The sequence below is a fragment of the Flavobacterium sp. HBTb2-11-1 genome (assembly GCF_009826975.1).
GTDB lineage: Bacteria > Bacteroidota > Bacteroidia > Flavobacteriales > Flavobacteriaceae > Flavobacterium.
In genome coordinates this window covers 403,700-519,042 of record NZ_WUMO01000001.1, presented here as the reverse complement: position 1 = coordinate 519,042, position 115,343 = coordinate 403,700, and the positions used below count along the sequence as shown (strand labels likewise).

At 33.4% G+C, this 115,343-nt stretch carries 92 protein-coding genes and 1 tRNA gene (1 of these 93 cut by a window edge); 54 read left to right on the top strand and 39 right to left on the bottom strand.

Features of this window, described 5'->3' with window-relative positions:
- The 3 genes from GR162_RS02355 to GR162_RS02345 all read right to left on the bottom strand — a co-directional run.
- Nucleotides 1–173 carry the start of an O-acetylhomoserine aminocarboxypropyltransferase/cysteine synthase family protein gene (locus GR162_RS02355; RefSeq protein ID WP_160780840.1) on the bottom strand. Its footprint begins 1,132 nt before the window's first position, so only the first 173 of its 1,305 coding nucleotides appear in the window; the start codon lies at nt 171–173; its stop codon lies beyond the left edge, outside the window.
- 68 nt (nt 174–241) lie between these two features.
- Nucleotides 242–418: a hypothetical protein gene (locus tag GR162_RS02350; RefSeq protein ID WP_157957739.1), complete on the bottom strand. Its 177-nt coding sequence runs from the start codon at nt 416–418 to the stop codon at nt 242–244.
- 333 nt (nt 419–751) lie between these two features.
- Complete coding sequence (locus tag GR162_RS02345) at nt 752–3,598, bottom strand: TonB-dependent siderophore receptor (protein ID WP_160780839.1); 2,847 nt, start codon at nt 3,596–3,598, stop codon at nt 752–754.
- A 550-nt stretch (nt 3,599–4,148) separates the two neighbouring features.
- Here GR162_RS02345 and metK point away from each other — a divergent pair.
- The gene (gene metK / locus GR162_RS02340) at nt 4,149–5,399 is read left to right on the top strand and encodes a methionine adenosyltransferase (RefSeq protein WP_008466577.1); all 1,251 of its coding nucleotides are present in this window, start codon (nt 4,149–4,151) and stop codon (nt 5,397–5,399) included.
- A gap of 109 nt (nt 5,400–5,508) precedes the next feature.
- Here the strand turns inward: metK and GR162_RS02335 are convergent, their stop codons facing one another.
- The 3 genes from GR162_RS02335 to GR162_RS02325 all read right to left on the bottom strand — a co-directional run bounded on the left by GR162_RS02335 (nt 5,509) and on the right by GR162_RS02325 (nt 11,542).
- Nucleotides 5,509–7,782 (bottom strand): hypothetical protein, encoded by a 2,274-nt coding sequence (locus tag GR162_RS02335; RefSeq protein ID WP_160780838.1) that lies wholly within the window; start codon nt 7,780–7,782, stop codon nt 5,509–5,511.
- A 93-nt stretch (nt 7,783–7,875) separates the two neighbouring features.
- Entirely contained in the window at nt 7,876–10,563 is a 2,688-nt protein-coding gene (locus GR162_RS02330) for a carboxypeptidase-like regulatory domain-containing protein (protein ID WP_160780837.1), read from the bottom strand.
- Nucleotides 10,564–10,654: 91 nt separating this feature from the next.
- Nucleotides 10,655–11,542: a GLPGLI family protein gene (locus tag GR162_RS02325; RefSeq protein ID WP_160780836.1), complete on the bottom strand. Its 888-nt coding sequence runs from the start codon at nt 11,540–11,542 to the stop codon at nt 10,655–10,657.
- Between the two features lie 212 nt (nt 11,543–11,754).
- On the opposite strand from GR162_RS02325, the gene GR162_RS02320 reads away from it, so the two are divergent.
- The 4 genes from GR162_RS02320 to GR162_RS02305 all read left to right on the top strand — a co-directional run bounded on the left by GR162_RS02320 (nt 11,755) and on the right by GR162_RS02305 (nt 13,993).
- The gene (locus GR162_RS02320) at nt 11,755–12,570 is read left to right on the top strand and encodes a hypothetical protein (RefSeq protein WP_160780835.1); all 816 of its coding nucleotides are present in this window, start codon (nt 11,755–11,757) and stop codon (nt 12,568–12,570) included.
- Nucleotides 12,570–13,184, top strand: a complete 615-nt coding sequence (locus GR162_RS02315) for a deoxynucleoside kinase (RefSeq protein WP_008466572.1) — start codon at nt 12,570–12,572, stop codon at nt 13,182–13,184. The genes GR162_RS02320 and GR162_RS02315 overlap by 1 nt, the downstream gene beginning before the upstream one ends.
- A 140-nt stretch (nt 13,185–13,324) precedes the next feature.
- The gene (locus GR162_RS02310) at nt 13,325–13,621 is read left to right on the top strand and encodes a type II toxin-antitoxin system HigB family toxin (protein ID WP_160780834.1); all 297 of its coding nucleotides are present in this window, start codon (nt 13,325–13,327) and stop codon (nt 13,619–13,621) included.
- Between the two features lie 3 nt (nt 13,622–13,624).
- A complete protein-coding gene (locus GR162_RS02305; RefSeq protein ID WP_160780833.1) occupies nt 13,625–13,993 on the top strand; it encodes a type II toxin-antitoxin system HigA family antitoxin in 369 nt (122 codons plus the stop codon).
- Between the two features lie 56 nt (nt 13,994–14,049).
- Here the strand turns inward: GR162_RS02305 and GR162_RS02300 are convergent, their stop codons facing one another.
- The 5 genes from GR162_RS02300 to GR162_RS02280 form a co-directional block, all read right to left on the bottom strand.
- Nucleotides 14,050–16,593 (bottom strand): sodium-translocating pyrophosphatase, encoded by a 2,544-nt coding sequence (locus GR162_RS02300; RefSeq protein ID WP_160780832.1) that lies wholly within the window; start codon nt 16,591–16,593, stop codon nt 14,050–14,052.
- A 112-nt stretch (nt 16,594–16,705) separates the two neighbouring features.
- Nucleotides 16,706–17,236 carry an inorganic diphosphatase gene (locus tag GR162_RS02295; RefSeq protein WP_008466564.1) on the bottom strand — a complete coding sequence of 177 codons (531 nt, stop codon included), beginning with the start codon at nt 17,234–17,236 and terminating at the stop codon, nt 16,706–16,708.
- A gap of 111 nt (nt 17,237–17,347) precedes the next feature.
- The gene (locus tag GR162_RS02290) at nt 17,348–17,947 is read right to left on the bottom strand and encodes a DNA-3-methyladenine glycosylase (protein WP_160780831.1); all 600 of its coding nucleotides are present in this window, start codon (nt 17,945–17,947) and stop codon (nt 17,348–17,350) included.
- 222 nt (nt 17,948–18,169) lie between these two features.
- The gene (locus GR162_RS02285; RefSeq protein WP_008466561.1) at nt 18,170–20,671 is read right to left on the bottom strand and encodes a DUF5686 and carboxypeptidase-like regulatory domain-containing protein; all 2,502 of its coding nucleotides are present in this window, start codon (nt 20,669–20,671) and stop codon (nt 18,170–18,172) included.
- Nucleotides 20,672–20,740: 69 nt separating this feature from the next.
- Nucleotides 20,741–21,718, bottom strand: a complete 978-nt coding sequence (locus tag GR162_RS02280; RefSeq protein ID WP_109191633.1) for a pyruvate dehydrogenase complex E1 component subunit beta — start codon at nt 21,716–21,718, stop codon at nt 20,741–20,743.
- Nucleotides 21,719–22,219: 501 nt separating this feature from the next.
- Here GR162_RS02280 and GR162_RS02275 point away from each other — a divergent pair.
- From GR162_RS02275 to GR162_RS02260, 4 genes are all read left to right on the top strand, one after another.
- A complete protein-coding gene (locus GR162_RS02275) occupies nt 22,220–22,966 on the top strand; it encodes an electron transfer flavoprotein subunit beta/FixA family protein (protein ID WP_008466558.1) in 747 nt (248 codons plus the stop codon).
- Between the two features lie 75 nt (nt 22,967–23,041).
- Entirely contained in the window at nt 23,042–24,010 is a 969-nt protein-coding gene (locus GR162_RS02270; protein ID WP_160780830.1) for an electron transfer flavoprotein subunit alpha/FixB family protein, read from the top strand.
- Between the two features lie 165 nt (nt 24,011–24,175).
- A complete protein-coding gene (locus tag GR162_RS02265) occupies nt 24,176–24,799 on the top strand; it encodes a bifunctional nuclease family protein (RefSeq protein ID WP_008466556.1) in 624 nt (207 codons plus the stop codon).
- 75 nt (nt 24,800–24,874) lie between these two features.
- A complete protein-coding gene (locus tag GR162_RS02260) occupies nt 24,875–25,726 on the top strand; it encodes a thymidylate synthase (RefSeq protein ID WP_129746153.1) in 852 nt (283 codons plus the stop codon).
- A 39-nt stretch (nt 25,727–25,765) separates the two neighbouring features.
- Here GR162_RS02260 and GR162_RS02255 read toward each other — a convergent pair whose 3' ends face one another.
- A complete protein-coding gene (locus tag GR162_RS02255) occupies nt 25,766–26,062 on the bottom strand; it encodes an isoamylase early set domain-containing protein (protein WP_160780829.1) in 297 nt (98 codons plus the stop codon).
- A 239-nt stretch (nt 26,063–26,301) separates the two neighbouring features.
- Between GR162_RS02255 and GR162_RS02250 the strand changes: the two genes are divergently transcribed.
- The 4 genes from GR162_RS02250 (at nt 26,302) to GR162_RS02235 (ending at nt 29,163) form a co-directional block, all read left to right on the top strand.
- Nucleotides 26,302–26,646, top strand: coding sequence for a 2TM domain-containing protein (locus GR162_RS02250; protein ID WP_119789200.1), 345 nt, complete (start codon nt 26,302–26,304; stop codon nt 26,644–26,646).
- Between the two features lie 11 nt (nt 26,647–26,657).
- Nucleotides 26,658–27,140, top strand: coding sequence for a dihydrofolate reductase (locus GR162_RS02245; RefSeq protein WP_160780828.1), 483 nt, complete (start codon nt 26,658–26,660; stop codon nt 27,138–27,140).
- A gap of 579 nt (nt 27,141–27,719) precedes the next feature.
- Nucleotides 27,720–28,451 (top strand): bifunctional demethylmenaquinone methyltransferase/2-methoxy-6-polyprenyl-1,4-benzoquinol methylase UbiE, encoded by a 732-nt coding sequence (gene ubiE, locus GR162_RS02240; protein WP_160780827.1) that lies wholly within the window; start codon nt 27,720–27,722, stop codon nt 28,449–28,451.
- 1 nt (nt 28,452) lies between these two features.
- Nucleotides 28,453–29,163: a porin family protein gene (locus GR162_RS02235; protein ID WP_008466547.1), complete on the top strand. Its 711-nt coding sequence runs from the start codon at nt 28,453–28,455 to the stop codon at nt 29,161–29,163.
- A gap of 9 nt (nt 29,164–29,172) precedes the next feature.
- On the opposite strand, the gene GR162_RS02230 is transcribed toward GR162_RS02235, so the two are convergent.
- Nucleotides 29,173–29,901, bottom strand: coding sequence for an RNA methyltransferase (locus GR162_RS02230; protein ID WP_160780826.1), 729 nt, complete (start codon nt 29,899–29,901; stop codon nt 29,173–29,175).
- A 37-nt stretch (nt 29,902–29,938) separates the two neighbouring features.
- Here GR162_RS02230 and GR162_RS02225 point away from each other — a divergent pair, with 37 nt between their 5' ends.
- The 3 genes from GR162_RS02225 to accD all read left to right on the top strand — a co-directional run bounded on the left by GR162_RS02225 (nt 29,939) and on the right by accD (nt 34,609).
- Nucleotides 29,939–32,512: a BamA/TamA family outer membrane protein gene (locus GR162_RS02225; RefSeq protein WP_160780825.1), complete on the top strand. Its 2,574-nt coding sequence runs from the start codon at nt 29,939–29,941 to the stop codon at nt 32,510–32,512.
- 60 nt (nt 32,513–32,572) lie between these two features.
- The gene (fbaA, locus tag GR162_RS02220; protein WP_008466540.1) at nt 32,573–33,640 is read left to right on the top strand and encodes a class II fructose-bisphosphate aldolase; all 1,068 of its coding nucleotides are present in this window, start codon (nt 32,573–32,575) and stop codon (nt 33,638–33,640) included.
- A 111-nt stretch (nt 33,641–33,751) separates the two neighbouring features.
- Nucleotides 33,752–34,609: an acetyl-CoA carboxylase, carboxyltransferase subunit beta gene (gene accD, locus GR162_RS02215; protein ID WP_008466538.1), complete on the top strand. Its 858-nt coding sequence runs from the start codon at nt 33,752–33,754 to the stop codon at nt 34,607–34,609.
- 163 nt (nt 34,610–34,772) lie between these two features.
- Here the strand turns inward: accD and GR162_RS02210 are convergent, their stop codons facing one another.
- Nucleotides 34,773–35,660, bottom strand: coding sequence for a cupin-like domain-containing protein (locus GR162_RS02210; RefSeq protein ID WP_160780824.1), 888 nt, complete (start codon nt 35,658–35,660; stop codon nt 34,773–34,775).
- An 89-nt stretch (nt 35,661–35,749) separates the two neighbouring features.
- The gene (locus GR162_RS02205) at nt 35,750–36,997 is read right to left on the bottom strand and encodes an ABC transporter permease (protein WP_160780823.1); all 1,248 of its coding nucleotides are present in this window, start codon (nt 36,995–36,997) and stop codon (nt 35,750–35,752) included.
- Nucleotides 36,998–37,162: 165 nt separating this feature from the next.
- Here GR162_RS02205 and purH point away from each other — a divergent pair, with 165 nt between their 5' ends.
- The 6 genes from purH (at nt 37,163) to rodA (ending at nt 44,430) form a co-directional block, all read left to right on the top strand.
- On the top strand, nt 37,163–38,689 hold the full coding sequence (purH, locus tag GR162_RS02200) for a bifunctional phosphoribosylaminoimidazolecarboxamide formyltransferase/IMP cyclohydrolase (RefSeq protein WP_160780822.1): 1,527 nt from the start codon (nt 37,163–37,165) through the stop codon (nt 38,687–38,689).
- Nucleotides 38,690–38,745: 56 nt separating this feature from the next.
- Nucleotides 38,746–39,774 (top strand): rod shape-determining protein, encoded by a 1,029-nt coding sequence (locus tag GR162_RS02195; RefSeq protein ID WP_008466528.1) that lies wholly within the window; start codon nt 38,746–38,748, stop codon nt 39,772–39,774.
- Nucleotides 39,775–39,885: 111 nt separating this feature from the next.
- A complete protein-coding gene (gene mreC / locus GR162_RS02190) occupies nt 39,886–40,710 on the top strand; it encodes a rod shape-determining protein MreC (protein WP_008466526.1) in 825 nt (274 codons plus the stop codon).
- Nucleotides 40,703–41,209, top strand: coding sequence for a hypothetical protein (locus tag GR162_RS02185; protein ID WP_008466524.1), 507 nt, complete (start codon nt 40,703–40,705; stop codon nt 41,207–41,209). Before mreC ends, GR162_RS02185 begins: the two co-directional genes overlap by 8 nt.
- A complete protein-coding gene (gene mrdA / locus GR162_RS02180; protein WP_160780821.1) occupies nt 41,206–43,179 on the top strand; it encodes a penicillin-binding protein 2 in 1,974 nt (657 codons plus the stop codon). Before GR162_RS02185 ends, mrdA begins: the two co-directional genes overlap by 4 nt.
- A 15-nt stretch (nt 43,180–43,194) precedes the next feature.
- A complete protein-coding gene (gene rodA, locus GR162_RS02175) occupies nt 43,195–44,430 on the top strand; it encodes a rod shape-determining protein RodA (RefSeq protein WP_160780820.1) in 1,236 nt (411 codons plus the stop codon).
- Nucleotides 44,431–44,687: 257 nt separating this feature from the next.
- Here rodA and GR162_RS02170 read toward each other — a convergent pair whose 3' ends face one another.
- From GR162_RS02170 to xrtF, 6 genes are all read right to left on the bottom strand, one after another.
- Entirely contained in the window at nt 44,688–45,368 is a 681-nt protein-coding gene (locus GR162_RS02170) for a DedA family protein (RefSeq protein ID WP_160780819.1), read from the bottom strand.
- Between the two features lie 133 nt (nt 45,369–45,501).
- Nucleotides 45,502–45,843, bottom strand: a complete 342-nt coding sequence (locus GR162_RS02165) for a heavy-metal-associated domain-containing protein (protein WP_008466516.1) — start codon at nt 45,841–45,843, stop codon at nt 45,502–45,504.
- Between the two features lie 29 nt (nt 45,844–45,872).
- Nucleotides 45,873–47,879 carry a TonB-dependent siderophore receptor gene (locus GR162_RS02160; protein ID WP_160780818.1) on the bottom strand — a complete coding sequence of 669 codons (2,007 nt, stop codon included), beginning with the start codon at nt 47,877–47,879 and terminating at the stop codon, nt 45,873–45,875.
- Between the two features lie 120 nt (nt 47,880–47,999).
- Nucleotides 48,000–48,398 (bottom strand): hypothetical protein, encoded by a 399-nt coding sequence (locus GR162_RS02155; RefSeq protein WP_160780817.1) that lies wholly within the window; start codon nt 48,396–48,398, stop codon nt 48,000–48,002.
- 45 nt (nt 48,399–48,443) lie between these two features.
- Nucleotides 48,444–48,890 carry an exosortase F system-associated protein gene (locus GR162_RS02150; protein WP_160780816.1) on the bottom strand — a complete coding sequence of 149 codons (447 nt, stop codon included), beginning with the start codon at nt 48,888–48,890 and terminating at the stop codon, nt 48,444–48,446.
- Entirely contained in the window at nt 48,880–49,416 is a 537-nt protein-coding gene (gene xrtF / locus GR162_RS02145; protein WP_160780815.1) for an exosortase family protein XrtF, read from the bottom strand. The genes GR162_RS02150 and xrtF overlap by 11 nt, the downstream gene beginning before the upstream one ends.
- 70 nt (nt 49,417–49,486) lie before the next feature.
- On the opposite strand from xrtF, the gene GR162_RS02140 reads away from it, so the two are divergent.
- The 14 genes from GR162_RS02140 (at nt 49,487) to rpe (ending at nt 66,800) form a co-directional block, all read left to right on the top strand.
- Nucleotides 49,487–49,942, top strand: a complete 456-nt coding sequence (locus GR162_RS02140; RefSeq protein ID WP_160780814.1) for a GAF domain-containing protein — start codon at nt 49,487–49,489, stop codon at nt 49,940–49,942.
- A 31-nt stretch (nt 49,943–49,973) separates the two neighbouring features.
- Nucleotides 49,974–50,669 carry a hypothetical protein gene (locus GR162_RS02135; protein ID WP_160780813.1) on the top strand — a complete coding sequence of 232 codons (696 nt, stop codon included), beginning with the start codon at nt 49,974–49,976 and terminating at the stop codon, nt 50,667–50,669.
- Between the two features lie 24 nt (nt 50,670–50,693).
- Nucleotides 50,694–51,632 (top strand): energy transducer TonB, encoded by a 939-nt coding sequence (locus GR162_RS02130; protein WP_160780812.1) that lies wholly within the window; start codon nt 50,694–50,696, stop codon nt 51,630–51,632.
- 161 nt (nt 51,633–51,793) lie between these two features.
- A complete protein-coding gene (gene rpsO, locus GR162_RS02125) occupies nt 51,794–52,060 on the top strand; it encodes a 30S ribosomal protein S15 (RefSeq protein ID WP_008466503.1) in 267 nt (88 codons plus the stop codon).
- Nucleotides 52,061–52,239: 179 nt separating this feature from the next.
- Nucleotides 52,240–54,384, top strand: a complete 2,145-nt coding sequence (locus tag GR162_RS02120) for a polyribonucleotide nucleotidyltransferase (protein ID WP_160780811.1) — start codon at nt 52,240–52,242, stop codon at nt 54,382–54,384.
- Between the two features lie 264 nt (nt 54,385–54,648).
- Entirely contained in the window at nt 54,649–55,392 is a 744-nt protein-coding gene (locus tag GR162_RS02115; RefSeq protein ID WP_160780810.1) for a hypothetical protein, read from the top strand.
- On the top strand, nt 55,393–58,176 hold the full coding sequence (locus GR162_RS02110; RefSeq protein WP_160780809.1) for a TonB-dependent receptor domain-containing protein: 2,784 nt from the start codon (nt 55,393–55,395) through the stop codon (nt 58,174–58,176).
- A 4-nt stretch (nt 58,177–58,180) separates the two neighbouring features.
- Nucleotides 58,181–59,407 (top strand): DUF4249 domain-containing protein, encoded by a 1,227-nt coding sequence (locus GR162_RS02105; protein ID WP_160780808.1) that lies wholly within the window; start codon nt 58,181–58,183, stop codon nt 59,405–59,407.
- A 14-nt stretch (nt 59,408–59,421) separates the two neighbouring features.
- Nucleotides 59,422–61,215 (top strand): hypothetical protein, encoded by a 1,794-nt coding sequence (locus GR162_RS02100; RefSeq protein WP_160780807.1) that lies wholly within the window; start codon nt 59,422–59,424, stop codon nt 61,213–61,215.
- A 138-nt stretch (nt 61,216–61,353) separates the two neighbouring features.
- On the top strand, nt 61,354–62,670 hold the full coding sequence (locus tag GR162_RS02095; protein WP_160780806.1) for a DUF1566 domain-containing protein: 1,317 nt from the start codon (nt 61,354–61,356) through the stop codon (nt 62,668–62,670).
- A gap of 56 nt (nt 62,671–62,726) precedes the next feature.
- On the top strand, nt 62,727–63,278 hold the full coding sequence (locus GR162_RS02090; RefSeq protein ID WP_160780805.1) for an RNA polymerase sigma factor: 552 nt from the start codon (nt 62,727–62,729) through the stop codon (nt 63,276–63,278).
- On the top strand, nt 63,268–64,836 hold the full coding sequence (locus tag GR162_RS02085) for a hypothetical protein (protein ID WP_160780804.1): 1,569 nt from the start codon (nt 63,268–63,270) through the stop codon (nt 64,834–64,836). Before GR162_RS02090 ends, GR162_RS02085 begins: the two co-directional genes overlap by 11 nt.
- Before the next feature lie 82 nt (nt 64,837–64,918).
- A complete protein-coding gene (locus GR162_RS02080; protein ID WP_007804760.1) occupies nt 64,919–65,782 on the top strand; it encodes an RNA polymerase sigma factor RpoD/SigA in 864 nt (287 codons plus the stop codon).
- Between the two features lie 355 nt (nt 65,783–66,137).
- Nucleotides 66,138–66,800, top strand: a complete 663-nt coding sequence (gene rpe, locus GR162_RS02075) for a ribulose-phosphate 3-epimerase (protein ID WP_160780803.1) — start codon at nt 66,138–66,140, stop codon at nt 66,798–66,800.
- On the opposite strand, the gene GR162_RS02070 is transcribed toward rpe, so the two are convergent.
- On the bottom strand, nt 66,777–67,466 hold the full coding sequence (locus tag GR162_RS02070) for a DNA/RNA non-specific endonuclease (protein ID WP_370516227.1): 690 nt from the start codon (nt 67,464–67,466) through the stop codon (nt 66,777–66,779). The genes rpe and GR162_RS02070 overlap by 24 nt on opposite strands.
- Nucleotides 67,467–67,654: 188 nt before the next feature.
- The gene (locus GR162_RS02065; protein ID WP_160780801.1) at nt 67,655–69,838 is read right to left on the bottom strand and encodes a carboxy terminal-processing peptidase; all 2,184 of its coding nucleotides are present in this window, start codon (nt 69,836–69,838) and stop codon (nt 67,655–67,657) included.
- Between the two features lie 213 nt (nt 69,839–70,051).
- Here GR162_RS02065 and surE point away from each other — a divergent pair, with 213 nt between their 5' ends.
- The 5 genes from surE (at nt 70,052) to GR162_RS02040 (ending at nt 74,856) form a co-directional block, all read left to right on the top strand.
- A complete protein-coding gene (gene surE, locus GR162_RS02060) occupies nt 70,052–70,831 on the top strand; it encodes a 5'/3'-nucleotidase SurE (protein WP_008466485.1) in 780 nt (259 codons plus the stop codon).
- Entirely contained in the window at nt 70,824–71,093 is a 270-nt protein-coding gene (locus tag GR162_RS02055; protein WP_008466484.1) for a hypothetical protein, read from the top strand. The genes surE and GR162_RS02055 overlap by 8 nt, the downstream gene beginning before the upstream one ends.
- A gap of 66 nt (nt 71,094–71,159) precedes the next feature.
- Nucleotides 71,160–72,281 (top strand): lipid-A-disaccharide synthase, encoded by a 1,122-nt coding sequence (lpxB, locus tag GR162_RS02050; protein ID WP_008466483.1) that lies wholly within the window; start codon nt 71,160–71,162, stop codon nt 72,279–72,281.
- Between the two features lie 6 nt (nt 72,282–72,287).
- Nucleotides 72,288–72,773, top strand: coding sequence for a C40 family peptidase (locus tag GR162_RS02045; RefSeq protein ID WP_066032933.1), 486 nt, complete (start codon nt 72,288–72,290; stop codon nt 72,771–72,773).
- A 52-nt stretch (nt 72,774–72,825) separates the two neighbouring features.
- Nucleotides 72,826–74,856 (top strand): ComEC/Rec2 family competence protein, encoded by a 2,031-nt coding sequence (locus GR162_RS02040; protein ID WP_160780800.1) that lies wholly within the window; start codon nt 72,826–72,828, stop codon nt 74,854–74,856.
- Nucleotides 74,857–74,858: 2 nt separating this feature from the next.
- Here the strand turns inward: GR162_RS02040 and GR162_RS02035 are convergent, their stop codons facing one another.
- From GR162_RS02035 to GR162_RS02010, 6 genes are all read right to left on the bottom strand, one after another.
- Nucleotides 74,859–75,257: a thioredoxin family protein gene (locus GR162_RS02035; RefSeq protein WP_091128397.1), complete on the bottom strand. Its 399-nt coding sequence runs from the start codon at nt 75,255–75,257 to the stop codon at nt 74,859–74,861.
- Nucleotides 75,258–75,565: 308 nt separating this feature from the next.
- Nucleotides 75,566–76,018: a hypothetical protein gene (locus tag GR162_RS02030; protein ID WP_008466479.1), complete on the bottom strand. Its 453-nt coding sequence runs from the start codon at nt 76,016–76,018 to the stop codon at nt 75,566–75,568.
- A 215-nt stretch (nt 76,019–76,233) separates the two neighbouring features.
- A complete protein-coding gene (locus tag GR162_RS02025) occupies nt 76,234–76,701 on the bottom strand; it encodes a thioredoxin family protein (protein WP_008466477.1) in 468 nt (155 codons plus the stop codon).
- A gap of 47 nt (nt 76,702–76,748) precedes the next feature.
- Nucleotides 76,749–78,233: a peptide MFS transporter gene (locus tag GR162_RS02020; RefSeq protein WP_066032935.1), complete on the bottom strand. Its 1,485-nt coding sequence runs from the start codon at nt 78,231–78,233 to the stop codon at nt 76,749–76,751.
- Nucleotides 78,234–78,238: 5 nt separating this feature from the next.
- Nucleotides 78,239–79,915 (bottom strand): peptide MFS transporter, encoded by a 1,677-nt coding sequence (locus tag GR162_RS02015; RefSeq protein ID WP_008466475.1) that lies wholly within the window; start codon nt 79,913–79,915, stop codon nt 78,239–78,241.
- 34 nt (nt 79,916–79,949) lie between these two features.
- Nucleotides 79,950–82,121 (bottom strand): S9 family peptidase, encoded by a 2,172-nt coding sequence (locus tag GR162_RS02010; RefSeq protein ID WP_160780799.1) that lies wholly within the window; start codon nt 82,119–82,121, stop codon nt 79,950–79,952.
- Between the two features lie 180 nt (nt 82,122–82,301).
- Here GR162_RS02010 and GR162_RS02005 point away from each other — a divergent pair, with 180 nt between their 5' ends.
- Nucleotides 82,302–83,624: a hydroxymethylglutaryl-CoA reductase, degradative gene (locus tag GR162_RS02005; protein ID WP_160780798.1), complete on the top strand. Its 1,323-nt coding sequence runs from the start codon at nt 82,302–82,304 to the stop codon at nt 83,622–83,624.
- A 79-nt stretch (nt 83,625–83,703) separates the two neighbouring features.
- Nucleotides 83,704–84,612 (top strand): GYDIA family GHMP kinase, encoded by a 909-nt coding sequence (locus tag GR162_RS02000; RefSeq protein WP_160780797.1) that lies wholly within the window; start codon nt 83,704–83,706, stop codon nt 84,610–84,612.
- An 11-nt stretch (nt 84,613–84,623) separates the two neighbouring features.
- Here GR162_RS02000 and GR162_RS01995 read toward each other — a convergent pair whose 3' ends face one another.
- The 6 genes from GR162_RS01995 to GR162_RS01970 form a co-directional block, all read right to left on the bottom strand.
- Entirely contained in the window at nt 84,624–85,067 is a 444-nt protein-coding gene (locus GR162_RS01995) for a hypothetical protein (protein WP_160780796.1), read from the bottom strand.
- 269 nt (nt 85,068–85,336) lie between these two features.
- The gene (locus GR162_RS01990) at nt 85,337–87,436 is read right to left on the bottom strand and encodes a peptidylprolyl isomerase (protein WP_160780795.1); all 2,100 of its coding nucleotides are present in this window, start codon (nt 87,434–87,436) and stop codon (nt 85,337–85,339) included.
- A gap of 107 nt (nt 87,437–87,543) precedes the next feature.
- A complete protein-coding gene (locus GR162_RS01985; RefSeq protein WP_066032940.1) occupies nt 87,544–88,800 on the bottom strand; it encodes a hemolysin family protein in 1,257 nt (418 codons plus the stop codon).
- A 202-nt stretch (nt 88,801–89,002) separates the two neighbouring features.
- Nucleotides 89,003–89,560 carry an LPS export ABC transporter periplasmic protein LptC gene (lptC, locus tag GR162_RS01980; protein ID WP_008466465.1) on the bottom strand — a complete coding sequence of 186 codons (558 nt, stop codon included), beginning with the start codon at nt 89,558–89,560 and terminating at the stop codon, nt 89,003–89,005.
- 51 nt (nt 89,561–89,611) lie between these two features.
- Nucleotides 89,612–90,841: a hypothetical protein gene (locus GR162_RS01975; protein ID WP_160780794.1), complete on the bottom strand. Its 1,230-nt coding sequence runs from the start codon at nt 90,839–90,841 to the stop codon at nt 89,612–89,614.
- The gene (locus tag GR162_RS01970) at nt 90,834–91,568 is read right to left on the bottom strand and encodes a type III pantothenate kinase (RefSeq protein WP_160780793.1); all 735 of its coding nucleotides are present in this window, start codon (nt 91,566–91,568) and stop codon (nt 90,834–90,836) included. Before GR162_RS01970 ends, GR162_RS01975 begins: the two co-directional genes overlap by 8 nt.
- A gap of 99 nt (nt 91,569–91,667) precedes the next feature.
- Between GR162_RS01970 and GR162_RS01965 the strand changes: the two genes are divergently transcribed.
- The 3 genes from GR162_RS01965 (at nt 91,668) to GR162_RS01955 (ending at nt 93,861) form a co-directional block, all read left to right on the top strand.
- Nucleotides 91,668–91,740: transfer RNA gene (locus tag GR162_RS01965), tRNA-Phe, on the top strand.
- 380 nt (nt 91,741–92,120) lie between these two features.
- Nucleotides 92,121–93,614 (top strand): MFS transporter, encoded by a 1,494-nt coding sequence (locus GR162_RS01960; protein WP_160780792.1) that lies wholly within the window; start codon nt 92,121–92,123, stop codon nt 93,612–93,614.
- Nucleotides 93,615–93,627: 13 nt separating this feature from the next.
- A complete protein-coding gene (locus tag GR162_RS01955; RefSeq protein WP_008466457.1) occupies nt 93,628–93,861 on the top strand; it encodes a DUF6814 family protein in 234 nt (77 codons plus the stop codon).
- Between the two features lie 140 nt (nt 93,862–94,001).
- Here GR162_RS01955 and GR162_RS01950 read toward each other — a convergent pair whose 3' ends face one another.
- From GR162_RS01950 to GR162_RS01935, 4 genes are all read right to left on the bottom strand, one after another.
- Nucleotides 94,002–96,875, bottom strand: coding sequence for an alpha-amylase family glycosyl hydrolase (locus GR162_RS01950; protein ID WP_160780791.1), 2,874 nt, complete (start codon nt 96,873–96,875; stop codon nt 94,002–94,004).
- 79 nt (nt 96,876–96,954) lie between these two features.
- Nucleotides 96,955–97,770 (bottom strand): SusE domain-containing protein, encoded by an 816-nt coding sequence (locus GR162_RS01945; RefSeq protein ID WP_066032944.1) that lies wholly within the window; start codon nt 97,768–97,770, stop codon nt 96,955–96,957.
- A 24-nt stretch (nt 97,771–97,794) separates the two neighbouring features.
- Nucleotides 97,795–99,402, bottom strand: coding sequence for a RagB/SusD family nutrient uptake outer membrane protein (locus tag GR162_RS01940; RefSeq protein ID WP_160780790.1), 1,608 nt, complete (start codon nt 99,400–99,402; stop codon nt 97,795–97,797).
- A gap of 35 nt (nt 99,403–99,437) precedes the next feature.
- Nucleotides 99,438–102,413: a TonB-dependent receptor gene (locus GR162_RS01935; RefSeq protein WP_160780789.1), complete on the bottom strand. Its 2,976-nt coding sequence runs from the start codon at nt 102,411–102,413 to the stop codon at nt 99,438–99,440.
- 236 nt (nt 102,414–102,649) lie between these two features.
- Between GR162_RS01935 and GR162_RS01930 the strand changes: the two genes are divergently transcribed.
- From GR162_RS01930 to GR162_RS01895, 8 genes are all read left to right on the top strand, one after another.
- On the top strand, nt 102,650–103,681 hold the full coding sequence (locus GR162_RS01930; RefSeq protein ID WP_008466448.1) for a LacI family DNA-binding transcriptional regulator: 1,032 nt from the start codon (nt 102,650–102,652) through the stop codon (nt 103,679–103,681).
- A gap of 175 nt (nt 103,682–103,856) precedes the next feature.
- Entirely contained in the window at nt 103,857–105,212 is a 1,356-nt protein-coding gene (locus GR162_RS01925; RefSeq protein WP_066032947.1) for an MFS transporter, read from the top strand.
- A gap of 18 nt (nt 105,213–105,230) precedes the next feature.
- Nucleotides 105,231–105,884 carry a beta-phosphoglucomutase gene (gene pgmB / locus GR162_RS01920; protein WP_160780788.1) on the top strand — a complete coding sequence of 218 codons (654 nt, stop codon included), beginning with the start codon at nt 105,231–105,233 and terminating at the stop codon, nt 105,882–105,884.
- A 139-nt stretch (nt 105,885–106,023) separates the two neighbouring features.
- Complete coding sequence (locus tag GR162_RS01915; RefSeq protein WP_160780787.1) at nt 106,024–108,327, top strand: glycoside hydrolase family 65 protein; 2,304 nt, start codon at nt 106,024–106,026, stop codon at nt 108,325–108,327.
- Between the two features lie 29 nt (nt 108,328–108,356).
- Nucleotides 108,357–110,471 carry a glycoside hydrolase family 97 protein gene (locus tag GR162_RS01910; protein ID WP_160780786.1) on the top strand — a complete coding sequence of 705 codons (2,115 nt, stop codon included), beginning with the start codon at nt 108,357–108,359 and terminating at the stop codon, nt 110,469–110,471.
- Between the two features lie 103 nt (nt 110,472–110,574).
- Complete coding sequence (locus GR162_RS01905) at nt 110,575–112,437, top strand: glycoside hydrolase family 13 protein (RefSeq protein WP_160780785.1); 1,863 nt, start codon at nt 110,575–110,577, stop codon at nt 112,435–112,437.
- Between the two features lie 271 nt (nt 112,438–112,708).
- The gene (locus tag GR162_RS01900) at nt 112,709–114,376 is read left to right on the top strand and encodes an alpha-amylase family glycosyl hydrolase (RefSeq protein ID WP_160780784.1); all 1,668 of its coding nucleotides are present in this window, start codon (nt 112,709–112,711) and stop codon (nt 114,374–114,376) included.
- Nucleotides 114,377–114,540: 164 nt separating this feature from the next.
- A complete protein-coding gene (locus GR162_RS01895; protein ID WP_160780783.1) occupies nt 114,541–115,224 on the top strand; it encodes a glycerophosphodiester phosphodiesterase family protein in 684 nt (227 codons plus the stop codon).
- The last annotated feature ends 119 nt before the right edge of the window (nt 115,225–115,343 follow it).

Here is a 115,343-nt window from a genome sequence, read left to right as displayed (position 1 = left end):
AATCTTGTGTAAATAAACCCAGCTTCGGCAAGACCAAATAAATTGGCAGCATGATCTGCATTATTAAATACGTATGAAGATGTCTGATAAATTGGCACGGCTCTAGTTCCTGCGTTTTTAGTTACGTCGTGTCCTGCGTGTAATGCGTTTGTTGCAAATTTTTGTGTACTCATGATTTCTTAGTTTTTTAGGTATTATTAATACGTTTATATTGTTATTGATTTTAATTTTCGAAATTGATTTAAGCTAAAATATCTTCAGCTTCTTCTTCAAGATCATATAGATGAAACAGCAATGATTTCTGCGTTTTTATCTGCTGTGCAGGATCATATTTTAGAGTTTCAGTTGATGATTCTTCCGAATTATTATTTCTTAATAAGTATTGAAATGCGATTGTATTTATATCTAGTGTATTCATGATTTAAAATTTAAAATGTTGGAAATAAAAAAAGCCCTTTCGGATGGCGACCAAAAGGGCTATAGTTTAACTATAACAAAGATTCTACTCTTTCACTTTTGGCAATAGCAATGTGGGATGCACATTTGCATCATCTTACAACATATCATATTTCTTTTTGCTATTGCTTTCATTTTTCTATTAATTAATCTTATTTTTTAAATTCGACTATTTCTATAGAGTAAAAGTAGTAAATATTTTTAAACCACCAAATTAAAATTAAATTTTTGTGTTTTCTTTTTTCGAAATCTCTTTCAAGCCTTTTAAATAAAGGCCTAAAAGAAAATATTTTACTTAAAATTTAAAGCTTAAACGGGCAAAACCAAATCTTCCGTTTAATCCAAATTGAGAAACGGCTCTTGAATACGCAAACTGATTCGCATTTGTCAAATCTGTACTTGGCGCTGGTGACAAAGTTGGAGTTGTATTTGTAAAGGCTGGAGTTGCAGGATTATTTCTGTCCGGATAAACATCTCCTATATTATTAACTCCAATTGTAGCCCTCAAATGCTCGTTAATCTGATATCCTAAAGACAAATCGGTAACCAATTTTGCACTGTATTCTGGATGTTCGTATACAGAAGAAAATCCGTCCAGATTAACATCTGTTGCTCCTGGATCGGTAACTTTTCCGAAATAGCTGTTTCTTAAATAAATATCCAGTTTTTTAATATTGAAAGTTGTCATCAAATTGGCTTTCAATTTGGGAATGGCTTCTTCTAAATACACTCGGCTTGATTCTGGAAAGAACGAATAAATATAAGGTTCTCCTCCTGCATTCACTATAGATTGCGGAATATGCAAATCACCAACTCTTTTGGTTTCATTAAAACTTAAGGCAAAATCGTTTCTAATGGTGAAATCCTGAATTACATCGTATTTCTGAGAAATTACTAAATCAATTCCTTTTGTTTCAGAATCGATTCCGTTTGTCCAGAATGAAGCTCTTTCTACACCTTTCAAATCAAATGCCTGTTGAAATAAAGTCAATGCCTCAGCTTGTTCTGGAGAAGTTGCCGCCGCTATCTGTGCATCTGTTGGTCTTGAATATTGTCCAGACAGTACAATTCTGTCATTGATTCTTGTAAAATAAGCATCAGTTGCAATGGTTATGTTAGCTTCAGGAATCTTGAATGTAAATCCTGTACTGATGCTTTTTGATTTTTCTGGTTTTAAACTTTCAATTCCAATGCTTTTTGCCGCTTGCGAATCGTTTGTAAAATAACCAACTTGATATGGAGCACCGTTGATAAACTGGGTAGAACTTGACTCAAAATATCTCTGCTGTAAAGAAGGTGCTCTAAAACCTGTTTGTCCAGAAATTCTCCAATTGATATTATCATTTAATTTTAAAAGAGAAGCCAGTTTAAACGTAACCGTATTTCCAAAATCTGAATAGTTTTCATAACGTGCAGCTCCATTTATAAGCCATTTTTCAGTGGCATTCAATTCTAAATCAACATAAGCAGCACCACTTTGTCTGTCTTTTTCTTTAGCATCTGAAGGCTGGAATCCTGAAAATCCTTGTGCTCCTGCTCCACGTTTGTTTCCAAAGAAGTCAGTTACAATTAATGGCGAATTGCTTGGCAAAATTCCAGACACTAAATTTCCGTTTACATCATATAATCCGTAAGAAGCTTCTTCACCAGCTTTAATTTGGTAATTTTCGTATCTGAACTCACCTCCAAAAGCAACGTTCAGCCCAGAAAGAACATCTAGTTTTTTGCTAAAATCCAAATTGGTTGTGCTTTGTAAAAACGAAACTTTTCCGGCATCAAAACTAAATGGAGAATTTGTTCCCAAAGTTGCATTGATCGTATTATTCACATCATAATTAAAAGAGTTTGTTCCTAAATTGGTGCTTAAATCGGTATCAAACCCAAATAATTGCGTAGTTACACCAACTGCTCCAGAAGCATCTAGAATTTTTGATTCAATTTCTGGCAAGAATCCATTTTCATACACTTGCGTGAAAGTTCCAGAACCGTTTGGCAGTCTATTAAATGCATATGATTTACCGCCTCTATATGAAACACCTCCAAAAGAATATAACGAAGTTGTTTCGCTCAAAGGATATTTAGCGTTAAAATACAATTGTCCTGCAGCCAGTTCTGACTGACCAACACTCATATTATAATCACTTCTCTGCTGACCTCTATAAGCTAGCTCATTATTAGTAACATCAAAATTTAAAGCCGTCTGCATCTGTGCAATTGTCGATGCTGATGCAATAGCGTTTTGCTGTGCCGTTGTAAAATAACTTACTTGCGGCGCATACTGTTTTAATGATGACAAAATCTGAGCTGAATTTGTAGTCGTATTAATGTTGCTAAATAGCGAGTTAATCTCTACTCCATCTTGTGCCGCTCTATTTTCGACAGCATTGTAAGCATTAAAAATAGCATTGCTTCTAATTCCTGCTCGGCTGGTTGCTTGTCTTGTTACGGCAGTTCCTGTAACATTCAAGAAACTTCCTGGCTTGCCCAATGAAGTTCCGTAGTTTAAATCGATTTGGGCTGTTTGTCCGTCTGCGCCTCCTTCAAAATTATTTGATCCAGAAGATAGGTTTGCTCCATACTGAATTCCCCCTGTTAGATAATTAGCATTCTTTTTCAGAACAATATTAATAACTCCTGCAATTGCATCAGAACCATATTGCGCTGCAGCTCCGTCTCTTAAAACTTCGATTCTTTCGATAGCAAAAGACGGGATGGCATTTAAATCTGTTCCAACAGATCCTCTACCTGGCGATCCGTTTATGTTTACTAAAGCACTGGTGTGTCTTCGTTTTCCGTTTACAAGAATTAAAACCTGATCTGGCCCTAACCCTCTTAATTGTGCTGGATCTACGTGGTCTGTTGCATCTGCTGTAGATGTTGGGTTACTCGTAAATGACGGAGCAACATAATTTAAAATCTGAGTTACGCTCGTTTGCGGTGCTCCTTTTGTTATTTCGGATACGTTAAAAACATCAACCGGAACTGGCACATCTGTTTTAACTCTGTTTTTACTTCTTGATCCAATAATAGTAACTTCAGACAGTTCGTTGTTTTTTAAACTATCCTGCTCTTTTTTATTGTCCTGAGCATAAAGTCCTGAAAATGTCACAAGACCTAAAACGATTAGTACATTTTTCTTCATTTCTTCTTTACTGATTAATTAGTGTTTTTGGCTTAAAAAAAATCTTACAGCTTTTATTTTTTGAATAAAAAAACCTCTGCGGTTCGGCAGAGGTTCTATTTATATATTTTGAAAAATATTTTACAATAGTGTCTCTGCGGAGAACTCCGGCATCTTACAAGACATCATATTGCAAACTGTAAATTTCATTTGTTTCTTTTGTTTTAACGGGGCAAAGTTGCAAACTATTTTTTAATCGACCAAACAAAAAACCAAATATTTTCTATTACCCTATCGAAATAGTATGTTATTGTTAAATTTCTGCTAGAAAAAATAAAAAAAGTTGAACTTTAATTTGCAAATCAAAATGGTTTCATACCTTTGCACCCGAAACAGAGGAAAAATTTGAACTGATTGCAACCTCTTCATAATGAAATGGTTTCGTTATGAATGCTGAAAGATTCATTTCAGTAGTAAAAAATGCTAAAGCAGAAACTCTCCTTTAGCCCTTTTTAGCAATTACTTTCTCTGCTTAATTTTTAAAAAACTAATATATTATTATTACATTATTATGGCTTATTTATTTACGTCAGAATCTGTTAGTGAAGGGCATCCAGACAAAGTTGCAGATCAAATTTCGGATGCATTAATTGACAACTTTTTGGCATTTGACGCTGACTCAAAAGTAGCTTGTGAAACATTAGTTACAACAGGTCAGGTGATTTTAGCAGGTGAAGTAAAATCGAATACTTATCTTGATGTTCAGCAAATCGCTCGCGATGTAATCAAAAGAATTGGATACACTAAAAGTGAATATATGTTTGAAGCGAATTCTTGTGGAATTCTTTCAGCTATTCACGAGCAGTCTGCAGATATTAACCAAGGTGTTGACAGAGCTAAGCCAGAAGAACAAGGTGCAGGAGATCAAGGAATGATGTTTGGTTACGCTACAAACGAAACTGAAAACTTCATGCCATTGGCATTAGATTTATCTCATAAATTATTACAAGAATTAGCTATTTTAAGACGTGAAAACAAAGAAATCACGTATTTGCGTCCAGATGCTAAATCTCAAGTTACTTTAGAATATAGCGACGATAATAAACCAACTCGTATTGATGCGATTGTAATTTCAACTCAACACGATGATTTTGATACAGAAGCTGAAATGTTGGCTAAAATCAAAAAAGATATTATCGAAATCTTGATTCCTAGAATTATCGCTAAAAACCCAGAGCACGCTCATTTATTCAACGATAAAATCAACTACCACATCAATCCAACAGGAAAATTCGTTATTGGAGGACCTCACGGAGATACTGGTTTGACAGGAAGAAAAATCATCGTTGATACTTACGGCGGAAAAGGTGCTCACGGTGGTGGTGCATTCTCTGGAAAAGATCCAAGTAAAGTGGATAGAAGTGCTGCTTATGCAACTCGTCATATCGCTAAAAACTTAGTTGCTGCCGGTGTTGCTGACGAAATCTTAGTTCAGGTTTCTTACGCAATTGGTGTTGCTGAGCCAATGGGAATTTTCATTGAAACTTACGGAACTTCTAAAGTAAACTTAACTAACGGTGAAATCGCTAAAAAAGTAGAAGCTATCTTCGATATGCGTCCTTACTTTATCGAACAACGTTTGAAATTAAGAAACCCAATCTATAGCGAAACTGCTGCTTACGGACACATGGGACGTAAACCAGAAACTGTTACTAAAACTTTCTCTGCTCCAGGCGGAAACGAAAAAACAGTTACTGTTGAGTTGTTTACATGGGAAAAACTTGATTTTGTTGACCAAGTAAAAGCTGCATTTGGATTGTAATTCAGATCTATAGACTAACTTAGATTATCAGACATCTTAGATTAGCCGAACATAAAAAAGCCGATTTCTAAAAAATAGAAATCGGCTTTTATTTTATATGCTAGTTTTATTAATATGTTCCGTTACTCATTTTAGTTAAAACTTCCTTCATTTGATTTGCAGTTTCTTCATCAACGTCACTAGTAATAAACTTTACTGCTAAAACCTGTGTTTCGATAGCTTTTTGTGTCTGTCCATCTTTATAATACAATTGCGCTAAAGTGTCTAAGTAGTACGGATTGTTTTTAGATATCACCAAACTATATTCAGACCATTTAATTGCCTCTTTAATAAAATTTGAGTTCTGTGGTTTTAATACAACTGTCCATGCCGCGTTATTGCAAATATCTGAATGGTAAAGTTTAAACGAACTCCATCCATCATAAGAATAACTTGAGCTAGAATCTAAACCTCCAAAAATAGCATCTAATTTTTCTATTGGGCTTGGTCCAGCTAATGTGTTATCAAAATAAGAACTGAACTCTTTCAAGTAAGTCGTATTAGACCCATCTTGATCTTCAAGCTGGCTTAAATAATAAAAATAATTTCTGTAGGCATCAAAATTTCCTTTTCCAGATGCTATGATCTTTTTGTAAACAGAATTGATTTTCTCCTTATTCATTTCACCTGTAAGTCCATCCTGAGAAGCGTACAGATTTTGCTGTAATGCATTAGAAATTTCAGAAACAGCACTTCCTATATTATGAACTTCTGGCGCATTATTATTGAAAGCAACTTTATTATTTTCAATATCATCAGAATGTTTTAACAAATAATCTATCGCTAGAAAATCGGTATCATTAAGAATTCTTTCCTGATTAAAAAGCTGTTTTGTAAATCCTTGATTTTTGATTTCTTTTATAATAGTCTCAGCCAAATACATATTTACAGCTTTATCTTTTTGGTGTGATTCAATCAATTTTTTCCATGTTTGAGCTACTTCTTTTTGGTCTAAAGCCGTTTTTGTAATTACAAAATCAGTAGAATTAGGATCGCTTACTGAATAATCTGAATCATAATCATAAGACGTTTCTAATAAAGCCGCTTTATTAAAAGCATTAATTAAGTCTGCATCTGAGGCTTTTTTGTTCTTTAAAACTTTATCTATAGAAAGGAAAGCATTTGCTTTTTGAAGTTTTCTATAAAAATCGCCATAATAGCTAAACTGATATTGCTGTGTTGTTAAATCTGATTTTGCAACAGCAAGTACATCGCCATTTCCGTTTAAAACCAATACGCTTGGATCATTAGTTATTTTATTGTTTTTCAGCCATTTTTTATCATCGGCTCCAGCCAAATAATAATTGTATGTATCATAAAGTGCATTATACGAATCATACATATTATAGCCTGTCTGCGTTTCCTGCTCTTTTATAAAAGCATCAAAAGTTTCTTTTGCCGTTTTATTCTTGCTGTCCACCACAACTACCAAAAATTTGTTGCTGGCTGTTTTGGTAGATTCTATTGCCTTTTTGAGATTGCCTTCTATTTTTAGCTTAAAATCATATTTGGTATAAGAAGCTGGGGGATCAAGAGGATATGCTGCTGCTGGTACCGCAGTTGTATCAACTGGCAGACTATTATATATACTATCTACTACTGCGCTTCCATAAGAACCGTAATCAGGATCTTTCCCTGGATAAGTCCAGTTTGTAACAGACTGTGTTTCTATCGGAACTACTGTTGGAGCTTTAGCCGGCTTCTCATCTTTTTCGTTCACAAACACTAAAGGATCTTTTCCTGCTTGATCAGAAATTTTTAACTCTTTTGTATTCTTATCAAAAGATCCTGCAAGATTTAGATCATTCAAAACAGCAAGATCATAATTGATTGTTATCTCTGAAACATCTTTTGGCAATGCATATTTATTGACATCACTTTTTCCGTTATAATCTTCGTAAACCAAATAAAGGAAATCCGTTTTTTCTATTTCAAAATCTAAATCTGTTTTGATATATTCAGGATCTACCTTCGTTTTTATATCTGAAAGTCTCTGGTATTGAACTGCTTCTGTTCCTTTTTGAGTTCCTATGTAAAAGGAATAATAAGACGGATTCAAAAACTTAATCTTAATTTTTTTTGCTTTTTTATCTTTAGCAAAAGAAAGATCAAATCTATTATCTACGGTATTTTTACTTTTTAAGAAAACCAAAGAATCGCCTTTAATTTCATATCCTCCCGAATAAAAAACCAATTCATACTTATTATCATCCAGTAAATTTAATTTGATTTTTCCTCCTTTATTTGTAGATAAATAAGTTCCTTTTTCTATTCCATTAGTTTGGGCGAAAGAGATAGAAATTCCGGCAAACAGGAGTGACAAACTCCAAATAAAATTGCGCATAACTACATATTTTGTTGTTAATAATATAGCGCAAAGATATCTGATTCTTCTTTAAACAAATCACAAAAAGTCACAATATTTGCAATTAAAATACTACAAATTGTATTTCATTGAAAATATGATATAACGCGGCTGCACAGTGTATTGCGAAACTCTTGTAGAGAATTGCGAGAAGCTGTCATCATTAAGATATTTTGTGTTCAACAAATTGGTTGCCGAAACTTTATATTCCCACTTGCTATTCTTTTTTTGATAAATTAAACTGGCGCTTAAAAAATCATATTCATTATCAACAGTTTTATCGCCATTATAATAATGGTAGAATTCGTATTCTGAAACAAAAGAAAAACTATCCAAGAAGTAATAATCTAATCTTGCAAATGGTTTATCAGTGTAAAAGGTTGAACCACTATATTTATTTATCAAAAGATTGTAGCCAAATTCAATATTGGGAAGATTTTTATAATTTGTTGAAGCTCGAACGGTATAGCTCTGGCTGAAACTTTCTGTTGTTGACAATTGATTGTTCTGAATATTATTGAATTTCGACCAATTAAAACTAGCATTTGCAGAAGCTTTATAATTCTTTAAAAACGAACGCCCGTAATTTCCCATTCCCGTAAAAGTCTCATCAGCTAAATTGGAGTTGTAAGGAACTGATGATTGGTTAATTCCGTCAAAATCTGCTTTTGTTTTAATCGCATCAACTTTTCTGGTGTAAGTTGCGTTGGCAAAAATGTTCTCAAAATTGAACATATTATACTTGAAATAACGAAGCGAATGTACTTGTGAAGTCGCATTTTCTAAGAAACGATTTCCGCGAAACAAACTGCTATAATTAGACAAAACATAACCCGAAGCCAACTGATTGATATCTGTAAAATCGTTTGTTAGAGAGAAATTATACGTCAGCGTTTCTGATTTTTTGATTTGATATAAAGCAAAGAAATCTGGTAGCACTTTCGTGAAATTCTGGGAATAATCGGTTCCCAATTGTCCGTTTGTCATTTGATACGTATGAAAGCTTACTCCGGGTGTGAACGTAAATTTTCCTGTGAGGATTTTATAATGAAAACCTAAAAAAGCATCATTAAAACGATAATCTACATCATTATTATTTTGGGCATTATTCAAATCGTTTCTAGTTCCATCATCTAACATTTGAAAAATGTGAGAATTAAAGTTCTGATACGAATACGTATTTCCTAAAGTAATATTGAAATTACTTTTTGGTGTAACCATATAATAATAATCCAGTTTTGCATCCAATTTATTGGTTTTCACAAATCGGTCTTGATTATAATCATTTCTGTTTTGTCCCGAAATATATCCCGATAAATCAAAAGGAAGTGTTTGCAAATTAGCATTATAAAAAGGATTTTCGTCCTGATATAAATGCTGCATTTCAAAAGCAAAGATATTTTTAGTGCTTTGCGTATAATACAAACTCAAATTCTGATTAATCGAAGTAGGATCTTGTTTTTTTGTTGTAAAAATATCTTCTGAAGTCGCAACGTTTTGAACAATCTGTTCTCTAAACAAATCTGAGTATTCTTCTTGTTTAGTAAGCTTGGTTAAAATATCATAATCAAACTGAAATTTGTCGCTTGGCTTATAAGTTGAGCTTAATTTAAAAAGTCCCAAATTATTTTTCTGATTGGTATTTTCGTTACTTTTCTGCTGATCTCCAGATTCTAAAATTGTTGTTTGCGATTTAGTTTCTAAGTCGGTTTTTGAAGTTGAAAGAATTCCAAAACCGCTTATATTCCACGATTTTGTAGCTGAATAAGCAAAGTTTGTTGCGCCAAATTTGGTTTCAATTTCTTTTGCACGATTATTACGCAATAACGAAATTCCTAAATCATTTGAAGAAACATTAAAACTGCTTCCGCCTTTTTTCATCATATTTTTAAATCCTCCTGTAAACTTAAAATAATCTTGAGCCGTAAGAGGCAATTCACCAATATTATTAAAATTGGTAATTAAATTGATACTGTATTTTGGGCTGTAGTAGAACAGTTTTGGATTAATAATATATCGGCTGTCCAATTCTGCAACTCCAATTCCTGCGGTCACATCTCCAAACCAAAAGTTCTTTTTTCCTTCTTTCAGTTTAATGTTCATCGCCACATTTTCCTGATCATTTTCTAGACCTTTTAATTGGCTTATTTCGTTATAATTTCTTAAAACCTGAACTTTATCAATTGCATCGGCTGGAATATTTTTGACGCCCAATTTGGTATCTCCGTCAAAAAAATCTTTTCCCTCAACCATCAATTTGCTGACTTTTTTCCCTTCAACTTCAATTTCTCCATCGGCATTTACCTCAACTCCTGGAAGTTTCTTTAAGACATCTTCAAGCTTTTTTTCTGTTCCAGATTTAAAAGAATCAGCATTATAAACAATTGTGTCGCCTTTTATAGAAACTGGCATTTCGCGAACAATTTCTACGCCTTCCAATTCTATTCCAGCGCCATCCAAAACAATATTCTGAGTCATGTTTTCAGACTTAGTCGATACTGCAATTTCTTTAGACTTCATTCCCAAATAACTTATTTTAATGGTATAAGCTGTATTTGGTTTCAAAGTCAATTGAAACTTTCCTTTATCATTGGTTATTCCATAGGAATCCATTGCTTTTGTACCATTATTGATAGCCATAATATTGGCCATTTCCAACGGATTTTTCTGCTCATCCTGAATCAAACCGTCAAAACGGACGCTTTGAGAAAAGCATATCGAAGTAAAAAGTAAGGCAAATACAAAGAGTGTCTTATTCATTATAAGAATATTGAAAGTTTGGACCCGAGCGATAGTGAACAGGCGAAGCAATTTGGATTTTGGATTTTGAAAAATTGGAATTTTAAAGATATTATCTTCCCATAGGAGGAGGTCCGCCAGCACGGCCGCGGTTCATCTCTCTAAATTCTTCCATTTTTTTAATTACCGTTTCGTCATATTCCTTCTGAGAAACTACTTTTCCTTTTTTAGAAGGTTTTATTTCCACTTTATCTTTAGCATTCAAAACAATTTTTGAACATAAAATAGTTGTTGTCCCATCATTGATTTCTAAGATTAATCCTGGAAGTCCCCAATAATTTTCCGGCCCTTGATTGATGGGAATTTCTGGCGTATACCAAGCCGTCACGACAATTTCTTTTGGCATTTCGAAATTATCTGCAAAATTCGTTTTGGTATCTCCAGAAGTCTTTTTTACTTCATCCTTTACATCATCATTTTTTTTAGGTCTGAAGTTTCTAAAATCGGTTTTACTAGCTTGTTTTACAGCTATTGCCTTGAAGCAATTGTAACCACCAATTTGTTTGGTTTCTTGTTCCAATTTCCAGTTTAATTTTGGCAGCGAATCGACAACGAGAAACTCTTTCCCCATAAATTCTTTATCAACTGTATAGGTTTTTGCTTTCACATCCTTATAGAAAGTACCTCCTCCGCCAGTAAGCGAACCAAACATAACTCGGAAACCTCCTTGCTGTTGGCCAGGCGCTTCTAGTTTTTCTTCTTCTTTATAAATTGAGGCTGCTTTATCAAAATTTAAAATGAATGTTTTTTCGAGCATTTTTTTCATACGCTCTTCCATATTTTTCTGCATTTCTGGCGTAATATCTCTATTACCGCGCATCCCTTCAAACTTCGGCGCTTGGGTTTTAGACTCGTAAACAGCCATTCCTTGAAAATCTTTTTGTGCTTGAATTTGTATAGAAACAAGCATCAAAGTCATATAAAAAAATATTTTTTTCATTTTATTTTCTTTAAGTGAGTAAATCCGACAAAACTTACATTCAAATGTATTATTTATTTTAAAATTCAAAAAACTAAATATATTAACGGCATTAAGACATAGATAGAACCGCTTATTTTTTAGACTATTAGATTTCAAAAAGGTTTAAGGCTTAAAATTAAAATTTATAAGAAGAGTTTTTGTAATTTGGTACTCTTGTAAAATAATTTCTCATGCTTAAAACAGTGCAAAAAATTTTATTTTCCGTATTTCTTTTCTGCACTTTTCAGGCGCTTTCAGCTCAGGATTTGAGCATAAATCCAACTTTGATTTCGCAGTATAAAAATACCTCTGATACATTTTTAGGATATGATGCTTTCGGATATTCTTATCAGATAACGAATAATGTTTTTAGCAAGATTAAAGGAAAAGAAATCTTTGAATACAAGAATGTTTCCTTGGGAAAAATCACAAAAGTCGATCTTCAGAATCCGCTAAAGATTGTTTTGTTTTATGAAGATTTCAATAGCGTTGTTTTATTGGACAATCAATTAAATAAAATGACCGAAATTAATTTTTCACAGAATGCCACTCCAATTGTGGTGAGTGCCATTGGAATGTCCACACAAAATCAGTTATGGATTTATAACGCTTTAAACCAGCAAATTGGACTTTTTGATTATTTAAAAAACGAGTACAAAACCGTTTCAATTCCACTGACCGAACCAATCCAATATTACCAAACTGATTTTAATGCTTTCTATTGGATTGACAGAAAAAACAATTGGTACTCTTGTGACATTTTTGGGAAAATTACTTCGCTAGGAAAAATAGCCGATTTTGATAAAATTGCCATTGTTAATTCTTCTCAATATCTTTTCAGTAAGAATAATTTATTGTATTTTAAAGGTTTCAATAAATCAAATCCAGAAGTAATTTCTGAGATTAAAATTTCAGAAAAAACCTTTGACAATTTTTATTACAAAGACCAAATTTTATCTATTTTTACAGCTACAGATATATCAAATTATAAAATCGTAACACCGTAATGCACATAGCAATAGCAGGAAACATAGGCGCAGGAAAAACAACTTTGACCAAATTATTGGCGAAACATTTCAAATGGGAACCTCATTATGAAGATGTAGTTGATAATCCGTATTTGGATGATTTCTACCATCAGATGGAGCGCTGGTCATTTAATCTTCAGATTTATTTCCTAAACAGCCGTTTTCGTCAAGTGCAGCAAATTCGCGAAAGCGGAAAAAAAATCATTCAAGACAGAACGATTTACGAAGATGCTCATATTTTCGCACCCAACTTATATGCAATGGGCTTAATGACAAGTCGTGATTTTGAGAATTACACGTCTTTGTTCGAATTAATGGAATCGTTAGTTAAAGCTCCAGATTTATTGATTTATTTGAGAAGTTCGATTCCGAATCTTGTTGGTCAAATCCACAAGCGCGGGCGCGAATATGAAAACTCGATTTCTATCGATTATTTAAGCCGTTTGAATGAAAGATATGAAGCTTGGATTCAGACTTATACTAAAGGAAAACTCTTGATTATTGATGTGGACAATATCAATTTTGTTGACAATCCCGAAGATTTAGGAGATATCATTAGTAGAATTGATGCTGAATTGAATGGATTGTTTTAAAATAAAAGTTCCTAATTTGCACAAAATATAAACGCCTCTAAAATTAGAGGCTTTTTTTATTTAAATATTTTCTTACATTTGTTTTGCTTTAACAAGATTTCCCTATTTGGGAAAAAATAAATATATTTGCAATGTAAGTTATGAGAATAATAGCGAAAAGAACCCTGCAAAATTTTTGGGAAAGATTTCCAAATTCAAAACAGCAATTATTATCCTGGTATCAAGTTTTTGATAAAAATAGTTTTTCTAATTCTAACGCTATAAAATCTTTTTTTGGGACTGCAGATTTTGTTGGTAATAATAAAGTAATCTTCAATATTTGTGGAAATCATTATCGTTTGATTGTAAAAATCAATTATGAAACTCAAATCGTTTATATTCTTTTTGTTGGAACACATAATGAATATGATGATTTAGAAGATATTAAAAATTTGTAAACTATGAATATAAAACCAATAAAAACAGAACATGACTATAGTTTAGCATTAGAAAGAGTTAATCTTCTTTTTGATGCCAAACCAGATACTGCTGAAGGAGATGAGTTGGATATTCTGGTAACACTAATAGAAAAATACGAACAAATTCATTACCCTATTCCAGAACCCGATCCTATTGAGGCCATTAAGTTTATGATGGAACAAAATGGATTAAGTGATGCCGACTTAGGAATTATTTTGAATAGCCGCTCAAGAGTATCTGAATTGTTTAATCGCAAAAGAGCATTAACAATAAAACAAATAAGAGTTTTAAACAAAGCTCTTCATATTCCAGCTTCAACGTTGATTAAAGAATATGCTTTAAATCAATAAAAAATGCCTCTAAATTTAGAGGCATTTTCTATTTTTAAAAAAATTTGACAAAGTTTTTATTTCGCAGCTTCAACTTTTGCTAAAACTTCTTCTTCAGTTCCTTCAAAAACTTCTGTTGTAGTTTTTCCATTTTCAGTTTTAGTAACAGTTCCTGTTGTTTTTCCGTTGATATTTTTAACCTCAACACGAACTGATTTTTTATCATATTTGCTTGTATCAAAGCAGTCAGTTTTTTGATATTTTCCAGCTGCATCAAAATGAGCCAGACATTTAGCAGTTTCTTCTTCAGAACAGCCTTTTTCTTTACACATTTTAATACATTCTTCTTTTGTCATTCCAGACATATCACCGCATTTTGACATTCCCGCATGCATCTCTGTTTTAGCGCAACAAGAAGCTTTTCCAGCAATATCTGACGGAGCATGGCCTTCACCCAAAATTGGAGCAATTACCAATCCAATCAAGCAAGTTAATTTGATTAAAATGTTCATTGAAGGCCCGGAAGTATCTTTAAACGGATCTCCAACAGTATCTCCAGTTACAGCAGCTTTGTGCGCATCAGAACCTTTGTATGTCATTTCTCCATTAATCATAACTCCTGCCTCAAAAGATTTTTTAGCATTATCCCAAGCGCCACCGGCATTGTTTTGGAAAACAGCCCAAAGTACTCCAGAAACGGTAACTCCAGCCATATATCCTCCTAACATTTCAGCAATTAATTGATTGTTATCTGAATAAACTAATTTTCCAATTAGAACAATTGCAATCGGAAAACCAATCGTTAAAACTCCAGGAAGCATCATCTCACGTAAAGCGGCTTTTGTAGAAATTTCAACACATTTTCCGTATTCTGGCTTTCCTGTCCCTTCCATAATTCCAGCAATTTCTTTAAACTGGCGACGAACTTCGTACACCATATCCATTGCTGCTTTTCCAACAGAATTCATTGCTAAAGCTGAGAAAACTACCGGAATCATTCCACCGACAAATAACATCGCTAAAACTGGTGCTTTAAAGATATTAATTCCGTCGATTCCTGTAAAGGTTACATAAGCTGCAAATAAGGCCAATGAAGTTAAGGCCGCAGAAGCAATAGCAAATCCTTTTCCTGTTGCTGCTGTTGTATTTCCAACTGAATCTAAAATATCGGTTCTAGTACGAACTTCTTTTGGCAATTCGCTCATTTCAGCGATTCCACCAGCGTTGTCAGAAATTGGTCCGAAAGCATCGATTGCCAATTGCATAGCAGTTGTAGCCATCATTGCTGAAGCAGCTAAGGCAACTCCATAAAATCCAGCTAGAACATACGAAATCCAAATTGCGATTGCAAACAATAATACGGTTGGAAAAGTAGAAATCATTCCCGTTGCCAAACCTGCAATTACGTTTGTCCCTGCACCTGTAGATGATTTTTGAACTATAGCCAATACTGGTTTTGTTCCTAATCCTGTATAATATTCTGTTACTGATGAAATAGCTCCGCCAACTACTAATCCAACTAAAGTGGCGTAGAAAACACGCATTGACGAAATAGCTTTAGAACCTTCTCCAAAGAAGGTCATTTGCATAGTTTCTGGCAACATGTGCTGTACCAAAAAGAAGCAAGCTAAAGCTGTTAAAACGATAGAAACCCAGTTTCCTATATTTAATGCTTTCTGCACTTGTGCTTCTTTAGCATTATCATCTGATATTTTTACTAATGTTGTTCCGATAATTGAAAATAAAATTCCGAAACCGGCAATTGCCATTGGAAGCAAAATTGGTCCAATTCCGCCGAAAGCATCATTAATGCTTCCGCCCATATCTTTTATCACATAGTTTCCTAGAACCATTGCCGCTAGAACAGTGGCAACATAAGATCCAAATAAATCGGCTCCCATACCTGCAACGTCACCTACGTTATCTCCCACATTATCTGCAATTGTTGCTGGGTTACGAGGATCATCTTCCGGAATTCCCGCTTCAACTTTACCCACTAAATCGGCTCCAACATCGGCCGCTTTTGTGTAGATTCCCCCACCAACTCTGGCAAATAAAGCAATAGATTCTGCTCCAAGTGAAAATCCTGCAAGAGTTTCTAGAACAACCGTCATAGTATCGGTGTCTTTCCAAACTCCTCCAGAAAACAAATGAAAGAAAATGATAAAAAAGGATGTTAAACCTAAAACAGCTAAACCCGCTACACCTAACCCCATTACAGTTCCTCCGCCAAAAGAAACTTTTAATGCTTGCGGAAGACTCGTACGAGCTGCCTGAGTAGTTCTAACGTTTGTTTTGGTTGCTATTTTCATTCCCATATTTCCTGCTAAAGCAGAGAAAAATGCACCAAAAATAAATGCTATTACGATTAACAAATGTGTTTTTACTCCCGGAATAAAAGTAATTCCTGCCAAAGCTAAACTGGCAATGATTACAAAGATGCTTAATAGTTTGTATTCGGCTTTTAAGAAGGCTAAGGCTCCTTCGTAGATGTAATCTGAAATCTCTTTCATCTTACCGTCTCCAGCGTCTTGTTTTAAAACCCAAGTCCTTTTTATTCCCATGAAAAGTAATCCTAAAACTGCCATTATAATTGGCAGGTAAATCATAAATGCATTCATAATATTTTATTGGTTTTGGTTAATAGTCAACAATCTAACTGAACGAATTTAAACAAAAAAGCAATACTCCTGACGGCAGTATTGCTTTTTTTATAATAGAATAAGGTTAAAATTATTTAATGCTAAATAATCCAGCCGGTTTATTTTCAATGTCATCAAAACGTTTTGTGCACTCTGCGATGATGTCGTAAGCTTCTTTTACGTCTCCCCATCCTTCAACATCTACTTTTTTGTTTTCAAGATCTTTGTAAACTTGGAAAAAGTGCTCGATTTCTTTTAATAAGTGTGGATTAATATCAGAAAGATCGTTTAATGAATTCCAGATTGGATCTGAAACTGGTACACAAATAATTTTTTCGTCTGGTCCTTTGTCATCTGCCATGTGGAAAACACCAATTGGTTTAACCTCCATTACACATCCAGGGAAAGTTGGTTCGTTTACCAAAACTAATACATCAAGAGGATCACCATCTAAAGCTAAAGTTTCTGGAATAAATCCGTAATCTGCTGGGTACATCATAGAAGAGAATAACATTCTGTCGAAACGCATTCTTTTAATTTCAAAATCGTACTCATATTTATTTCTGCTTCCTCTTGGTATTTCGATCAATACATCGAAAGTCGTTAATTTGTCTGCGGTCATTTTTGTTTTTTATTGTTTCTATAATTTCGGTTGCAAAAATAACTAAAGAATCTAGTTTTACAATAAAAAACAAGGTTAAATTATCTTCATTAGAGTTTAAAAAACAAGCATTTAATAGCTAATTGTTCTATTTCTTTTTTTTAAGTAATAATGCCAGAGCAGATAAGTTGCGTAAGATCGATACGGACTCCATTGTTCTGCATGAATTTCCATTTCTTGTTTGTCATGAATATTCAGCAATTCTTTGATTGTATTTATGACAGCTATATCGCCTAATGGAATTAAATCGGGTTCTTCAAGACAGAACATTAAATAAATATCTATTGTCCAATTCCCAATTCCTTTTAATTTAATAAGCTCTTCGCGAACTTGTTTGGCAGATTTTGAAGCTAAACTTTCAATATCCAATTCTTTGTTTAAAACCGCTTCCGCTAAAATCTTAATGTATTTTGTTTTCTGACGGCTTACTCCAAGACTTCTAAATTCTTCATCAGAAAGAATAGCCATGTTTTCAGGATTACAAGTTTTATAAGCTTTAATTTTTAAAAATGTGGCTTTCGCCGAATCTATAGAAACCTGCTGCTCGAGTATTAATAAAACCAAAGTTTCAAACCCAGGCGGACGTCTTGGAATTGGAGGCAATCCGTATTTCTCAATGATTTCTAGAAATATTGGATTTTTGTTGGTTAGAAAATCGATGGCTTCTTGCATGGTTATAGTTTTCGAAAGTAAATCAAATTTAAGAAAAATGGAGTTAGTTCTCGCAAAGTCGCCAAGTCGCTAAGTTTTTTTATCTCTCGCAGATTTTGCAGATTAAGCAGATAAAAATCTGATCTGGAATCTCAATGATTATCAAAAGCTAGAAACAAAAAAAATCGCAAAGATTTAAAACCTTTGCGACTTTGTAACTTTGAGCCTTTGCAACTTTTAAAACTAGAAATAGAATCCAAATGATCCTTTTATTGCAAATTTATGTGCATCTGGCATATCTAGGTAATTTCCTCTCCAAGAGAAATCAAGACGGAAAACTTTAAAGATATTTCCAATTCCTGCATTATACTCCCAGTATACTTTTTCAGGAGCATTATATGGCAATCCCGAAGCATTAATAGCGCGGTTGGCATCAGAAATAGTTCCATGAACCGCTCTAATTCCTATAAATTCTCTCCAGTTCAGCTTTCTCATGAATGGAATTCTAGCAAATAATCTACCTCCAAAATCATGATTCCACTGTAGGGTTGTATATTGATCTGTAACGAACTCGTAGAAATTTAAGTTACTAAATGTATTCTCAATCGTAAAATAAGTCTGGTTACCCGGAATTACACTCATTAAACCTAACGGAATTGTTCCGAATGTTTTTCCTGTTTCAACTGTAATATTTGTTCTTCCTAAAGGTCCAATAATAATGGGCTGTCTGTAGAAAACCTGAATTTTTTCGTAAGCAAAATCACTGTCAAAAACACCTTTCAATCCATAACTGAAATTGACAAAGAAATGACTGTACGGACTATCCACTAAATCTCTTTCTACCCCATAACCAATCGTTTTTCTGTTTGGCATAAACTCAAACTGAATATTGGCTTCTGATTGTTTCACCATACTCTCGACAACACCCGCAGGATTTTCAGGAGTTGGCAAAGTAGTATAATAATCTAAACTAAATGTTTTGGAAGCTGATTCTAATGTTCGATACGAGAGTCCCGCCGAGACAATAAAATTCTTTTTAGGCTCCATTTCAATAGAAATGTTGCTTAGATTAATATTGGTCAGTTTCCCATTGCTCCCCGTGGTAAACAAAGCTGAAGACGCAAAACTTCGTCCTAGAACGTCGTTTGTAGTAGTTAAACTAGCACCAATCTGCTCAATGTCACGCCTATTTCCTCCAGAGATAATTAATCGGTTTTTCTTATCAAGCATCCATTTTCCAGAAACGCCGTATTTGAATTTATTATCATCAAATCCGTAAGCCGTGTAAGCTTGAATACGCCAAGGATCGTTTGGACCGAAATAGGTTCTTCCACCCACTCTCAATCTTATACCTTCGACTTCATTATATCCGAAGGTTGAAAATATAGGTCCGTAATCAAAATTCTTAAATTCGATGTAACCGCTTCCTAAAATGGAGACAAGATTATACAGCTGCTTAAATCGCTTGACGGTTTGCAGTGTGTCAAGCATTTTATAAATTCCCTGTTCGTCTTTATTTAATTTTTCAAAACGATTTTCCTCCCAGAATTCGGGCGGCCGTTCGTAAACGGCATTGTCTATAAAATTAACTTCTTCTTTATAAAATTTCTCAGGTTTTTGAATGTTGAATTTATGATTTCGGTATAAAGTTGTTCTTTTACCATAAACTCCTTTTGATTTTTCTTTTTTGTTTAAAGCAAAATCAGACATCATATAATCACGTGTCAAAAGGAAAACGGAATCATTTTCTACTTCAAATTCCTGCTCTATGTAAATATCTTTTACCCAGTTAATATTGGCACTTTTAGTTACACCCATATTAATTTTTTTGATGGCAAAAGTGGTATCATTTACCCAAAAATCTCCTTTAAACGTCAATTCATTTTTACGTCTTGGGTAAAAAACAATATTATAACACCATTTTTTATCGATATAAGCACTGTCTTTTAAAACGTAATTATAAACATCGATTCCTGTTCTTGATAGCGGACTTGTAAAACTTTTATCAAAAAACTTTAAGTGGTTGTCGTAAATATTGTAATCAGAATAAAGGTCTTTTACAAAAGATAAAATCTGCTGATTTCCGTTAAAACCAGACATTTTATTTCCCGTAAGATTTTCTTTTACTTTCTTTAATTTATTATCTCCATAAACATCATAAACCGATTCGTTGATGAAGATCGGCAAATAGGTTTTCCCTGTAACGTCAGAAGTATCAACGTGATTAAAGATAAACTCCATTCCTTTAAAAAGCTTATTTTTCATGAATGCACTATCAATAGTATTCATGTCAAATTCGACTTTTTCATACTTCTGCATTTGATATTGATTAAATAGGTATAATCCGTTTTTACGTTTTCTTTCCCATATTTTTCTCAAAATATCCAATGCCGGATTATTTTTTTTGGAAGTTTTCCCAGTATAAATTACAACTTCATTCAATGCTTCGGCTTCGCCCAAAACAATTTTAAAATTGTAATTGACTGCTTTTTCTAAAGGAACTTCTTTATCCGAAAATCCTGCGGAAGTAACTATAAGTGCGGTATAAGTATTTGGCGATTCTAAATAAAAACGGCCGTCTTCATTAGAAACGATTCCAATATTAGAACCTTTAAAAACTACATTAGCAAAAGGTATTGGCTGGTTGGATTTGTCCAAAACAACTCCACTCACCTTAGTTTGTGCAGTAACAACATTCGCAAATGCAAATACAATATATAAGAGAAGTAGAGTTAATTTGTTCATTATAAAGTAAAAAAAAACTTCACCAATCCATTCTGTCTGATGAAGTTTTATGAGTATTTTGTATTTGTATTATTTGTATAATACTTTTTTAACTGCTTTTACTACATCACCTGCATTTGGCAACCAGTCTTTAAGCAATACTGGAGAATAAGGTGCAGGAGTATCTGCAGTTGTAATACGTTGAATTGGCGCATCAAGGAAGTCGAATGCTTGTTCTTGAACGATATAAGAGATTTCAGAAGAAAGGCTGGCAACTGGCCAAGCTTCTTCAAGAATTACTAAACGGTTTGTTTTCTTAACCGATTTTAAGATCGCATCTTTATCCATTGGACGAACTGTTCTTAAATCGATAATCTCACAAGAGATTCCTTCTTTTGCTAATTCATCAGCAGCGATAAAAGCTTCTTTGATGATTTTTCCGAAAGAAACAATAGTTACATCTGTTCCTTCACGTTTAACATCAGCAACACCAATTGGAATTGTATATTCTCCGTCTGGCACTTCACCTTTGTCACCGTACATTTGCTCAGATTCCATGAAAATAACTGGATCGTTATCACGGATAGCAGATTTTAAAAGTCCTTTTGCATCGTAAGGAGTTGAAGGAACAATAACTTTAAGACCTGGAGTATTAGCAAACCAGTTTTCTAAAGCTTGTGAGTGAGTAGCTCCTAATTGACCAGCAGAAGCTGTTGGTCCGCGGAAAACGATAGGCACATTAAATTGTCCTCCTGTCATTTGACGCATTTTAGCAGCGTTATTTATAATTTGATCAATACCAACTAAACAGAAGTTGAATGTCATATATTCTACAATAGGGCGGTTTCCGTTCATTGCAGAACCTACTGCAATTCCTGAAAATCCAAGCTCAGCAATTGGAGTATCAATTACTCTTTTTTCACCAAACTCAGCAAGCATTCCTTTTGAAGCTTTGTATGCTCCATTGTATTCTGCAACCTCTTCTCCCATTAAATATATGGATTCATCGCGACGCATTTCTTCGCTCATCGCTTCACAAATGGCCTCTCTAAATTGTATTGTTCTCATATTTTATATTGTATGTTGAATTTTCTGAAGAGCAAAAATAAATATTTTAAATAACTTAAATGCAAAAATTGAATTTAAAATCGCATGAACTTCTATCTGTTCTCAGGTTTTAACTTTTTAAACTTTATTGTGATAATTACGAAATCGATATAATAACGTATTATCAACACTTAATTCTTTCTAAAATATTTTTCAGACAAACTTCTATCTATTTGTTTAATTCTTGTTTCTTCAAAATTCATTCATCTTAACGTAAAAAACCAAAAATTAGTATTTCTCAGACAAATTTAATTTGCTTTCCAGCTATCGGTTATTGCAAAATTCCTAACAATCAGACAAAATGAATATTATTTTATTTTTAGATTCCGATGAAAATCATCCAAAACTGAACAATCTGCGAAATCGTAATAGTTTTAAAAAATATTATGCGTGCATAGTATAATTATTCCAAATTAAATTCTAAATTTGTAAAAGCATATTATAAATTCAAAATATATACTTATGAAAATACTAGTTTGCATCAGCCATGTGCCTGATACTACTTCAAAAATTAACTTTACCAACGGTGACTCAGAATTTGACACTAATGGTGTACAATATGTCATTAATCCTAACGACGAATTTGGTCTTACACGCGCTATATGGTTTCAAGAACAACAAGGTGCTAATGTAACGGTTGTAAATGTCGGAGGTCCTGATACTGAACCAACTTTACGTAAAGCATTGGCTATTGGAGCAAACGAAGCTATTCGCGTTAACGCAAATCCTACAGATGGTTTCTTCGTAGCAAAACAATTGGCAGAAGTAATTAAAAACGGTGGTTACGATCTTGTAATTGCTGGTAAAGAATCTTTAGATTATAACGGTGGAATGGTCCCTGGAATGATTGCTGGAATCTTAGGATACAACTTCCTAAACTCTTGTACAGCTTTAACTGTTGACGGAAACAATGTAAAAGCGGTTCGTGAAATCGACGGCGGAAAAGAAACCGTGAGCACTACTCTTCCTTTAATTATTGGAGGTCAAAAAGGTCTTGTTGAAGAGAAAGATTTACGTATCCCGAACATGAGAGGAATTATGACTGCAAGAACAAAAGCACTTACTATTCTTGAGCCAGTTGATGCAGCTGTAAATACAAAAGCGGTGAAATTTGAAAAACCAGCTCCAAAATCAGCAGTGAAATTAGTTTCTGCAGATAATTTAGATGAGTTAATCAATTTATTACACAACGAAGCGAAAGTAATCTAATAATTAGTTTTCAGTCGCAGTTTTCAGTTTGCAAAACTTGAAACCTTCAACTTTAAACCTCAAAACAAAAAAATCATGTCAATATTAATATATGCAGAATCTGCAGAAGGAAAATTTAAAAAAGTGGCTTTCGAATTAGCTTCTTATGCTAAGAAAGTAGCCGAATCATTAGGAACAACTGTTACTGCTTTAACAGTAAACATCAGCGATGTAAGCGAGTTAGGCAAATACGGAGTTGATAAAGTTTTAAAAGTAAGCAATGACAAATTAGCTGGTTTTAATGCAAAAGCTTACGCTGATGTAATTAAACAAGCTGCTGAAAAAGAAGGAACAAAAGTAGTTTTGCTTTCTTCTACAACAGATAGCATTTATCTTTCACCGCTAGTTGCTGTGGCTTTAAATGCTGGTTTTGCTTCAAATGTAGTTGGATTGCCAGTTAGCACTTCTCCATTTCAAGTAAAAAGAAACGCTTTTTCAAACAAAGCTTTCAACATTACACAAATCGATACAGATGTAAAAGTTCTTGGTTTAGCTAAAAACTCTTACGGACTTTTTGAAAGTGCAGGAGCTGCCGCAGCAGAAGATTTCACCCCAACTGTTGGAGATAATGATTTTGGTGTAAAAGTAGAATCTGTAGAAAAAGTATCTGGAAAAGTTTCTATCGCTGATGCAGATATCGTAGTTTCTGGCGGACGCGGATTAAAAGGCCCAGAAAATTGGGGATTAGTAGAAGATCTTGCTGCTGTTCTTGGCGCTGCAACGGCTTGCTCTAAACCAGTTTCAGATTTAGGATGGAGACCTCACAGCGAGCACGTTGGACAAACAGGAAAACCAGTTGCAACAAACTTATATATCGCTATTGGTATTTCTGGAGCTATTCAGCACATTGCTGGTATTAACTCTTCTAAAGTAAAAGTAGTAATCAACAACGACCCTGAAGCTCCTTTCTTTAAAGTTGCTGACTATGGTGTTGTTGGAGATGCTTTTGAAATTGTACCACAATTAACAGAGAAATTAAAAGCTTTTAAAGCTCAGCATTCTTAATACAAAGAATTCTCTTTAAAAATATTGCTGCCTAAAAACAAGATGTTGTATCTTTGTTTATAGGCAGCTTTTTTGTTCCATATTTTTTGATTAAAATTGCAGCTTTATTTTCCAACCCAAAATAGTATTAAAATAAGGTGCTAAGTGCCTTTTTTACAAATATATATGAGTCTAGTAAAATTATCCATAAAAGGAATTTCATACAGTCAAACTCAAAATGGCGCTTATGCCTTAATTTTGAATGAAGTCGACGGCGAAAGAAAATTACCTATTGTTATTGGCGCTTTTGAAGCCCAGTCAATCGCTATTGCTTTAGAGAAAGAAATAAAACCGCCACGCCCGTTAACACACGATTTATTTAAAAATTTTGCCGAAAGATTTGATATCGTGGTAAAACAAGTTATCATTCATAAATTAGTCGACGGTGTTTTTTATTCAAGTTTGATCTGCGAAAGAGATAAAATCGAAGAAATTATCGATGCACGAACTTCTGACGCTATCGCTTTGGCGCTTCGTTTCAACGCTCCTATTTTTACTTATAAAAACATTTTAGATAAAGCTGGAATTTATTTAAAATCGAATACTGCCGAAACAGATTCTGGCGCTCAAGAAATTGATGATGTTCTTTCAAACCCAGAAACTTTCGGGCATGAAGAAGAAAGCAACCAATCTGGAGACGTTTACGCAAAACATTCTTTACAAGAATTAAACGAGCTTTTAGACCAAGCCGTTTCTCAGGAAGATTACGAAAAAGCAGCAAAAATTAGAGACGAAATCTCTAGAAGATAAAAAATATGTTTAATCGTTGATTTGTTTATTCGTTAAATCGATTAAACAGTTAAACGAATAACCGAATAAACAATCATGAAACAATACTTAGATTTAGTAAAACACGTTTTAGAAAACGGCAATCAAAAAGGAGACCGTACCGGAACAGGAACTAAAAGCGTTTTTGGCTACCAAATGCGTTTTGATTTAAGTGAAGGTTTCCCAATGGTTACAACCAAAAAATTACATTTAAAATCCATCATTTACGAATTGCTTTGGTTTTTAAAAGGCGATACAAATATCAAATACCTTCAGGAAAACGGAGTGAAAATTTGGGATGAATGGGCAGATTCTAATGGTGATTTGGGTCCTGTATACGGACACCAGTGGCGCAATTGGAACAGCGAAGAAATCGATCAGATTTCTGAATTGATTACTGAATTAAAGACAAATCCAAATAGCCGAAGAATGTTGGTTTCTGCATGGAATCCTTCAGTTCTGCCAGACACTAAAAAATCTTTTGAAGAAAATGTAGCCAATAATAAAGCAGCATTGCCTCCTTGCCACGCATTTTTTCAATTTTACGTAGCAAGTCCAGATCCTGAAAAAGGAGAAACAAAAGGAAAACTTTCTTGCCAATTGTATCAGCGAAGTGCCGATATTTTTTTAGGAGTTCCTTTTAATATTGCTTCTTACGCATTGCTGACCATGATGATTGCTCAAGTATGCGATTTAGAACCAGGTGAATTCATTCACACTTTTGGTGACGCTCATATTTACAACAATCATTTTGAGCAATTGGAACTGCAATTAACACGTGAACCAAAACCATTGCCAAAAATGATTTTAAATCCAGAGATTAAAAATATTTTTGATTTTGATTACAATGATTTCACACTTGTAGATTACGATCCGCATCCTGCCATTAAAGGAAGTGTTGCTGTATAAAAATAAAAAAATCCGCTTAAAAATTTAAGCGGATTTTTTTTATACAACTAAAACTCCATTTTCACTTCCGGCATAGTCATTCCATTTGTAAAAATCAGCTTCAGGATCATTAACATAAATTCCGTCGATTACATACTTAAATTCGTAAATCGCATCTTTCACCAAATCGTAAGTTGCTTTAAACGTACCATTTTTTAACTTGCTTAAAGCTCCTTCTGAGGCATTCCAGTTATTAAAATCCCCAACCACCGCTGCCGAATTAGCATCTTTGGCATCTATTGAAAATGTAACTTTAACAACCGGCTTCGTTTTGATAAATTGTTTTTTCAAAGACATAACTATTTCGTTTTTAGATTTATACATCTAAAATTAATTAAATTCAGCGAAACACTAACTACCGCCAGAACCGATTTATGATAATACCAAAAACAGTATATTTTTTTCGCTTTATTGGCAATTTAAAGCAGTTAAAATTTTGTTTTTCAAATTATTGGACTATTAAAAAGCAAATATTCTATACCCAAAATATTGTCTTTCGAAAATAAATTTTAACTTTATAATCTCATTTTTATCTTATGGAAAAAGAAGTGCACGAACAATACGAATACGCTAGACGCCGATTAAGACAAAAAAAAGTCTTATATTTTCATTTTGTACTTTTCCTGCTTGGAAGTTTATTTTTATTTATCGCCAATAGATTTTTTGGTTTCGGACAAGGCACAAACCAAAATTGGTGTATCTGGGGCATTACCATCTGGCTTTTCCTATTTATTCTTCATTTTATAAAAGTGTATATAACCGACCGTTTTATGAATAAGAAATGGGAAAGAGAACAAATTGACAGACTAGTTGCTTTACAGCAAAAAAGAATCAGTCAGCTAGAGTCTTCTATTAACGAAGAGAATGAAAATAAAATTTAGTTAAGCATACCATGATTATAATGATAGCGGCTGCGGCCGAAAATAATGCGCTTGGAAAAAACAACGAATTAGTCTGGCATTTGCCAAATGATTTTAAAAGATTTAAATCGCTTACTACTGGTCATCATATCATTATGGGAAGAAAAACCTTTGAAAGTTTTCCCAAACCGCTACCAGACCGTGTTCATATTGTAATTTCTCGTCAAGAAAATTATAAACCAGAAGGATGCATCGTAGTAGATAGCATTGAAAAAGCAATCGCCCTGTGTCCTGAAAACGACGACAGTTATATTATAGGTGGTGGTGAAATTTACAATCTTGCCCTTCCGTTTACTGATATTATTGAATTGACCAAAGTCCATCATTCTTTTGATGCAGATGCTTTTTTTCCTAAAATCAATAAAAGCGAATGGATTTTGGTAGAATCTGAAGAAAATTATAAAGATGAAAAACACCTTTATGATTATACCTATGAGACTTACATTAGAAAATAAATAAAAAACATCCTCTTTTTAGGGAGGATGTTTTTAAATAATTGATTTTTGAAGCCTGACTCGCTCAAGAAAAAATTTTTGTTTAAAAAAATCACAAATGTCGAGAAACATTTGCAAAACTGAATAACATTTAATGTTATTTGAGACCTAAGCCTCAAACGCCTCTAATAACAAATACCACTAAGATATTAAAGGCAGAAAATTAAAATTTCCAAAAACAAATTTAATCCTAAGAACGTACTTTGCGCTTAAATATAGTATTTCCCCCCAAGAACAATACTTACAAAACTCTTTCATGAACAAATGAATTACCAGCACAAAAAAAGTAATCATTTGTTTAAGTCATAGCGACTGTATCAATCATTAAAACTTTAATCATTTTTACTTGAACAAAGTTGCTCATAATAGAGCTATTAGACAATACCAAGATTTAGGGATTTTGGCAAAATACCTAGATTTAGGGATGGCAAAAAACCTTTATAATCAGTTTTAAAATAAATCTTCCAAAACATTTATTTTACAATTAAAAAACTCAATTACAGTTAAACTAGATTGTTTATATTTGCCTAAATAAAAAAAATGTCTGAAAAAATAACTCCGTATAAAGACTCTTCTTTAGGTAAAAAAGAGCAAGTAACTCAAATGTTTGATACCATTTCTGGGAATTACGATAATTTGAATCGCGTAATTTCTTTTGGAATTGATGTTAAATGGCGTAAAAAAGTATTAAAAATAGTATCAGACAAAAAACCAAAAGTTATTCTTGATATCGCAACTGGAACTGGCGACTTGGCCATTTTGCTTGCACAAACTAATGCCGAAAAAATTATTGGTTTGGATATTTCTGCAGGAATGCTGGAAGTAGGAAAAAAGAAAGTTGAAGACAAGAAACTTTCAAATGTTATCGAACTAGTTTTAGGCGATTCTGAAAACATGCCGTTTGAAGACAACTATTTTGATGCAATCACAGTTGGTTTTGGCGTAAGAAATTTTGAAAACCTAGAAAAAGGTTTTGCAGAAATCTTAAGAGTCCTAAAACCAAATGGCGTATTTGTTATATTAGAAACTTCTGTTCCAGATAAATTTCCTTATAAACAAGGCTACAATTTCTACAGTAAAAACATACTTCCATTAATCGGAAAATTGTTTTCTAAAGATAATGATGCTTATGGCTATTTGTCTGAATCAGCTGCTGCTTTTCCTTATGGAGAGGCCTTAAACAATATTTTAAGAAAAACTGGGTTTATAGATGTTGTGGCAATGCCTCAAACTTTTGGTGTCGCAACAATTTATTCTGCATCTAAAAAATAGTATGAAAAAAGTTGTAATCTTATTTTTATTGGTCTTAACGACAAAAGGACATTCCCAATTTGCTAAAAACATGTTTAGCAAAGATCCTATTATTAATCTTGAAAACTGGCAAAAGCAACGTATCTACTTTGGCTATTATTTAGGCTTTAATAGTTTTGACTTTAAATTTGATTACAAAACTCCTGTGCAGGAAGATATTCAAGTTAAAAAAACAACTGGTTTTAACGTAGGGGTTGTGGCTGATTTAAGGCTTCAGGAATATATTAATCTGCGTTTTGAACCAGGTTTGTATTATACGAAACGTGATCTTTATTTCCCAGGCATAAGCAACAAAGAAAGTGATTATTTAAGAGAAGTAAACAGCACTTATATTCACTTTCCCCTATTATTGAAATTTTCTGCTAAACGTACAGGAAACATACGCCCTTATTTAGTTGGCGGAATGTCTACAACTTTAAATTTATCGAGTAACTCCAAATCTAAAGACGACAATTTCGAACAAAAATTTAGAGTAAAACAATGGACTGCCGCTTACGAATTAGGTTTAGGAATTGATATTTTTACCGAATACTTTATTTTCTCTCCTTCTGTTAGAGGAATGTTCGGCATAACAGATGAGCTTATTAGAGATAATACTCCAGACAGCCCATGGACAGGAAACATTGATTCGATGAAATCTAGAGCGCTTTTAATAAATTTCACTTTCCATTAAAACAAAATATTAACTATTTCGTTTAAATTCACTAAGAATAATTGCTGTTGCAGTAGCTACATTTAAACTTTCGGTTTTTTGTAGCTCTCCAAATCTAGGAATTGTGATACGGCTGGTTACGATTTTTTCAATCTCTTCTGAAATTCCGTTGGCTTCATTACCCATAACAATGATTCCCTCCTGAGGCAGTTTTGATTGGTAAATATTTTCTCCGTCCATAAAAGTTCCAAAAACTGGCAGTTTAGTTTGAGCAAGAAAAAGTTTTAAATCGACATAGCTTACATTTACTCTGGTAATAGACCCCATTGTAGCTTGTACCACTTTCGGATTATAAATATCCACTGTTTCTTTAGAACAGATAATCTGCTTAATGCCAAACCAATCACATAGACGTAAAATAGTGCCTAGATTTCCTGGGTCTCTAATGTCGTCTAAAGCTAAAATCAAGCCTGAATCGATTATTTCTTTTTCGGCTGGAATTTTAAAAACTGCCAAACAAGAATTTGGAGTGGACAAAGCACTTATTTTTTTCAGTTCTTGTTCATTAATAAGAGTGCGTTTGGACGCATGAACCGTTTGAAAATCATTCAATGTGGTGTATAAATGTTCTAATTCAAAATTGGATTGCAGCAATTCTTGAATTACTTTTACTCCTTCAGCAAAAAATAATTGATTAGCAGAACGCTGCTTTTTTTGATGCAAGCCTGATATTAGTTTTATTTGGTTTTTACTAACCATAAAATAATGTACTTTTGAATTAAATATTAAAAAACACTTGAAAAATAATTCCACAAAAATAATAGCATTTCTTCTAATTGCAATATTAATTTGCGCTTGTAATGCCGTAAAAAGAGTTCCCGATGGAAAAAACCTTCTTGTAAAAAATAATATCCTAGTTAACGGAAAATCGACAAACGATGAGACGGCTTCAAATCAGATGTACCAAAAACCAAATGGTAAATTATTAGGATATAAACTTCGATTAAATTTATACAATTTAGCCAATTTAAATCCAGATTCCACTTATCAGGCAAAATTTAAAAACAATCCAGGAAAATATGAGCGTATGTCCAAAATATTCTCTGCAAAACAAGTGGACCGTCTTGGACAATCTTTCTATTATAAAGGAATTCATGAGTTTCTAAAAAACACTGGAGAACCCCCAGTAATCATTGATACTTCTAAAACTAAAAAATCATTACTTCGTTTAAAATACTATTATTTCAATAATGGTTTTTTTAATGTTCAAACCGATTATACTATTGATACTATCGGAAAAAAGAGAGCTGCAATTAATTATAACATCACTACAGGACCAGCTTACATATTAGACACTATTAGAACTAAAATAATGACTCCTGCCTTAGACTCGTTATACAGAACTAATAATGAACCTTCTTTATTAAAATCTGGAAATCAATACAAAACCACAGATTTTGAAGAAGAAAAAAACCGTATTACAACCTATTTTAGAAATCACGGCGCTTATTACTTTCAGCCAACTTATGTAACTTTTGACATTGACACCATTGGAAAAAAAGCAAAAGCTGATGTAACTTTAATCATAAACAACAACACCATTCAAGAAAGAGATTCTAGCCGCACAGAGCCTTTTAAATTGTATAAAATTAGTGATGTAAATATTTACACAGATTATTCTGCTGCTAATGCAAAGAAAAAGCCAACAGACAGTGTAACCTACAACAATTTTAATCTATACAGCTACAAGACATTAAAATACAAACCACGTGCTATCACCGATGCTATATTTATTACAAAAGGAAGCACTTTTGCTGATTTTAGAACTACGCTTTCGTCTCGATATTTAAATAATTTAAGGATTTTTAACTATCCATCAATCCAATACGAAGTGGACAAAAGAGATTCTACAGCCCAATCTCTTATTGCCAATGTTTATTTGACTCCGAGAAAGAAATACAGTTTTGGAGCTACTCTTGACTTAACGCATTCTAACATTCAAGATTTCGGAATCGGAGCCAGTGTTTCTGAAACGATTCGAAATGTATTTAACCGCGCAGAAACCCTTGAAATTTCTGCTCGTTTAAATGTGGGATCATCTAGAGATATGGCCAATCCGAACAATAATTTCTTTAATGTTTCTGAATATGGTTTGGATATGAAATTAAACTTTCCGAGAATTCTACTCCCGTTTGGAACAGAAAAAATTATTCCCAAAAGTATGATCCCCTATACCTCTATTACTTCTGGTTTTTCTAAGCAGCGAAATATTGGTTTGGACAAAGAAAACTTTACGGGAGGTATCTCGTACAACTGGACACCAAAACGTCATAACACAGCAAAATTCGAATTGTTGAATGCGCAGTTTGTTCGTAATTTAAATCCAGATAATTACTTTAATGTATACACTTCTTCTTATGATGATTTAAATTATATCGGGAAAGATTACAATACCAATGTCAACAACTGGGGAGATACGCCTGAGGAACAAGCTCGAAAAAATCTTACCATACCTAATGGAACCACAGGATTTACAAACGATGTATTGACTGGAAAAACAGCCTTGACTCCAAGCAATTCGCAATATCAGGAAGTTGAAAGCATTGAAGAAAGAAGAGTTCGTTTGACCGAAAATGATTTTATTCTCGCAACCAGTTTTTCTTTTACCAAAACAACCAAAAAAGATCTCGCAGACAACAATTTCTATCAGTTTAGAACTAAAATCGAATCAGCAGGAACTTTATTGTCAGCTATTTCAGCAATTGGAAATCTTCAAAAAAACTCAAGAGGCAATTACGAGATTTTCAATCTAGAATATTCAGAATATATTAAAACCGAATTCGACTACATTAAACACTGGGATTTTGGAAAAGAGAAAGTTCTGGCAGTGAGAAGTTTTTTTGGAATTGCAATTCCGTTTGGAAATTCAAACTACATTCCGTTTTCTCGAAGTTATTATGGCGGAGGTTCCAATGACAACCGTGCTTGGCAACCTTACGCTTTAGGACCTGGAAGCACCAATGCCGTAAACGATTTTAACGAGGCTAATATGAAAATTGCCGCTAGTGCAGAATTTCGTTTCAAAATTTTAGGAGATGTTAAAGGAGCGCTCTTCGCAGACGCCGGAAATATCTGGAATGTACTCGATAATGTGATAGATCCGAAAGCAAGATTTGACAACTTAAACGATTTAGGAGAAATTGCTTTGGGAACAGGATTTGGTTTGAGATACGATTTGAGCTTTTTTGTGATTCGTTTAGATTTAGGCTTTAAGACTTATAATCCGGCACATGAGAAAGGAGATCGATGGTTTAAAGAATACAATTTTGGGCACTCGGTTTTAAATTTTGGTATAAATTATCCGTTCTAATGCTAATTAATTCTTATTTTTGCAACCTAAAAACTAAAAACAACTATAAAAAAAATTAAAATGGCACACAACATTAAACCAGGAGTAGCTACAGGAGATCAAGTACAAGAGATCTTTAATTATGCGAAAGAGAAGGGTTTTGCTCTTCCAGCAGTAAACGTTACTGGATCAAGCACAATTAATGGAGTTCTTGAAACTGCAGCAAAACTTAACGCGCCAGTTATCATTCAATTTTCTAACGGTGGAGCACAATTCAACGCTGGAAAAGGATTATCAAATGCAGGTGAAAAAGCAGCAATCGCGGGAGGAATCGCAGGAGCAAAACATATTCATACTTTGGCAGAAGCTTACGGTGCAACTGTAATCTTACACACCGACCACTGTGCAAAAAAACTTTTACCTTGGATTGATGGTTTATTAGATGCTTCTGAAAAACATTTCGCAGAAACAGGAAAACCATTATTCAGTTCTCACATGATCGATTTGTCTGAGGAGCCAATCGAAGAGAACATCGAAATCTGCAAAGAATATTTAGCTAGAATGAGCAAAATGGGAATGACATTGGAAATCGAACTTGGTATTACAGGTGGTGAAGAAGATGGCGTTGACAACTCAGACGTAGACAGCTCAAAATTATATACTCAACCAGAAGAAGTAGCTTATGCTTACGAAGAATTATCTAAAGTGAGCCCTAAATTTACAATTGCTGCCGCTTTCGGAAACGTTCACGGTGTTTACAAACCAGGAAACGTAAAATTAACTCCAAAAATCTTAAAAAATTCTCAAGATTTCGTACAAAGCAAATTCAACACTGGACACAACCCAGTTGATTTCGTTTTCCACGGAGGTTCAGGTTCTACACTTGAAGAAATTAGAGAAGCTATCGGTTACGGAGTTATCAAAATGAACATTGATACGGATTTACAATTTGCATACACTGAAGGAATCCGTGACTATATGGTAAACAACATTGAGTACCTAAAAACTCAAATTGGTAACCCAGAAGGTCCAGATGCTCCAAACAAAAAATACTACGATCCAAGAAAATGGGTTCGTGAAAGCGAAGTGACATTCAACGCGAGACTTGAACAAGCTTTTGCTGATTTAAATAACGTAAACACACTTTAAATTTTAGATTTTTGAATTTAGATTTCAGATTTCTAATGGAGCCTGAAATTTAAATTTTGAATTCAGATTGAAAAATCTAAAATTTAAAATCTACATTCTAAAATTAAAAAAATGGCTTGGTTTAAAAGACAAGAAAAAGGGATTACGACCGCGACAGAAGACAAGATGGACGTTCCGAAAGGATTGTGGTACAAATCTCCTACTGGAAAAATTATTGATGCTGACGAATTGGCGAGAAATTTATTCGTTAGCCCTGAAGATGATTTTCACGTTCGAATTGGAAGCGCAACCTATTTTGAAATTTTATTCGACAACAACGAATTTGTTGAGTTAGATAAAAACATGACTTCTAAAGATCCTTTGCACTTTGTTGACACAAAGAAATATGCAGACCGATTGAAAGATGTAATGGAAAAAACTCATCTTAAAGACGCTGTTCGTACGGGAGTAGGAAAATCTAAAGGAAGAGAACTTGTAATCTGCTGTATGGATTTTGCATTCATTGGTGGATCTATGGGAGCAGTTGTAGGTGAGAAAATTGCAAGAGGTATTGATCACGCCATTAAAAACAAACTTCCTTTTGTAATGATTTCTAAATCTGGTGGAGCTCGTATGATGGAAGCTGCTTATTCTTTAATGCAATTAGCAAAAACTTCTGTAAAACTAGCTCAATTAGCAGAAGCTAAACTACCTTATATCTCTCTTTGTACAGATCCAACAACTGGAGGAACAACAGCATCATACGCAATGTTAGGAGACATCAACATCTCTGAACCGGGCGCTTTGATTGGTTTTGCCGGTCCTCGTGTTGTACGTGACACTACAGGAAAAGATTTACCAGAAGGTTTCCAAACTGCTGAGTTCTTATTAGAACACGGTTTCTTAGACTTTATCACGCCTAGAAAAGAATTGAAAGATAAGATCAACTTATATATCGATTTGATTCAGAATAATGACATTAGAAAATAAGCTTTACACTTCTTTCTAAAAACACAAAATCCCAGAAAATAACTTTCTGGGATTTTTTTATATCTACCTATATATCGTTCCTACGGAACTTTCGAATGTGTGATTTTATTTTTTCAACGGAATAAATTCCGTTGCTACCGATATTAATTCCTACGGAATTTCCTTAGCTAGCCTTTCTCAAATCCTTCTTTAATTCTTTTTCGGCAATTTTATAAGCTAGTTTTTCGCGCCAAACAGCATAACGCTCTCTAAAAACTACTTTTATACCGCTATCAATCGCTCCGTGCATAAACAAACTCCAAATGCTCGCTATTTTTCGTGACCATGATTTATCCCATGCGCGAAGTGTGAGCGAAAAAGAACCGTCGACATAACGCATCCAATGCCACATTCCTGTCGGCATAAATAAGGTATCGCCATGTTCTAAGAAAACTTCGTAACCTTCTACCCCTTTTAAAGCTGGAAATTTTTCAAAATCTGGATTGGCTACATCATAATCTTCTAGCGCGTAAGTTGTATTTGGCAGACAATAGAGCCTCTTCTTCCACTTATAATCGAACAATATGATGTGTTTTCTTCCTCCAAAATGGGTATGAAAAAGATGAGGCAGATCTATATCATAATGCAAAAATGTAACGGCTTTAGAACCTCCAAAAAACATGGCAGGCATACTTTCTATAAAGCCTCCCATTAATTCTTTTGGAACTTTTACATCATTAACCAATTCTGGCCTATGCTTGAAAAGATTGAAGAAAAAAATACGCAGTTGCGTAGGCTCTCTTTTTATGAGATCCAAGTACTCGCCAAATTTCATAGTGGCAATAGAAGCATTAATTACTTTTGAAGGATCTGCTTTAGAATTATCTACTAATTTCACCTCAATATCTCCGGCTATCTCCTTAAAATATTCAGTCGACCATTTCTCTTTTGCAGGCCAATCATTTGTGAGTCCTTTTATAATCAAGGGCTTTTTTTTATCTAAATAATTCTTTTTGAAATCTTCTCTAGAAATAGACTCAACAGTATCGACAGATCTAAGATTAAAGCTCATTGTGTTAAGGATTTAGTTCTTGGTTCTATCAAAAATATCTAATTATTTCGAGCCATCAAAATTTACAGTAAAATAACACAAAAGCAACATTACATTCCAGTTCGAATAGCTTCAACAGGATCTAAATTTGCTGCCGAAACCGCTGGAAGAATACCAGAAATTAGTCCAATAAAGGCTGCCAAACTTGTTCCTAAAATTATATTTCCAAGACTTAAAACAAATTCAAAATCTAGCATTTTTGTCAAAACTAGAGCAATTCCCCAAACCATCAGAAGACCAATGATTCCTCCAATAACTGACAGAATGATAGCTTCAAACAAAAATTGGAATAAGATAAATTTATTTTTTGCTCCTAATGATTTTTGAATTCCGATAAGATTTGTTCTTTCTTTAACTGAAACAAACATAATATTGGCAATTCCGAAACCTCCAACCAGAAGAGAAAATCCGCTGATGATCCAGCCGACAAAATTCATCTGACCTAAAATTCCATCAATAAAATCGGTAAATCCAGAAAGCACATTAATAAAGAAATTATCCATTTCTCCCGCCTTCATTCCTCTGATTGCTCGAAGTTTCTGAGCAATTTCTGCTTTATACGCATCCATATCGACACCTTTTACTGGTTTCAACACAATAACTGGAGTCATAGAATCGCTATCTCCATACATTCTTCTTAAAAAATTAGCAGGAAGATAAACCGAAGTATCATTGCTGTCTCCAAAAAAACCGGCTCCTTGTTTTGCAATTACACCAATTACGGTGAAACGCTGCCCATATAGACGAATATTTTTCCCGATCGGATCGCTTGATCCAAAAAGTCCATCAGCGATGTCATATCCAAGAACAATAACAGGAGTTCCAGAATTCGATTCAGATTCATTATAAAATCTTCCTTTATCAAAACTCAACCCATCAATATCAACCATTTCGCTTGACGACGGAATAATATTTACATCGCTGACTGTTTTAGAATCGTATTTTAAACTTTCTCTGTTTACAAAAAGCTGGTATCCGACTTGATCAGTATTATTCATCGAATTTTTCAGTCCAATGTATTCATCATATTTTACATTCGGAAACTGTTCTCTCTTCCATTGTGGAATTTCAGACGGTCCAAAGCAATATTTCATTAAATAAATCGTATTTTTATCTAAGCTGCTTAAATCTTTAGAGATTTTTTTGTCCAAAGAGTCAACGGCTGCCAGAACAGCGATAATTGAAAAAATACCGATCGTTACGCCTAAAAGCGACAACAAAGTGCGTAATTTATTATTTCGCAAAGCATTGATGGCGAAGCTGAGACTTTCTTTTAATAATCTTAGATAAACGATCATATTTTTGTATTTTTCAATAAAGTAAAATTCAATAATTTAAATTCAAAAACCTAATAAAAGTTAACTTACTCATCAGTAGATTTTTTTAGCATTTTGTTACACTAATTTTTTTTAATATAATATATAAAAAAACTACTTTTGCAGTCTCAAAATCATAACTACACAATGAGCACAACTAAAAAAATACAATCGGCATTAATTTCTGTTTTTTCTAAAGATGGATTAGAACCAATTGTTAGAAAATTACACGAGCAAAATGTAACACTTTATTCAACTGGAGGAACTGAAGATTTCATCAAAAACCTTGGCATTCCAGTAGTTCCTGTTGAAGATATTACTTCTTTCCCAGAAATTCTTGGCGGAAGAGTTAAAACTTTGCACCCAAAAATTTTTGGTGGTATCTTGAATCGTCAAGACAACGAAAGCGACGTGCAGCAAATGAAAGAATTTGATATTCCTCAAATCGATTTAGTAATTGTTGATTTGTATCCTTTTGAAAAAACAGTTGCTTCTGGAGCTAGCGAACAGGATATTATTGAAAAAATTGATATCGGTGGTATTTCATTAATTCGTGCTGGTGCAAAAAATTTCAAAGACACTGTAATTGTAGCTTCTGTTAACGAGTACAGCTTACTTTTGGATTTGATTACAGAGCAAGACGGAGCAACAACTTTAGAAAATAGAAGATTGTTTGCTACTAAAGCATTCCATGTTTCATCTCACTATGATGGAGCTATTTTTAATTATTTCAATACAGACGAGACTATTTACAAAGAAAGTATTGCAAACGGTCAAGTTTTAAGATATGGTGAAAATCCTCACCAAAAAGGATTCTTCTTTGGAGATTTTGATGCAATGTTTGACAAACTTCACGGAAAAGAATTATCATACAACAATTTACTAGATGTTGATGCAGCGGTAAATTTAATTGCAGAATTTAAAAATGATGGACCTACGTTCGCAATTTTAAAACACAACAATGCTTGCGGATTGGCTTCAAGAAAAACGATCAGCGAAGCTTATTTAGCGGCTTTAGCTTGTGATCCTACTTCTGCTTTTGGAGGAGTGTTAATTTCTAATACTAAAATTGACTTAGAAACCGCACAGGAAATCAACAAACTATTTTGCGAAGTTGTAATTGCTCCAGCTTATGACGATGAGGCAGTTACAGTTTTACAAGAGAAGAAAAACAGAATTATTTTAGTACAACACGACGTTGAATTACCAGCTCGTCAAGTAAGAACTTGTCTTAACGGATTGTTAATTCAGGACAGAAATAATATTACGGATAATAAAGAGCATTTAAAAACCGTTACCATTACAGAACCTACTGCTCAAGAAATCGAAGATTTGATCTTTGCTTCTAAAATCTGCAAGAATACAAAATCAAACACCATTGTATTTGCTAAAAACGGAACATTGATTTCATCAGGTACAGGTCAGACTTCAAGAGTTGACGCTTTAATTCAAGCAGTTGACAAAGCAAAAGCTTTTGGATTTGATTTAAATGGAGCTTCGATGGCAAGTGATGCATTTTTCCCATTTCCGGATTGTGTAGAATTAGCTAAAAAAGCAGGAATAACTGCTGTAATTCAGCCAGGAGGTTCGATAAAAGACGAATTAAGTATAAATTATTGCAATGAAAATAATCTTGCAATGGTATTTACAGGAACTCGTCATTTTAAACATTAATTTGTTTAACTTTGTTCGATAAATAATTTATAACATTTTAAACCCCTAAAAAACTTATGGGATTTTTTGATTTCATGACCGAGGATATTGCGATAGACCTTGGAACCGCAAACACTTTAATCATTCATAATGATAAAGTTGTCATTGATAGTCCATCTATCGTTGCACGTGATAGAGTATCAGGCAAAATCATTGCTGTTGGTAAAGAAGCCAACATGATGCAAGGTAAAACACATGAAAACATCAAAACTATAAGGCCTTTGAAAGATGGTGTAATCGCTGATTTTGATGCTTCGGAAAAAATGATCAATATGTTCATTAAAAGCATTCCTGCATTGAAAAAAAGAATGTTTACCCCAGCTTTACGTATGGTTGTATGTATTCCTTCTGGTATTACTGAAGTGGAGATGAGAGCGGTGAAGGAATCTTGTGAGAGAGTAAACGGAAAAGAAGTTTATTTGATTCATGAACCAATGGCGGCGGCAATTGGTATTGGTATTGACATTATGCAACCAAAAGGAAACATGATTGTCGATATCGGAGGTGGTACAACAGAAATTGCTGTTATCGCATTAGGCGGAATTGTATGTGACAAATCTGTAAAAATCGCAGGTGACGTTTTCACAAACGATATCGTGTATTACATGCGTACACAGCACAACTTATTTGTTGGAGAAAGTACTGCCGAAAAAATTAAAATTCAAATTGGTGCGGCTATCGAAGATTTAGATGGTCCGCCAGAAGACATGTCAGTTCAAGGTAGAGATTTGCTTACTGGTAAACCAAAACAAGTAGATGTTTCTTACCGTGAAATTGCAAAAGCATTAGACAAATCTATTCAGCGTATTGAAGATGCGGTAATGGAAACATTATCTCAGACTCCTCCTGAGTTAGCGGCAGATATCTACAACACGGGTATCTATTTAGCTGGTGGAGGATCTATGTTAAGAGGCCTTGATAAACGTATCTCTCAAAAAACAGATTTGCCAGTTTATATTGCTGAAGATCCTTTGAGAGCTGTTGTTCGCGGTACAGGAATGGCTCTTAAAAACATTGCAAAATTCAAAAGCATCTTAATCAAATAAGATTCAAAATAACAATCAATTTACTTTTATAAGGGTCAAATTTCTATTGTTTGACCCTTGTAAAAACTGAAACCTTTAAGCATATCCTGAAACAAAATAACCAGACAAGAAATGCAGCAAATATTTAATTTCATTATAAGAAACAGTAATCGATTGCTGTTTTTGCTGCTTTTAGGTATTTCGTTAGGACTCACGATTCAATCTCATTCTTACCACAGAAGTAAAATAATCAGCTCTGCAAATTTCTTAAGCGGAGGTGTTTATGAAAAAATCAATCGTGTTAATGAATACATGAATTTAAGAGCTGAAAACGACGAACTTGTACTTGAGAACGCAAGATTAAAAAGTCTTTTATTCAACAAAGAAGACACATCTAAAATACCTTTACCTGACACCATTAAAGGGGTAAAACCTGCTGATATCATTGTATCAAAAGTAATTCATAACACATACAGTACACACGAAAACTTCCTTACTTTAAATTCTGGATCTAATGAAGGCGTTAAACCTGATATGGGAGTAATAAATAGTTTGGGGATTGTGGGTGTTATAGATGATACATCTCCAAGATATTCTACTGTTGTAAGCATTCTGAACATGAAATCTAGAATTAATGCCAAGTTAAAAAAATCAAACCATTTTGGTTCTTTAACATGGGATGGAAAAAGCACAGGATTCGTGCAGCTAAGAGATGTTCCGAGGCTAGCTTCAGTTAAAAAAGGAGATACCATTGTAACAGGAGGACAATCAGTGATTTTCCCTGAAGGAATCAATATTGGTACTGTTGAAACGGTTTACAAAGAAGAACAAACCAGTTTTTATGTTATAAAAGTTAAGTTATTTAACGACATGACAAACTTAGGGCACGTCTATATTATCAAAAGCAAAGACAGAGAGGAACTTATTAATTTAGAAAACAAAGAAAAAAATGAATAGCGCTCTGTTAGTCAATATTTTTCGATTTATTATGTTACTGGCAATTCAGATTGTTATCTTCAACAATATGAATTTCTTAGGATATATAAGTCCGTTCCCTTATATCTTGTATATTATTCTTTACCCAGTAAACAGCAATAAAGCTGGATTAATTATTTCAAGCTTTTTCTTAGGTCTGATCATGGATATGTTCTGTAACTCTGGCGGAATACATGCCACTGCTTGTGTTATTTTAGCCTATTACAGACCTTACATTTTTAAATTTTCTTTTGGTTTAAGTTATGAATATCAAACTATTAAACTAAACGAATCTTTAACACCCGAACGATTTTCATTCATATTGGTTTCGGTTTTAATGCATCACATTGTACTATTTGTTCTGGAAGCTTTTCAATTCAAATTTATCTGGGACATTTTGCTCCGAACCTTATTTAGTTCTATCTTTACTATAATCACCTCAATAATAATAATTTATCTTATTAAGCCCAATAAACGATGAGAAAAGTCTTGCTGCCCACTATAACTATTATTGCAGCGTCTTTGCTAGTGATTAGGATTTTTTACCTGCAGATTATTGATGATTCTTTTAAGCTGAAATCAGAAAATAATGCAATAAAAAAAGTATATGACTACCCTGAAAGAGGTTATATTTATGACCGTAACGGAAAACTTCTGGTTGCGAATCAGGCTTCTTATGACATCATGGTTATTCCAAGAGACATAAAAAAGGATCTAAATATTGCCGAATTTTGCGCTCTTCTGAATATTACACAAGAGGAATACCATAAGCGTATTGAAAAAGCAAAAGTGTACAGTCCAAGACTTCCTTCTGTTTTTTTATCACAATTGAATAAAAATGAATTTGCTGCTTTTCAGGAAAAAATCAGAAAATATGATGGTTTTTATTTCCAGAAAAGATCACTTCGCGATTATGAAGTAGATTACGGAGCCAATATTTTTGGTTCTATTACACAAGTAAATGAAAGCCAAATTGCAAAAAATCCGTACTATAACAGTGGAGATTTAATTGGAAGACAAGGTGTAGAAGAGAGTTACGAAGAAATATTGCGAGGCATTAAAGGTGTTAAATACATTCAAAAAGATAAATATAATAGAGAAATTGGCTCCTATAAGGAAGGGAGATATGATACGATTGCCGTTGCTGGAGAAGATATCAATTTGACCATTGATGCTGAGCTTCAAAAATATGGCGAGGAATTAATGATCAACAAAAGAGGCGGAATCGTTGCGCTTGAGCCAAAAACAGGTGAAATTTTAGCACTTGTTACTGCTCCATCTTACGATCCTGGAATTTTGGTTGGAAGACAAAGATCTAAAAACTACACTCTTTTATATAATGATTCTATCGCAAAACCATTATATGACAGAGGACTGTTAGCAGAATATCCTCCAGGTTCTCCGTTTAAAATCCTGACTGGTTTAATTGCATTGCAAGAAGGCGTTGTAAATGAGCAGACTACTTTTATGTGTCATCACGGATTTAGTTATGGTGGAGGACGTTTCATGAAGTGTCACGGTTTCGGTCCGCACCAATTGCATAACGGAATTTACAATTCTTGCAACACCTACTTTGGACAAGCCTATATGCTGACAATTAACAAATACAAAGACCCTGGTCAAGCTGTTGATGTTTGGAGCAGTCATGTTAAAAGTTTTGGTTTAGGCCAATTTATGGGCTACGATTTACCTACTGGAAGAAGAGGAAATATTCCAACTTCTAAAACATATAAAAGAATTTACCCTAACGGAGGATGGAGAAGCTCAACTATTGTATCAAATGCAATTGGCCAGGGAGAGGTTTTGATGACGCCAATTCAATTAGCCAATATGATGGCGACTGTTGCCAATCAGGGTTATTACTACACTCCTCATATTATTAAAAAAATTGAAGGAGAAAAGATAGACGAGAAGTTCACTACAAAACACGTGACCACGATAGATCAAAAATATTTCCCACCTGTTATCAGCGGATTATTTGATGTATATAATAAAGGTACAGCCTACGCTCTTAGAGTTGAGGGAATAGATATTTGTGGAAAAACGGGAACTGCAGAGAATTATGCAAAAATAAACGGTAAGAGAGAAAAACTTAAAGACCACTCTATATTTGTTGCTTTTGCCCCAAAAGACAATCCAAAAATCGCCATTGCCGTTATGATTGAGAATGGAGGTTTTGGTGCAACAGTTGCTGGTCCAATTGCCAGTTTAATGATTGAAAAATATTTGAGAAAAAAAATCACGAGAACTGATTTAGAAACAAGGGTATTAAATAAGAGTTTAGCAGCTGAATATGCTAAACTTGGAGGTATGAATGAAGCAAGTGCTATAGAATCTGTTCCAAAAGATTCTGTTTTGCAAGCAAAAATTGTAAAACCAAAAGCACCAGCCGCAACAGCGCCAAAAACTGAAGTTAAAAAAACAGCCGTAGACACAACAAAGAAAAACTAAGAAAGATTATTTCAAATGAAAAATCAAAGTGTAAAAAATAATATCGATTGGATAAGTGTCTTTATCTACATTGCGCTGGTAACTTTAGGTTGGCTTAATATATACTCGTCTTCTTTGTTATCTACCGATGGAACGTATCAAAAACAACTGATTTTTATTTGCTGTACTATTCCATTGATATTTGTTGTGCTTTTTGTTGATGGTAAATTTTACGAAAAATATGCTAGTATCATCTTTGGAGTTTCCTTATTGTCTCTTGCCGGATTATTCCTTTTTGGAAAAACCATAGCAGGACAGCGCTGCTGGTACGCCATAGGAAGCTTCACTTTACAGCCATCTGAGTTTGCAAAAGCCGCAACCTCTCTTGCGCTGGCCAAATACTTGAGTGACACACAAATCAACTTAAAAGAAACCAATAGACAAATCCAAGCTTTGGCTATTATGCTATTGCCTGTAATATTGATTTTGCCACAACCAGATCCTGGAAGTGCTTTAATTTATAGTGCTTTCATACTCGTTTTATATAGAGAAGGCTTGCCTTCTTGGTATGTTTGGACCGCATTTATAACCATTGTTCTTTTCGTTCTAACTTTAGTTTTAGAACCATATGCCGTTATTGCAATGGCTTTTGTTGTGTTAGCAATTATACACTTCAAAGGAAGGGTCGTTGATAGAAATATCATTTTGAGCGGTATCTTATTAGTTCTAATCTCTGGATTTGTTTTCTCTGTCGATTACGTATTTGACAATGTTTTTAAACAACACCACAGAGACCGTTTCAATATTTTATTAGGCAAAACTGTAGATATGAAAGGTATTGGATACAATACCAACCAATCTGAGATTGCAATTGGTTCTGGAGGATGGCTTGGAAAAGGTTTTCTTGAAGGGACACAAACTAAAGGAGGATTCGTACCAGAGCAGCACACCGATTATATTTTTACCACTGTTGGTGAAGAATGGGGTTTTGCAGGTTCTTTGGTTGTTATTTTACTTTTTACAGGTCTGCTTCTTAGAATTATTTATTTAGCAGAAAGACAGAAAACAAAATTCAGCCGTGTATACGGATATTGTGTTGCCGCAATTCTCTTTATCCATTTCTTTGTAAACATTGCAATGGTAATTGGAATTTTCCCAACAATCGGGGTTCCTCTACCCTTCTTTTCATATGGAGGTTCCGGACTCTGGGGATTCACTATTTTATTGTTTATTTTCCTTAAAATGGATGCCAATAAGGTGAATGAATGGTAGAATTACAAATATTCAATCCTTAAATTCCAAATCCCAATTCAAGATATCATTTAATCAACCTATAAATAATTTAAAAGCTGTAATTAAGTTTAAAAAACTAATTACAGCTTTTTGATTTTATATTTTGCTATATTATTTCTTTTAATGCTGAATAGAATATATTATCTAAACAATTAGAAATATTATTGGCAATAAGCTTTAATAACAGGCATAAAAAAATCCGAAGTTTTTAGGTTTCGGATTTTTTTTATTCTTGTTTATATCTCTTCGTGTGGTCTTTTTTTCAAAAGTTTCAGCAGAACTGGGAATGTCGAAATAATGATGATTATAATAATGATATATTCAATGTGCTTCTTCAAATCTATTCCCTGTTTTAAGAAAACACCGTATAAATAATGTCCAGCGAAAATTAAAATAAACGACCAAAGGAAAGAGCTCAAGACATTATAAAACATAAATTTCTTTTTGTCCATCGAAACGATTCCTGCAACAATTGGAGCAAACGTTCTAAAAATTGGTAAGAAACGAGCATAAATAATTGCTTTTCCACCATATTTTTCAAAAAAATCTTTTGATTGAAGCAAGTACTTTTTCTTAAACCAAAACGTATCTTCTTTTTTAAATAAATAATAACCACTTTTTGCACCAAACCAATAACCAGTCATATTTCCTAAAACTCCCATTATAGCAACTGCTGTAGCAAGTAGAAATACATTTATAAAGTCATTTGGGATGTAAGCTACATTTTCAATTAGATCACGACTGTAAATACCTGCTAAGAAAAGTAAACTATCTCCAGGCAGAAAAAAGCCTGCAAAAAGTCCTGTCTCAGCAAAAACTATAAACAGAACGATAAACAACCCAATCTGAAAACCTCCGACGCTTAAAGTAATATAAAATTCAGGGTTTAGTAACTGAGTCCATTCAAAATTATTCATAAATGTGATTGGTTATTTTTTATAGTTCGTGAAAGTAACAATAATTTACCTTAACCACAATAAAATGCGGTATTTTAAACATAAATTAACTATTAAAAAAAGCCCAAACTAATTGTTCGGGCTTCTCTATTTACTATTCTCTTACATACTTGCAACAGCTGTGAAGGTTTTCATAATCTTCGGTTGTTGCTTTAACTTCCTTAGTATCATGACCCGCCTTTGCAATTGCTTTATTCAAATCTGCAGGAGAACATTTCTCTTCGTTTAAAATAACCGAAAGCTGATGAGAGCTTACATCCCAGCTTGCTGTTTTTACTCCTGGAACACCGTAAGCCGCTTTTTCAATTCGCTTCTTACATTGTTCACAGTTACCGTTTACTTCTGTTGTGTATTTTAAATTCTTATTTTTTTTAGTTTGAGCCTGAGCTGAAAAACCTAAAAAAACCATCATTGCGATTAAAACTATTTTATTCATTGTATTTAATTTTATTATTATTGAAATTGTTATTTAATTTTAAATCTAAGCCCTGCATAATACATCTGCCCGAAAATTGGAGCATATGCAATAGACGCATCAAAATTAGGTCCAAAAGGATCATTTGCCCCTAAAATTGCTTTTTCCTGTCTATAATTTCCAATATTTTCTCCCCCAACATACACTTCAAAAACTGGAGAAAAAACTCGGGTCACTTGCGCATTCATTACAGCATAAGCAGGTGAAAAATCAGGGAACTGGTCTTCCGCAGGATTTGAAGCTGTATAAGGCAATTGTTGTTTTCCTGACCAATTATAAGTAAAATCAAACCTCCATTGCTTGTCATTATTCATCGTTGTTTCATATTCTAAATTTCCTAAGAAACGATGTTTTGCCTGAAGCGGGCGTTGGAAAGTTCCTCTTAGATAATCGGTTTGAATATCGTAATATTTATAAGCTGTTCTTAAATTCAAATTATGGATTAATTCGTAATTGAACTCAACCTGAAGACTGTTTGCAAAAGAACTTCCTTTCAAATCATAAAACAACACTTGCTGCGGACTTTGCATCACATCTACAACGGCCTGATTTTGGAAATCTGTTCTATAAAGATCAAAGCCGGCATCGGCATTTCTGTTGAAAAGACGGAATTTCTGAGAAAAACTCACTCCATAATTCCATGCAATTTCTGGATTCAACCCGTATATTTTTCCGTTAGAATCTAAAACTGAAAAAGTTCTAGAACTAGCAAAAAGCTGTTGATTTTCAGCAAAAATGTTTGCAGAACGTTTTCCTCTTCCAGCAGAAAAACGAATTACACCATTTTTCCAAGGATTATATCTCATGTGCAGTCTTGGAGTAACAAAAACTCCCAATCGATTATGGTTATCAACTCTTCCGCCTAAAATCAGACTAAAATTATCTGTATTGTCATAAGTATATTCAAAGAAAGCACCAACCGAGTTATCAATTCTGCTGACATCTGTTAAGTTTACAAATTCCTGATATTGGTCATAAGTAAAATTCAGACCTGTTGAAAATTTATGCATCGTATTATTGATAATCGAATTGAAAATCAAATTAGAATAAAAACTATTCTGTTTGATATCATATTGATTTAAACCATAATAAGAGTCTTGTTTATGGCTATTAAAAGCATTTTGAAAACCAATACTTTGATATGGCATGTCTTTAAATACATATCCAATCTTTGTCGAAACGTCAAAGCGTTCAGTATTAATTTCTGAACCCCAATAATTGGTTGTGCCACGATCACGATCTTTATCAAAATTTACTTCTCCGGTTTGTTTTTTATCATTCATATATCTGAAATTGATAAAACTTACTAAACCGCTTTCTGGATTATAATATTGATAACGGTTTAAAACATTGATTTGTTTTCCTAACGGATTATCGAGAAAACCGTCTTTGTTCATGTCGTTTTTGGCTACACGCGCATTTCCGTGAACAAATAAGCTAGTCGCCCATTTGTCTGATAATTTTTTATTGAAATGAGTGTTTAATTCAAAACGAGAATCTGTCGATCCGTAAGCATTCAAGAAGAAAGGAATATCATTTAATGGCTTTAAAAGCTCTGTATTAATCTGGCCAGAAATGCTTTCGTAACCATTTATAACGCTTCCCGCTCCTTTCGTAATTTGGACACTTTCGATCCAAGTTCCAGGCGTAAAGGATAAACCATAGGCTTGAGACGCTCCTCGAACAGATGGAATATTTTCTTCTGTAATCATTAAATATGGACTAGTCAGACCCAGCATTTTGATCTGCTTAGTGCCTGTTAAAGCATCAGAAAAATTAACATCGATTGACGGATTGGTTTCAAAACTTTCAGCCAAATTACAACAAGCTGCTTTAAGTAATTCTTTGCTGGTAATTACAGAAGTGTTGGCTGTTACTGTAAAGGATTTTTTAATTCCTTTTTGCTTTTTAGTGATTTTTACTTCTTGAAGATCTTCTTGTGAAAAAGCAGAAAAAGAAAGCAAAATCATTGCAAAAAGCATTATATTTTTTTGCATAAAAAATTGATTTTAATGTTGAAATAGAATTACATTCTTGATGTTTTTGCAAAAACAAAAACTATCAAAATGTAAATACAAAGCCTTGATTAGGACTTGCATTGCATCTTAACATTAAAATCAGGAATAGAAAATATACTGATGGTATAATTTAAATAAAGGAGGTGCATTCGCATCAGCATAATACGAAAGAACTTCTTTCTTTTTAAAAGTTGGAACTTCTAAAAAGACTAGAGGTTTGTAATCTTGTGCAACTGCTGGGAAAGCAAATTGAAAAAAGAAAAATTTGATAGTTGCGTTGTCTGATTTCTTTTCGAAATGAACAACTTTATCTTTGCAGCAAGAGTTATTTTTCTCTTTAGAACCACAACATTTCTTCTCAACAACAGGTTCTGCTGTAGTTTTTAAAGAAACCGAAGCAATTTCTCCACCACAATAGTGCACATCAAAAGCAAACCCTATATTGGAAATCAATAGAAGGAGCGCTAAAAACAGACCCGTGCACTTTTTCAAATTCATACTGCAAAGCTATTTAAAAACTATCGAAAAAAACTAAAACAAATGTTATTTTTTAGTTTTTTGAAGCTGATAATAAAATCCCGGAATAAATAATAATATCAAAATAGGCTGAATTAAAAATCGCCTAACATAAAACAGAAGCCAGCTTCCATCTGGAAAATATTCGAGTATGATATAAAACATCAATAGAAAAACAACTAAAAACACACTATAAATCAGAAGACTAAATTTAAGAATATCACTATCCTGAAATAAAGCGTAAATCAAAGCCAAAGACAAAATTGAATTTAAAAAATAACGAAAAAAAAGTCCCGCAAAAAGCTTAAGATTCTCTACTGGCGGATAAGGAATAGACTGAAAATCGGCATTAAAATATACCGAAAAAGGATCATAAAACAGTTTTCGCTCAAATGTTCTTATCAAAGCAAAACCTATTACTACAGCAATTGCCGCAAAGATTTTAAATTTCTTCTCTTTTAATTTACTTAGCATACTTTGAAAATCTATTAATCCAGAAAATCCATAAAACAAAAACATATCCGTAAATCATCAAAGGAAAAAATGTTCCATGCAGGAAATGGCTATATTGCGGAAATTGATAGATAAGCACTATCAAAAGTGAAATCCTAATAACATTCAGGATATAAATAGATATTAGTCCAAAGAATATAAATAATAATGTCTTTTTTAAATTTCCTGAAAAAGCAGCCACAAAAGACACGAAAAGAATCATTACACTTACAGCATTACATCCTTCAACTATTCTCGCTATAAATCTTCCGTTTAAAATAATCTCTTGCCAAGGATTTTGCGAGCTTTTCTGAATAATTGCGTCATAGTTTAAGAGCCTTAACAATTGCTCTGAGTTTCTTCCAGAAGCCATCGTTATAGCATCAAGATCTTCTGCTTGATAACTATTTAAATAAAATTTGTAAAGCAATGTAAGGACAATATATGTCAGAAAAAAAATGCTTATAAAAATCAGAAATGGCTTAAACTGTACTAAATATTTTTTCAAGAGATTTTTTTTTCAAATTTATATATTTTTTGAGTTCAGCTTTAAATACTTTTGTATAAAATTTAATATCATGACATTTCAAGAATTACAACCACAGATAAGCAGTATTATTGCTGATAGTCAAAAAAATAGAGACGAAAAACTATTAGCAGTCTGCAAACTTTTAAACGAAAATGTAGAATATTACAACTGGGTTGGTTTTTATTTTGCAAATCACGACACTAAAACTTTACATTTAGGCCCTTACGTTGGTGCAGAAACAGATCACACTGTTATTCCGTTTGGAAAAGGAATTTGTGGTCAGGTTGCAGAAAGCAATGCCAATTTTGTAGTGCCAGATGTTAAAGCTCAAGACAATTATATTGCCTGCAGTTTAACAGTTAAGTCTGAAATCGTAGTGCCACTTTTTGTTAATGGAGTAAATATTGGCCAAATCGACATTGACAGCCATGTAATTGATCCGTTTACAGAAGCTGACGAAAGATTTTTAGAATTTGTAAATCAAGAAGTTGCTAAATTATTCTAGAAGAACTATTTTTAAGATAAAAATAGACTGAATGAAAAGAAACATCTTACTCTTATTGCTTCTGATAATTTCAGTTAATCTGTCTGCGCAAATTAGCATGATGTCTAAAAAAATCTTTTTAGACTCCTTAAATCGTGAATGTACACCCGAAAATCATGCTTACACAAGAGTAATTACCAATTATTCTCAGAAAAGCATCCGTTATGTTGTGACTGACTTCTACAAAAATGGAAGAAAGAAAATGACGGGATCGACCTTAGATCGAGATGTTCTAAAAAAAGACGGGGAATTTATTCACTATTATAAAAATGGTGCAAAAGAATCTGTTATAAATTATTCTGAAGACCATAAAGCTGGCAAAGAAATTAGCTGGTACGAAGATCAGAGTAAAAAATGCGAAAAACAGAACATTTGGGATCCGAAAACAAAAAAGCTCCAGACTTTGATTCTAAATTGCTGGGATGTAAATAAAAATCAAACCGTTACAAATGGAAATGGAGATTACGAAGAAACAGACCAGTTTGTTACTCAAAAGGGAACAGTCAAAGGCGGATTGAAACAAGGTTACTGGGAAGGGAATGACATTTTACGAAAGATTACGTTTGTTGACAATTATGATCAAGGAGTTTTAATTTCGGGCGTAAGTACTGATGCAAACAATGTCAAATTTTCTTATTCGTCTTTGAGCGAAAAGCAATCTGGTAAAAAAGCGTTAAAATCAAAATAATAACTATACCAACTATAAACTTTTATGAAAAAAAACTATCTATTTTTTTTACTTTTTCCAATATGGATCTTTTCCCAAAGCACTTTAGATAAAATCGTATATTTTGATTCGATTGGAAAAGATGCTTCTAAAGAAAATCACATTTCTTACCGAATAATTAAAGATTATTACACTGAGAAGGATCTATATCAAGTAAAGGATTATTATAAGTCTGGGGCGTTAAAAATGGAAGGAAATTCCAAAACCAAAGACGGATATTCAAAAGAAGGCGAATATATTTATTATTTTGAAAATGGACAAAAAAAAAGAACTGAAAACTACCTTAAATCAAGATTAAATGGAAGCTTCTCAGAATGGTATGAAAATGGGAATCCACGAATTAAGGGCGAGTATCTGGAATCTGAAAAAGGATTTAGTTCGGACATGAAAATCTTTGATTTTTGGAATTCTAAAAATGAACATACCGTAGAAAAGGGAAATGGTTATTTTGAAGAAGATTGGGGAACCTCTTCGGCAAAAGGAAATTTAAACAAAGGATTTAAGGACGGAGAATGGAAAGGAATTAACGAAATCACCAAGTGCCAATACACTGAATTTTATAAAAATGGAAAGTTTATTTCTGGAAAAAGCATTAATTCCAATGGAAAAGAGTTAGAATACGATGCTTTGGAACTAAAACCATTACCTCAAAAAGGAATTAACGACTTTTATAAATATATTGGTGATCATTTTGTAAAAACGAAGGAAGCTATTGCAAATAAAATAGGCGGAAGATTGGTTATTCAGTTTATAATTGATAAAGAAGGGAAAATCATTGAGCCTAAAGTTCTCAGATCCTTAGGATATGGCCTTGATGAAGAGGCTATAAAAGTAATCACTAGTTATGAAAACTGGATTCCTGGAAAACAGAGGGGAGTACCTGTGAGAGTATTATATGCCATACCTCTTACAGTGCCAAATTAGCAAAATAATAGGATAGAAAATTATTCAAAAAATAAAAATCATTACTCTATTTTAAGATTCTTTTATTTTTGTTTGATTCTTTTGTTTTTTTAATCTAATTTTGCACCCGTCTTACAAAAGTTGTATTGACATACATAAAAATCATTTAAAACAATATTGGAATGTATTTAACTAAAGAAAAGAAAGAAGAAATCTTCGCACAACACGGTGGTGCAACAAACACAGGAAGTGCTGAAGGTCAAATCGCGTTGTTCACTTACAGAATTTCTCACTTAACTGAACACTTGAAAAAAAATCGTCACGATTATAACACTGAGCGTTCTCTTGTACTATTAGTAGGTAAAAGAAGAGCTTTGTTGGACTACTTGAAAAAGAAAGATATCAACAGATATCGTGAGATTATCAAAGTATTGAATATCAGAAAATAATCAATATAGAAAAGAGGTGCGAGAGTGCCTCTTTTTGTTTTTACATTACAGCTGTTTATAATAAGCATATTACAAGAAAAAAAGTTTGGTTTTTCATTGGGTTTTAGATAACAACAACTACACACAACAACAACTACAACACAACTAAAACCCATTGTATAATCAAAAAGGAAAAATTTATGATTCCACAAGTTTCACAAGAAATTATCGATTTAGGAGATGGAAGAAGCATCTCAATCGAAACTGGTAAATTAGCAAAACAAGCCGATGGTTCAGTTGTTGTACGTTTAGGAAACTGTATGCTTTTAGCAACTGCAGTTTCTGCAAGAACATCTAACCCAGGTGTTGACTTTTTACCATTAACGGTAGATTACCGCGAAAAATTTGCTGCTGCAGGACGTTTCCCAGGAGGATTTTTCAAAAGAGAAGCTAGGCCTAGCGACAGCGAAGTATTAACAATGAGATTAGTAGACCGTGTATTGCGTCCGCTTTTCCCAGATGATTACCATGCTGAAACTCAGGTTATGATTCAATTAATGTCTCATGATGATAATGTTATGCCAGATGCATTAGCTGGTTTAGCAGCATCTGCAGCATTAGCTGTTTCTGACATTCCATTTTACAACTTAATTTCTGAAGTGCGTGTTGCTCGTATCGATGGAAAACTAGTAATCAACCCAAGCAGAGAAGAATTAGAAAAATCTGATATCGACATGATGATCGGAGCTTCTATGGATTCTGTTGCAATGGTTGAAGGTGAGATGAAAGAAATCTCAGAAGCTGAAATGGTTGAGGCAATTAAATTTGCACACGAAGCTATTAAAGTTCAAATTGTTGCTCAACAAAAATTGAGAGCAAAATTAAGCTCTCAAGAATACAGAACTTACGAAGGTGAAGTTGAAGACGAAGCTGTTTATGCAAAAGTAAAAGCTGCTGCTTACGATAAATGCTACGCAATTGCTCAAGAAGCTTCTGGAAAAGCTGAAAGAGGCGAAAAATTCGCTGCTGTAAAAGAAGAAGCAAAAGCTTTATTTACTGAAGAAGAATATGCTGAAAATGCAGATCTTGCAGGTTTAGTTGGAAAATATTTCTACAAAACAAACAAAGAAGCGGTTCGTAACGTAATTCTTGAAAAAGGAATTCGTCTTGACGGTAGAAAAACTACAGAAATCAGACCAATCTGGTGCGAAACTGATTATTTGCCATCTGTACACGGATCTTCTTTATTTACACGTGGAGAAACTCAAGCTTTGGCGACAGTAACTTTAGGAACTTCTAAAGAAGCGAACCAAATCGATTCTCCATCTGAACAAGGCGAAGAGAAGTTCTACTTACACTATAACTTCCCTCCTTTCTCTACTGGTGAAGCAAAACCATTAAGAGGAACTTCAAGAAGAGAAGTTGGTCACGGTAACTTAGCTCAAAGAGCTTTAAAAAATATGATTCCTGCAGATTGCCCTTACACAATTCGTGTTGTTTCTGAGGTTTTAGAATCTAATGGTTCTTCTTCTATGGCAACAGTTTGTGCTGGAACAATGGCCCTTATGGATGCTGGAGTTCAAATGACAAAACCAGTTTCTGGTATTGCTATGGGATTAATTACTGATGGAGAGAAATTTGCTGTATTATCTGATATCTTAGGAGACGAAGATCACTTAGGAGATATGGACTTTAAAGTAACTGGAACAGCTGACGGTATTACAGCTTGCCAAATGGATATCAAAATCGAAGGATTACGTTATGACATTATGGAACAAGCTTTAGCGCAGGCTCGTGATGGACGTTTGCATATTTTAGGGAAATTAACTGAAACAATTGCTGCACCAAGAGCAGATGTTAAAGCTCACGCACCTAAAATCATCACGAGAACTATTCCTGGAAACTTTATTGGAGCATTAATCGGACCTGGAGGAAAAGTAATTCAAGAATTACAAAAAGCTACAGGAACTACTATTGTTATCAACGAAGTTGATGAGCAAGGAGTTGTTGAAATTTTAGGAACTGATCCAGAAGGCATCAAAACTGTTTTAGCTAAAATCGATGCTTTAACCTTCAAACCACAAGTTGGAGAAGCTTACGAAGTGAAAGTTATTAAAATGCTTGATTTTGGAGCTGTAGTTGAATATACGGCTGCACCAGGAAATGAGGTATTGCTTCACGTATCTGAATTAGCCTGGGAACGCACAGAAAATGTTGCCGATGTAGTTAAAATGGGAGATGTTTTCCAAGTGAAATACTTAGGAGTTGATCCTAAAACTAAAAAAGAAAAAGTGTCTAAAAAAGCACTTGTTCCAAGACCTCCGCGTGAGGATAAAAAAGAGTAATCAGATCTTAGTTTACTAAAGGTTTATTCATAGAAAACCCCAATTCTTTATTGAATTGGGGTTTTTAATTTAAAGGGAAATCTTTAAATTAAAAGCTTCTTTCTATTTGTTAAAGCAAAATTTTACCACAAATATATTTCTTACCTGTTTTAAGGTAATTTCATAACACTTTTATTACATTTTAACATTATACCGTGATTTTTGTAACATTTTTTTAATACTTTTGGCAACAATCAATCCAAAAACAAAAAAATCACATTTCCTTTGAAGAATTACAAAAAAAAAGCGATTTGCCTTTCGCTATTTGCAAGCCTATTAAACATATCGTATCTATTTTCACAATCATCTGAAAAATCTTCAATATACGATTACTTCGACCAAGCGGTCGGAAAAGACAATCTAAATATTAATAACGGAATAGTTCATAGCGACCCCTTTCGTCCTATTGTTGGTAAAAACAGATATTATACCGAAGAGTTTAATATTGGCGATATTAGTTTTGAGAAACAGATTTATTCTAATGTCAATCTGAAATATGACATTTTAGCCGATCAAGTTGTTTATAAACAAAATGGTCCATCAGAAAACTTACCGATTAATTTGATCAGTGAAAAAGTTGATTATTTCCTTATTAAAAACAAAAAGTTTGTAAACATAAAGCCCGATGAAGGCAAAACTTCTGTCTTTGTTAATGGTTTTTATGAAGAATATTACTTTGGTGACAACGTTTCCCTTTATATTAAGCATTCTAAAGAAAAAGTAAAGGTATTTCAGTCTGATGGCGTCTATTACAATTTCATTTATAAAATCAATTATTTCTTAAAATATAATGCCCATTTCTACAAAGTAGAATCGGAAAAAGATTTCAAGAAAATTTTCCCTGACTATAAAAAAGATATCAGCAATATTTATAAAACTGATAAAAAATTAGAACGTTCCGATAAAATGAAATTCATGGAAAATCTAACAAAACAAATCAATGGTCTTTTAAAAAAAAGTTCTAATTAAATGAAAAAAATTACTTTTATTCTATTTTTAATCGCCTTTCAACAAATAATCCATTCTCAAGTAATTAGCGATAAAATAACGGTTGAATTTAAGAATGCGAATATAAAAACTGCTATCCAAGACATCGAGAAAGTATCTTATTTCAAGTTTTATTTTGACGAAAAATGGCTTGAAAATGACAGCACTTCAATTTCGCAACAGTATAAAGAAGTTAGAATTGGCGAAGTTCTAGAAGATGTTTTGAAGAACACGAGTTTCAACTTTTACATTTCTGAGAACAAAGTTATTATTACAAACAACAGCATCATCTACAGCCAATTACCAGATGACTATTTTGGAATTCCCCTTGTAAGAGATGAAAATGGGCAAATGGTCAGTCCTATTTTTTATCAGCAATATGATTCAATTAAAAAGACCAATTCAAGAAATCCAAATAAAAACATACGAGATATTGTGTTAATTGGTAAAGAAGTAAAAAATCAGAAAAAGAAGACTTATACATTATCTGGTTTTATTCGAGGCGGAAAAAATAATGGACCTGTTGCCAATGTTTTTGTAAAAATCCTAAACACAGAATACTCTGCTACTACTGATAAAAAGGGACATTACAGCTTGCAGGTACCGGGTGGTTTAAATGTTATTGAAACAGAAACATTCTCTTACAATAAAGTAACTAAAAACATCATGGTTTATAACGATGGATCATTAAACTTTTCGTTAACCGAGGATATAAATCAGCTAGATGAAGTTTTAATCCAAACGAACAAAAGTAAAGCTGCAAAAGCAGCCATTACGGGAGTAACAACTATTGATTCTGAAGGAATTAAAAATGTACCTTTAGTACTTGGCGAGCGCGACATTCTTAAAGTGGCCTTAACAATGCCTGGAATAAAAACCGCTGGTGAAGGCTCTGCTGGTTATAATGTAAGAGGAGGTAAAGAAGATCAAAACTTATTTTTATTAGATCATGCAACTTTGTATAATCCGTCACATTTCTTTGGTTTTTTTACAGCTTTAAATCCTTATACGACTAAAAAAGTTGATATTTATAAAGGTAGTATTCCTGCAGAATTTGGAGGAAGATTATCTTCTGTTTTTGACATTACCTCTAAAACAGGAAGCTTTGATGAGTTTCAGGGAGAAGGCGGTATAGGTCCAGTAACAAGCAACTTAATGCTTTCTACTCCTGTTGTAAAAGGAAAATCTAGTTTGGTAGCAGGAGGAAGAGCAACTTACTCTGATTGGATTTTAAAAAGCCTAGACGATGAAAATCTAAAAAATAGTCAAGCTTCTTTTTATGATTTTATTTTAAAATATAATCATAAAATAAACAACAATAATGACATTGAGTCCACTCTTTATTATAGCCATGACAAATTTAGTGTATCTTCAGATTCGCTATATAAATATAGTAACCGATTAGCAACTTTAAAATGGAACCATACTTTCAACGAGAAAAATAAAGGTTCTATGATTTTTACTAACAGTGAATACAAATTCAATATTGACTATCAGTCTGAAGGCGTGAATAATTTTGATTTTGGCTATAAAATCAATGAAACTCAGGCAATGTTAAAAATGAATTATTTTTACAATGAAAAACATAAATTCAGTTATGGCCTTTCATCAAAATTATACTCTGTTGATCCAGGATATTTAAATCCAACTAATCCACAGTCTACATTGGTTCCAGTTGATGTTGAAACCGAAAAGGGATTAGAATCGGCCGTGTATATTGGAGATAGCTATAAAATAAGCGATAAATTCTTGCTTGATTTTGGTTTACGTTATTCGACTTATGCCGCTTTAGGAAAATCAACTCAGCGGATTTATGAGGAAAATGTTCCGATTAGTGATGCGACTGTAATTGACACCAAAACATACGGCAATAATGAAGTAATAAAAAGATACGGAGGATTGGAACCGAGATTTGCTGCCAGATACTTCCTTACAGATGATTTTTCGGTAAGAGCGAGTTACGACAAAACTTATCAGTATATCCATTTACTATCTAATAACACAACGCAATCTCCAACAGACATTTGGAAACTTTCTGATTTAAATGTTAAGCCAGAAAGCGCCCAACAGGTTTCTTTAGGTTTTTATAAAAATTTAAAAGGAGGCGATATCGAACTTAGTTTGGAAGGATATTATAAAAAATCTAAAAATATCTTAGACTACAAAGTTGGTGCTGAATTGTTACTAAATGAAAACATCGAAACTGAACTTTTACAAGGTGAAGGAAAAGCCTATGGTGTAGAGTTTTTAGTAAAAAAACAAGTTGGGAAACTTAATGGATGGCTTGGATATACTTATTCTAGATCCTTGATAAAATTAGATAGCCAGTTTAATGAAGAAAAAGTAAACGATGGAAAATATTTTGCCTCAAACTTTGACAAACCGCACGATTTTAGTGCTGTTTTAAACTATAAGGTTACAAAGCGTTACAGTTTTTCAAGTAACTTTACGTATCAAACCGGTAGACCCATTACCTATCCAATAGGAAAATACGATTATGGAAACGAACAATATACTCTATATAGCGATCGTAATAAATTTAGAATTCCAGATTATTTCAGACTTGACATTGGTCTGAACATAGAAGGAAATCACAAAATCAAAAAGTTAGCACATAGTTTTTGGAATATTTCTGTATATAATGTTTTGGGGCGTAATAACCCTTATTCTGTATTTTTTGTTACAAAAGAAGGACAAATAAAAGCTTACAAAACATCTATATTTTCTGTACCAATTCCAAGTATTACCTATAATTTCAAGTTTTAAAATCATGAAAAATTTTACATATAAAATATTCCTTTTCTTAATACTGACATTTGCAATCAGCAGCTGTACAGAACAATACGTATTTCAGAACACTGATTTTGAAAGTGCCTTGGTAGTTGAGGGAACGATCACAAACGAACTTAAAAATCAAACCATTAGACTTTCTCAGGTGTATCAGCTAGAAGAAAGCGGCCCGAGACTTGAAAAGGGAGCAAATGTATTTGTTTCAGACGATCAAGGAAATGAATACCAATTTGCAGAAAAAGATACGATTTACGAATCAATGACACCCTTCAAGGCTGAACCTGGAAGAAAGTACCAATTAAGAATTAGAACCAGTGCTGGGAAAAATTACATTTCTGATGAACAAGTTTTGACAACCGAAACCAAGATTGATAAACTAACAGCAACTGTTGCAAATGTAAATGGACAAAAAGGCGTACAGATAAACGTAAATGGATATGATCCAAGCAACAGTTCAAAATATTATCGATATGAATACGTAGAAACATACAAAATTGAAGCTCCATTATGGAGTCCTTTTGAAACGTCTATTGTAAATGTTCCTGCCGTTCCCGCAAATCCTGAGTTAGGAACACCAGCAGAACCAGCAAGAGAAGACATCCTTGTAAGCCTTAGAAAAAAAGAAACCAAAACCTGTTTCTCTTCAAAAAAATCCAATGAAATAATTTTGAACAACACCAACACTCTTAGCGAAGATAGAGTAAATTTTCCAGTACGATTTATCAGCAATCAAAACTATATTATCTCATATCGCTATAGTATTTTTGTAAAGCAATATATTCAAAATTTAGCCGCGCACACGTACTACAAAACCTTAAAAGATTTATCAAGTTCAGGAGGCATTCTTTCTCCAAAACAACCTGGTTTTTTCTATGGAAATATTCGATCTGTAGAAAATCCATCTGAAAAAGTAATTGGATTTTTTGAAGTCTCTGCTGTTTCATCAGAAAGAATTTTCTTCAATTATGCTGATTTATTTCCTGGTGAACCACTTCCTCCATATTATGAAAGTGATTGTGATGTCAGACAATTTGAAGATTGTTTAGGAGATCCTCCTTGTAATGGTACGCAATTACGTTCTGCTATTCTAAGCCGTTATTTAGTTCACTTATCTTCTAGCCCACCTTCTTATTCTATGGTAAAAGCGGCATGTGGAGACTGCACTTCATTTTCATCTAATATTGTTCCTCCTTTTTGGGTAGATTAATTTTTTATAAATCCATGAAACACTTTCCAATATATAATAATAGTTATATTCTAAGCAGAATTAAACATTTGGTGCTTTTGATGTTTTTATTAATTCAAAGCGCATTTATCTATGCACAGAATTCACAAAACAAAAACGATATACCAACCATTTCAACGCAAGAAACTATTTTTCTTCATTCGAACACAACTAGCTTTTTAACTGGAGAAACATTGTATTTTAAACTTTATTGCTTAAATCCTTTAAACAATAAAACCAGCCAAATAAGTAAAATTGCTTACGTTGAATTAATTGACAGTGAGAAAAAATCACTTCAAAAGAATAAAATATATCTAGATAACGGAATTGGAACTGGAGAATATTTTATTCCAACAACTTTAAAAACTGGAAATTACAAAGTCATTGCTTATACAAAATGGATGCTGAATAATCCAAATTCGCAAAAGCATGAAATAGATATTTTCATTATTAATCCTTTTCAAACTCAAGAGCCAAACGATAATATCACATTTGATCTTGTTAACCCACAAAATACTGCAACGGCAGTTCAAACTATAAATTCAAATACAGGAAATGACAAAAGAATAGATTTTGAATTTGATAAAGAAAGTTATTACACGAGAGAAAAAGTCAATTTAAAATTGAAATCTTTAACTGAAACTATTGAAAAAGGAAATTATTCGGTTTCTATTAGAAAAACAGATCAAATTCCAACTTTAAAACAGCTTACACCAGCAGAATTCGCTAAGAAATCTGCAGAAAACTATGTTAATTTTACTCCAGGGACAATTACGTATATTCCAGAAGTAAGATCCGAACTTATTACAGGTTATATCACATCAAATAGTAATCAAAATCTGGGTGACAAATCGATCGCTTTATCGTTACCTGGAAAAGAATATGTTTTAAAAATTGTAAAGACAAATGCTCAAGGAAAATTTGCGTTTTTATTGGATCAATTTCCTAATTTTTCTAATGCAATTTTACAAGTAATTGATGAGAAAAGAGCTGATTATACCGTTAATTTAGATGCTTTTCCAAAATTTGATGCTTCTTCATTACAATTTACTTCAAAACTTAATCTATCTCCAAATCTAAAAAACGATATAGAAGAAAGATCTACGGCAAGTCAAATTCAAAATGCTTACTATCAAATCAAAAAAGATAGCTTAGTTACTGAAGCAGTTATGAATCCGTTTTTTAGTACAATCGAAAAAGCTTATATTTTAGACGATTACACAAGATTTCCTACTTTAAAAGAAAATATTGTAGAAGTTCTTGTTGAACTTTATTACAGAAGAAATAACGGAAAATATGAACTTCATATTAGAAATGATCAAAAAGACCTAGAGATGTACGGGCCGCCAATGGTGCTTGTTGATGGATTATTAATTCAGGATCCTAGTGACCTTTTTGAATACAATATGGGGAATGTAAACAGAGTAAGCCTAATTTCTGAGCCTTATGTTTATGGTCCAAATCTATATGGAGGTTTGATTAGTTTTGAAACTAAAAACAATGAATTTTCAGAAAATTATGCAAAAAAATATTTGAAAACAATGGAAATTCAGCGTCCAAATCCTCAAAAAGTATATAACAATCCTGATTATGCTGCTGGAAATAAATTACAGCGAATTCCAGATTACAGATATCAATTGTTATGGAAACCTGATGTGAAATTACAAAATAAAGAAGTTCAATTGTCTTTTTATACTTCAGATATCAAAGGAAATTTTGAAGTTGTTTTGGAAGGTTTTACTGAAAATGGACAACCAATTTACGTTTCTAAAAACATTACTGTAAAATAATTATTCTTCATTTATAACATATTCTAAGCCTTGATCAAAGCATTTTTGATCAAGGCTTATTTTTTTATTCATTTTCTACGCAACCTTTTTAACTTCTTGTGACTATTATTTAGAACCGAATTTAAAAAGTCAGATTCAATGAAAAACTTTCCGAAAATAGCAACAGGGCTTCTACTATTCATTTTTATGATTTACGGATGCGAATTTCAAGACAATCCGCGTGAAGCTGTTAATTTAGAAACTGGAGAATTTGGAAAACTAATTAAAAAAGATTCCGAGTTATACAATACATTAGAAAACACAACTTCTGAAAAAACACTTGATGAAGGAGGAACATCTCCATGTGTAGAATTCATTTATCCTTTAGCTTTAAAGGTTTACGACAGCAATCAGAATCCTATTGGTGTGCAATATATAATGAGTGACAGTCAATTCAGTAAAATTCTAGAAAATCTTTCTACTGATCAATCTTTAAGTATTAGTTATCCTATTTCAACAACTTTAGCTGATAATACTGTTTATTCTGTAAATAGTAATGCGCAGCTTAATATTGCTCTTAAAAACTGTACTAGAGAAGATATTATAGCATATTGCAACGGAATTATTTCTCCGCCTTTGGATAAACCATTAGATTATTATTGGAGAGTAGCTTATTCTCAAACCAATGACAATACTTATTTAAGTGGTCGATTTTTGATAAACTCAGATGCAACTCTAGCGTTTTATTTTAATAATCAAGCATACAACGGAACATGGTTTTTCTTATTTGTCGATGATAAATTACATTTAAATATAAATTTAGATGGCGAATCTGAATTAGCTAAATATTGGAGTATTGATGGCGAAGTTGAAATGAACGACATGAACATGACCATAAAAATGTTGGATAAAAACATAAAACTAGAACTCTTATATGAGACTAAATATCCATACAAAATTGGCGATACAGGGCCCGCAAATGGAATTGTTTTTTATGACAAAGGCCAATATAGTTTTGGATGGCGTTATATAGAAGTTGCAACAAAAGATTTAAAAGATTTAGAATGGGGATGCGTGGCTTCATCTATATCAAAAGCAAGAAATAACGAAATTGGAAGCGGTTATTATAATACAGCGCAAATTGTAATTTATCATAATAATCTAACCAATTACTACACAAATCCAGCGGTCTGCAACAATTTAAATAACGGAACTCTTTTGGCGAAAGATGCTGTATTATTTAATCAAGATATTTACAGCGATTGGTTTTTACCATCATATAATGAATTAGAACTAATATATAAAAATCTATATTTAAGCAATTTAGGCAATTTTACAGATTCCGTTTATTGGAGTTCAACAGAAATTGATCAAAATGCAGTTTCGACAATTAATTTTAAGACAGGAGAAAAAACTTCTACATCAAAAATTCCAGAAAAAAGCAGTACTAAAGCTAGAGCTGTAAGATATTTTTAGTTTACCAAAAAAGATTTTTTGATTCTTATATTTAAACAATATAAAACGTTTCATTTTTGAATTTAGACCAAATCATAAAAGGCTGCATCAAGCAGAACCGGAAATCACAAGAAGAACTTTATAATCTCTATTATAAAAGTCTTTTTGTGATAAGTCTAAAATATTGTCAAAATGATTCTGAAGCCGAAGACAATCTCCATGACACTTTTATTGAGATATTCACCAGCATAAAAAACTTTAAAGCAACAGGAAGTTTTGAAGGATGGATGAAACGGATTCTAATAAATAAGGCAATAAGCAGATATAGAAATTCCTTTTTCCTCACACCAATTAAAGATGATAATATTCCTGACATAACAATCACTGATGCAGAAATGGATTATCCTATCGATTATTTGTTATCATTAATACAAGAATTGCCACATCAATATCGGTTAATTTTTAATCTCTATGAACTTGATGAATACAGCCACAAAGAAATTGCCGAAATGCTTTCTATTAGCGAAAGCACTTCAAAATCCAATTTACATAGAGCAAAGTTAATTCTAAAAGAAAAGATCACTTCAACAAAGTCATTCCATAATTATCAAGCAAACCATGGAAAATAAAAAAGAAATAGCTAAAATATTTAAAGACAAATTAGAGCTTTTGGACAAAAGTCCGAGCAATAATTTATGGGCTTCAATTGAAAGTGATTTAAACAAAAAAAGAAAAAGACGTCTTTTATTCTGGCTTATTCCGAGTCTATTATTAATGGGAATTGCAAGTTCGATTTTGGTTTTAGAATTAAATCAAAATAAACCATTGGGTTTTGAAAAAGATAAAACCGTTATCGATCAATCAGAAACAACGAATGACCAAAAACAGCCTTTCGTAATTAACAATAATACATCACAAGATTCTGTAAACAAAACAGTTTATACAACTAAACCAATCACTAAAAAAACAGTTGAAAACTCAAGCGAAACCAAAACAACAATTAAAAAAAGCCGAACAGAAAAATTAATCAAGCAATCTTCAAAATTGGTAACCACTACAGATGAATATGAAGAATATGAAGTGGTAAAAAAATATAAAGTAATCATCAGAAAAAATAAAACTGTTACAACTTCTAAAAAGCCTAATTCTATTTCAGAAAAACCAAAAAGCGCTCCAAAGAAATTAAATAGTAGTATTAAAAAAACAGCTGCAATTTCTAAAAAACCAAGTCCTAAAACAGCTTTAAAGAATCCAAAAAATAGTATTTCGAAAAATAGCATTTCAAAAAACAAAAGCAAAAACAAGAAACCGATACTTCAAAAAAGACAGAATGATTCTATTGTTTCCAAACAAAATCAGCCAATAAAAACTGAAGATTCAGAAAAAAGCAATACAAAAACTAGTACAGAAAGTTTAGAAGATTCAGACAATCCGAGAACAATTCAACAAGACAGCATTATTCCTAAAGAAGAGAAAAAAACAACTCCTAAAAGAGAATATGTTAAAAGAGAATATCCTGAGCAAAAAAGAGAAAACGAACCAGAATTTTCAGTTTCTGTTTTTTATGGACCGGCGATTTATGGTTCATTATCGGGAAAATCTACAATAAATGAGTCTTTTGATGATGTTTCAAAAAGCCATCCGATAACTTCTCATTACGGAGTTTACTTTAAAACTATGTATGGAAAATATGGTTTCAAAGCTGGTATTTCTAAAATAAATTTAAAAATATCCAATCATATAAACAGCGAATCGCCAATCAATTATGAAAATATGGTTTTGAACAATAATGATATTTATAATATTATGGACAATGATGAAGATATTCGGCTAGTGCAAAAAATATCTTATTATGAAATTCCCTTAGAATTCAATTATGCGATTAAAAAAGATGAAACTCCATACGGAATTGAAGCTTTTAGCGGATTCAGCGTATTGATTTCAGATGCGAATCAGCTTTATCTTTCTTCAAATAATTTAAAAAGCGAAGGAATTGGTTCGACTAAAAACTTAAATAAAATGAATTTATCATTTAATTTAGGAATGGGATTTTATTATAAATTAAATGATAAATTTCAATTAGATTTCAACCCGATATTTAAATATTATTTAACCACTTTTAAAGATTACAGCGCGCCAAAACCTTATAGTTTGTCGATTCAATGTGGAGTTACATATAAATTTTAAAAAAATAAATAATTATTGTAACTTTTTCGATACTCCTTACGTATAACTATTTGTACACTTTAAAAAATAGGGAGACAACAACATGAGACAACTTAAAATCACCAAGCAGGTAACTAATCGTGAAACTGCATCGTTAGATAAATATCTACAAGAAATTGGAAAAGTTGACCTAATTACCGCTGATGAAGAGGTAGAATTAGCACAAAGAATAAAGGCTGGTGATCAAAGAGCTTTAGAAAAACTAACAAAAGCCAACCTACGTTTCGTAGTATCTGTGGCTAAACAATATCAAAATCAAGGATTAACTCTTCCTGACTTAATTAATGAAGGAAACTTAGGTTTAATTAAAGCGGCTCAACGTTTTGATGAAACTCGTGGTTTCAAATTCATTTCTTACGCTGTATGGTGGATTCGTCAATCGATTCTTCAAGCTTTAGCTGAACAATCTCGTATTGTACGTTTGCCATTAAATAAAATTGGTTCTATCAACAAAATCAACAAAATGTATGCTTTATTAGAGCAATCTAATGAGCGTCCGCCTTCTGCTGAGGAAATTGCAAAAGAACTTGATATGACTGTAAACGACGTAAAAGAGTCTATGAAAAACTCTGGACGTCACCTATCAATGGATGCTCCTCTTGTTGAAGGAGAAGATTCTAACCTTTATGACGTATTACGTTCTGGCGAATCTCCAAATCCAGATAGAGAATTAATTCACGAATCTCTTCGTACTGAAATCGAACGTTCTTTAGAAACATTAACTCCGAGAGAGGCAGATGTTGTTCGTTTGTATTTTGGTCTTGGCGATCAGCACCCAATGACTCTTGAAGAAATTGGAGAAACTTTCGACCTAACTCGTGAGCGTGTTCGTCAGATTAAAGAAAAAGCAATCCGTAGATTGAAACACACTTCTAGAAGTAAAATCCTTAAAACTTACTTAGGATAATAATATTAAATTTCAATATATAAAAATCCCAAATTACAATTGGCTTGAAATTTGGTTATTTTAAATTGGAATTTTCCCGCAAACAACAGTTTGATTGACTGTTCGTTTTTTGATTGATGATTGAAACTCCGGCTGATTACCGGAGTTTTTTATTTTTATTCTTTTCGTAAATTTTCTTAACGCAAAGTTCACTAAGTTTTGTCGTTTATTTTAAAAACACACAGAGCACACAAATATTTGTATGCTTTTTATTCTTGAACAACCTTTAAAAAAGCTATGCGAACTTTGCGTAATTCTTAGCGTACTTTTGCGGTTAAACTTTATCTTTGCAATAAAACAACACACAACTCATACAATGAAAAATACACTTATTGCTCCTTCAGTTCTTGCTGCCGATTTTGGTAATCTGCAACGCGATGTCGAAATGATTAATAACAGTCAAGCTGATTGGTTTCATATCGATATTATGGATGGAGTTTTTGTTCCGAATATCTCTTTTGGAATGCCAGTTTTAGAAGCTATTTCAAAACATGCCAAAAAATATATCGATGTACATTTAATGATTATTGAACCGGATCGCTACATTAAAACTTTTGCAGATTTAGGTGCAAATGGATTGACTGTTCATTACGAAGCTTGCACACATTTACACAGAACACTGCAAGCAATTAAAGCGGAAGGAATGAAAGCAGGTGTAGCCATGAATCCGCATACTAATGTGGATTTATTGGAAGATATTATAAACGATATTGATGTAGTCTGCATTATGAGTGTAAATCCAGGATTTGGCGGACAGTCATTCATTGAAAACACTTATGACAAAGTAAAGAAACTAAAAGCGCTGATAACACGTAAGAACGCTTCAACATTAATAGAAATTGATGGCGGTGTGACCAGCAAAAATGCAAAACAATTAGTAGAAGCAGGCGCAGATGTTTTAGTTGCTGGAAGCTTTGTTTTTAAAGCTGAAAACCCAACACAAACAATCGCAGACCTAAAAGTCCTTACTACTTTTTAGGTTTTTAAGATTCGGAAAGAAATCAATTCCAGTCATTTTTTCTAAAGTTTCGATCGGAACAACAAAATCATAAATTGATTTATCACTTTTCTCGTTTGGAACCAAGAAAGCAATTGCCTTGTGCTCTTTACCATTTCTAGCTAAAACAATTTTATAGAAATACTTGGGGACAGCCACTTTTTCGGTTCCTATTTTTTCGTCTGAATCTTTTGCAATTCCGCCAGTTACGACATAAATATCATTGTATTTTCCCGCCCAATAGCGAGTTTTCTGCTCGATTCTATTCCAAATTCCGGCATTAAATTCTTTTTTTTGAGGAGAAATATTCGACGTATAAAAAGTATCATTGTATGCCTCTTTACTGAATTCCATATCTCCAGCAGGACAAAGATGCCCTTTATCATAACCTGATTTTTTATAATTTCTCCAATCAGCAGAACCTGTAGTTACTTTTGGATCTTCAATAAAATAAGGTCTTTTGTAATCATTATTTTTCAGATATTCCTTTTTCAATTCATAAGCAACCCATTCTGCTTGTTCAAATTTTTCGTTATACGAAAGTGTGTAATATTGATGTTTTACAATCTGTTTGGTTGTCGAAGTCGGGAGATAAGCAATGGTATATAAGGAATCTTTGTGAGTAGAATTCCCTTTAAAAGTAACCATTTCATTACTATTTATCTCTTTAGTATTTTTTGCGTCTTCTTTTTTACATGATAGTAATGCAAAACCAAGCAAAATCAAACCTAAATAACCTTTCATCCTTCTATTTTTTAAAAGCTAACTTACAAAAAAACGCTCCATAAATTCAAAATTTATAGAGCGTTTTTAAACAAATTAAATTCTATTCGAACTTAAGACTTCACTAGTTTATCCTTTTTCATTTTAGGATTAACTGTATTTTTTACCAAACTTTTAGTTTGTAAATCATCCAATACATTTAATGCCTCTTCTACATAAACATCTTTAGACAAAGCTTGGTGCCATGCATCTCTTTTCTCTTTTAAAGAAGCATCTGCTTTCATTTCTTCTTCTTCATAAGGAAGCGATTTAAAAATCAGATTGTTTTTGTAATCAGAAATTGGCTTATATTTTTTTCCTTCATTTTCAACTTGCTCCTGAGTTTCTTTAAAACTCTTAATATTCAAGCTGTATACATTTTCTTTATTCTTGACATCAATCCATTTTGCATTATCATCAATTAATTTGAATTGAGGATTTTGTGCAATTCTGTTTCTGCTGTTATTGATAGCTTTAGTAAAGTTTTCATTAGAAGTCCAAGTACTATAATCAGCGGGATCAATTTTATCCCAAGGCATTGCATTATCAATATCTCTCTCACCCATTTTCAAGTAAGCATAACGATCTGGCATCACAACATCACTATGAACTCCTTCTAACTGAGTAGAACCACCATTAATTCTATAAAACTTCTGCCCTGTAATTTTCAATGCTCCTAGATCACCATAATTGGCATTACGCACAAACTGATTTAAATCAAGTACATTTTGTACAGTTCCTTTTCCGTAAGTTTGTTTGCTTCCGATAATTACACCACGTTTGTAATCTTGAATGGCAGCAGCTAAAATTTCAGACGCCGAAGCAGAAAAACTGTTCACCATGATAACCAATGGACCATCCCATTCGATTTTTTTATCCTTATCGTATAAAACTTCTTTCTTTTTACCAGCAGATTTCACCTGAACAATTGGTCCGTCTTCGATAAATAAACCAGCAATATCAACAACTGTAGAAAGAGATCCTCCACCATCATCGCGAACGTCTAGAACAATACCATTAACGTTTTCTTGTTTCAATCTTTCTACTTCACGAGCAATATCTTTTCCTGCATCACGTCCGTCTTTATTTTCAAAGTCGATATAGAATTTAGGAAGATAAATTACTCCATATTTCAAGCCGTTTTTCTCAACAACACTAGATTTTGCATACGTTTCTTCAATTTCAACAACATCACGAATGATAGAAATTACTTTAATAGAACCATCAACTTTTTTAACTGTCAGTTTTACTTCAGTTCCTTTATGACCTTTAATTTTTTTCACGACATCATCCAAACGCATACCCACAACATCTACAGGTTCCTCATTTCCTTGAGCAACTTTCAAGATTAAATCACCAGCCTCAAGCTGTTTTCCTTTCCAGGCTGGACCTCCAGAAATTAACTCGTCAATTTGAGTAAAATCGTTTTTCTTAGTCAAACGAGCTCCAATACCTTCTAGTTTTCCACTAATATTTACATCAAAACGATCTTTTTCTTCTGGTGCAAAATAACTTGTATGCGGGTCAAAACGAGCCATAATCGAATTCAAATACACAGAAAACCAGTATTCTCTATTCAAATCTTTAATTACACCAAAATTATCATCTAGCGATTTTAAAGAGCTTTCGCGAGTTTCTTTTTCTAAAGTTTCAAAAGATTTCTCTTTGTAAGCTGGGTCTTTTTTCTTCTTTTCTTCTTCAATTTTTTGTTTGGTCACTAAAGAGGAAAGAGTCGATAATTTAATTTGTTTTCTCCATCTTTCATTAAGCTCCGTTAAGTTTTTTGCATACGGAATGTGCTCATAATCTGCATTAAAAGTCTCGTCAACATTATAATTAAAAGGCTGAGCTAAAATTGTTTTATAACGTTTTTTACTTTCCTCCATACGCTTCATCAACCTAGTATAAGTAAGGTTAAAGAAAGTAATATCTTTATTCAAAAATTGATCATCAAGCATTAATTCATATTGTTTGAACTCGTCAATATCTGACTGCAGGAAAAATCTTTTTGAAGGGTCTAGAGCGTCAATATAATCCTTAAAAATGCCTTTTGAAAATTCATCATTTATTTCTGCTGGACTATAATGCCCTTTTTCAATAACAAATGCTAATAATTCTAAAAGTGTCTTGTCTCTATTCGGATCTGGGTCGATTGTCCTATCGGCATTCATCTTAAATGCAAACAAGGTAAGCGATAAGCACAATACGGCTATGAGTATCTTATAATTTCTTTTCATAAACTTTATAATAGCATTCATCAATTTTTTTATCTAAGTTACGTTAAAAACTATGCCACGAGAGCTAACGCTTCGATAATTTTTTGTTAAAGATATAAAAATGTTTAATTCGCAAAAAAGTTCTTTACCTTAGTTGACAAATTTTGCAGGATTTGTGACTTATCCTGAAGAATCTGTGATTAAATTTGTTTTTAAAATCTTACAATTGTTAAAATTACACATAATATTTATTAAATGAAAGCTGAGAAACCACTAATATTAGTAACTAACGATGATGGTATTTTGGCTCCTGGAATTAGAGCCCTTATCAGTGTCATGGAAACCATAGGCGATGTCATCGTTGTTGCACCAGACAAACCTCAAAGCGCAATGGGGCACGCCATCACAGTCAACAATACCTTATTTATAGATAAAATTTCGAAAGACGATGACACAATTGCAGAATACAGCTGTTCTGGAACTCCTGTGGATTGTGTAAAATTGGCAGTAAACGAAATCTTAAAACGCAAACCAGATTTATGCGTTTCAGGAATCAACCATGGATCAAATTCGTCTATCAATGTCATTTATTCTGGAACTATGAGTGCAGCTGTCGAAGCTGGAATAGAAGGCATTCAGGCAATAGGATTCTCTCTTTTAGATTTTGATTGGAACGCTGATTTTGAGCCGATCAAATCTTTTGTAAAAAAAATTGCTTTAGAAACTCTGGCTAATAAACTGCCTCCAGGAGTAGTTTTAAACGTCAACTTTCCAAAATTAAAAGAATCTGAAATTAAAGGAATTAAAGTTTGTCGTCAAGCGAAAGCTTATTATGCGCAGAAATTTGACAAAAGACAAACTCCCTTCGGAAAAGATTATTACTGGCTTGCGGGCAAATTTGTAAACGAAGACAAAGGCGAAGATACCGACGAATGGGCTTTGGCAAACGGATATATTTCAGTGGTTCCGGTACAATTTGACTTGACTGCCCATCACTCTATTCAGCAACTTAATACTTGGAAATTAAATGACTAAAGAAATACTAATCGGTTTTTTAATCGGAATTTTTACGGCTCTTCTAGGAAGCTATCTGTTCATTACATTTTTTACCACATTTGATATTTCATCAGGATTTAAAATGATTCGAGAATACGGATATCTCGGAAAAATAATTACCATAGGAACACTTTTAGACCTTGGTGTATTTGCTATTCTTTTAAAAAGAAACAAAGAATACATGGCTCGAGGTGTGATTTTAGCCGTGATTGTATTGGCAATTTCGACATTAGTTATTTAAATCTTATCTTTGCGAGGTTAGCGCTTTCGCGGATTTACAACTTAGCACATTTACAAAAAAACCAACATGAAGTATTACATAATTGCAGGAGAAGCCTCTGGAGATTTACATGGTTCAAATTTAATGAAGGCATTATATGTTGAAGATCCCGAAGCAGAAATTAGATTTTGGGGAGGAGATTTAATGCAAAAAGCAGGTGGAACTCTGGTAAAACATTATCGCGACTTGGCTTTTATGGGCTTTATTGAAGTGGTTTTCAATTTAAAAACCATTTTAAACAATATTAAAATATGTAAAAAAGACATCACGGAGTTCAAACCAGATGTCATCATTTTTATTGATTACCCGGGTTTTAATATGCGTATTGCAAAATGGGCAAAAGAATTAGGCTATAAAACACATTATTATATTTCTCCTCAAATTTGGGCTTGGAAAGAAAACCGAATTAAAGCGATCAAGCAAGACGTCGATAAGATGTATGTAATATTGCCTTTTGAGAAAAGCTTTTACGAAGACAAACATCATTTCCCGGTAGATTTCGTTGGGCATCCGCTTATCGATGCGATTCAGAATCAGCCTGCCTTTGATGAAGCTTTATTTAGAAAAGAAAATAATCTAGGCGAAAAACCAATCATTGCAGTTTTACCTGGAAGCCGCAAACAAGAAATTACCAAAATGCTGAGTGTAATGCTGAGCGTTGTTGATGATTTTCAGGATTACGAATTTGTTATTGCTGGAGCTCCAAGTCAGGAATACGAATTTTATCAGCAATTCTTAAAAAATAAAAACATTGCATTTGTTTCCAATAAAACGTACGATTTGCTTCGTTCTTCGACAGCCGCTTTGGTAACTTCTGGAACGGCGACTCTTGAAACAGCTCTTTTTAAAGTTCCTGAAGTTGTTTGCTATAAAGGAAGTGAAGTTTCATATCAGATTGCAAAACGCATTATCACTTTAAAATATATTTCTCTTGTCAATTTGATTATGGATCAAGAAGTTGTGACGGAATTAATTCAGGGAGATTGTAATAAAAAACGAATTAAAGAAGAGCTCCAAAAATTATTAGAGCCTGACTATCGCAATAAAGTACTGCAAAATTACGATATATTAGAACAAAAACTTGGCGGAGTTGGCGCAAGTAAGAATACAGCGAAACTCATTGTTGCCGATTTAAAACAAACTAATTAATCTATTTTGAAAAGAATACTCCTTTTTCTGCTTTTAGCAATTGCTTTTACTTCTTGTAAATCAACTTCTTCTGTTGCAAACAAAAACGAATCTAAAAAAGAAAACAGATCGTTGGTAAATAATTTAATTGAAAAAGCAACCGACAATATTGGCGTGCGCTACAAAGCTGGAGGAACTACAAAAAACGGATTTGATTGTTCCGGATTGGTTTATACTACATTTGAAAGTGAAAATATACAACTTCCGAGAAGTTCTTATGAGCAAGCAAAAATTGGAAAAGTAATTCCGTTAAACGATGCCCGAAAAGGCGATCTAATCTTCTTTAAAACCAATAAAAGCAGACAAATTAACCATGTCGGATTAATTACAGAAGCCAATTCTGATGAAGTAAAATTTGTACATTCGTCAACCTCAAAAGGAGTTATTATTTCTTCTACCAAAGAACCTTATTACAAGAATTCTTTCGAACAGGTAAATAGAGTAATTCCTTAAAAAATTCATTTTATTTGTTATTTTTCTTACAAATATTTAATACTTTTATGCCATGAAAGTATTAGATTTTCCGTTAGTAAAAATCACACTTGCGTTTATTCTTGGCATAATCGCTTCTTATTACCTGCATTTTTCTATTTCGATTATTGCCTTTTGGGTTTTAGTTAGCTTTATAGCATTTTGCGGTGCCTTCTTTTGGAATTTAAAGCATAATAAGAAATCTATTTTATTTGGAAACACCTGTTATGTTTTGTCTTTCTTTATTGGAGCATTGACACTTTTCTGCCACACGCAAAGTCTTCAAAAAAGCAATTACACGCATTGTAAAATAGCTTTCAAAAATCCCGAATTTATCACATTAATTTTAAGAGAAAAATTAAAGAGCAACGATTATAGCGATCGTTACATTGGTCTTGTGAAAACAATTTCAGGAAAAGCTTATTCGGGAAAAATAATTGTAAACGTTCAGAAAGATAGCATTCAAAACCCATTAATTGTAGGGAATAGCATTAAAATTCAAACCATTTTAAAGCAAAACAAACCCAGTAAAAATCCGAATCAGTTTGATTACAGCAAATATTTAGCAGACAAACAAATCTATGCTCAGATCTATTGCCAGAAAAAAGAAATTTCGGTCAGCAAAACGGTTCAAAAAGACATTTGGTATTATTACGCAAAATTGCATTCGAGAATAATTTCCAATCTTGAAAAATCAAAATTTAATACAGCTGAAATGAATGTTGCTTTGGCTTTAATTTTAGGGCAGCAGCAAGAGATTTCACAAGATATTATCCAAGATTATCAATATTCTGGAGCTACGCATATTTTATCTGTTTCGGGGCTTCATGTGGGCTTTATAATGCTTTTCATCACTTTCATTTTAAAACCTATTCCCAACACAAGAAAAGGCTCTTTTTTAAAACTGACTTCAATTCTAATTTCTTTAACAGGTTTTGCCATAATTTCTGGTTTATCTCCTTCCGTTTTGAGATCAGTAGTTATGTTCTCTTTTGTTGCAATTGGAAGTCATTTACGCCGAAACGGCAATATCTATCATACTTTACTAGTTTCTATTTTATTGATTTTACTTTTTGAACCCTATTTCTTATTTGATGTCGGTTTTCAATTAAGTTACATCGCATTATTTTTTATACTTTGGCTACATCCCATTTTAAAAAACATCTATAAACCGAAACACAAGATAATCATTTACATTTGGGAAGCTCTCACCGTTTCTTTTGCTGCACAAATTGGCACTTTGCCTTTATGCCTTTACTATTTCCATCAATTTCCCGGTTTATTTTTTGTCACAAACATTATTATATTACCTGTCTTATCATTCATTATGATTGCAGGAATTGTAGTTATGATTATCGCTATTTTTACAAGCCCGCCATTATTCATGATAATGATTTTTGAGAAAAGCATTTATTTGCTAAATTTCATGATTCATGCAGTTGCTTCTGTCGACTCATTTGTTATTCGAGACATCAGCTTTAATTTATATCACTTGTGGGCATTCTCATTCTTCATAATTTGTACGGTAGTCTGGATTAAAAAACCAAGCTTTAACAAATTGACTTTAGTGCTTGTTTCAATTATCTCAATCCAACTTGCTTTCATTTTTACTAAGGCCGAAACTGAAACCGAAGAAGAGTTAATCGTTTACAATGAAAAAAAGAATACGATTATTTCTGAGCGTTTAGGAAGAAACATAGTATTCTATAGTAGAAATATTATAGATAAAAACATGAATAAAAGAAATATAAATTCTTACCTCGTTGGAAATTCAATTACTTTGTCTAAAATCAAAGAGATTAAAAATGTGCTTTACTTTAAAAATACTAAAATTTTAATAATTGATAGTACTAAAGCTTTCTCAGAAAAAATTCAGCCAGACATTCTAATTATTACCCAAACCTCGAGAATAAATCTAGATCGACTGTTACTGCATATTCATCCAAAAATCGTGATAGCTGACGGTTCGAATTCCAATTCAATTCAGAAATACTGGAGAAACAGCTGTCTTAAAAAAAATATCCCTTTTCATTCAACAAAAGAAAAGGGATACTATCAATTATAATTTTATTCTGGATTTAAAATTGAATTGGATTCAGAAATCCAACTTTTAACGCCAGACCCTGTATAGCCAATAATTCCTAACTTATTAAAGTTTGTCTTTCCTTTTCTGACCGTTACCTCAGAAAAGCACACTTGAGGAATATCTTCTATACCGAAAGCATTCTTCAACATTAGGTTTTGTTCTTTAACAGCATCAGAAGCTGAAGAATCTGAAAGGTCTAGTTTTACCAATATGACATTTCGCGACCATTCTTCAAAATCTCGGGTAGCAAAAATTTCATTTTGAAGTTGAGGACTTACGCCTTGAGCAGTAAAAAAAATCAATAACGGTTTTCTTTTTTCTGCACTTACGGCTACAGCATCATTAATGTCGGTTTTCCAAATTATATTTTGAGAATTCATACAAAATGGACTTAAAAATAATAGTAGGATGAGTAATTTTTTAGGCATATAATTTAGGGTTTGGTTATGTTAATAAAACTAAAATAACACAAAAAAAGAATTCAATAAAAATTTTTAATGAATTAAAAACCAAGTTATAAGCATTAAAATCAAATTAACAATAAATGGCTGATTTTTTAATAAATGTTAAATAAACACTAATAAAAATAATCAAATTCTCTGTTTCGATTTAGAAAAAAAAATCCCCTCTCTGTAAAACAGAAAGGGGACTAAAAAAAATTAAAATAAAAGTCGAATGAAATCGTTTACTATTCTACTGGATGCAAAATTGCATTTGATTCTGCAATCCAAGCTTTCGCTCCTCCAGGTTTGTAGGCTATTTTTCCTAAAGCGCTAAATGTAGTTTTGTTTTTTCTTACTGATGCCATTGCAAAACATACTTCAGGAAGATCCTGAACTCCAAATGCATTTTTCAATTTTACATTCTGTTCACGATCACTATCTGAAGCGTTCATATCAGATAAATCTAATTTTACTAAGACCACATTGTCTCGTGACCAAACAGCAAAATCGGGTGTTTTAAAGATTTCGTTTTGAAGATTTTCTGCTACACCTGAGGCAGTGAATAAAATCAGCATTGGTTTTTTCTGTTCATTACTTATAGCAATAGCATCTGTCATGTTTGTTCTCCATGCTAAATTTTGTGCTTGCATCATAAATGAACCTATAAAAAACACTAGGGCAAGTAGTTTTTTAGTCATATAAATTGGTTTTTGGTTAGATTAGCAAGACGAAATTAACATTATATTTTAATTATCCAAATTATATTAATATAAAAAATATATTATGTGTTTTTTTACATACAATAAAATAATAAATACTCAATTTAAAGCAACTTTTACAAAGCGTTTTTCCTACTAAATAAAAAAGGTCCCTTACAGAGTAAGAGACCTTTCATTATTTTTCAAATTAAAATTTACATTTTCTTCGGATGCACTATTCCTTCTGCAACAGTTAACCAAGCTGATGGTCCACCGGCCACATATCCTGTTTTACCAAGACCTTTAAAGTTAACTCTACCATCTTTTGTTTCTGCACTAGTAAAGAATATAGTTGGAAAACCTTGAATCCCAAAAGCTTGCTGCAATTCATTATTCTGGCTTTTAAGTTCTGGTGTCTGAGGAACAGATCTAGGATAATCCAACTCAACTAAAACAACATTATCTGTTGCCCATTTTTTAAATTCTGCTGTCTTTAAAACTTCATTTTGCAAACGAATACACCATCCGCACCAATCACTACCAGTAAAAAACATCAACATTGGCTTTTGTTCTTTATTACTTACAGTAATTGCTTCTCTAACATCTGTATACCATTTTAATTCTTGTGCCTGAAGATTTGCAGCACCAATTAAAAACAAAGCAATAAGTACTATTTTTTTCATAATGAGAAATTTTATACAAATTTATGCAAAAACTAATTACAATATAATTATTTAACTTCTTGCATTAATTTTCTAATCAACGGAGTTAGCACAATAAATGCAATCCCAGCAACAAGTGCATATAAAGCTAATTGATAATATCCATCCGTGTAAGCAATAAGTTTAGACATTAATGTAGTTCCAGTGTTGGCATCAGACATTTCAGCTCCTAATTTTCCTGCAGCAAATTGGCCAAATGCACTTGAAAGAAACCATAATCCCATCATCATTCCGAACAATCTTTTAGGCGATAATTTTGTTATCACAGACATTCCGATTGGACCAATACATAATTCCCCTAGTGTATACAAAAGATATCCTAAAGCAAATACATCCAACGAACTTAATCCGTCTTGGTTTACAAAATATCGAGCAGCATAAAAAATAAAGAACCCTGCCGCTAATAAAATAAATGACAAACCAAATTTAATAACGGTATTAGGCTCTATTTTTCGTTTAGACATATAGATCCACAAAAATCCTAATAATGGACTAAAAATAATAACATACAATGAATTTATACTATTATTTACCACATTCGGATCGATATTAAAGAACAATAATTTATTGGTCAAATTATCTTTCGCAAATAACGACAATGAACCTCCTGACTGTTCAGAGATTGCCATAAACATAAAATATGCAAAAATAAAGATAAAGGCAGCAAAAAACTTAAGTTGTTGCTTTCTCTCTTTTATCATTATCAATTCATACAAAAAATATCCCAATGCCAGAACCCCGATTGTATACATAAAATACTCTGTAAAATCAGAATTAATAACCATTATATACACTAATGGAATTACAGCAAAAGAACCTACATAAACGGCTATTTCAGAAAGATTACGTTTTTTAGATGTCTGATTTTCTAATGGGGAATTTCCAATCGGCGCTAAGTGCTTTTTCGTTAAAAGAAAAGTTACAACTCCAATTATCATAACAATTGCTGCAGAAAGGAAGCAAAGACTCCAAGAATAGTTTTTCCCTAAATAAATAGGAATCGCCCCTCCAAGCATTCCTCCAATATTAATTCCTGCATAAAACAGTCCGTAACCTGCGTCACGACGGCCGTCGCTCTCATGATACAATTCTCCTACCATTGAAGAAACGTTTGGTTTAAAAAAACCGGTTCCAATAATAGAAAGTGTTATTCCGTAATAAAAGAAATCATGTGGATTTGCCGCAATAAGCAAATTCCCCAAAATCATCACGATTCCTCCAAAAAGAAGTGATTTTTTAAACCCTAAAATTTTATCAGCAAAAATTCCACCGATAAAAGTAAATGCATATACAAAAGCCTGAATCGCCCCATATTGCAAATTTGCTTTCCCTTCAACCAAACCTAATTGATCTACCATGAAAACTGCTAAAACCCCTCTCATTCCGTAGAAACAGAAACGTTCCCACATTTCAACCAAAAACAAGTACCACAATTGCTTTGGGTACTTGCCTTTAAAATTTTGAATTTCTTCTAAAGTAATATTGTTTTCCATTCTAATTATCTAACACCGTGCATTAATTTCTTCAATAGTGGTGTTAAAGCAAACAATAAAATCGCTGCAATACCAGTCAAGACAACAAATACCATAAAAAATTCATATAAATTATGGATTTCAAATCCTGCAAATATTGGATTTTGTGCACTAATCTGATGATGATCCAACAAAGCCAATTGGTCTGCTGAAAGCGTTATTTTTTTATCTAAAACTGCCTGAAGATCTATTCCAAGTTCTTTTGCTTTTGCAAATTTATCACCAGTTGCTGGTAAAATAGAACCTAAAGTTCCTCCTAACGCATATCCAGACGCATTAGACAAAAAGAATACTCCATATAATAATGATGCAAAACGTTTTGGAGATAATTTACCTACCAATGATAAACCAATTGGAGATAAACACAATTCAGCACATGTATTTAAGAAATATAATAAGATAAGCCATTTAACTAATAAAAGCCCTGAAGTTCCGATATAAGAAACCTGAGTTGCAATCATAAAGAAACTGATAGAGATGATTACTAATCCCGCTGCTAATTTTACTGGAGAAATTGGCTCTTTTCCTTTAGCTCTTAAAGTATCCCAAAGAACACTGAAAGGAACTGCTAAAACCACAACAAACATTCCGTTAAAAATTTGAACCATCGATGGCGGCATTGCCCAGCCAAAGAAATGTCTGTCTGTTTGGTTATCTGCAATAAAAGTTAAAGATGAACCTGCTTGCTCAAATGCCGCCCAAAAGAAAATAATAAAGAACGAAACGATATAAATTACAATAATTCTATCTCTTTCAACTTTAGTTAAAGAGGTGTCAGAAATGATTAATCCTGCTAAAGCCAAACCACTTGAATAAATCAAAGTGTAAATCAAGTTCTGACCTACAACGTAATGGAAAAAGAATCCTAAAGCAACAAATGCAATTCCTGCACCAATAAGAGCTTTTGTAGAAAAGTTTGCTTTTTGCGCTTCTCCTTCTTCAAAATCCGAAGCATCATTTTTAGAAGGAAGCCCTCCTAATGGTTTTCCTTCTGGAGAAACCACATATTTATTTTTTAAGAAGTAAAAAAGAATTGTACCTAATAACATAGCCACAGAAGCCGCCATGAATCCCCATCTGAAAGCATGGATATCTCTAATTCCTCCTGCATCTTTAACATCTCCTAATAAAGGACAGATAGACTGACCTAAAAATGCTCCAATGTTAATTCCCATATAGAAAATAGTAAAAGCACTATCAAGTTTTGTTTTCTCTTGTTTTGGATACAAACTTCCAACCATACTAGAAATATTTGGTTTAAAGAATCCGTTACCAAAAACAATTACTCCTAACGCGGAGTACATAATGATTTTTGCCAAGCCTAAATTAGATTCGAAAACACTTCCGCTGGTAAACAAAAGCATTTGCCCTATCGCCATTAATAATCCTCCTAATAGGATACAATTTCTGTTTCCTAAGTAACGGTCAGCAACAAAACCGCCCAACATTGGTGTCAAATAACAAAGTCCAAGAAAACCTCCATAAATTAATGATGCTTCTTCTTCCTTCATCAATAATGAATTCACAAGAAATAAGGTCAATAAAGCGCGCATTCCATAAAAATTGAATCGCTCCCACATCTCCGTTCCAAATAATACCCAAAGACCTTTTGGATGCGCTGTTTTTACTTGAGTTTCTCCCATACTATTCTATTTAATTAGGTTTAATGTTTTTAGATTATAAATTTTCTTTAATAAAGTTGGTCATTTTGGTATATAGCTGAACTCTCGTTTTTCCGCCATAAATACCATGATCTTTATCTGGATAAATTTGAGAATCAAATTGTTTATTTGCCTGAATTAAAGCTTCTATCATCTGCATTGTATTCTGAACATGAACATTGTCATCTGCAGAACCATGAATCAATAAGAACTTTCCTTTCAATTTATCAACGTGATTTATAGGAGAGTTTTGATCGTATCCGCTTGCATTTTCCTGCGGAGTCTGCATATATCTTTCTGTGTAAACACTGTCATAAAATCTCCAGTTTGTAACTGGTGCAACAGCAATTGCCATTTTGAAAACATCGTTTCCTTGGAAAATACAGTTCGAAGCCATAAATCCACCATAGCTCCATCCGAAGATTCCAATTCTTGAAGCATCCACATAAGGATAAGCACCTATTACTTTTGCCGCATCAATCTGGTCTTCAACTTCGTATTTTCCTAATTCTTTTTGAGTTACTTTTTTGAAATCGGCTCCTTTGTAACCTGTTCCTCTTCCGTCAACACAAGCTACGATGTAACCTTGCTGAGTTAATGAAGCGAACCAGTAATCATTAGAATTATTCCACTGATTAGCTACTTGTTGAGATCCTGGACCAGAGTATTGGAACATGAAAACAGGATATTTTTTTGAAGGATCAAAATCTTTTGGTTTTAAAATCCATGCATTCAATTCGTTTCCTTTAGCTGTTTTTAAAACAAAGTATTCTTTTGAAGGAAGATCATACGCTTTCAATTTATCAGCAAGCGCCTGATTATTTTCGATAACCTGAATTTCTTTTCCTGTTTTAGCCTCGTTTAAAGTATAAGTTGTAGGCTGTGTATTACTTGAGAAAGTTGTAATAAAATATTGGAAATTCGGACTGAAAGTCGCTGCACTTGTTCCTGTTTTTGAAGACAAACGCACTTTATTTTTTCCATCTAAACCAATTCTGTAAAGATCTCTGTTGATAGAACCATTTTCTGTAGATTGGTAGAAAATAGTTTTTGTTTTTTCGTCGAAACCGTAGTATGAAACAACTTCCCAGTTTCCTTTTGTAACTTGATTTTTAAGTTTTCCGTTTTTATCATACACATAAATATGATTAAAACCATCTTTTTCGCTTGTCCAGATAAAACTGTTATCTTTTAAGAAAGTCAAGTTATCAGTAATATCAACGTAAGCTTTATCTTTTTCATTTAAAACTACTTTTGCAGTCGCTGTATTACCATCAACAAACAATAAATCTAAATTATCTTGATGACGGTTTAAAATCTGTGCAGAAAGTACATTTGCATCATTTGTCCATTGCATTCTCGCAATGTAGAAATCATTATATTTTCCTAAATCTACTTTTTTAGTTGCTCCAGCAGCAACATCATAGATATGCAATGAAACTTCTGAGTTTTTTTCACCTGCTTTAGGATATTTAAAAGTTTCAATTTTAGGGTATAAATCTTTATGGAAGATTGACATTGAAAACTCAGGAACTTGGCTTTCGTCAAAACGAATATACGCTACTTTTTTACTGTCTTTACTCCAGTCGAATGCACGCACAAAAGCAAATTCTTCTTCGTAAACCCAATCAGTAATACCATTTATAACCGCATTTTTCTTTCCGTCTGTTGTAATCGCCGTAGATTTTTTTGAAGCTACATCGTACACATACAAGTTGTTTTCTCTTGCATAAGCGATTTTAGTTCCATCAGGTGAGAAAGTTGGCTCTTGAATTTGGAAATCAACAAGTTTAATCAGAGATTTTGCTGCGATATCGTAAAGGTAGTAATCAGCAGTAAAGGAGTGACGGAAGATTTTAGAAGAATTACAAGCAATTAAGATCTTTTTTTCAGAAGCATCAAAGGTATAGCTATCAATTCCGTCGACAAGTTCTTTATAGTTTTTAGTATCAATAAGATTCGATACTTTTTTCAGGGTTGCAAAATCGTATAAATCAATCTGCATACTTCTGCTCGCCTGGTCAACATTTAAAACAGTATATTGATTTGTATTTTTCAGCGATTGCAGTTCATCCATTCCTTTAGCCCGGAAAGTACCGCTAAAAACATTTTCGACAGTTATTTTCTGCTGTCCAAAAACAACCGCAGTTAAAAATAAAAATACTGCAGTAAATTTACTTGTATTCATTAGAATTATTTTAAATATAAAAAGAGCCCAATTTTAGTAAAAAAAATAAACATAATACACATTTTAAGTGTTAAATGTTAAAAAAAATAACGATTGCGCACTCTCATGTCTGAAATAGATTGCAATCAAAACTCTTAAAATAGTATCTTTGCCGCAACAATATTATTTAATACATTGAGAATGAACAACGCTGTTGCCGGATTTTCTAAATTATCCAAAAAAGAAAAAATTGACTGGATTGCAAATGAATACTTTTCAAATCCAGAAGAGGCACAAAATATTATAAGAAATTACTGGAATTCAGACGAAAAGCTTCAGCAGCTTCATGATGAATTTATAGAAAATACGATCACAAATCTTTATATCCCGCTTGGAGTCGCTCCTAACTTTTTGATCAACGGAAAATACAAAACCATTCCGATGGCAATTGAAGAAAGCTCTGTGGTTGCAGCGGCTTCTAAAGCAGCAAAATACTGGTCCACTAGAGGAGGATTTAAAGCCACTATAATCAATACCGAAAAAATTGGCCAGGTTCATTTTACTTATAGCGGAGATGCAGAAAAACTGAACAACTTTTTTGAACAGATAAAACCTAAATTCTTCTCAGAAACGCAAAGCATAACCAAAAATATGCAGCAGCGTGGTGGCGGAATTCTTGATATTAAATTAAAAGACAAAAGAAGTTTACTAGAAAATTACTACCAGCTTCATGCTACTTTTGAAACCAAAGACAGCATGGGAGCCAATTTTATCAATTCTTGCTTAGAGCAATTTGCTTCTACTTTAAAAGAAGAAGCTCAGAATTTTGACTTATGCCAAAATGGTGAAAAGCTGGAAGTTATTATGAGCATTCTCTCTAACTATGTACCGCACTGCCTTGTTAGAGCCGAAGTTTCTTGCCCAATAGAAGATTTAGCAGAAAAACATATTACCAATCCGCAAGAATTTGCAGAACGTTTTGTTCAAGCTGTGCAGATCGCAAAAGTCGAACCTTTTAGAGCGGTTACACATAATAAAGGCATTATGAATGGTGTAGATGCTGTTATTTTGGCAACAGGAAATGATTTTAGAGCTGTAGAAGCTGGCGTACATGCTTATGCTGCCAAAAATGGACAATACGCAAGTTTATCACATGCCAAAATTGAAAACGGAATTTTTACTTTTTGGCTTGAAATTCCTTTAGCCGTTGGTACTGTTGGAGGTTTAACCTCTTTGCATCCTTTAGTAAAATTGTGTCTTGAAATTTTAGAAAAACCTTCTGCCTCAGAATTAATGGAAATCGTAGCCGTGGCAGGATTGGCACAAAATTTTGCTGCATTACGCTCCTTAACCACAACAGGAATTCAGGAAGGACATATGAAAATGCACCTTAATAATATTATCAATCAATTTGAAGCTACCGATGAAGAGCGTCATTTAATTAAAACGCACTTCAAAAAAACAGCCGTTTCTCATAGCGCTGTGGTAGAATTTATTGAGAATTTAAGAAAACAAAATAAATAAAATTCCAAATTTTAAATTCCAAATTCCAATTTTGGGATTTGGAATTTTAGAAAATTGGAATTTTCCAATAATAAATAGTATGTCAACAACCTTTTATAGTAACGGAAAACTTTTTATCGCTGGTGAATATCTCGTTTTAGACGGAGCAGATGCTTTTGCATTGCCTACAAAATTTGGCCAAGATTTGGTCATTGAAGATTCAGACAACAAGCAGATCGAATGGAAAAGTTATGATTACGACAAACATTTATGGTTTGAGGAAACAATCTCGTTCGATGAAGTTATAAAAGGTTCAGATCCGCAAATTGATACCGTAAAATCAACACTGGTCAATATTCTGCATGAAGCTTATATTTTAAATCCAAAATTTATTGATAATGCCAACGGATATATAGTAAGCACACACTTAAGTTTTCCAAGAAACTGGGGATTAGGAACTTCTTCTACTCTTATCAATAACATTGCACAATGGGCTGGAATTAACGCCTATACTTTACTTAAAAACAGTTTTGGCGGAAGCGGTTACGATATTGCATGCGCACAAAACAACACTCCTGTTTTATACCGAATAAAAGATAATTTTGTACAGCAAGTAGAATTTAATCCAGATTTTAAAGAGCATCTTTATTTTGTTTATCTAAATAAAAAACAAAACAGTAAATCTGCTATCTATTCATACAACAATCATAAAAATAGCCATTTATCAGAAAGTGTTGCGCAAAATAATAAAATCACAAACGCAATACTTCATGCCAAAACATTAAAAGAATTTGCTGCTGCGGTACAAAAACACGAAATTCATCTGAGCAATGTTTTAGAAATGCAGACTATAAAAGAGGCAGTTTTTCCAGATTTCAACGGCGTAATTAAAAGTCTTGGAGCTTGGGGCGGAGATTTTATTCTGGTGGTTTCTAAAGAAAATCCGAAAGAATATTTCTTTAATAAAGGATATGAGACAATTTTGACTTATGAAGAAATGATTCTATAAAGCAATTACAACTAATAATTTGCTTTTTTAGTTTTAACATGTTTTGTCTCCAAACGACGAACCGATTTGCTTTCCTGCTCATTTGACTCTATAAGTCTATTGTGCAAGCGCTCTGCCATTTTTTCGATGCTATTGGTAATCGAATCGTAAACCACTTCCATCCGTCTGTGTTTTTCTTCTTTTACGGCTTTTAGCACATCTTCAACAAAAACCTTATCATATTTTTCAGCTACAGAATCATGTGTATTGGTTAGCCTGATTACATAATCATTGCTCAAAATAGTAACTTTAAAATGCTGTTCTTCGTTACTCAAATAATACTTTCCACCCAATTCATCAACATTGATGTCGGTGCTGCTCACTTTTAAAAGCTCTGTAATAATACCATAGATATGACTTTCTATTTTGGTATATACTCTTGGCTTTTTTCTAAAAAATTTAAAAGTAAAAAACATTAAATGATTTATTATTAAGCTTTTGTTTTTTGGATAATTTATTTTATTGTGTGGCAAAAGCCAAAAATATGTTAAAATTAAAAATCGAGCAAATTAACTGTAATAATTTGAATATCACAAGTTTTTTAAATTAAATTTCGATAATTCCTATATACTTTCAGAAAATTAACAGTAAAAATTTACAAAACAGAATTGCTGATTTCTAAAAAAAGAAAAACCCGAAACACTTAAAGCGTTTCGGGTTTTATATGAGATGAAGTACTTTTTAATTAGTAATTAAATTGTAATCTGTTATCTTCAATTTTAGCATTGTTTTTCAAGGCTGGCAATACTCTATTCACATCAGATGCGCTTTGAGCTTTTACTTTCTCTACATATGCTGCATGATTAGCAATTGCAGGAGCTTTTACAGTTTTGATGTTTTTAACTACATAAACACCTGTGTTTCCTTCAATTGGAGCAGAAATTTTGTTTGCAGTTAAAGCAAATGCATTACCTACAACTCTTGGCTCTTGCCCAACTCCACCAGGAAGAACTGGATTATCAAGAGTTACATCAGTAGCTTGCTGAACAGCAACTCCTGCAGCTTTAGCAATAGCTTCAAGGCTTGAACCTTGCATTTTAGCTTTTAACAATTCTGCTTTTTTCTTATTTTTCAAGATAGGCTCTACATAAGGCCTTGCCATATCAACAGAAACTAAACCAGATTTGTTTTCACCTTTATATTGTGCAATAACGTGTCCTACGTTTGCAATTTCAAAACGTTTAACGTCTCCTTTATCTGTTTCTTTGTCAAAAGCCCATCTTACAATGTTACGTTGGTTTCCTAATGGTCCAAACGCTTCATCCATAGCTTTTGCATTAACTGGCTGAGCCACTTTTAATCCTAATTCTTTAGCAGCAGCGTTGAAGTCTTTATCAGCAGCATCCATTTCAAATTTAGTTGCCAATGTAAATACTTTATCAGAAGTAGCTTCTGAAGGCTCAATTTTTTGAGCAATTGTAGCTAAACGAATTCCGTCTTGTTTATCTGTAATTTTGATAATGTGAAATCCGAAAGGAGTTTCTACTAAACCAACTTTACCAATTCCGTTGCTGAATACAAAATCATTGAAAGGTTTTACCATTTGGTTTGGCCCAAAATATCCTAAGTCACCACCTTGCTGTGCAGATGAATCATCAGAACTTGTAAAAGCCAACATCATAAAACTATCAGGATTAGCCTGTACTTGTGCTAAAATTTCTTCAGCTTTAGCTTTAGCTTCTTCTTTAGTTCTTTTTTCTTTTGGGTTTGGAGTTTGAGATCCTTCGTAACCAATTAAGATATGACTAGCTTTTGCATTAACACCAGCTTTAAATCCTTGAGATTTAGAAATTGCATAGTATCTTCCGTAAACATATGGTCCGTAGATTGCTCCAGCAGGCAAGCTGAATAATTTGTCAGCATCAACAGCTGGCAATGCATTTTTAGGAACATAAGTAGAATCGTAAGGAACATCAGAATTTGCATTTACAAATTCAGCAATGTTTGTAGCGTTTTTAAATCCTGGCAATGTGTCATTTTTACCAGTTTTTGCGTTATAAACAACACTTCCTGATAATAATGCAGTTAATTTAGCTTTAATTTCAGCCTCATCTTCTTTAGAAGCTTTGTCTTCAACTAAAACGTATTGAATCTCGCGAGTTGCATCTGCTTTGAATTTTTTCTCGTTTTTCTTCATGTAAGCAACAATCTCGTCGTCAGAGATTTTTACTTCACTATCTTTAATAGAAGAATAAGGAGCAGCTGCAAAAGCAAAACTTACTTTGTTAGTTTCCATTTCATACTTTAATTTTCCTTCACTAGCAGTTGTGTAAAGGCCTGATTTAATTAAAGTATTATAGATTTGAAATTTTGCGTTCAATTCAGCATCTTTCTCTTTTTGAGCAATATATTGTGCTGCTTCTGGGTTTGATTTAAAATAATCTTTGAACTTAACAACATCAAAAATTCCTGCTGCGTTTAAGAACATTGGGTTTTTACCAATATTTGGATCTGATTTTAAAACCTCTAAAATGTGTTTTTCACCAACTCTCAATCCTAATTTATCAAATTGCGATGACAATAAAGCGATTGAAACTTCTTGATCCCAAACTCTGTTTGCAGCTTCAGTGGAAGTTATACCTTGCCCACTTTTTTCAACATTACTAACTTTAACTCTAAAGTCTTCAAATGAAATATCTTTTCCATCGATGCTTCCTACATCTTTTGAACTTTGACCAAATGTTCCTCTTGTGAATAGATCTTGTATTATAAATGCAAATAATGCAAGTGCAATAACTCCTATCAATAAAGCGGAACGCTGTCTAATTTTTGCTAAAACTGCCATTTTATTATCGTTAATTTTATATTCAGTTTGCGAAAATACAATTATCTAGTTAATAACAATACAACTAGCGTTTTATTTTCAACATTTTTTTTCATTAATTTAAAAAATCACTCTTTAATTGTCAATTTGACTAGTTCTATTTTCTTATTTGAAGCCTCTACAATAGAAAAATGAAACTTATCTATTACAATCTTATCCCCTTTTTGTGGGATTTCTTTAGTATGATTGACAATGAATCCTCCTAATGTGCCATACGAATCTTCTTCGGGAATCATCAATTTATAGGTTTCATTCAAGTATTCAACATCCAATCGGGTTGAAAACAAATATTTGCCCTCTTCTATTTCTTCTTCAATTAATTCTTCGTCTAAATCATGCTCGTCTTCGATTTCGCCAAAAAGTTCTTCTACAATATCTTCAATGGTAACAATTCCAGAAGTTCCTCCATATTCATCCAAAACTACTGCAACGTTTTTTCGTTTTTTGATCAATAAATTCAATACATCTTTGATCAAAATTGTTTCAGGAACAAATTCGACAGTCATCAAAACCGATTTTATCGTTGATGGTTTTTTAAACAGATCAAAGGAATGAACATAGCCTACAATGTCGTCTAATGAATTTTGGCTAATAATAATTTTAGAATATCCTGTTTCTATAAACAAAGCCTTCAGATCTTCGACTGTATCAAACAAATCTATATCTACAATTTCTGTTCGAGGCGTCATAATATCGCGCGCCTTTACATTTGAAAATTCTAAAGCATTCTGAAAAATCTGGATTTCAGAGTCCACCTCTTCATCTTCTTCAACTGTACTCATTTGTTCTGTAATATAATTTCCCAGCTCGATACGGCTAAACAAATGGATTTGATTTCCTTCCGTCCTAAAAAATTTACTTAGCACAAAATCTGCGATCCAAATAAAAAATGTAGAGATGTAATAGAATAACCGGTAAAATAAATAAGCGGGAAGCGCCAGAATTTTAATTAAAGAATTGGCATAAATCTGAAAAAATACCTTCGGAAAAAATTCTGAAGTCAGCAAAACTACAAATGCTGCAAGTAGTGTTTGGATAAGAATATTCCACCAATTAGAGAAAAATAGACCAAAATAAGCCATCCAACCTAAAATCAGATCGCCCATAAAAAAACCGTAAATCACCAAAGCCACATTATTGCCAATAAGCATGGCCGCAATAAACTTAGATGGATTTTCGGTCAGTTTTGTTAAGATTCGAGACAAAAAATCGTCTTGTTTCTTTTCAATTTCGAGATAAATTTTGTTGGCGGATGTAAAAGCAATTTCCATCCCAGAAAAAAAGGCGGCTAGTATTAAACAGATTATTATAATACTAATTTCCATTTTTTATTGTTTTTTGTTTCTGTCGTTATGCCTGTTAAGAAATCTTCTTCTAAAGAAAAACATAAAAACAGCCATCCCTGCAATCACAAAATATAAAGGATAGCTCTCATCACCCTCATTTAGTTTTACGATACCATCATAAGTAAAGAAAACTGCAAAAAGGATGTAAACGTATTGTGTATATTTTAAATAACCCATAATATTATAATTCTTCGTTTGATTCAATTTCACCACTTATTCGTTGCGAATTAATCACTTTAAAATCTTTGCTAAAATCTATTCCCTGACCATGGGAAACTCCTTTTGTATCGGTCAATTTAAATTTTCTTTCCGTGTAAAACCATTCGTTTTTCTGGTCGAAATACAATTGTTCTGTTTCTAAAACCTGTCCAGCTTCTGAAGTGATTTTCACTTTTCCTATCAGATCAATGATTCCTGTATTTTTATACGAAACTGCATAATTTCCTCTTATAAAGGTACGTTTCTGCTTTTTATCGTATAAGGTAACATCAATCCCTTTAGGAAATTCTGTAAAAGGAAAATCAAGATTTGAATAATCTAGCATTTTCGGACTTATCAAAACGCCTGTAATGCGTCCAGAGTCTGTATATTTAATATTTACAGTATCGGCATCGCTGGCAGGAACAAATTCTGAGAAGTTAATTTTCTGAACTTCTTTAAAATTACTTTCGCATCCAAAAAATAGTGTCACAGCAAAAACTGTGACAGCTACGAGACTATATCTTTTTGGTAAATTCATTTGCCAAATGTAGTAAATTGTAATGAGCTTCTAAAAGATAATATGTTTTGATTATTGGTATTTGCTCTTCACGAACCATTTGTCGTTGAAAGAGAAACTCACACTGAAATTAACGTAATTCTCTTGCACTAAATCTGCAGAAGTTGTACCTCGTTTACCAAATTCAATTCCTAAGTTTACATTTGAAAATGATCCCGGAATTGGAATCCCTGCTCCCAATGACATTCCGACATCTTTAATTGATTCATTATTTACGATCAAACCAATTTTTTCATATTTCAAACCTGCTCTATATGTAATTCTGCTCATATAACTTGTAAAAGAAGAATAATTAGGAAGATAGTATCCTCCAAGAGCATATTTAGAATAGCTTTCGTATCTTACGTTATCAGCAGCATTGTAATAATTTGCCAATTGTCCGTCTCCTTGAAAAGTCATATTTGCCCCCACAAGCCATTTTCTAGCCTCACCAACTCCTAATCCAATACTTAATTTATTTGGCAGTTTTAATTTTGTTGATTCTGTTGGAACCACATAAGGATCTGGATCTCCTTGAACCGAAATAACTCTGGTATTATCTGAATTCAGGTTGCTTGAGAAAGTGTAACTTAAACTAGAAAACATACTAACCTTTTTGTATATTTTTTTCTGATACATCGTTCCAAAACTAAATGCCGTACCAGAAAGCTCAGAAGTATTTACCTCTGCTGTTCCGTTTTGGACTCCAGTAATCGCTTCTAGACTTGTTGTGGTAATTTTTCCAAAATTATACTGTGCATCTACCCCAATATTCCAGTCTTTCATTATTTTGTATGATAAACCAAAATATACTTTATTTACACCACCTTTTCCGTCAAGCTGTGAACTTGTTGCCCCTTCTGTTGCAGAATTATCGTTACGAATTTTGTATCCTACTGAAGTGACAGGAATCAAACCAAATGAAGCACCAAATTTCCCCATTGGGATTCCTAATGCTAAATAATCAAAAGTAGAACGCTGTGCTTTTTCTGATGCAGAAGTTGTTTTTAAATTTGAAGTCGCAAATGTTCCTCCAACTGTAAAAGTTGTTTGAATTAAGCTGGCATAACTTGCTGGATTTTCTAAATTTAAGTGAATCGTATCTTGCTCTACTGCAACTCCTGCCATAGATCTGTTTTCAAGAGTTCCCTTGAATCTCACATCTCCTATTCCGAAAAAAGAATAAGGTGAAGCAGTACCTTGTTGAGCGAATGAAACGAACGATATAAGCAAACAAGCGCTTAGTATTACTTTTTTAATCATTGTCGATTTTATATTGATATGTTTGGCTCAAACTCTCCAGAAGGAAATTTGAATTGGCAAATATGGTATTTTTTAATCGTTTAGCCAAAAAATCTGCATCGCCTCCCGTTAAAATTATGATAAAATTTGAAAACTCTTTGCGATATTCATCGATAAAACCGTCAATCTCATAGACGAAACCATTGACAACACCAGAATGTATGGCTTGCGCGGTAGAGTTTCCTATATAAGAATCCGGCGCTTCTAAGCTTAATAACGGCAGTCTGGCCGTAAAATTATGCAGTGATTCGTATCGCAAACGAAGTCCTGGAGAAATGGCTCCTCCCAAATAATTATCATTTTCGTCGATAAAATCGTAAGTAATGCAAGTTCCTGCATCTATAACCAAACGGTTTTGTTTTGGAAATTGTAGTGTCGCACCAGCTGCCAAAATCATCCTATCTATACCTAACGTTTTTGGTGTTGCATATTTATTATGAAAAGGAAAAACATCTTCGTGGGTAAAAAAATGAACTTTAAGTTTATTTTCGAAGGACAAAAATGATTGTTTTTCGATACTTCCGACTGAAGCAACGACCAAATCGGAGCATTTTGGATATTTTTCTAAAATTTTTTCAATTTTTTTTTCGAGTTCGTTTTTTTCAAAAACAAAATTTCCGAGAGCAGTATTATCCTCAAAGACAGATGCTTTAATTCTGGTGTTTCCGACATCGACCGTTAAAATCATATTTTCTTTTTTGCTTTTGCGAAGATACGAATTGATTTTTTCTAAAAAATGTTTTGCACAAACCAAAAATGATTATATATTTGCACCCGCAACAAGCACGGTACCTTAGCTCAGATGGTAGAGCAATGGACTGAAAATCCATGTGTCCCTGGTTCGATCCCTGGAGGTACCACAAAACCCGAATAGAAATATTCGGGTTTTTTGTTTTTTATACTTTTCTGTTTTTTTTTAAAACCGTAAAGGCTTTTAATTTATTTCTCTCGCAGATTTGGCAGATAATGCAGATTTTGAATTTGGTGAAAGATTTGCACAGATTTTTTAATAATATAACTTAAAAATCTTTTTAAATCCGCTAGATCTGCGAGAGAAAAAATACAAGCATTAAAACTTGCGAACCTTTGCGTTTCTTCTTTGCGCCTTTGCGGTAAAATCGAATGTCAACAAATAAACACTTTTTGTTAAAAAAGTATTGACTGAATAAAAAATAATCTTATATATTCGTAAAACTGTATTTCAACATCTGAATCATTAATAAGAACTCAAATCAGCTTTATGAGCAAAACTTCTACTAAAGGTATTTGGAAAGTTATTTCGGCCTCTTCTATGGGCACCATGATTGAATGGTACGATTTTTACATTTTTGGCAGTCTTGCTGTTGTTATTTCTACAAAATTTTTCCCTAGCGACAATCCAACCGCAGCGTTTCTATCTACTCTAGCCACATTTGCCGCTGGATTTGTAGTCCGTCCATTTGGAGCTTTGTTCTTTGGAAGGCTTGGTGATATTATTGGACGTAAATATACTTTTATGGCTACCTTATTATTAATGGGCGGTTCAACCTTTTTAATAGGCTGCATTCCGAGTTACGAAACGATTGGTTTTCTAGCCCCTTTATTAGTTTTGATCTTACGCCTGCTTCAAGGTCTTGCTCTTGGGGGTGAATATGGCGGCGCTGCCACTTATGTCGCCGAACATGCACCCGCGGGAGAAAAAGGATACTGGACTTCTTGGATTCAGACTACTGCGACTGTTGGTTTATTTATTTCGCTAATGGTTATTCTGGCCACGAAAAGTGTGCTCTCTGCAGAAGCTTTTGATTTATGGGGATGGCGCGTTCCTTTCTGGGTTTCGATTGCTATGGTTGGAGTTTCTTACTTGATTAGAAAAAACATGGATGAATCTCCCGTTTTCGCGAAAGCTAAAAAAGAGGGAACAACAAGTACAAATCCGTTGAAAGAAAGTTTTGGAAACCGATACAATTTAAAATTTGTTCTTTTAGCATTATTTGGAGCCACAATGGGACAAGGCGTTGTTTGGTACACTGGACAATTCTATGCAATGAGTTTCATGAAAACGGTGATGAATATTGATTCTTCGCAAGTTGATGAATTATTAGGAATTGCGCTTTTAATTGGAACTCCATTTTTTATTGTTTTTGGATGGTTGAGCGATAAAGTCGGACGCAAATACATTATGATGCTGGGAATGCTGCTGGCTATTTTTTCTTATAGACCAATTTATAAGATGATGTATGACACAACGGATATAAGCAAGAAAACGGAGATCCTTGAAACTCCAAGAATTACAACTGAAAACAAGACCAACGGAAGCTCTATTACAATTACGGAAAAAAAATACACAGACGGAACATCCGTTGTGGAGAAAAAAACGTATCTGGACAAAAAAGACACTCAAACTAACGTATCAATAGTAATCAATTCAAGCGATAAATGGACATTGACTTTCCTAGTTTTTATTCAAGTATTATTTGTAACCATGGTTTACGGTCCGATTGCGGCATTTTTAGTCGAAATGTTTCCAACTAAAATCAGATATACTTCTATGTCACTTCCTTATCATGTTGGAAATGGAATTTTTGGCGGATTGCTTCCTGCCATATCAACTTACTTTGTATCACACGCCAAAACAGCAGGCAAAGCCGATTTTTATTTGGATGGATTATGGTATCCTATAATTATTGCTGGAATCTGCTTTGTTATTGGAATGATTTATATTGAAAACAAAAACAAAATTACTCACCTTTAAAATTTAAAAAAAAATGAATGCGATTAAACAAGTTTTAGGGGCGTTATGGATTGCTTTGGCTGCGGCGGCTGCCTATTTTTGTGTATTTGAATTTGGTTTGCCAAAACTTCTTTCAGACCAACAAGACGATTTGGTATTTGGTGCAATTATTCTATTTATACTAACGCCGCTTATTGTTATGGGCTTAGGAACATTTGGATATTATTCTTTAATTGGGGAGTATAATGATCCTAAAAAGAAAAAATAAGTAAAAACAATTACGGTTAAATCATAGAACTCCATCGACTTATTTAATCACCTCGAAAAACATATTTATATTACAAAAAACTACTTTAAGCAAAAAAGGCTGTCCATTTCTAGACAGCCCTTTTTCATTACTAACTAAACCTAATTTTTAATAAACTTCACAACGCGAACTTTATTATTCTCATCAAACGTCTTTACGAGATACAACCCAGAAGCTAAACTGCTTACTGAGAATTGATATTCTGCATTTCCGTTTGTATTAAATGTTTTTACTAATTGCCCTGTAATAGAATAGATATCTACTTTTGAGGCTTTAAAACCTAAAGTAAAATAATCGGCAACAGGATTTGGGTATAAACTAACTTGATTTCCTTTTTCAAAATCTTCTATTGCCAAATTTGCCTGTTTATTGCCATAAATTCGATATTCTCCTGGAGCCAAACTTATTGGAGCGTTTACATCGGTAACGTTAATCGTTGAATTATCCATTAAGTTGTACCACGCTCCAGTATATTGAAATCCTGGAATCATATTTTGTGCAGTTGTATCAAAATTGGCCAAAATCACAACATCTTTAAGTTGAGCAGAAGTCAAATTGCTATTTGTAATTTTGATATTTACTAGTAAAGTAGTCGCGTTGGCCATTGTTGCTGTTCCTAAAAATACTGGTTCTGTTTTTTTAAGGGTAATCATCTTAGCCCAATCGTTGTAAATCTTGTTTCGATTAGCATCGCCCAACCAATTTTCTGTCCATTGAGGCTGTGGTTTTGTATCTAATTTACAATCTCCTGGAGTAGTTGACGATTCATCATTTACAGTTCCGTTATTACAGCTAAAAATAGAATCATCCATTCCTAATTCTCCAAAATGCCAAATCATTTTTGGTCCTGGAATCAGCAAAGAAACTGCTCCAATAGCAGACATTCTAGACAGTGCCGTATTTAATGTTTTTACATTGTAACTTCCATTTGAAGCACCATATTGCACATTTTTATACATCAGACGTTCTTCGTCATGACTTTCTGCATAACCCATTAAACGATTGGCAGCAAATCCGCGGTTTGCACTATTCATTCTGAAAATATTACTTTCAGAAGCATATCCCATAGACAATTGATTATACTCTTTTGTCATTTTCCCCCACATCATCACACCTTTACTCGGTGCCTCAGTTACTCTGTAATTTGCCCATTGCTGTTCTTCAGCATCAGACCCTAAGTGCTCAAAAATAGTATAATTCGTCGGATCTATTGCCCAAGAAAAATCAGCATATTTTTTCAGAATATCAACACGATCCTGTTGATAGGAATCAGTACAAGCATTATCGCTTGACGTACATGATTGCGTAAATCCTTTGGTTAAATCCCAACGGAAACCATCAATTTTATATTCTTCAATCCATTGTTTGATAACACGATTTACATAATACTGTGTTTTTAAAGATTGATGATTAAAATCTTCACCAACGCTATAACTATGTTTTGCTACTGTATTGAAATATGGATTTTCTGCAGTTGGCGAACCAAAACCATCTCCATCAGGATCATTCATCCACATTCTTACCATCGGATTTCTTCCGAAAGCATGATTTAAAGCTACGTCGAGGATTACAGCAATTCCGTTTTGATGGCATAAATCAATAAACTCTTTTAATTTATCTGACGTTCCGTAAAACTTATCTAAAGCCATATGAAATGAAGTATTATAACCCCAACTTTCATTTCCTTCAAATTCCATTACCGGCATTAATTCGATGGCATTAATTTTTAGATTTTTAAAATAATCTATTCGTTCAATTAAGCTTTGATAACTTCTTGATGCATCAAAATCGCGAACCAAAACCTCATAGACTACTAATTTCTCTTTTGCTGGTTTTTCAAAATTTGTTACCTGCCAATTGTAAGGAGTCTGTCCTGTTTTTAAGACTGTAACCTCAAAATTTTGTCCTGTCGGATAAACTGGCATATTTGGATATTTTGAAGCAGGAATTGAAGGATCATCGTAAGGAGATAACACTAAAGTAGAATACGGATCTGCTGTTTTTACCATTGCTGGCGAATTCGCAAGTGGCGTTGTATCGACAACCCAATATTGATACATATTGTTTTGCCCCGAAACCAAGCCAGTTATTTCCAACCAAAATTTTCCCGAAGATGGATCTTTTTTCATGGCATAAGCTGATGTAGGCTGCCAATTGTTAAAACTTCCCGCAACATAAACAAAATCTTTTAAAGGCGCATCTAATACCAAAGTCGCTTTAGTAGCGTCTGAAGCATTGTAATTAATCCCGTCAACCAAACCTGCGGGCATCGCCTCAGAAACAGTGTTTGGGTTTACAACTACTGCAAATTTCTTAGAAACTGTAGTTGCGCCTTGGGCTGCAATAAGCTCATAACTTTGATTGCTCGTGATATTGGTATGTGTATACGAATAACTTGAAGTGCTAGCGTTTGTATTTATAATTGCTCCGTTAGCTTTTAATGTATAACTTCCAGCTCCTCCCGTGTTTGTTGCACTAATAGTAAAATTGGAACCAGAATTGATGATCGAAGTGCTATTTTCAACCGGAGAAGTCAATGTTACCTGAAAAGAACCTACTTCAACCAAAATATCTTGCGATTTTTTATCTCCTGTTCCGTCTTTAGCCTTAACCAAAAAACCAATTCGTCCTATTCCGTTTCTTGCAAAATATGTAGCAGGTGTAATTGTTTTAGTATAAGTATCAGTTCCTGCGTTATAGGTAAATTTACTTGCTTCGTTGGATGAAGTCCAAGTCCCGTTGGAAGGACTATCCGATTGATTAGTATCATTTACATCATACGACCATGACCAAAGATATAAAGCATTGCCTGTAACGCTCCAAGCACCTTCATTAATGCTTGCACCCGCGATTGAAATAGTAATCGAAGTTGTTTCTTCAAAAGTGGAGGGATTTATTGAATAAGTAACTGTTTGAGGCTGGGCAAAAACGGTTACTGCCATCAATAAAAATATTGATAGTAAAATTTTTCTCATAATCTCGTGGTTTTGTGTGGTTAGTTAGATTAAAAAAGGGCTATCTGGAGATAGCCCTTTTTATAATTACATTTAAACTTTAGTCTAATGTTATTTTTTTCGCACCATTGTCAATAGTTAAAACTCTTGGTCCAGTTGGTCCAGTATATTTGAAGTTACTATCGCCATCACCAGCATTTACCAATTCGTCATCTATTGTATAACCTAAGTTTGAATAATAAGTATAATTATGGCTTTGATCCCAGTTACCATCGCTTGTAAAGTTATTACCTAAGAATTCTCTAAAAGCTTCCCCACTTTTAAGAACAATAGTTACTTTATAAACATTTGTTGTGCCAACTACTAATGGGAATTCAGTTTCAGCATCACCAGCCCATGTCCAACCTCCTGGAGTAGCCGCGCCAACTAACCAGTGAGAACTTGCTAATGGCACGTGATATGGCGTAGCTGTAATTGTATAAAAGTTAGAATATTGAGGAAGTCCTGAAGCACCAACAACAGCTTTGATACGAATATCAACTTTATTTGCCTCTTTCTCAACAAAACCACCATTTACTAATGCTGAATTTAATTCAGACACCGTTAAGGCTACAAATTTTTCTGTTGTATTTGTTACAGTGATAGGGGCTGCAAATTTTGTTCCTGCTTTAGCTATCTCAACAGTATAATTTACTACAGTTTGCATTCCAGTATATGCAGCATTATCCCACACAACAGTTGTTGCAACCTCATTTTCAGTCTCTTTTGAAAGAACGATCGTAAAATCAGATTTAGGGTTCAACAGAACAGGAGCTGTTGCTGCTTCGATTACTGGTCTGTCTTCTACATCATCAGCATTACATGAAACTGCTAAAACACCGATGAAAGCAATTAAAATTTTATATATATTTTTCATTTTTAATATTTTTTATAAGGTTAGTTAGTATCCTGGATTTTGTTTTAAAGTTGGGTTTGCCTGTATAATTCTAGAAGGGATTGGCATTAAATCTCTATAAGATTCAGTTGCAATTCCGTTTATAGAACCACCTTTCCATTGCCAAATTTTTGATCCTCCTGTGAATTTACCAAAACGAATTAAATCCGTTCTTCTATGACATTCCCAGAACAATTCTCTTCCTCTTTCATCCAAAATAAAATCAAGATTTAATTGAGATGCAGTAATATTTGCAGCATTTGCTCTTGTACGAAGCTGATTAATATAACCAACTGCTGTTCCTATATTAGCAGATGAGGCTCCTCTTACAGCTGCTTCAGCATACATCAAGTAAACATCAGACAATCTGAACATTGGAAAATCTGTATCAGGAATATCGTTTCTTTGTGCAGCAGATCCGTCAGACTTTTTATTAATATATTTCGTTACCGCATAACCATCAGTAAATGTTCCAACATTATTAATATCTTTTGATTGCCCATTTGTATAAAAAGTTCCTCTTTTATCTCCAGTTGCAGTTTCATCAGGGAAAATATTTACAAACTCTCTGCGTGTTCTGATTCCCTGCCATCCACCATCCATACCTCTTGAAGAAGCATCCATACTACCTCCAATAGATGCATGAAGAATAAAACTCATTCCTCCCCCTGTCGCTCTGATAGCATTACCATCACTTATAACTGGAAAAATAAATTCATTTTGAGCTCCGTTTACATCATTATCGGCAGAGAATAAGTAGCTATAAGGAACATTTGCAAATGTATATCCTGAATTATTAATAATATCAGCACATAAAGTTCCAGCATCATTGAATCTGTCTGTCCCAGTATAAACTTTAGAGTTTAGATAGATTTGAGCTAATAAAAATTTAGCTGCAGTTTTATCAACTCTTCCATATTCATTTGTTCTTGAAGCTACTAAACTATTGTCTAGATCTTTTAATTCAGCTTCAACAAAAGCGAAAACTTCAGCTCTTGTTTTTTGTACTGGATAAAAGAATCCTACAGGATCTGCTTCTGTTGTAATTGGCACATTTCCGAACAAATCCATTAAATTAACATAAGAAAAAGCTCTTAAAAAACGAGCTTCAGCTCTAAATTTAGCGATATCAGCTTTTAAGCTTGCATCAACTCCTCTTGCATTTAGCTTTTCTTCTGTTGTTTGTCTCAAAAACTCATTGGCAACACTAATTTCATAGAATGCTCTCGAATATGTTCCTGCCAAAAATTCATTTGCAGGAGACCATGTTTGAGAATTTAATGTAGGCAATGTTCCATCTGCCCATGCAATAATAGCCTCGTCTGTAGTGAATTCTTGTGTCACAAAAAGCAAACGCAAATAACTGCTGAAATCTCCTCCAATTCCAGAGATATCTGGCTGACCATCACCATCATTTCCTCCTACATAAAGACCTGCATATAATTTCGCTAAAACTTGTTTATATGATGCTGGATCCTGAAAGAATTGCTCTGACAAAAACTCATCATCATCAGTCGGAGTAACATTCAAATCGTCCGTACATGACGTAAGCGTCATATTCAATCCTAAAACAAGTAGGAAAAAATAAGATATATATTTAAATGATATTTTCATTTTATATTTTTTTAAATTTATTTTTCAATAATCTACTAGAAACTTGCATTCACACCAAACAAGAAAGTTCTAGCTCTTGGATATACATTATTATCAATTCCATTGAATCTCTCTGGATCTAAACCATTGTATTTTGTTAACACAAATACATTTTGAACTCCCGCTGTAAATCTTAAAGAAGCAGCTTTTAATAAATTTTTATCGAAAGTATAACCTAAAGTAATATTATCTAATTTGATAAAAGAAGCATCCTTAATATAATAATTAGACAAATAACGTTGTGTACCATTATCTTCATATCTAAAACCAGTATTCAAATAATCTGCGCTAACATTTGATAAATCTGTATCTCTTCTTAAAGCAGCATCAGAATATCCTAAGTTTGAGCTTACGTTATCGAAAATATAATTTCCTAAACTTGCTCTCCAGTTCATTGTAAAATCAAACTTTTTATAATTTAAAGTAGAGAATAAACCAAATGTGTAATCTGCTGTAGGCTTATGGAATCTGTAACGATCTGAAGCATCAATTTTTCCGTCACCATTTCTATCTACATAAGCACCTGCTATAGGCTTTTTATTTGCATCATATAGTTGCTCATAAACCAGGAATGATCTTGGAGCATAACCTACAGAGTTAACTTGTATCTGATTTCCTGACCCACCTGCAATATTATCACCAGTTAAATATCCTTGAAAACCAGGAACTGTAGTACCTAAATTGTCAATTTTCTGATCTATATAAGTAGTATTAAAAGCAACATTCCAAGTTAGATTATCATTTTTAATAACATCTGATTGAATGCTAAACTCAACCCCTTTTGTTCTAACACTACCAATATTATAAGTACCTTGATTTCTAATATTTGCTCCATCAGGCACAACAACTTCAGCTAACAAATCGCTTGATTTTTTATCAAAATAGTTTACAGATCCTGTAATTTTATCATTTAAAAATCCGAAATCAATACCAATGTTCATCTCTGCTAATTCCTCCCATTTAATATTTTCGTTATAACCTTCTGGCCTTGCAGTTGAATAGACTTTACCACCGAAAATATACTGAGTATTAATTGTTCCGAGAGTCACTCTTCTTAAGTAATCATATGCTGCAGAAATATCTTGCTGACCAGTTGTTCCATAACCAAATCTTAGCTTAAGACTTGACAAAGTTTCATTATCTTTTAAGAAAGCTTCTTCAGCCACATTCCAAGCTAAAGCAACTCCACCAAAATTACCCCATCTGTATTTTTCAGAAAAACGAGAACTTCCATCTCTTCTATAATTTACAGTTGCTAAATATCTACTATCATATCCTAAGTTAACACGTCCGAAATACGATTGTAAATTAATATCTGGACTTGTAATGACATCTGTGTTAGGATTTGGCTGTCTTAATTCTCCTGATTGATATCTTTCTCTCTGGAATAATTGGTAATTGTAACCAGCTGTTGCATCAACTTTAAACTTGCCTAAATCCTTAACGTAATTAAAGTAAGCATTTAAGTTCTTATTTTGAAGCATATCTGTGTACTTAGAATAGTTTCCATAGTTTACATAATCAGGACCGTTAAATGGTTTTGGCTGATATCCTAAGATACTTTCTGTACTTACCGTAGTATTTCCATTACTGTCAAATCTATCAATACCAGCTTCAACAACGGCTCTTAAATCTTCAAAGAAGTGAAATTTGTAATCCAATCTAACATTCCCCCATTTTCTAGTCGAAGTAGCTCTTCTGTTATCTTGATTTAATCTTGCTACAGGGTTTCTTGCCGGTAATAATGGCACATTCCCATTAGCTTCTAACCATTCAAAATATCCTCCATAGCGAGATCCTTCTTCATAAACTGATTGTGTTGGATCAAACCCGATAGCACTTCCAATAACAGCATTTTCATCTTGAAATTGATTTTTTCCAAAAGCCAAGTTTCCGTTAATATCAATTTTCAAATGATTATCAAATAAAACAGGATTTAACGATATCGATGTCGTAGTTCTTTCAAAAGAAGTATTTCTAAGAATTCCAGGATTATCAACATTTCCAACAGATAAACGTACAGGCAATTTATCAAACAAAGCCCCACTAACAGAGATATTATTGTTAGTTGTTAAAGCTGTATGGAATATTTCATCTTGCCAATTTGTATTTGCTGTTCCTAACAATGCTTTTTGAGCAGGAGAACCTTTTTCGTTAACTAACGCACGAAATTGATCTGCATTTAAAACATCTACTTGATTTGCAACAGTATTTATACCAACTTGAGAACTAAAATTAACTTTCACTCCTCCTTTTGATCCTTTTTTTGTAGTAATAACGATTACACCGCTAGCTGCTCGAGATCCGTAGATTGCAGCCGCTGAAGCATCTTTCAATACCGTAAATGACTCAATATCATTTGGATCAATTGTAGATAAAATACTAGTAGCTCCATTAGGAACGTCATTAGTTAAAGGAAGCCCATCTAATACAATTAAAGGCTCATTCGATGCACTTAATGAAGACCCACCACGAATTCTAATATCTGCTTTTGCTCCTGGAGCTCCTCCACCAACAACATTCACACCAGCAATACGTCCACTGATTAATGTTTCTGGAGTTACGTTAATTCCTTTATTAAAATCTTTTGCTGAAATTTGAGAAACAGATCCTGTTGCATCTTTTTTCTTAACAGTTCCATATCCTACTTGCACTACAACCTCTTTAAGCTGATTGGTATCTTCTTCTAAAGAAACGTTAAGTGTTTTTTGACCTGTGTACTCAATTGTTTCTGTTTTATAACCGATAAAAGAAACAACGATTTTATTACCATTTTTAACATTTGACAGTTGGTAATTTCCATCAAATCCTGTTGATGCGCCGCTTGGAGCACCTTGTACATTTACATTTACCCCCGGTATTGGCTGACCTGTTGCTTTGTCAACAACAGTCCCTTTTAAAGTGTTCTGAGCCAACACTGTAAAAGGCAACAATAGGAATAAAAATAACAACTTTTTGTAAATTGTTTTCATACTTTTTGTTTAAATTAGTTTTGAGTTTTTGAATGTTAGTTAAGTTTTTAATTTTACTTCGAATTTCAAAATTATGAATTTATTAACATGCTCAACCAGAGACATTTTTTATTGCTTTACGAAAACGTGGTAGTGTTGAAAACTTTCTATATTTTGTAATCTTTTAGCGTTAAAATTGTCAATTATAAAAATTTCAGATACCTTTATTATTAAATAGATTTTTTTCAATTAACTACATGAAACGAAAAATAACCCTAAAACAGATTGCAAAAGAACTGGATGTTTCTATTTCAACTGTCTCAAAATCACTTAGAAACAGCCTTGAAATTGGAGAAGAAACAAGGCTAAAAGTGCAGGCTTTTGCTAAGTTTTATAACTACAAACCCAACAATATTGCCCTTAGTTTAAAAAACCGAAAAACGAAAAGTATTGGGATCATTATTCCTGAAATCGTACACTACTTTTTCTCTACTGTAATCAACGGAATTGAACAGGTTGCGAACGAATATGGCTACAGTGTTGTCATATGCGTATCTGATGATTCTTTTGATAAAGAGGTTCTAAATATGGAGATGTTAGCCAATGGAAGTATCGACGGTTTTATCATGTCTCTTTCTAAAGAAACCCAATATAAAGGCGACTTTCACCACATCACAGAAGTGATCAATCAAGGAATGCCGGTTGTCATGTTTGACCGCGTTACCAATGATATTTTATGCGATAAAGTAATTATTGATGATAAATCTGCAGCTTATGAAGCCGTTCAGAGCTTAATTGACAGCGGACGAAAAAAAATTGCACTCGTAACAACTGTTGATTATGTAAGTGTTGGAAAACTGAGAACAGACGGTTACGAAAAAGCTTTATTAGATAACGGACTGCCTTTTAATGAAGATTTAATCATAAAAATTGAAGATGTCGATACTTGCGAAATAACCATTTCTGAGCTGCTGCACGCCAGAGCTTTTGATGCTGTTTTCGCGGTAAATGAACTTTTCGCAGTAACTATTATCAAAACTGCAAATAAAATGGGGTTGAAAGTTCCCGAGGATTTAGCCGTAATTGCTTTTACAGACGGAATTATTTCAAAATATTCTACTCCAACCATAACTACTGTTAGCCAGAGCGGAGAAAAAATGGGGAATAAAGCAGCCAAAATGCTTATAGAAAGAATAGAAGCCGAAGAAAATGAGGATGAAGAGCACACTGAAAATTACATTACAGAAGTTATAGAAACTCATCTCATAAAAAGAGAATCCACTGACTAAATTTCTTAAAATCAATACTTTCTAAAGCCATAAAGAATATTTATGGCTTTTTTATTAGCATATATAAAAAAATAATTTATAATTTTACGCCCGTCAAGGCTTTTAGTTTTACTTCGAAAGAAACAAAGTTTTGATAAGCAAAGCGCTTATCGTATAATTTTCACAAATTACGATAATGGAAAAGCGTAAATTAAGTTTCTGGGAAATCTGGAACATGAGTTTCGGGTTCTTGGGAATCCAAATGGGGTTTGCACTTCAGAATGCAAATGCCAGCAGAATTCTTCAAATTTTTGGTGCCGACGTACATGAACTTTCGTGGTTCTGGATTATTGCTCCCCTTATGGGATTAATAGTGCAACCCATTATTGGTCATTACAGCGATAAAACCTGGGGAAGATTCGGCAGACGAAAACCTTTCTTTTTAGTGGGGGCCATTTTAGCTTCGGTAGGATTAATTCTAATGCCGCAAGCTAACATTTTCATTTCTGTTTTACCGGCCTTATGGGTTGGAGCTGGAATGCTAATGATTATGGATGCCTCTTTCAACATTGCGATGGAGCCTTTCAGAGCACTTGTTGGAGACAATTTAAGAACAGATCAGCGTACTGCAGGATTTAGCATCCAAACTTCTTTAATTGGTTTTGGAGCCGTAATTGGTTCTGCATTGCCATACATTCTTACGAAATATTTTGGCGTACCTAATAGCACAGTTCCTGGAAGCGTTCCATTAAACTTAACCTTGTCATTTATAATTGGCGCGGCAGTTTTAATTGGTTCAATCTTAGTTACGCTATTTACAACCAAAGAATATTCGCCAGAAGAATTGGCAAAATTTGAAGATCCTCAAAATGATGCGATTTCCGATTCTGAAGAAAAGTCAAAAATTACAGACATCTTTACCGATTTTGCAAAGATGCCTGTTACAATGCGCCAATTAAGCTGGGTGCAGTTTTTCTCTTGGTTCGGATTATTTGGTATGTGGGTTTTTACCACGCCAGCAATAGCACACCACATTTACGGATTGCCATTAGAAGATACTTCAAGCCAGCAATATCAAGATGCTGGTGACTGGGTCGGAATTCTGTTTGGCGTTTACAACTTAGTTTCTGCCATTGTCGCTTTGTTTTTCTTGCCTTATATCGCTAAAAAAATTGGAAGAAAAGCAACACATTCTCTTTCATTGGTTATTGGAGGAATCGGTTTAATCTCTATTTATTTCATGCCAAATGAAGACTGGGTTGTACTGCCAATGATCTTAATCGGAATTGCTTGGGCGAGTATCCTAGCAATGCCTTACGCGATTCTTGCGGGTTCTATAACACCTAAAAAAATGGGAGTTTATATGGGAATCTTCAACTTCTTTGTTGTTATTCCTCAAATTGTAAACGCTCTAATTGGTGGTCCAATCGTAAAATACCTTTACAATGGAGACGCTATTTATGCCTTAGTTACAAGCGGAGTTAGCTTTCTAATTGCTGCTGCGTTAGTTTCTAAAGTAAAAGACGTAGACGACTTTACTCAAAAATCATAATTAAGAATTTTCCATACAATGAGCAAAAAAGCATTCATATTCGATCTTGACGGAGTGATCGTTGATACCGCTAAATACCACTTTTTGGCTTGGCAAAAAATTGCCAAATCGTTAAATATCAATTTTACGCACGAAGATAACGAACTTCTAAAAGGTGTTAGCCGCGTTCGTTCGCTAGACATTATACTTGGGTTAGGAAATGTTCAAGCTACTCAAGAACAAAAAGATCAATGGTTAATTCAAAAAAATGAAGATTACCTATCTTATTTAGTTGACATGGATGAAAGTGAGGTTCTTCCAGGAGTTTTAAAAATTCTAAAACTATTAAAAGATAAAAATCAAGGAATTGCACTGGGTTCTGCCAGTAAAAATGCAAGACCAATCTTAGAAAAAACAGGCGTTCTGTCTTACTTCGATGTTATTGTTGACGGAAATGATGTGAGCAATGCAAAGCCAGATCCTGAAGTTTTCTTAAAAGCGGCTCAATTATTAAACATTGATCCAAAAAATTCAATCGTATTTGAAGATTCTGTTGCCGGAATTCAGGCAGCAAATATTGCAGAAATGGTAAGTGTGGGAATTGGTGAGGAAACAATTTTACATGAAGCTGATCACATTTTTAAAGATTTTACCCAAATCGAAACAAGCTTTATTGAAGAGTTAATTGGATAATTAGAAAATGTGTCAGTGAGATAATGCTTCTCATCGACAAATATTCTAATGTAACAATTACCCAAATGAATGTAAAAAGTTAATAAGAAACCAAGGCAATTATCGAATTACCAAATTGCCAAATTATCTAATTTAAAAGATGAATCAAGATTATATAAAACCAGACAATTGGTCTATAATAGAAGAAGGATTTGATGTCGAAAGAGTAAAATCGTCTGAAAGTCTTTTTAGTATCGGAAACGGTGCTATGGGACAACGTGCAAATTTTGAAGAAACATATTCTGGCAAAACTTTTCAAGGAAGTTATATTGCCGGAATCTATTATCCGGACAAGACAAAAGTGGGCTGGTGGAAAAATGGTTATCCAAAATATTTTGCCAAAGTACTTAACGCTCCAAACTGGATCGGAATTGACATTGAAATCAACGAAGAAAATCTTGATTTGAATACTTGTTCTGAAGTTAAAAATTTCCGCAGAGAATTGAATATGAAAGAAGGTTGGTATAATCGTTCTTTTGAAGCTGTTCTAAAAAATGGAACCGAAATCGCGGTAAATATCCGTCGTTTTCTATCTTTAGATTTAGACGAAGCCGGAGTGATCAAATACGATATTACACCATTAAACAAAGATGCAAAAATTGTTTACAAACCATATATCGACGCTGGTGTAACCAATGAAGATGCCAACTGGGAAGAAAAATTCTGGGAGCCTTTGGAGGTTAAAAAAGGAACGAACGAAGCGTTTGTAACGGCTCAGACTTTCAAAACGCATTTTAAAGTTACGACTTTCATGCACAATACGATTTTTGCTAACGGAGAAAATGCAAATATTTCACCTTCAACAATCGATTCTACGGTAGATAAAGTTCAGTACACTTACGGAACTATTATCGCAAAAGGACAAACCTCATCAATCCAAAAAATTGGTGGATATACGGTTTCTTTAAACCATGAAAATACTTTGGCTGGAGCCGAAAAAGTAATCAAATCTGCGGTTGCTTTAGGTTATGAAACCCTGCTTCAAAATCAAATTGATGCTTGGGCTAAAATCTGGGAAATGTCAGATATTACTATTGAAGGTGATGTAAAAGCGCAGCAGGGAATTCGTTTCAACATTTTCCAATTAAACCAAACCTATTCCGGAAAAGATTCTCGTTTAAATATTGGTCCAAAAGGATTTACTGGAGAAAAATACGGGGGATCTACGTATTGGGACACTGAAGCTTATTGCATTCCGTTTTACATGGCAACGAAAGATCAGCAGGTGGCGAGAAACTTGTTGACATATCGTTACAATCAGTTAGACAAAGCGATTGAAAATGCTAAAGATAATTTAGGTTTCAAAAACGGCGCTGCTTTATACCCAATGGTTACCATGAATGGTGAAGAATGCCACAACGAGTGGGAAATCACACACGAAGAAATTCACAGAAACGGTGCGATTGCTTTTGCAATTTACAACTATAACCGTTATACGGGCGATTACTCTTATATTCCAGAAAAAGGCTTAGAAGTTTTAATCGGAATTGCGCGTTTCTGGCATCAGAGAGCTTCTTTCTCAAAAGATAAAAATCAATATGTGATTTTGGGAGTTACTGGTCCAAACGAATACGAAAACAACATCAATAATAATTTCTACACCAATTATATTGCAAAATGGTGTATTGATTTTGCTGCGGAGCAAATCGAAAAAGTAGCTTCAGAATATCCTGCAGATCATAAAAGAGTAATGGAGAAAGTAAATCTTTCTGCAGAAGAAATCAAAGAATGGAAAAAAGTGGCAGATGACATGTATTTCCCTATTTCTGAAGAGCTTGGAATCTACTTACAACAAGATGGTTTCTTAGATAAAGAATTAGTTCCGGTAAAAGATTTAGATAAATCACAGCGTCCTATCAACCAAAAATGGTCTTGGGATCGTGTATTGCGTTCGCCTTACATCAAACAAGCGGACGTTTTACAAGGTTTTTATTTCTTCGAAGATCATTTTTCGAAAGAAGAATTAAAACGCAATTTTGAGTTTTACGAATCGTTTACCGTTCACGAAAGTTCGCTTTCGCCTTGCGTACACTCAATTCAAGCTGCTGCTTTAGATAAAATGGACATGGCATATACCTTTTATTTAAGAACTTCTCGTTTAGATTTGGACGATTATAACAAAGAAGTGGAAGAAGGTTGCCATATCACGTCAATGGCTGGTACTTGGATGAGTATCGTAGAAGGTTTTGGAGGAATGCGTGTGAAAAATGATCAGCTTCATTTCTCTCCAAAAATTCCAAAAGAATGGAAAGGCTATACGTTCAAAATCAATTTCAGAAACCAAATTCTTAAAGTATCTGTAAATCACAACGAAACAACTTTTACTGTAGACGGAGATCAAGATTTAACAATTATAGTTAACGGAAAACCTGTAACTGCAAGTAAATTTGTACAAATAAATTAAATTACAATACATCTAAAAATCTAAAAAACATGAAAAACTTATTTTTCGCAAGTTTAATTTTGTTTGCGTTCAGCACTGTTGCAAAAGCGCAGCAATTAAAATCACCCGAAGGAAAGTTCGTAATGGAATTTTCTCTTCAAAACGACGGAACTCCAGTTTACAATTTAAAATACAAAAACAAAGAAGTTATTAAAACCAGTAAACTAGGTCTTGAACTTAAAGATGATAAAAAATCTTTATTGAACGACTTTACAATTGCTGACACGAAAACTTCAACTTTTGATGAAACTTGGAAACCAGTTTGGGGAGAAGTAGATCACATCAGAAATCATTATAATGAACTGGCGGTTACTTTAAACCAAAAAAGTACTGACAGACAAATCATAATTCGTTTCCGTTTATTCGATGATGGTTTAGGATTCAGATATGAATTTCCAGCGCAAAAAAACCTTACTTACTTTGTAATCAAAGAAGAAAGGTCTCAATTTGCCATGACTGGAGATCATACCGCTTTCTGGATCCCAGGAGATTACGATACTCAGGAATACGATTATACAAAATCGAAATTATCAGAAATTAGAGGTTTGTCTCAAAAAGCATATACAGCAAACGTTTCTCAAAAATCTTTTTCACCAACAGGAGTTCAGACTTCTTTGATGTTAAAAACAGCTGACGGAATCTACATCAACTTGCACGAAGCGGCTTTGATTGACTATTCTTGTATGCACTTGAATTTAGATGACAAAAACTTAGTTTTCGAATCTTGGTTGACACCAGATGCAAAAGGAGACAAAGGCCATATGCAAGCACCAAATCACTCGCCTTGGAGAACGATTATGGTAAGCGACGATGCTAGAGAAATTTTAGCTTCGAAAATGACTTATAACTTAAACGATCCATCAAAAATTGACGATACTTCTTGGATTAAACCAGTAAAATATGTTGGCGTTTGGTGGGAAATGATTACAGGAAAAAGCTCTTGGTCATACACAAATGATTTTCCAACTGTTCAATTGGGCGTTTCTGATTTTTCAAAAGCAAAACCAAGCGGTACTCACGGAGCAAACAATGCTAACGTAAAAAAATACATTGACTTCGCGGCTGCAAATGGTTTTGATGCTGTTTTAGTTGAAGGTTGGAATGTTGGTTGGGAAGATTGGTTCGGACATTCTAAAGATTATGTTTTTGATTTCTTGACTCCTTATCCAGATTTTGATGTAAAAGGTCTTCACGAATATGCAAAATCAAAAGGTGTAAAAATCATTATGCACCACGAAACTTCTGGTTCTACACGCAACTACGAACGCCACATGGATGCAGCTTATAAATTCATGAAAGACAATGGTTATGACGCTGTAAAAAGCGGTTATGTGGGAGACATTTTGCCTCGTGGCGAAAATCATTACAATCAATGGATTGTAAACCACTACCAATACGCAATCGAAAAAGCGGCTGATTACAAAATTATGGTAAACGCTCACGAAGCAGTTCGTCCAACAGGAATCGCAAGAACGTATCCTAACTTAATTGGAAACGAAGCAGCAAGAGGAACAGAATACCAAGCTTTCGGCGGTTCTAAACCAAATCACGTAACGGTTTTACCATTTACAAGATTAATCGGTGGGCCAATGGATTACACTCCGGGAATCTTCGAAATGGATATCAGCAAAATGAATCCTGATAACAAATCGCATGTAAACAGTACAATTTGTAACCAATTGGCTTTATACGTTACTATGTACAGCCCATTACAAATGGCTGCTGATACTCCAGAAAACTATAACCGTTTCCCAGATGCATTTCAATTTATTAAAGATGTGGCTGTAGATTGGTCAGAAAGTAAATATATCGAGGCTGAGCCTGGAGACTTTATTACGGTTGCTCGTAAAGCAAAAGGAACAAACAACTGGTTCGTTGGAAACGTAAACGGAGAAACTCCTCGTACTTCAAACATCGATTTCAGTTTCCTTGAAAAAGGTAAAAAATACACAGCAACAATTTACGCTGATGCAAAAGATGCGCATTACAAAACAAATCCGCAAGCTTATACAATCAAGAAAATGGCTGTAACAAACAAATCTAAATTATCTCAGTTTTCTGCTCCAGGAGGAGGATATGCAATCAGCATTATCGAAACGAAATAATTTTAATTAACCATATAAGAAATGTAAGTCCATTTAATAGAAATCCCCCAGTTTTGTCTTAAATGTTCTTACATTTCTTATATGGTTTAAATTCTACTTCACTATGAAAAACCAAAAAACATCACTTATCTATAAATTAGCCCTTTTGGTTTTGTTGTTTTCCGCTTCCGCGAAAGCACAAATCCAAAAAGTAGAACCGCCTTTCTGGTATGCAGGAATGAAAAATTCGGAACTGCAGATTATGTTCTACGGAAAAAATATTGCACAATACGAAGCTTCAGTTTCAAATAATGTTGCAATTAAAAATGTCGAAAAAACAGAAAATCCAAACTACCTTTTCGTAACCATCGATACAAAAGATGTAAAAGCTTCTGAATTGGTTTTCTCTTTCAAAAACAAAAATAAAGTGGCTTTTACTCAGAAATATGCTCTTAAAGAAAGAAGAGCCAATTCTGCCGAAAGAAAAAGCTACGATTCATCTGATTTGATTTACTTAATCATGCCTGATCGTTTTGCAAACGGAAATCCTAAAAACGACAGCGATGCTTCTTTAACTGAAAAAGCAAACCGTCAAGATCCAAGCGGACGTCATGGCGGAGATATCGAAGGAATCATCAAAAACTTAGATTATATTTCTTCTCTTGGTGCAACAACAATTTGGAGCACGCCTTTATGCGAAGACAACGACAAACAGCATTCGTATCACACGTACGGACAATCGGACGTTTACAAAATTGATCCGCGTTACGGAACGAATGATGATTATGTTCGTTTATCGGCAGAAATGCATAAAAGAGACATGAAACTGGTTATGGATTATGTGACAAACCATTGGGGAATTACACATTGGATGATGAACGATATTCCAACAAAAACTTGGTTCAATCAATTCGAAACTTTTACACAAACGCACCACAGACGTGAAGTAATTACAGATATTCACGCTTCAAAAATTGATCAGGAAGTTTGTATTGATGGATGGTTTGTGCCTTCAATGCCAGATTTAAATTTAAGAAATCCATTAGTTGCAAAATATTTAACTCAAAATGCTATCTGGTGGATTGAATTTGCAAATCTTGACGGATTTAGAGTAGATACTTATAATTACTCGGATAAAACAGCAATGGCAAATTGGGCAAAATCTATTACAGATGAATATCCTAATTTTAATATCGTTGGTGAAATCTGGATGCATAATCAGGCAAATTTAGCTTTTTGGCAGAAAGACAGTAAAATTGGTGCGATTGAAAACTACAATTCAAACCTTCCAAGTGTAATGGATTTTACTCTTCAAAGTCAGATTACTTCTGCTTTCAACGAAAATGAGCCAAGCTGGGATAATGGTTTGATTAAATTCTACAACAATTTTGCAATGGATTTTCTATATCCAAACACGAATAACATTTTGGTTTTTGCCGAAAATCATGATACAGATCGTATGAACGAAAAGTTCAAATACGATTTACCAAAATACAAACTAGCAATGACTTTATTGGCTACAGTTCGCGGAATTCCACAGATTTACTACGGTTCAGAAATCGGAATGGGCGGTGATAAAGGAAAAGGCGGAGATGCCGATATTCGTCAGGATTTCCCAGGCGGATGGGCAGGCGATAAAAACAATGCTTTTATCAAAGAAGGAAGAACGGCTGAACAAGCAGCTTTCTTTGATTTCTCTTCGAAATTATTCAACTGGAGAAAAACAAACGAAGCAGTCCATTTCGGAAAAATGACGCATTATATTCCTGAAAACAATACGTATGTATATTTCAGATATACTGATAACAAAACGGTTATGGTTGTTTTTAATAACAATGCTAAAGAGCAAGTTGTAAAAACGAATCGTTTCAAAGAAAGCATCAAAAACTTTAAATCAGGAAAAGATGTTATTACTGGAAAAACATTCGATTTAGCTTCTGAAATTACATTAGAACCAAAATCAGCTCTAGTTTTAGAACTAGAATAACAATATTTATTCTTTCGCAGATTTTACAGATTAAGCAAATAATTAAAAAAAGAAAATCTGCCGAATCTGCGAAATCTGCGAGAAACTATTTTCCGCCACGAATTCACGAATTATTTTTTTGACAATCTTTAAGAATAAAAATTCGTGAATTCGTGGCTATTTTTTTAGCACAAAGTATTTCACGATTATTTTTGACAATCTTTGAGAATAAAAATTCGTGAATTCGTAGCTATTTTTTTCAACACAATCCATCCTAAAATATTCTAAAATAATGAAAAAATACACTTTCCTTTTTTTATCTTTAGTATTCATAATTACGGGTTGTTCTGGCTCAAAATCAGTTACAATGAATAACGACAATACTTCGAAAACACCTTTCGTTTGGGAGGGAGCAAATGTTTATTTTTTACTTACAGATCGTTTTTACAACGGCGACAAATCAAACGATTTAAATTTCAACCGAACCAAAATGCCCGGAAAACTGCGCGGATTTGAAGGCGGAGACATCATAGGAATTACCAAAAAAATCCAATCAGGATATTTTGAAAAATTAGGAATCAATGCCATTTGGCTTACGCCAATTGTAGAGCAGATACACGATGGTGTTAACGAAGGAACTGGAATGAGTTATGGTTTTCACGGTTATTGGGCAAAAGATTGGACTGCTCTAGATCCAAACTTTGGAACAAAAGAAGACTTAGCAAAACTTGTAAAAACAGCACACGAAAAAGGCATAAGAATAATTCTGGATGGCGTAATTAATCATACAGGACCAGTTACTCCCGAAGATCCTGTTTGGCCTTCTGACTGGGTAAGAACTGGCGTGATCTGCGATTACAAATCATTTGAAAACACGACAATGTGTACTTTGGTTGATAATCTTCCAGACGTTAGAACAGAAAGCACACAAGAAGTCCAACTCCCTCCTTTTTTAATTGAAAAATGGAAAAAAGAAGGTCGTTACGAAAAAGAAGTCGCTTCATTAGATGAGTTCTTCAAAAGAACAGGTTATCCAAGAAGTCCAAAATATTACATTATAAAATGGTTGACCGATTATATTCTGGAATTCGGAATTGACGGTTACCGAGCCGACACTGTAAAACACACCGAAGAAGGCGTTTGGGCCGATTTCAAAAAAGAATGTGATTACGCTTTTGAAACTTGGAAAAAACATCATCCTTTGCAGGTTTTGGATCAAAACCCATTTTATACAATCGCTGAAGTTTATGGTTACGGAATTAGCGGTGGTCAAGATTATGATTTTGGCGATCGAAAAGTCAATTATTTTCAGAATGGTTTCAACAGCCTAATTAATTTTGAGTTTAAATGGAATGCAGCTCAGAATGATTATGAAGGTTTGTTTTCAAAATATTCAAACGCTCTAAACAATGATTTAAAAGGATATTCTGTTCTAAATTATGTTTCTTCACATGATGACGGCCAGCCTTTTGACGCCAATCGTGTGAAAGGTTTTGAAGCAGGAACAAAACTTTTGCTTTCACCAGGAATGTCGCAAGTGTATTACGGAGACGAATCGAATCGTTCTTTGGTTATCGAAGGAACTCAAGGCGATGCCACTTTACGCTCCAACATGAATTGGGAGGATATTGAAAACAATCCTGATACAAAGTTTATGCTTTCGCACTGGCAGAAATTAGGTCAATTTAGAAGAAATCACCCTGCTGTTGGTGCAGGAGTCCATACGCAATTAAGCACTCAGCCGTATTTATTTTCAAGAACCTATTCAAAAGGATCATATACTGACAAAGTATTAATTGGTTTAGATTTACCGGAAGGCCGTAAAGAACTTTCTGTGTATTCTCTTTTCGAAAACGGAACTAAATTACGTGATAGTTTTTCTGATCAAGTAACAGAAGTTGTTGATGGAAAGGTCGTCATAGACAGCAAATTTGGGATTATTTTACTAGAAAAGCTATAGAGTTCTACCACAAAGAAACACGAAGATTTATACAGAGATTCACAAAGTTTTTAGCCACAGATTAAAAGATTAACACAGATTTTTAAAATCATTTTAATCCTTTAATCTGTGGCTATTATTTTTCCTCTGCAACTTTGTACCTTTGCAACTCTGAACCTAGAAAAATGAATATTCTAAAAATAGCTCATAGAGGTGCAAAAGCATACGAACCTGAAAATACACTTCAAGCTTTTCAAAAAGCCTTAGACTTACATTCAGACGGAATCGAACTCGATGTTCACTTAAGTTCCGACGGACATATTATCGTAATTCATGACGAAACTATAGACAGAACAACTAACGGAAAAGGTTGGGTAAATACTTTTTCATTATCTGAATTAAAATCGTTTCTGATTGATGAAAAATTCCAAATTCCAACCTTAAATGAAGTTTTTGATTTGGTTGACAAAAAATGTTTGATCAATATCGAATTAAAAGGTTTAGGAACTGCTCCTAAAGTTGTTAGGTTAATTGAGGAATATATTTCAGAAAAAAAATGGAATTACAATGATTTTATAATTTCAAGTTTCGATTGGAATATGCTTCAGGAAACTTCAACTTTAAATCCTAATATTCCTATTGGTGTTTTAACAGAAGAAAATATAAATCAAGCTTTGGCTTTCGCCGAAACAATAAAAGCAAAAGCCATTCATCCAGATTTTCAATTATTGAATAAAGAAAATGTTCAGCAGATTCAAGAAAAAGGATTCTTAGTTTTCCCGTGGACAGTAAACTCTGAACAAGACATTCAAAAAGTAAAAAGTTATAAAGTAAACGGCATTATCTCTGATAATCCAGACAAAATTTAGAATAGCCACAGATTAAAAGGATTAGCAGATTTTGTTCGCCACGAATTACACGAATTTCCGCAAATTAATTTATTCACTTAAATCTGTGTAAATCATTTTAATCTGTGGCAGAAAAAAAT

Excerpts from the sequence above, each read along its gene's own strand:
- GR162_RS02350 (WP_157957739.1), bottom strand. The coding sequence starts at position 418 with ATGAATACACTAGATATAAATACAATCGCATTTCAATACTTATTAAGA.
- GR162_RS02345 (WP_160780839.1), bottom strand. The coding sequence starts at position 3,598 with ATGAAGAAAAATGTACTAATCGTTTTAGGTCTTGTGACATTTTCAGGA.
- metK (WP_008466577.1), top strand. The coding sequence starts at position 4,149 with ATGGCTTATTTATTTACGTCAGAATCTGTTAGTGAAGGGCATCCAGAC.
- GR162_RS02335 (WP_160780838.1), bottom strand. The coding sequence starts at position 7,782 with ATGCGCAATTTTATTTGGAGTTTGTCACTCCTGTTTGCCGGAATTTCT.
- GR162_RS02330 (WP_160780837.1), bottom strand. The coding sequence starts at position 10,563 with ATGAATAAGACACTCTTTGTATTTGCCTTACTTTTTACTTCGATATGC.
- GR162_RS02325 (WP_160780836.1), bottom strand. The coding sequence starts at position 11,542 with ATGAAAAAAATATTTTTTTATATGACTTTGATGCTTGTTTCTATACAA.
- GR162_RS02320 (WP_160780835.1), top strand. The coding sequence starts at position 11,755 with ATGCTTAAAACAGTGCAAAAAATTTTATTTTCCGTATTTCTTTTCTGC.
- GR162_RS02315 (WP_008466572.1), top strand. The coding sequence starts at position 12,570 with ATGCACATAGCAATAGCAGGAAACATAGGCGCAGGAAAAACAACTTTG.
- GR162_RS02310 (WP_160780834.1), top strand. The coding sequence starts at position 13,325 with ATGAGAATAATAGCGAAAAGAACCCTGCAAAATTTTTGGGAAAGATTT.
- GR162_RS02305 (WP_160780833.1), top strand. The coding sequence starts at position 13,625 with ATGAATATAAAACCAATAAAAACAGAACATGACTATAGTTTAGCATTA.
- GR162_RS02300 (WP_160780832.1), bottom strand. The coding sequence starts at position 16,593 with ATGAATGCATTTATGATTTACCTGCCAATTATAATGGCAGTTTTAGGA.
- GR162_RS02295 (WP_008466564.1), bottom strand. The coding sequence starts at position 17,236 with ATGACCGCAGACAAATTAACGACTTTCGATGTATTGATCGAAATACCA.
- GR162_RS02290 (WP_160780831.1), bottom strand. The coding sequence starts at position 17,947 with ATGCAAGAAGCCATCGATTTTCTAACCAACAAAAATCCAATATTTCTA.
- GR162_RS02285 (WP_008466561.1), bottom strand. The coding sequence starts at position 20,671 with ATGAACAAATTAACTCTACTTCTCTTATATATTGTATTTGCATTTGCG.
- GR162_RS02280 (WP_109191633.1), bottom strand. The coding sequence starts at position 21,718 with ATGAGAACAATACAATTTAGAGAGGCCATTTGTGAAGCGATGAGCGAA.
- GR162_RS02275 (WP_008466558.1), top strand. The coding sequence starts at position 22,220 with ATGAAAATACTAGTTTGCATCAGCCATGTGCCTGATACTACTTCAAAA.
- GR162_RS02270 (WP_160780830.1), top strand. The coding sequence starts at position 23,042 with ATGTCAATATTAATATATGCAGAATCTGCAGAAGGAAAATTTAAAAAA.
- GR162_RS02265 (WP_008466556.1), top strand. The coding sequence starts at position 24,176 with ATGAGTCTAGTAAAATTATCCATAAAAGGAATTTCATACAGTCAAACT.
- GR162_RS02260 (WP_129746153.1), top strand. The coding sequence starts at position 24,875 with ATGAAACAATACTTAGATTTAGTAAAACACGTTTTAGAAAACGGCAAT.
- GR162_RS02255 (WP_160780829.1), bottom strand. The coding sequence starts at position 26,062 with ATGTCTTTGAAAAAACAATTTATCAAAACGAAGCCGGTTGTTAAAGTT.
- GR162_RS02250 (WP_119789200.1), top strand. The coding sequence starts at position 26,302 with ATGGAAAAAGAAGTGCACGAACAATACGAATACGCTAGACGCCGATTA.
- GR162_RS02245 (WP_160780828.1), top strand. The coding sequence starts at position 26,658 with ATGATTATAATGATAGCGGCTGCGGCCGAAAATAATGCGCTTGGAAAA.
- ubiE (WP_160780827.1), top strand. The coding sequence starts at position 27,720 with ATGTCTGAAAAAATAACTCCGTATAAAGACTCTTCTTTAGGTAAAAAA.
- GR162_RS02235 (WP_008466547.1), top strand. The coding sequence starts at position 28,453 with ATGAAAAAAGTTGTAATCTTATTTTTATTGGTCTTAACGACAAAAGGA.
- GR162_RS02230 (WP_160780826.1), bottom strand. The coding sequence starts at position 29,901 with ATGGTTAGTAAAAACCAAATAAAACTAATATCAGGCTTGCATCAAAAA.
- fbaA (WP_008466540.1), top strand. The coding sequence starts at position 32,573 with ATGGCACACAACATTAAACCAGGAGTAGCTACAGGAGATCAAGTACAA.
- accD (WP_008466538.1), top strand. The coding sequence starts at position 33,752 with ATGGCTTGGTTTAAAAGACAAGAAAAAGGGATTACGACCGCGACAGAA.
- GR162_RS02210 (WP_160780824.1), bottom strand. The coding sequence starts at position 35,660 with ATGAGCTTTAATCTTAGATCTGTCGATACTGTTGAGTCTATTTCTAGA.
- GR162_RS02205 (WP_160780823.1), bottom strand. The coding sequence starts at position 36,997 with ATGATCGTTTATCTAAGATTATTAAAAGAAAGTCTCAGCTTCGCCATC.
- purH (WP_160780822.1), top strand. The coding sequence starts at position 37,163 with ATGAGCACAACTAAAAAAATACAATCGGCATTAATTTCTGTTTTTTCT.
- GR162_RS02195 (WP_008466528.1), top strand. The coding sequence starts at position 38,746 with ATGGGATTTTTTGATTTCATGACCGAGGATATTGCGATAGACCTTGGA.
- mreC (WP_008466526.1), top strand. The coding sequence starts at position 39,886 with ATGCAGCAAATATTTAATTTCATTATAAGAAACAGTAATCGATTGCTG.
- GR162_RS02185 (WP_008466524.1), top strand. The coding sequence starts at position 40,703 with ATGAATAGCGCTCTGTTAGTCAATATTTTTCGATTTATTATGTTACTG.
- mrdA (WP_160780821.1), top strand. The coding sequence starts at position 41,206 with ATGAGAAAAGTCTTGCTGCCCACTATAACTATTATTGCAGCGTCTTTG.
- rodA (WP_160780820.1), top strand. The coding sequence starts at position 43,195 with ATGAAAAATCAAAGTGTAAAAAATAATATCGATTGGATAAGTGTCTTT.
- GR162_RS02170 (WP_160780819.1), bottom strand. The coding sequence starts at position 45,368 with ATGAATAATTTTGAATGGACTCAGTTACTAAACCCTGAATTTTATATT.
- GR162_RS02165 (WP_008466516.1), bottom strand. The coding sequence starts at position 45,843 with ATGAATAAAATAGTTTTAATCGCAATGATGGTTTTTTTAGGTTTTTCA.
- GR162_RS02160 (WP_160780818.1), bottom strand. The coding sequence starts at position 47,879 with ATGCAAAAAAATATAATGCTTTTTGCAATGATTTTGCTTTCTTTTTCT.
- GR162_RS02155 (WP_160780817.1), bottom strand. The coding sequence starts at position 48,398 with ATGAATTTGAAAAAGTGCACGGGTCTGTTTTTAGCGCTCCTTCTATTG.
- GR162_RS02150 (WP_160780816.1), bottom strand. The coding sequence starts at position 48,890 with ATGCTAAGTAAATTAAAAGAGAAGAAATTTAAAATCTTTGCGGCAATT.
- GR162_RS02140 (WP_160780814.1), top strand. The coding sequence starts at position 49,487 with ATGACATTTCAAGAATTACAACCACAGATAAGCAGTATTATTGCTGAT.
- GR162_RS02135 (WP_160780813.1), top strand. The coding sequence starts at position 49,974 with ATGAAAAGAAACATCTTACTCTTATTGCTTCTGATAATTTCAGTTAAT.
- GR162_RS02130 (WP_160780812.1), top strand. The coding sequence starts at position 50,694 with ATGAAAAAAAACTATCTATTTTTTTTACTTTTTCCAATATGGATCTTT.
- rpsO (WP_008466503.1), top strand. The coding sequence starts at position 51,794 with ATGTATTTAACTAAAGAAAAGAAAGAAGAAATCTTCGCACAACACGGT.
- GR162_RS02120 (WP_160780811.1), top strand. The coding sequence starts at position 52,240 with ATGATTCCACAAGTTTCACAAGAAATTATCGATTTAGGAGATGGAAGA.
- GR162_RS02110 (WP_160780809.1), top strand. The coding sequence starts at position 55,393 with ATGAAAAAAATTACTTTTATTCTATTTTTAATCGCCTTTCAACAAATA.
- GR162_RS02105 (WP_160780808.1), top strand. The coding sequence starts at position 58,181 with ATGAAAAATTTTACATATAAAATATTCCTTTTCTTAATACTGACATTT.
- GR162_RS02100 (WP_160780807.1), top strand. The coding sequence starts at position 59,422 with ATGAAACACTTTCCAATATATAATAATAGTTATATTCTAAGCAGAATT.
- GR162_RS02095 (WP_160780806.1), top strand. The coding sequence starts at position 61,354 with ATGAAAAACTTTCCGAAAATAGCAACAGGGCTTCTACTATTCATTTTT.
- GR162_RS02085 (WP_160780804.1), top strand. The coding sequence starts at position 63,268 with ATGGAAAATAAAAAAGAAATAGCTAAAATATTTAAAGACAAATTAGAG.
- GR162_RS02080 (WP_007804760.1), top strand. The coding sequence starts at position 64,919 with ATGAGACAACTTAAAATCACCAAGCAGGTAACTAATCGTGAAACTGCA.
- rpe (WP_160780803.1), top strand. The coding sequence starts at position 66,138 with ATGAAAAATACACTTATTGCTCCTTCAGTTCTTGCTGCCGATTTTGGT.
- GR162_RS02070 (WP_370516227.1), bottom strand. The coding sequence starts at position 67,466 with ATGGTTACTTTTAAAGGGAATTCTACTCACAAAGATTCCTTATATACC.
- GR162_RS02065 (WP_160780801.1), bottom strand. The coding sequence starts at position 69,838 with ATGAATGCTATTATAAAGTTTATGAAAAGAAATTATAAGATACTCATA.
- surE (WP_008466485.1), top strand. The coding sequence starts at position 70,052 with ATGAAAGCTGAGAAACCACTAATATTAGTAACTAACGATGATGGTATT.
- GR162_RS02055 (WP_008466484.1), top strand. The coding sequence starts at position 70,824 with ATGACTAAAGAAATACTAATCGGTTTTTTAATCGGAATTTTTACGGCT.
- lpxB (WP_008466483.1), top strand. The coding sequence starts at position 71,160 with ATGAAGTATTACATAATTGCAGGAGAAGCCTCTGGAGATTTACATGGT.
- GR162_RS02040 (WP_160780800.1), top strand. The coding sequence starts at position 72,826 with ATGAAAGTATTAGATTTTCCGTTAGTAAAAATCACACTTGCGTTTATT.
- GR162_RS02035 (WP_091128397.1), bottom strand. The coding sequence starts at position 75,257 with ATGAATTCTCAAAATATAATTTGGAAAACCGACATTAATGATGCTGTA.
- GR162_RS02030 (WP_008466479.1), bottom strand. The coding sequence starts at position 76,018 with ATGACTAAAAAACTACTTGCCCTAGTGTTTTTTATAGGTTCATTTATG.
- GR162_RS02025 (WP_008466477.1), bottom strand. The coding sequence starts at position 76,701 with ATGAAAAAAATAGTACTTATTGCTTTGTTTTTAATTGGTGCTGCAAAT.
- GR162_RS02020 (WP_066032935.1), bottom strand. The coding sequence starts at position 78,233 with ATGGAAAACAATATTACTTTAGAAGAAATTCAAAATTTTAAAGGCAAG.
- GR162_RS02015 (WP_008466475.1), bottom strand. The coding sequence starts at position 79,915 with ATGGGAGAAACTCAAGTAAAAACAGCGCATCCAAAAGGTCTTTGGGTA.
- GR162_RS02010 (WP_160780799.1), bottom strand. The coding sequence starts at position 82,121 with ATGAATACAAGTAAATTTACTGCAGTATTTTTATTTTTAACTGCGGTT.
- GR162_RS02005 (WP_160780798.1), top strand. The coding sequence starts at position 82,302 with ATGAACAACGCTGTTGCCGGATTTTCTAAATTATCCAAAAAAGAAAAA.
- GR162_RS02000 (WP_160780797.1), top strand. The coding sequence starts at position 83,704 with ATGTCAACAACCTTTTATAGTAACGGAAAACTTTTTATCGCTGGTGAA.
- GR162_RS01995 (WP_160780796.1), bottom strand. The coding sequence starts at position 85,067 with ATGTTTTTTACTTTTAAATTTTTTAGAAAAAAGCCAAGAGTATATACC.
- GR162_RS01990 (WP_160780795.1), bottom strand. The coding sequence starts at position 87,436 with ATGGCAGTTTTAGCAAAAATTAGACAGCGTTCCGCTTTATTGATAGGA.
- GR162_RS01985 (WP_066032940.1), bottom strand. The coding sequence starts at position 88,800 with ATGGAAATTAGTATTATAATAATCTGTTTAATACTAGCCGCCTTTTTT.
- lptC (WP_008466465.1), bottom strand. The coding sequence starts at position 89,560 with ATGAATTTACCAAAAAGATATAGTCTCGTAGCTGTCACAGTTTTTGCT.
- GR162_RS01975 (WP_160780794.1), bottom strand. The coding sequence starts at position 90,841 with ATGATTAAAAAAGTAATACTAAGCGCTTGTTTGCTTATATCGTTCGTT.
- GR162_RS01970 (WP_160780793.1), bottom strand. The coding sequence starts at position 91,568 with ATGATTTTAACGGTCGATGTCGGAAACACCAGAATTAAAGCATCTGTC.
- GR162_RS01960 (WP_160780792.1), top strand. The coding sequence starts at position 92,121 with ATGAGCAAAACTTCTACTAAAGGTATTTGGAAAGTTATTTCGGCCTCT.
- GR162_RS01955 (WP_008466457.1), top strand. The coding sequence starts at position 93,628 with ATGAATGCGATTAAACAAGTTTTAGGGGCGTTATGGATTGCTTTGGCT.
- GR162_RS01950 (WP_160780791.1), bottom strand. The coding sequence starts at position 96,875 with ATGAGAAAAATTTTACTATCAATATTTTTATTGATGGCAGTAACCGTT.
- GR162_RS01945 (WP_066032944.1), bottom strand. The coding sequence starts at position 97,770 with ATGAAAAATATATATAAAATTTTAATTGCTTTCATCGGTGTTTTAGCA.
- GR162_RS01940 (WP_160780790.1), bottom strand. The coding sequence starts at position 99,402 with ATGAAAATATCATTTAAATATATATCTTATTTTTTCCTACTTGTTTTA.
- GR162_RS01935 (WP_160780789.1), bottom strand. The coding sequence starts at position 102,413 with ATGAAAACAATTTACAAAAAGTTGTTATTTTTATTCCTATTGTTGCCT.
- GR162_RS01930 (WP_008466448.1), top strand. The coding sequence starts at position 102,650 with ATGAAACGAAAAATAACCCTAAAACAGATTGCAAAAGAACTGGATGTT.
- GR162_RS01925 (WP_066032947.1), top strand. The coding sequence starts at position 103,857 with ATGGAAAAGCGTAAATTAAGTTTCTGGGAAATCTGGAACATGAGTTTC.
- pgmB (WP_160780788.1), top strand. The coding sequence starts at position 105,231 with ATGAGCAAAAAAGCATTCATATTCGATCTTGACGGAGTGATCGTTGAT.
- GR162_RS01915 (WP_160780787.1), top strand. The coding sequence starts at position 106,024 with ATGAATCAAGATTATATAAAACCAGACAATTGGTCTATAATAGAAGAA.
- GR162_RS01910 (WP_160780786.1), top strand. The coding sequence starts at position 108,357 with ATGAAAAACTTATTTTTCGCAAGTTTAATTTTGTTTGCGTTCAGCACT.
- GR162_RS01905 (WP_160780785.1), top strand. The coding sequence starts at position 110,575 with ATGAAAAACCAAAAAACATCACTTATCTATAAATTAGCCCTTTTGGTT.
- GR162_RS01900 (WP_160780784.1), top strand. The coding sequence starts at position 112,709 with ATGAAAAAATACACTTTCCTTTTTTTATCTTTAGTATTCATAATTACG.
- GR162_RS01895 (WP_160780783.1), top strand. The coding sequence starts at position 114,541 with ATGAATATTCTAAAAATAGCTCATAGAGGTGCAAAAGCATACGAACCT.